Source organism: Methylobacterium sp. 174MFSha1.1, assembly GCF_900116815.1.
Lineage (GTDB): Bacteria > Pseudomonadota > Alphaproteobacteria > Rhizobiales > Beijerinckiaceae > Methylobacterium.
Genome location: NZ_FPCB01000025.1, coordinates 1 through 113,046, shown reverse-complemented (window position 1 = coordinate 113,046; position 113,046 = coordinate 1). Strand labels below are relative to the sequence as shown.

Here is a 113,046-nt window from a genome sequence, read left to right as displayed (position 1 = left end):
CGTCAACAACGCGGTCTTCGCCGCCTTCTGCGAGAGCGGCCGGGTGCAGTTCTTCGCAACCCACCTGACCCCGCTGCTCACCTCCGACACCTTCTTCGTCATCGCCCGCTTCGTCATCGATTACCGGGCGGAGCTGCACTATCCCGGCCGGGTCCGCACCGCGACTTGGCTCGCCCGCGCGGGCCGCACCTCGCTCGGCTTCCACCACCGCATCCTCACCGGGGACGTCGTGGCGGGCGAGGCGGAATCGGTCTGCGTGCTCCTGTCGAAGGAGACGCGGCGGCCGGCGCCGCTGGGTGCGGCCGGCGAGGCGGCGGCGCGGCTGGTGATCGAGAGGGCCTGAGGGGACGCACCGGTCGAACCCCTGCCGGGGATGACGCGTCCGGTCGCCCCGACCGACGGGGCCGCCGCGCGATATCGACGGCGGGCGGAATGAACCTTACCATGGGTCAGCCATCGAGTCGTCCCCGGACGGCCGCGTACCGACCCGGGGAGGCCGCACATGGACGATCGCATCGACATCGACCTGTCCATGGCGCAGGCCTCCGCCGAGCGTGTCCGGGCGGCGCTGGTCAAGCTCCGCGCGACCCACGATCTCGGCCGCTACGAATACACGCGGCGAATCAGGATCGCCCCGACCGGGCCGGCCTACAGCCACCCGGTGCTGACCTTGAACACCAGCCTCTGGGCCGAGCCGGCGATCCTGTGCACCTATCTGCACGAGCAGATGCACTGGTACGCGACGTGGTACTCGCACACCAACCCGTCCGGTTGGCGCGAGATCTGGCGGTCGATCCGGGAGGCGGTTCCCTCGATGCCGATCGGCTTCCCGCAGGGAGCGGAGAACGAGCATTCCTCGTATCTCCACGTCGTCGTGAACTACCTGGAGGTCGCGGCGGCCGGCGACCTCCTCGGTGAGGCGGCGGCCCGGGAGCTCGCGGTCAAGAACTTCATCTATCGCGGCATCTACGCGATCGTGCTCCGCGAGTGGGCGTTCCTGACGGCCCTGTACCGGAGGCACGGCCTGATCCCGATCCGCCCCGCGGGCGACCTGTCGGAGCGGGACCTGAGACTGGCCGCGCTCATGGAGGAGGCGCCGACCCGCTGACGGACTGGCGGGCACGGGCATCGTGCGGGGGAGGCACCGGAGAGGCGTGGACGCCGGCCCCGCCGCGCCGTACTCCATGCGGCGGGCCGCCGCGACGGCCTGTCGACCGCGCAGCGGAGCTGCCCCGTGCAACTCCGCTGAGCTTCTTGTTCTCGCATTATGTTCGCCGCCGAACCGGTGACCACCTCGGCACCGGCCGTCTGGCGGCCGGCGGAATGATGCTCGGGATGGTGCGTGCCGTGCAGCTGCGGGCCCTGATCTACTTCAACGAGCTCGCCCGGCACGGCTCGATGCGGCGGGCGGCGGAGAAGCTCGGCATCGCGCCGACGGCGATCAGCCGCCAGATCGAGAACCTCGAATACCATTTCGGCGCGCCCCTGGTGGAGCGCGACCCGACCGGGATCCGGCTCACCGCCGCCGGCGAGCTGCTCGCCGCCCGCTCGGCCCGCAGCTTGCGCGAGCTCGACCACGTCCGCACCCTGATCGACGATCTCAAGGGCCTGCGGGCGGGCCGCGTCACGGTCTATGCCAGCGGGGCGGCGGCCTCCGGCCTGCTGGTGCCGGCGCTGGCGGATTTCGCCGCGAGCTACCCGGACGTCCGCTTCGAGGTGGTGGTGGCGAGCGTCGGGCGCACCATGCAGGCGCTCGCCGACGGGGAGGCGGACCTCGCCGTCACCCTGTTCACGCCGCAGCAGGCCGAGATCGTCGTGCGCTGCCGCGCGCCGGTCGACCACGCCGCCATCATGGCGCCCGATCATCCCCTCGCCGACCGCCTGCAGGTCGGCCCGCGCGACCTCCTCGCCCACCCGGTGGCGGTGCCGGACGCGACCTTCGGGGTGCGCCAGGCCCTCGACGGGCAGATGCGCGAGGCCGGTCTGCCGGCCCTCGATCCGGTCTTCACCACCAGCGCCCTCGAGATCCAGCTCGAGCTCGCCCGGCGCGGCCGGGCGGTGCTGGTCCTCCCGCCTTTCACCGTGCGCCGCGACGAGGCGGCGGGCACGCTGGCGACGCGGCCCTTTCGCGACCTGCGCGTGCGCACCCATCTCGACCTGTCGCACCTGAAGGACCGGCCGCTCTCCTTCGCCGCCGCCAGGCTGGTGGCGGTTCTGGAGCAGCACATGCCCGGTTTCCACGCAGATGGCGAGGTGTAGCGGTTTCGGCTACGGGGTGCGCAACAGATCGCTGTTGCGGCCACACCAAAAATACTGATCTCCTAGCGGAACCGGAAAGCCGCACGGCAGAGGCGGCCGGTTCCAACGCCAATCGAGGGGTTCCATGGTCTCACGCACGCGCTTTCCCCGTCGTTGCCTGCTGACGGGCGCCCTTCTCGCCGCGCTCGCCCTGCCGGGGCTCGCCGGTGCCGCCCTGGCCGCCCCGCGCACCGACCTCGTCCTCGGCATGCCGGTCGAGCCCCCGGGCCTCGACCCGACCAGCGCCGCCCCGACCGTGATCGGCCAGGTGGTGTGGCAGAACGTGTTCGAGGGCCTGACCCGGGTCGACCGCGACGGCAAGGTGCAGCCGCAGCTGGCGAAGAGCTGGACCGTCTCGCCCGACGGCCTGACCTACACCTTCGCGCTCCAGCCAGGCGTGAAGTTCCACAACGGCGAGGCCTTCGACGCCGGCACCGCAAAGTTCGCCCTCGACGCGATCCGGGCGCCGGGCTCGGTCAACCCGCAGAAGGCGCTCTACGCGGTCATCGCCGACGTCAAGGCGCCGGACCCCGCCACCCTGGTCCTGACGCTCTCCAAGCCCTCCGGCAACCTGCTGTTCTGGCTCGGCCTGCCGGCGGCGGTGATGGTCGAGCCGAAGTCGCGCGACGGCCTTAAAAGCAATCCGGTCGGCACGGGGCCGTTCCGCTTCGCCGCCTGGCGCAAGGGCGACCGGGTCGAGCTGGCGCGCAGCCCCGACCATTGGGATGCCGCCCGCAAGGTCCATCTCGACAAGGTCACGTTCCGCTTCATCGGCGATCCCCAGGCCGCCGCCGCGGCGCTGCGCGCCGGCGACGTCGACGCCTACCCGCTCCTGCCGGCGCCCGAGCTCTACGGCGCCTTCCAGAAGGACAAGGCGTTCAAGGCCGAGCCGGGCCTGACCGAGATGAAGGTCGTGGCCGGCATGAACAATGCGGGCAAGCCCTTCGCCGACAAGCGCGTGCGCCAGGCGCTGATGATGGCGGTGGACCGCAAGCTCCTGATCGAGGGCGCCTATTCGGGCTACGGTGCGCCGATCGGCAGCCACTACACGCCCAACGACCCGGGCTACAAGGACCTGACGGGGGTCTATCCCTACGACCCGAAGAAGGCGAAGGCGCTGCTCGCGGAAGCCGGCTACGCCAAGGGCCTGACCTTCACCTTCAAGTCGCCGCAGATGGCCTACGCCACCCGCACCGCCGAGATCCTGCAGGCGATGTTCTCCGAGGTCGGCGTCACGATGAGCATCGTGCCGACGGAGTTCCCGGCCAAGTGGGTGCAGGAGGTGATGCGCGACCGCAGCTTCGACATGACGGTCATCGCCCATGCCGAGCCGCTCGACATCGCGATCTACTCCAACGATCCGTATTACTTCGGCTACAAGAACCCGGCCTTCAACGAGGTCGTGACGCAGGCCGCGCAGGCGACCGACGAGGCGACCCGGCTGAAGCTCTACGGCGACGCGCAGCAGATCCTGGCCGACGACGTGCCGGCCCTGTTCCTGTTCGTGCTGCCGAAGCTCAGCGTGTGGAAGGCCAAGCTCACGGGGTTCTGGAAAAACGAGCCGGTGCCGTCGAACGACCTGACGGAAGTGCGCTGGACGGAGTAGGTACCGCGACTCCCCTCTCCCGTGTGGGAGAGGGGCCGGGGGTGAGGGTGACACGCTTCAGTGTAAAGCGCTGAGCGAGATGCTGGCAGCTCAATAGTCAGGGTTTAATCCGGCAGCGTGTCACCCTCACCCCTACCCCTCTCCCACACGGGAGAGGGGATCCCGCGGCTAGTTCTTGCCGCGTACAGCACAGTAAAAGTCCAGTTTTTCCGATGCTGAGACCCACCCCATGTTGAGGCACCTCGCCCGTCGCGCCGCCGGCTTCGCGGTCACCTTCCTGCTGATCTCGATCCTGGTCTTCTGCATGATGGAGATCGTGCCGGGCGATCCGGCTTCGGCGATGCTCGGCACCTCGGCGACGCCCGAGACGCTGGCGGCGCTCCGCGCCCAGATGGGCCTCGATGCCCCGGCCATCCTCCGCTACCTGCGCTGGCTCGGCGGGCTCGCGAGCGGCGATCTCGGCACCTCCTACACCTACGGCGTGCCGGTGGGCGCGCTGATCCGCGAGCGGCTGGCGGTGACGCTGCCGCTCACCGGGCTCGCGGTGCTGCTGGCCGTCGGCATCGCCCTGCCGCTCGGGGTCACCGCGGCCTCGCGGCCTGGCGGCGTCGCCGACGGCGCCGCCACCCTCTATGCGCAGGCGGGCATCGCGGTACCGAACTTCTGGATCGGGCTCCTGCTCATCATGGTGGTGGCGCTCGGCCTCGGCTGGCTGCCGGCCGGCGGCTTCCCGGGCTGGGACGCGCCGGGATCGGCCCTGCGCGCCCTGCTCCTGCCGGCCTTGGCGCTCGCCATCCCGCAATCGGCGGTGCTGACCCGGGTGACGCGGGCCTCGGTGGTCGAGGTGATGAACGAGGATTTCGTGCGCACCGCCCGGGCCAAGGGCGCCTCGGTCTCCCGCGCCCTGTGGCGCCACGCGGTGCCGAACGCGCTGGTGCCGGTCATCACCATGCTGGGCCTGCAGATCTCGTTCCTGATCGGCGGCGCGGTGCTGGTCGAGAACGTGTTCACCCTGCCCGGCATGGGCCGGCTCGCCTGGCAGGCCCTGGCGCAGCGCGACCTGATCGTGATCCAGAACGTCGTGATGGTGTTCGCCACCATCGTCATCGTGGTCAATCTCGGGGTCGACCTGCTCTACACGGTCGTTGATCCCCGCCTGAGGAAGCGCGCATGACCGCCCTCGCCTTGAAGCTCCGGGGCGGCTGGCGCCCCGGCAGCGTCACCCTGCTCGTCGGCGGCATCCTGACGGCGCTCCTCGTCGGGATCGCGCTCACCTCCCTGGTCTGGACCCCCGAGGATCCGGCCCGGATGCGCATCCTCCAGAAGCTCAAGGGGCCGTTGGTCTCGGGGCTGCTCGGCACAGACCACCTGGGGCGCGACGTCGCCTCGATGCTGATGCGCGGCGCCTTCAACTCCCTCACCACCGCCTTCGCGGCGGTGGCGGTCGGGGCGGTGCTCGGCACGCTCGCCGGCGTCGCGGCGGCCGCGAACCACACCTGCGACGCGATCCTGATGCGGATCTGCGACGCGCTGTTCGCCCTGCCGCCGATCCTGTCGGCGATCATGCTCGGCGCGCTGCTCGGGCCCGGCGCGCTCACCGCCATCGTGGCGATCGGGGTGTTCATGATCCCGGTCTTCGCCCGGGTCACCCGCGGCGCGGCGATGCAGATCTGGGCGCGGGAATACATCATGGCCGCCCGCATGGCCGGCAAGGGCATTCCGCGCATCACCCTGGAGCACGTCCTGCCCAACATCGCCGGCCAGGTCATCGTCCAGATCACGATCCAGCTCGCCATGGCGATCCTGACCGAGGCGGGCCTGAGCTTCCTCGGTCTCGGACTGCCGCCGCCGGCTCCGACCTGGGGGCGGATGCTGGCGGAGTCGCAGACCTACCTGCTCCAGGCCCCCCACCTGGCGCTCGCCCCCGGCCTCGCCATCGCGGCCGCGGTGCTCGGCCTCAACCTCCTGGGCGACGGGCTCGCCGCCCGCCTCGACCCCCGCCGCCGGCAGGCCTCGTGATGCTCGCGATCCGCAACCTCTCCATCGCCTTCCCGGCGCCTAACGGCCCGGTCCGCGTCGTCGACGACGTCTCGGTCGCGGTCGGCCGCGGCGAGAGCCTCGGCATCGTCGGCGAATCGGGCTCCGGCAAGTCGATGCTGTCTCTCGCGACCATCGGGCTCCTGCCGAAGAGCGCCGGCACCTCCGGCGAGATCCTGCTCGAGGGCCGCGACATCCTGCAGATGCGCGAGCGCGAGCTGTGCTCCCTGCGCGGCCGGCGCATCGGCATGATCTTCCAGGAGCCGATGACGGCGCTCAACCCCGCGATGACCGCGGGCCAGCAGATCGCGGAAGGCATCCGCCTGCACCGCGACGTCGGCGGCGCCGAGGCTCGGGCCGAGGCCCTGCGCCTCCTCGAGCGGGTGCGGATCCCCGATCCGGCCCGGCGCATCGACAGCTATCCCCACGAGATGTCCGGCGGCCAGCGCCAGCGCGTCGGCATCGCCATCGCGCTCGCGCTCAAGCCCGACCTCCTGATCGCCGACGAGCCGACCACGGCCCTCGACGTGACGGTGCAGAAGGAGATCCTCGACATCCTCGACGAGCTGGTGGCCGATCTCGGCCTGTCCCTGATCCTGATCAGCCACGATCTCGGGGTGATCGCCCGCAGCACCGACCGGACCCTGGTGATGTGCCGGGGGCGCGCGGTGGAGGAGGGGCCGACCGAGCAGGTCCTGCGCAACCCGACCGCGCAATACACGCGCGACCTGATCGCCGCCCTGCCGCGCCGCGCCCGGGCGGGCCTCGGGGAGACAGGGTCGGGCGAGGGGAATTCCGGCGGGGAGCCGCGCCGCGCCGCGGGAGGGGCCCGATGACCGCGCTCCTCTCGATCGAGAACCTGACGCGCGACTACGCGCTTCGGGGCAAGGGCGGCATCACGCGGCATCTGCGGGCGGTCGACGGCGTGAGCCTCGACGTCGAGGCCGGCAGCATCTTCGCGGTGGTGGGCGAATCGGGCTGCGGCAAGTCCACCCTCGCGCGGATCGTCATGGCCCTCGACCGGCCGACCGGCGGCACGGTGCGGCTCGGCGGCGACGACCTGTTCGCGCTCACGCCCAAGGCGCTGGCGCGCAAGCGCCGCGACTTCCAGATGGTCTTCCAGGACCCCTACGGCTCGCTCAACCCGCGCCACTCGGTCGGGCGCATCGTCGCCGAGCCGCTCCACCTCCTCGACGACGCGCCGCGCGGCCGCGACCGCGCCGCCCTGGTCGCCCGGGCTCTGGAGGATGTCGGCCTGCCGCCGAGCGCCGCCGAGCGCTATCCGCACGAATTCTCCGGCGGCCAGCGCCAGCGCATTGCCATCGCCCGGGCGCTGATCACCAACCCGAAGCTCGTCGTCGCCGACGAGGCGGTCTCGGCCCTCGACCTGTCGATCCAGGCCCAGATCCTGCGCCTGATCCTGTCCTTGCGCGACCGCCACGGCCTGACCGTCCTGTTCATCACCCACAATATCGGCGTCGTCGACGAGATCGCCGACCGGGTCGGCGTGATGCAGTCCGGACGCTTGGTCGAGGAAGGCTCCGTGCGTGAGGTGCTGGACCACCCGCGCGAGGACTACACCCGCACCCTGCTCGCCGCCGAGCCGACGCTGGCGGTGCTGGGCCAGAGGCGCCGCCGGGCGTGAGGGGAGGGATGACTATGCGTCATGTGGTTGACGCATGGCGGCCCCTCCATTCCGGCGCTTGCGATCGGCGCCGCGATGTGTGAAATCGATTTCACGCACCGCGGCGATGGCGTCGCGGCGGTGCTGCCCTTCTTGGGCGTTTCCTCCCTAGACTTCGGGCCGCCTCGCAAGGGCGGCCTTTTTTCTGCGCGGAGGCTGCCTGCCGAGCGTCAGGCCGCGAGGATCACCCGGTCCCGACCGTCGCGCTTGGCCGCGTAGAGCGCGGCGTCGGGCGCGGCGGAAGAGGGATTCTCCGCCCTCCTCGGGCTGGCGCGTGGCGAAGCCGAGGCTGACGGTGGCGGCGACCGAGCGGCCGTCGCCGACCGATACCGCCATCGCGCCCACCGCAGCGCGCAAGGCGTCGGCCATCTCCGCCGCCTGGGCGGGGTCGATCCGCGGCATGATGATCACGATCTCCTCGCCGCCGATCCGGCAGACCGTGTCGGCGTTGCGCATCCCGGCCATCACCGCGTCGGCGACGTGCTTGAGCACCACGTCCCCGATCGCGTGGCCGTAGGTGTCGTTGACCCGCTTGAAATGGTCGATGTCGAGCACGACCAGCGACAGGGGGCGCACCGGTCTCCCGGGCGCGGGCGGTCTCCTCCTCCAGGCGCTCGGTGAACAGGCGGCGGTTGCCGAGCCCGGTCAGCCCGTCGGTGAGGGCCTGCGCCTCGAACCGCGCGAGGCGGACGACGTCGAGGGCCGTCCGGCGCGCCAGCTGGGCGAAGGTCGTGATGATCGCGGCACCGACGAGCTGGAGGATCAGCTGCAGCGCGGTCGCGGTGTCGAGGGGATGATGAAACCCCCGGACGGCCTTGACGGCGACGAGCAGGATGCAGAACGCCACCGCCGCCAGGAGGGCCTGCCAGGCCCGCTTCGCCGCCGGCTCGCGCGCCAGCCGCGCGACGTCCCGGAGCGGTGCGAGGGAGAGCAGCGCGACGCTCACAGCCAGGAGATCGAGAACCGGGCTGATGGAGACCATGAGGCGCGGATCCCGAATTCAGCAGAACGGTGAGCCAGTCCAGGTCCTGAACGAGGACCGGGCCGAGACGATGTCTGTCGTCTTCGACTTTCCCTTGGGGATATAACGCAAGTCGATTTTTTGCACAAGACTAGGGATGGCGATATCGTCAAAACCGCAAAAGTTAACATCGCAAACCGATTGGAATATCGCTCAATTAAAAAACAAATTTATCAGCCGGCGACGGTATCCGGTGTTTGTGCTTGGAAGCAATCGCACGATCGCAGTGCACAAAGACGCCACGAAGACATGGTGTCGTATCGACGAAAATCGCTCGTTCGCGTACGCTGCGAGCCTCGACCGGCCGTTTCCCGCGAGGCGCGCGCCCGCATCCCCGGCGGCCGCGGACGAAAAAAGGGACCGCGCGGGGCGCGGTCCCTGATTCGATCTCGGGCGGGGCCGGCCCGCCCGTCCGCGCGTCGGTCAGCGCATGGTGGGCATCACGAACTCGGCGCCGGCGCGGATGCCGGTCGGCCAGCGGGTCGTGATCGTCTTGAGCCGGGTGTAGAACCGCACGCCTTCCGGCCCGTGCATATGGTGGTCGCCGAACAGCGACGCCTTCCAGCCGCCAAAGGAGTGGAACGCCATCGGCACCGGGATCGGCACGTTGATGCCGACCATCCCGACCTGGATCTGGTGGGCGAATTCCCGCGCCGCGTCGCCGTCGCGGGTGAAGATCGCCGTGCCGTTGCCGAATTCGTGCTCGTTGATCATCCGCGCGGCGGTCGCGTAGTCGGGCGCGCGCGCCACGGCCAGCACCGGCCCGAAGATCTCCTCCTTGTAGATCGTCATCTCGGGCGTCACCCGGTCGAACAGGGTGCCGCCGACGAAGTAGCCGTTCTCGTAGCCCTGCAGCGTCAGGCCGCGCCCGTCGACCACCAGCTCGGCGCCCTCCTGGACGCCGCGGTCGATGTAGCCCTTCACCTTGTCGCGGTGTTGTGCCGTGACGAGCGGGCCCATCTCGGCCTCCGGATCGGTGCCGGGGCCGACCTTCAGCGCGCGCACCTTCGGGATCAGCTTCTCCATCAGCCGGTCGGCGGTCTCCTCGCCGATCGGCACCGCCACCGAGATCGCCATGCAGCGCTCGCCGGCCGAACCGTAGGCGGCGCCCATCAGGGCGTCGACCGCCTGGTCCATGTCGGCGTCGGGCATCACCACCATGTGGTTCTTGGCCCCGCCGAGGCACTGGGCGCGCTTCCCCGTCCGCGCCGCGGTCTCGTAGATGTACTTCGCGATCGGGGTCGAGCCGACGAAGGACACGGCGGAGATGTCGGGGTGGTGCAGGAGGGCGTCGACCGCCTCCTTGTCGCCCTGGACCACCGAGAACACGCCGTCGGGGAGCCCCGCTTCCTTCAGCCACTCGGCCATGACGAGAGCGGCGGAGGGGTCGCGCTCGGAGGGCTTGAGGATGAAGCAGTTGCCGCAGGCCAGCGCGACGGGGAACATCCACATCGGCACCATGGCGGGGAAGTTGAACGGCGTGATGCCGGCCACGATGCCGAGGGGCTGGCGGATCGCGCTGCTGTCGACGCGGGTGCCGACATTCTCGGTGATCTCGCCCTTGAGGAGCTGCGGTGCGCCGGTGGCGAACTCGACCACTTCCATGCCGCGCTGGATCTCGCCCTTGGCGTCGGAGAGCACCTTGCCGTGCTCGGCGGTGATCACCGCGGCGAGCTCGTCGATGCGCTCCTCGAGGAAGCGCAGGAACTTGTTGAGGATGCGGGCGCGGCGCAAGGGGGGCGTGGCGGCCCAGGCCGGAAAGGCGGCGCGGGCGGCGGCGACGGCCGCCCCGACCTCGTCGGCGCTGGCCAGCGCGACATTGCCCGATTGCTCGCCGGTGGCCGGGTTGAAGACCGGCGCGGTGCGGCCCGAGCGGCCGGCGACTTGAGCGCCGCCGACGAAGTGTCCGATGGTGGTCATGTTTCTAGCAAGTTCCAAAGGCAAAGTGAGCCGAACTCGCGTGACTTCGCGAGCCGAACATCGATCGTAAATCTCTGTGTCATCCCGGGGCTCGCCGCAGGCGAGAACCCGGGATCCATAACCGCTGACGTGAACGACAAAGGCGAAAGCCGTCCCGCTTCGTCCTGTACCGTCGGCGGTTATGGATCCCGGGTTCCGCTTTCGCGGCCCCGGGATGACGTGGAGGGTATGAGGGGGGTTACGCCGCCCGCCGCAGCGCCTCGCCCAGCATCGAGGCCATCGTGTCGATGTGCTCGGGCTCCGCGATCAGCGGCGGCGATAGGGCGATGATGTCGCCGGTGACGCGGATGAGCAGGCCCTTCTCGAAGCAGTCGGTGAAGACGTCGTAGGCCCGCGCCCCCGGCGCCCCGTCGCGGGACGTCAGCTCGATGCCGGCGATGAGGCCGATGGTGCGGATGTCGATCACGTTCGGGCAATCGCGAAGGGCGTGCATCGCCGCGTGCCACTGCGCCTGGACCTGGGTGGTGCGGGTGAGGAGGCCCTCCTCCGCGTAGATCTCCAGGGTGGCGAGGCCGGCCGCGCAGGCGACCGGGTGGCCCGAATAGGTGTAGCCGTGGAAGAGCTCGATCGCGCCCTCCGGCCCGTGCATCAGCGCGTCGTGCACCTGACGCGTGGCGAAGACCGCGCCCATCGGGATCGTGCCGTTGGTGAGGCCCTTCGCGGTCGTGATGAGGTCGGGCGTGACGCCGAAATAGTCGGTCGCGAAGGGCGCGCCGAGGCGGCCGAACCCGGTGATGACCTCGTCGAAGATCAGCAGGATGCCGTGGCGGGTCGCGATCTCGCGCAGGCGCTCGAGGTAGCCCTTCGGCGGCACCAGCACGCCGGTCGAGCCCGCCACCGGCTCGACGATCACCGCCGCGATGGTCTCGGCGCCGTGGAGCGCCACCAGCCGCTCGAGGTCGTCGGCGAGATCCGCGCCGTGCTCGGGCTGGCCCTGCACGAAGGCGTTGCGGGCGAGGTCGTGGGTGTGGCGCAGGTGGTCGACGCCCGGCAGGAGCGGGAACATCCGGCGGTTGTTGACGAGGCCGCCGACCGAGATGCCGCCGAAGCCGACGCCGTGATAGCCGCGCTCGCGCCCGATCACCCGGGTCCGCGTGCCCTGGCCGATGGCGCGCTGGTAGGCGAGCGCGATCTTGAGCGCGGTGTCGACCGATTCCGAGCCGGAGCCGGTGAAGAACACCCGGTCGAGGGCGCCGCCCGGCGCGATGTCGGCCAGGCGCTCGGCGAATTCGAACGCGATCGGGTGGCCCATCTGGAACGAGGGCGCGTAGTCGAGGGTCGAGAGCTGACGCTCGACGGCCTCGGCAATGCGGCGGCGGCCGTGGCCGGCATTGACGCACCACAGGCCGGCGGTGCCGTCGAGAACCCGGCGGCCGTCGTCGGCCGTGTAGTGCATGCCTTGCGCCGCGACGAGCAGGCGCGGCGCGGCCTTGAACTGGCGGTTGGCCGTGAACGGCATCCAGTAGGCGTCGAGGCTCGGGCGGTTCAGGCGCGGCGGATGGGCGTTCATGGTCGGGTCCTCTGGGGCGCGATGGCCGAGAGACAAGCCCGTTCCGGCAAGCGCAACAAGTCCTTTTCTGATCACCCGTAACCCGTTGACGGAGCGTGCCGCCGGGCTAGGGTGTTGCCCGATCCGCAACAGCCTCAACAGGGGAGCCGGGGTGACCAACGACGAGGTGGGGGCGCGCCTGCGCCATGTGCGCCTCCTGCACGGCCTGTCGCAGCGGGCGCTCGCCAAGCGCGCCGGGGTGGTCAACTCCACCATCTCGCTGATCGAATCGGGCCAGACCAACCCGTCGGTCGGGGCCCTCAAGCGCATCCTCGACGCGGTGCCGATCGGGCTCGCCGAGTTCTTCTCGCTCACCCCGGAGCGGTCCGAGAAGGCCTTCTACGCCAGCGAGGAACTGGTCGAGATCGGCAAGGGCCGGATCTCCTACCGCCAGGTCGGCGACAACCTGTTCGGCCGCGCCCTGCAACTGCTCAAGGAGCGCTACGAGCCGGGCTCCGACACCGGCCGGGTGCCGCTGGTCCATGACGGCGAGGAGGGCGGCATCGTGCTCTCAGGGAGGCTCGAAGTGACGGTGGACGACGAGCGCCGGGTGCTGGGGCCGGGCGACGCCTACTACTTCTCCAGCCGCCGGCCGCACCGCTTCCGCTGCGTCGGACCGAATCCGTGCGAGGTGGTGAGCGCCTGCACGCCGCCGACCTTCTGACGGCCTTGCAGCCCTCGATCGTATACAATATTCATCAACGTGAACGAGTGGAGTCGAGAGCATGGCCGTGACGGCGCGCGCGCGGGGATCCCGATCCGTCGCCGGGGGGCTCGGCCACCGGACCGTCTCGGCGGCGGTGGCGGAGGCCCTGCGCCAGCGCATCCTCTCGGGCGCCCTGGCGCCGGGTTTCCAGCTACGCCAGGACGCGCTGGCGGAAGAGTTCGGCATCAGCCGGATCCCGATCCGTGAGGCATTGCTCCAGCTCGAAGCCTCCGGCCTGGTGAAGATCGCCCCGCATCGCGGCGCGGTGGTCACCGGGCTCTCGGTCGAGGAGATCGAGGACGTGTTTCAGCTCCGCGTCTCCCTGGAACCGCAATTGCTGATCCTCTCGGCCCGCCACCTGACGCCGGACGATTTTTCGGAGTTGCGCGCCTTGCGCGACGAGTACAGCGCGGCCTTGAAGGTCGGCACGGTCGAGATCTGGGGCGAGCTGAACCGCCGCTTCCATCTCGGCCTCCTGCGCCATGCCGGCCGGCCGCGCTCGCTGGCCATCGTCGCCGGTCTGCTCCAGGATTGCGACCGCCCGACCCGGCTCCAGCTCTCCGTCTCCGGCGACGTCGCCCGTGCCGACATGGAGCACACCACGATCCTCGACCTGTGCGAGGCGGGGGAAGTGGTGGCGGCGGCGAACCTCCTGCGGATCCATGTCGAGCATGCCGGGCATTCGCTGGTCGAGATCTATCGCAAGTCGGCGGTCGTAGAGTGAAGACGAATTGCGGTTGGTCCTGATCGGCAGCATCAATCGACTATTTTGATTTTGAATCCTATGCGTCATTCCAGGGCGAGAATTCGCGAGAATCCAGGATGATGCAGAGCGTGCAATGCGATGTCAAATCGAATTACTTCCAACAGATAAAGCGCGGGATCCCCTCTCCCGAGTGGGAGAGGGGTAGGGGTGAGGGTGGCTCGGTCTCCGCAATGACCCTGAAGTGTTGAGCTGCCAGCACGATAGTCTGAGTTTTACACTGAACCCGAGCCACCCTCACCCCCGTCCCCTCTCCCACACGGGAGAGGGGAGACGCTTTATCCTGAATGCAAGCGGCCACGCGGAAGCCGCGCGAGATCCGCATCCCGGCGAGCGAATTACCGTAAGGTCGCTTGACCTCGTCGCATATTTTATACAATCTACGAATCAAGGTAGCGCAGGGGATCGCACCGTGCCCGACACCGCACTCGAGACCAGGGGGCTGACCAAGGCGTTCGGCGGTTTCCGGGCGGTGCGGGGGCTCGACCTGAAGATCCGCCGCCACGCGATCCACGCGCTGATCGGCCCGAACGGCGCCGGCAAGACCACGGTGTTCAACCTGCTCACCAAGGTCCACGTGCCGACCGAGGGGCAGATCCTCTACGAGGGCGCCGACATCACCCGCGAGACGTCCGCCGCCATCGCCCGGCGCGGGCTGGTGCGCTCGTTCCAGATCTCGGCGATCTTCCCGAACCTCTCGGTGCGTGACAACGTCCGGGTGGCGCTCCAGCGCCGGCTCGGCACGCAGTTCCAGTTCTGGCGCTCCGGCCGCACGCTCCGCGTGCTCGACGAGGAGGCGATGCGGCTCCTCTCCGAGGTCGGCCTCGCGGAGGCCGCCGAGGCCCGCGCCGCCGACCTCTCCTACGGCCGCAAGCGCACCCTGGAGATCGCCACGACGCTGGCCCTCGACCCGCCCTTCCTGCTCCTCGACGAGCCGACGCAGGGGATGGCGATCGAGGATGTCGACCGCATCAAGCGGCTGATTCGGCGCATCGCCAAGGGACGCACCATCCTGATGGTCGAGCACAACATGTCGGTGGTGGCCGACCTCTGCGACACGATCACGGTGCTCCAGCGCGGCGAGATCCTGGCCGAGGGACCCTACGCCGCCGTCTCGACCGACCCGGCGGTGCGCGCCGCCTATCTCGGAGGCGGGCATGGCTGAGACGGTCCTCGAGACCCGCGGCCTCCAGGCCTGGTACGGCGAGAGCCACGTGCTCCACGGCATCGACCTCACGGTGCGCGAGGGCGAGTGCGTGACGCTGATCGGGCGCAACGGCGCCGGGCGCACCACGACCTTGCGCGCCATCCTCGGGCTCACCGACCGGCGCGCCGGCTCGGTGCGGGTGCGGGGAGCCGAGGCGATCCGGCTGCCGCCCCACCGCATCGCCCGCCTCGGCCTCGGCTACTGCCCGGAGGAGCGCGGCGTCTACCGCACGCTGACCACCCGCGAGAACCTGACCCTGCTGCCGCGCCTCGGCGAGGGCGGCCTGCCCCTCGACGAGGTCCTGGCGCTCTTCCCCAACCTCGCCGAGCGGGCCGACAGCTACGGCGGCCGGCTCTCGGGCGGCGAGCAGCAGATGCTGGCGCTCGGGCGCATCCTGACGACGGGGGCCCGCATCCTGCTCCTCGACGAGATCACCGAGGGGCTGGCGCCGGTCATCGTCGAGGCCCTGGGGCGCGCCGTGGCGATGCTGAAGAGCCGCGGCTTCACCATCGTGCTGGTCGAGCAGAACTTCCACTTCGCCCGCCACCTCGCCGACCGCCACTACGTGGTCGAGCACGGCCGCATCGCCGCGGAGATCGCGGCGCACGAGGTCGCGGCGCGGGAGGAGGAAGTCGGGCGGTTGCTCGGGGTGTGACGGGAACAGAGAATAGGTAACTGGCCAATCCGTCTCCAACACACAGGGTCATCCCGGGGCTCGCCGAAGGCGAGAGCCCGGGATCCAGAACCGCAGGTGGCGGAGAATACGGCGAAACGCACGCCGCTTGATCCTGAACCATCAGCGGTTCTGGGTGTGCCTGCGGCACTCCGGGCTCCGCTGCGCGGCCCCGGAATGACGTGGTGAGTGCAAGAGCTGGTGTTTGACGAGAGACATCGGACGAGTTCGACAGGAGCCCGTCCCCGAAGAGCAAGCATCGTCCAGGCAAACAAGGAGGCGGGAATCATGCGGTCGCGTGTCATCGGGTGCGCCCTCGGTCTGGCGCTCGCGGGCGTGGCGTCGGGGGCCCTCGCCGCCGACAAGGTCAGCGACGGGGTGGTGAAGGTCGGCATCCTCAACGACCTGTCGGGGATCTATTCCGACTTCACCGGCCGTGGCTCGGCGGTGGCGGCGCAGATCGCCATCGACGAGATGGGCGCCAAGGTGCTCGGCGCGCCGGTCGAGCTCGTCGCCGCCGACCACCAGAACAAGCCCGACATCGCCGCCAACCTCGCCCGCGAGTGGTTCGACCAGGGCAAGGTCGACATGATCGCCGACTTCCCGACCTCCTCGACGGCGCTCGCCGTGATGGAGATCGCCAAGCAGAAGAACCGGGTGACGATGCTCTCGGCCGGCGTCGCCATGGCGGCGATCACCGACAAGTGCTCGCCGCTCAGCGCGCAATGGATGGTCAACACCTACGCGCTCGCCGCCGGCACCGCCAAGGCCCTGCTCAAGGCTGGCAAGAAGAGCTGGTACTTCGTCACCGCCGACTACACCTTCGGCCACTCACTGGAGAAGGACGCCGCCGCGGTGGTCGAGGCCGAGGGCGGCAAGGTGCTGGGCGTCTCCCGCCATCCGTTCCCGGGCGGCGACTTCTCGTCCTACATGCTGAAGGCGCAGGGGACCGGCGCGCAGGTGATCGCGCTCGCCAATGCCGGCAGCGACACGATCAACGCCGTCAAGCAGGCCGCCGAGTACGGCATCGGCCGCAGCGACAAGCAGGTGATCGCGCCGCTCCTCACCTACATCACCGACGTGAAGAGCCTCGGCCTCGCCAAGGCCCAGGATATGTACCTGACGGAAGCGTTCTACTGGGATTACGACGACCGCTCGCGCGCCTTCGCGGAAAAATACTTCGCCAAGATGAAGCGGATGCCGAGCGCCTCGCAGGCCGCGATCTACTCCGCGGTGCTGAGCTACCTGAAGGCGATCGAAGCCGCCGGGACCGACGAGGCCGGCGCCGTGATGAGCCAGCTGCGCTCCATGACCATCGACGACGCGGTGATCCGCAACGGCAAGCTCCGGGCCGACGGGGCGCTGGTGCACGACCTGCTGCTGCTCCAGGTGAAGAAGCCGGCCGAGTCGAAGCGCGACTGGGATTTCTATCACGTCAAGGCGGTGCTCAAGGGCGACGACGTCTACCCGAAGCCGAGCGACGCCTGCCCGCTCAACGCGAAGGGGTGAGCACCGCCGCCTGAACCCTCCCCCCTCTGCGGGGGAGGGTGCCCCGCGGATGCGGGGCGGGAGAGGGGACCGCGACGCTGATCCAGATAGCGTCCTTCGTCGCGGTCGCGACCTTTCCGGAAGCGGCGTCCCCTCTCCCGGCCCGCTCCGCGGGCCACCCTCCCCCGCAGAGGGGGGAGGGGACGAACCGAACCGTCCTGCCCAAGTCTTTTCCGGTCTCCCCATGTCGGACATCACCCTCCAGGCCTTCATGGCCCAGCTCACCATCGGGCTCATCGGTGGTTGCTTCTACGCCATGCTGAGCATGGGGCTGGCGATCATCTTCGGGCTGCTCAACATCATCAACTTCACCCACGGGGCGCAGTTCATGATGGCGGCCTTCCTCGCCTGGATCGGGCTGACCCAGGTCGGGCCCTGGCTCGGCCAGCCGGATCTCCAGGTGAATTTCTGGCTCGCCCTAGTGCTGGCGCCGGCCCTCGTCGCGGTGTTCGGCATGGCGATCGAGCGCACGCTGCTGCGCCGGCTCTACCACCTCGACCACCTCTACGGCCTGCTCCTCACCTTCGGGGTCGCGCTCGTGATGGAGGGGGGCTTCCGCTACGTCTTCGGCGTCTCCGGCCAGGGCTACGAGCCGCCGGAGATCCTGCAAGGGCCGGTCGATGTCGGCTTCATGCTGCTGCCGAAATACCGAGTCTTCGTGGTCGCGGCCTCGCTGCTGATCTGCCTCGCCACCTGGTACCTGTTCGAGCGCACCAAACTCGGGGCTTACTTGCGGGCCGGCACCGAGAATCCGCGCCTGCTCCAGGCCTTCGGCATCAACGTGCCGGTGATGATCACCCTGACCTACGGCTTCGGGGTGGCGCTCGCCGGCATCGCCGGGGTGCTGGCCGCGCCGATCATGCAGATCACCCCGCTGATGGGCGGGAGCCTGCTCAACATCGTCTTCGCCGTGGTGGTGATCGGCGGCCTCGGCTCGATCCTCGGCGCGATGCTCACCGGCCTCGGCCTCGGGCTGATCGAGGGGCTGACCAAGGTGGTCTATCCGGAGGCCTCGACCGTGGTGGTCTTCGTCATCATGGCCCTGGCGCTGCTGCTGCGCCCGGCCGGCCTGTTCGGACGCGAGGCGTGAGATGACCACGAAGACCCTCTTCGCCGCCCTCGTCGCGCTCCTCGTCCTGGTGCCGCTGGTGCCGGGGCTGGTCTACCCGATCTTCGTCATGAAGGTGATGGCCTACGGGCTGTTCGCCTGCGCGTTCAACCTGCTGCTCGGCTTCACCGGCCTCGTCTCCTTCGCCCACGCCGCGTTCCTCGGCACCGCCGGCTACGTGACGGGCGCGCTGATGATCCGGCTCGGCGCCCACCCGCTCGGGGTGCCGGCGGCCTTCCTGGCCGGCGTCGCGGCCTCCGCCCTCGTCGGCTTCGCCATCGGGGGGCTGGCGATCCGCCGGCGCGGCATCTACTTCGCGATGATCACGCTGGCGCTCTCGCAGATCGTCTACTTCCTGGCGGTGCAGTTCTGCTGGACCGGCGGCGAGGACGGGCTCCAGGGCATCCCGCGCGGCACGCTCCTCGGCCTCGTCGATCTCTCCAACGACACCGCGATGTACTACGTCGCGCTGGCGCTCTTCGCCGCCGGCTTCCTGTTCATCGACCGGGTCGTGCACTCGCCCTTCGGCCAGATCCTCCAGGCGGTGCGCGACAACGAGGCCCGCGCCGTCTCCCTCGGCTACGACGCGTCGCGCTTCCAGCTCCTCGCCTTCGTGCTCTCGGCGGCGCTCGCCGGCTATGCCGGCGCCCTCAAGGCCCTGGTCTTCGGCCTCGTCTCGCTCAACGACGTGTCGCTGCACACCTCGACCGAGGTGGTGCTGATGACGCTGCTCGGCGGCGTCGGCACCCTGTTCGGGCCCCTCGTCGGCGCCGCCCTGGTGGTCGGCCTGCAGAACTACCTCGCCACCATCGGCGACCTCGTCACGGTGGTGATCGGCCTGATCTTCATTCTCTGCGTCTCGTTCTTCAGCCGCGGCGTCGTCGGCGAGTGGCTGCACTGGCGCCACCGCCGCGCCGCCCGGGCCGCGCGTCCGCTGCCCGAGGCGGAGCATCCGCCGGTCGCCGAGGCGGCCTGATCCTTTCCACCCAACCCAAAATACCAATCCAAGGAGACAGACCCATGTGGACAGGCGTCATTCCCGCCGTCACCACCAAGTTCACCGCCGACGGCGCCCTCGACCACGCCGAGATGGAGCGCTGCTTCGCCCTCCAGATGCAGGCCGGCTGCGACGGCCTCATCGTCTGCGGCTCCCTCGGCGAGGGTCCGATGCTGTCGCAGGACGAGCGCCTCGACGTGCTGAAGACCGCCCTGTCGGTCGCCGGTCCCCACCCGGTGCTGCTCACGGTCTCCGAGGCCGGCACCCGCGAGGCCTGCGACCTCGCCGCGAAGGCCGCCAAGGCGGGTGCCGCCGGCCTGATGGTGGTGCCGAGCCCGATCTATCACACCGACGAGGACGAGACCGTCGCCACCCTGAGCGCCGTGGCCGCCGCCGGCGACCTGCCGGTGATGATCTACTCGAACCGCATCGCCTACCGGGTCGACGTGACGCCGCGGATCATGGAGCGGCTCGCCGCCGATTCCCGCTTCGTCGCGATCAAGGAATCCTCCGACGACATCCGCCGCACCACCGAGATCCTCAACCATTTCGGCGACCGCTTCGCGGTGCTGACCGGCGTCGACAACCTCGCCTTCGAGGCGCTGAGCGTCGGGGCGGTCGGCTGGGTCGCGGGCCTCGTCGTCGCCTTCCCGGAGGAGACCGTGGCGATCTACCGGCTGATGAAGCAGGGCCGCACGGCGGAAGCCCTCGAGATCTACCGCTGGTTCCGCCCGCTCCTCGACCTCGACGTCTCGACCTTCCTGGTCCAGAACATCAAGCTCGCCGAGGCGCTGGCGATCGGCTCGACCGAGCACGTCCGCATGCCGAGGAAGCCTCTCTCGGGCGAGCGTCGCGCGGCGGTCGAGGCGATCATCCGCACGGCGCTGGAGCGCCGCCCGTCCCTGAAGCTCGCCGCGTAACGGAGCCGCTTTGCCCCGCGAGGTCGCCATCGTCGGGGCCGGCATCGTCGGCCTCGCCATCGCCCATCACTGCCTCGCCGAGGGCTGGCGGGTGCGGCTGATCGAGCGCGGCGGCGTCGCGGAGGGTGCGAGCTTCGGCAATGCCGGGGCGCTCGCCTTCACCGACGTGCTGCCGCTCGCCTCGCCGGGCATCCTGCGCAAGGCCCCGCGCTGGATGCTCGATCCCCTCGGGCCGCTGGCGCTGCCGCCGGCCTACCTGCCGCGGATCGCCCCCTGGCTCCTGCGCTTCTGGCGCGCGAGCTTGCCCGACCGCCACCGCCACGCGACGGAGGTCCAGTCCGGCCTGATGCGGCTCGCCGCGCCGGCGATGGAGGCGATGGTGGAAGCGGCCGGCCTCGCCGGGCGCCTGCGCCGCGACGGCAACCTCGAACTCTACGAGAGCGAGGCGGAGCTCTCCGCCTCCGGGCCCGGCTGGGCCGCCCGGGCGCGGGAGGGCATCGCCTTCGAGCATGTCCGCGGCGCCCGGCTCGCCGAACTCCAGCCCGGCCTGTCGCCGCGCTTCGTCGCCGGCACCTTCACGCCGAACTGGATGACGGTCGACGATCCCCACCGCTTCGCCCTGGCGCTCCACGCCGACGTGATGGCGCGGGGCGCGACGCTCGTGCGGGGCGAGGTGCGGGACATCGCGCCGGAGGGCGGGGCCGTGCGCCTCACGCTCGCCGACGGCACGGTGCTCCGGACGGATGCCTGCGTGCTCGCCGCCGGGGCCTGGTCGCGGGAGCTGGCGCGCCGCCTCGGCGACCGGGTGCCGCTCGACACCGAGCGCGGCTACAACACCATCTTGCCGCCCGGCGCCTTCGATCTTCGCCGCCAGCTCACCTTCGGCGGCCACGGCTTCGTGGTGACGCCGCTTGCGACCGGTGTGCGGGTCGGCGGCGCCGTCGAGTTCGGCGGCCTCCACCGCCCGCCCAACTTCGCCCGCGCCGACGCGATGCTGCGCAAGGCCGCCGCCTTCCTGCCGGGCTTGCGCACCGAGGGCGGCCGGCAATGGATGGGTTTCCGCCCCTCGCTCCCCGACAGCCTGCCGGTGATCGGCCCGTCGCGGGCGAGCCCGAAGATCCTCTACGCCTTCGGCCACGGCCATCTCGGCCTGACGCAGAGCGCCGGGACGGGGCGGATCGTGGCGGATCTGCTGGCGGGGCGGGGGCCGGGGATGGACGTGCGGGCGCTGCGGGCGGGGCGGTTCGGGTAGTCACGGGCGTGCGCTTGAACCCTCCCCCCTCCGCGGGGGAGGGTGCCCCACGGAGTGGGGCGGGAGAGGGGCAGCGCGACGCTGACTCAGCTCGCGCCCTTCAGAACGGTTCAGATCTATCCGGAAGCGTGGTCCCCTCTCCCGCCCGGCTCCGCCGGGCACCCTCCCCCGCAGAGGGGGGAGGGTTCGGGGCCGCGCGCTCACGCTCCCCGCATCGCGTTCATCGTCAGCAGCTCGTAGGTCGCCGCCGTCTCGCCCGCCGCCGTCTGGATCTCCACGTCCCAGCGCACCTCGCCGTACTGGGCATTGCGCGGCGATTTCTCCTTGGCGGTGAGCCGCACCCGGATCGCCTCGCCGGGCTGGATCGGCTTGAGGAAGCGCAGGGAATCGAGCCCGTAATTCGCCAGGACTGGGCCCGGATCGGGATCGACGAACAGGCCGGCGGCGAAGGACAGGAGCAGGTAGCCGTGCGCCACCCGGCCGGGGAAGAACGGGTGACCCTTCGTCGCCTCCTCGCTCATATGGGCGTAGAAGGTGTCGCCGGTGAAATGCGCGAAGTGCTCGATGTCTGCGAGCGTGATCACCCGCTCGGCCGAGTGGAAGCTGCGGCCGATCTCCAGCTCCTCGAAGTGGCAGCGGAACGGGTGCTCGGGGACCACCGTCTCCGGCGCGCCCTTGATCCAGCTCTGCGTGATCCGGCTCAAGCTCGCGGGCGAGCCCTGCAAAGCCGTGCGCTGCATGTAGTGGTGGAGCGCCCGCACGCCGCCGAGCTCCTCGCCGCCGCCGGCCCGGCCGGGGCCGCCATGCATCATGTGCGGCATCGGCGAGCCGTGGCCGGTCTGCTCCTTGGCGCAGTCGCGGTCGAGGACGACGAGGCGGCCGTGATAGGCCCCGACCCCGAAGACCAGCTCCGCCGCCGCGGCCGGATCGTGGGTGTAGAGCGAGGCGACGAGGCTGCCCTCGCCGCGATTGGCGAGCGTCGCCGCCTCCTCCAGCCCGTCATACCCCATCACGGTGCAGACCGGGCCGAAGGCCTCGAGCGCGTGGACCTGCCGGGCCCGGAGCGGATCGGCGCAGTGGAGCAGCAGCGGCGGCAGGAAGGCGCCTGTCTCCGGATCCGCCCCCTCGACCTGAAGCTTCGCCGGGTCGCCGAAGACCAGCTCCGCCTCCGACTTCAACGCCTCGACCCGGGCGAGCACGTCGCGGCGCTGCGCCAGGCCCACCACCGGCCCCATCCGCACGCCCTCGCGGGCGGGATCGCCGATCCGCACTGAAGCGAGGCGCTGCTGCAACGCCTCGATCACCGCCGGGACGTGGGCGCGGGGCGCCAGCGCCCGGCGGATCGCGGTGCATTTCTGCCCGGCCTTGACCGTCATCTCCTTGGCGACCTCCTTGACGTAGAGGTCGAATTCCGGCGTGCCCGGCCCGGCATCCGGCGCCAGAATCGCGGCATTGAGCGAGTCGCGCTCGGCGACGAAATGCACCGCCTCGCGGGCGATGACCGGATGACGCTGCAGCATCTGCGCCGTCTCGGCCGAGCCGGTGAACGACACCACGTCCTGCCCGGTGAGATGGTCGAACAGGTCGCCGGTCGGCCCGACCACGCATTGCAGCGCGCCGTCGGGCAGGATGCCGGATTCGGCAATCAGCCGCACCAGGGCGTGGGCGACGTAGGCCGTGATCGTGGCGGGCTTCGTCACCACCGGCACGCCGGCGAGGATCGCGGGCGCGAGTTTTTCGAGGAGGCCCCAGCACGGGAAATTGAACGCGTTGATGTGGACGGCGCAGCCCGTCCGCGCCGTCATCACGTGGCGCCCGACGAAGCTGCCGCCCCGCGACAACGGCTCCACCGCCCCGTCGATCAGGAAGGTGGAGTTCGGCAATTCGCGCCGGCCCTTCGAGGCGTAGACGAACAGGGTCCCGATGCCGCCGTCGATGTCGATCAGGTTGTCGGTGCGGGTCGCGCCGGTCTGGTGCGAGAGGGCGTAGAGCCCGTCCCGGCGCTCGTTGAGATAGGTCGCCAGGCGCTTCAGCATCTCGGCGCGCTGGTGGAAGGTGAGGCGGCGTAAGCCCGGACCGCCGACCCGGCGGGCATGGTCCAGCACCTCGGCCATGGCGAGCCCGCCGCTGCCGACCTCCGCCACCACCGCGCCGGTGACGGCGCTGCGGATCCCGGTCCAGTCTCCCCCCGGCGTGATCCAGCGTCCCTGGACGTAGCTCTCCAGCCGCATGGCGTCCCTCCCTTTGTTGTGCGCTCATTATTAACCGACCGGCCGGTTGGTCAAGCACGGCTCGACAGGCCCCGGCCGGCGCCGCTATCGAGAAGGCTCCCCCGAAGGACCCGGATGCCCGATTTCCTCCCGCCGCTCATCGACCACTTCCACGCCCGCACGCCGATCCGCGCCGGCTCCCTGGTGGTCACGGTCTTCGGCGACGCGGTGGTGCCCCGCGGCGGGGTGCTGTCGCTGGAATCGCTGCTGGCGATCACCCGGGCGTTCCGCATCGGCGACGGGGTGGTGCGCACCGCCCTGTCGCGGCTGGTCGCCGACGGCTGGTTCGAGCGCTGGAAGCTCGGCCGCAACAGCTTCTATCGCTTGACCGGCACCGGTGCCGCCGCCTTCGCCCGCGCAACCGCCCGGATCTACGGCGCGCCGGCCCCGGTCTGGTCCGGCACCTTCGACCTCCTGCTCCTCGATGGTCCCAACGACCTCCGGGCCGAGCTCACGGGCGCCGGCTACGGCAGCCTCGCGCCCGACCTGATGATCGGATCAAGGCAAGCGGCGGAAGCGGGGGAGGGGGCGCTGCGCCTCGCCGCCCGACCCGAGGATGCCGCCACCGCCCGCCGCCTCGCCGCCCGCGCCTGGCCGGTGGCGGAGGTGGCCGATCGCTACGCCCGCTTCGCCGCCACCTTCGCGGCGGCGGGGAAGGCCGTGGCGGCGCATCCGCCGGTGGGGCTCGACGCCCTGGTGCTGCGCATCCTCCTGATCCACGAATACCGCCGCGCCGTGCTCAAGGACCCGCTGCTGCCGGCCGACCTCCTGCCGGAGGATTGGCCCGGCGCCGCGGCGCGGGACCTCTGCGCAACGATTTACCGCGCCGTCGCGCCGGCGGCGGAAGCTTGGCTCGACGCCAACGCCACCACCGATTCCGGCCCGCTGCCGCCGGCCGGCGCGGAAGTCGCGGCGCGGTTCGCCGCCTGAGCGCGGCACCCCATCCCGGTGTGCCGCACCGCAACGTGTTACGAAAAATCTTGCAAATCAAAAATTCCGTGATATATTGAGATCCAGAACAGTGAGGGAGGCGCGGCCATGTACACGCAGGCCCTGAACGCCAAGGACAACACGGCTCCGCTCGGCGGTCCCGAGGACGCGGACCGCGCGGTCCGGTTCCAGGCGCGGGTCGACGCCGAGGAGCGCATCGAGCCGAACGACTGGATGCCGGAGGCCTACCGCCGCACGCTGACCCGGCAGATCTCGCAGCACGCCCATTCCGAGATCGTCGGCATGCTGCCGGAGGGCAACTGGATCACCCGGGCGCCGACGCTCAAGCGCAAGGCCGCGCTTCTGGCCAAGGTGCAGGATGAGGCCGGCCACGGGCTCTACCTCTACTCGGCGGCCGAGACCCTCGGCACCAGCCGCGAGGAGATGTTCGAGCAGCTGCTCGCCGGTCGCGCCAAGTATTCCTCGATCTTCAACTACCCGACCCTGACCTGGGCCGATATCGGCGCCATCGGCTGGCTGGTCGACGGCGCGGCGATCATGAACCAGATCCCGCTCTGCCGCTGCTCCTACGGGCCCTACGCCCGCGCGATGATCCGCGTCTGCAAGGAGGAGAGCTTCCACCAGCGCCAGGGCTACGAGATCATGCTGACCCTCTGCCGCGGCACGCCGGAGCAGAAGGCGATGGCGCAGGACGCCCTGAACCGCTGGTGGTGGCCCTGCCTGATGATGTTCGGCCCGCCCGACGCCGAGAGCCAGCACTCCGACCAATCGGCGAAGTGGAAGATCAAGCGCTTCTCGAACGACGAGCTGCGCCAGAAATTCGTCGACGCCACGGTGCCGCAGGGCCAGTATCTCGGCCTGACCTTCCCCGATCCCGATCTCGCCTACGACGAGGCGGCCGGTCATTGGCGCTGCGGCGCGATCGACTGGGAGGAGTTCAAGCAGGTGCTGGCCGGCAACGGCCCCTGCAACCGCCAGCGCATGAAGCAGCGCCGCGACGCCCACGCCGCCGGCGCCTGGGTGCGCGAGGCGGCGATGGCGCATGCCGAGAAGCGCGCCCGGCGCGCGGCGCAGGCCGCCGCCCTGCCAGACGCCGCGTGAGGGAGGGACCGATGCCCGAGCCAAAAATCCCGCTCTGGGAGGTGTTCATCCGCTCCCGCAACGGCTTGGCGCACAAGCATGTCGGCTCGCTCCACGCGACCGACGCTGCGATGGCGCTCCAGGCAGCCCGCGACGTCTACACCCGCCGCGGCGAAGGGCTGTCGCTCTGGGTTGTGCCCTCGGCGGCGATCGTCGCCTCGGACCCGGCCGACAAGGACGTGCTGTTCGAGCCCACCGCCTCGAAGATCTACCGGCATCCGACCTTCTACGAGGTGCCGGACGAGGTCGGGCATATGTGAGCCATCACCCGCCCGCGCCAGGTTGAGCGCGGGATCCCCTCTCCCGTGTGGGAGAGGGGTAGGGGTGAGGGTGGCGCGCTTCCGAGTAAAACTCGAACCGTCGTGCTGGCAGCGCTACGCTTGGTGCTTCACGCGGAACCGTAGCACCCTCACCCCCAGCCCCTCTCCCACACGGGAGAGGGGAGATGTGCCTCATCCGTCATCGGCGTGATTGCTTACCCGAGGCCCCCCATGCCCACCACTTCCCTCAGCCTCACCGAGACCCCGCTGCTGGCCGGCATCCTGGGCTTAGCCGACGACGCGCTGATCCTCGGGCACCGGCTCTCCGAGTGGTGCGGCCACGCGCCGATGCTGGAGGAGGACATCGCGCTGGCCAACATCGCCCTCGATTGCGTCGGCCAGGCCCGCTCCTTCTACGCCTACGCCGCCGAGGTCGCGGGCGACGGCCTCTCCGAGGACGACTTCGCCTATCGCCGTGAGGTCGGGCAGTACCGCAACTGCCTGCTCGTCGAGCAGCCGAACGGCGACTTCGCCGGGACGATCGTGCGCCAGGTTCTGGTCTCGGCCTTCATCGATCCGTATTACCGCGAGCTCGCCGGCTCCCGCGACGCGACGCTGGCGGCCATCGCCGCGAAGGCCGAGAAGGAGACCGCCTACCACCTGCGCCATTCCGGCGAGTGGCTGATCCGCCTCGGCGACGGCACCGACGAGAGCCACCAGCGCGCCCGCGCCGCCCTCGACGAGCTGTGGCCCTATACCGGCGAGCTGTTCGAGGTCGATGCCGCGGAGGCCGCGCTGATCGAGGCCGGCACGCTGCCCGATCCGCGCGGCTTACGGGCGGAATTCGACGCCACCCTCGACCATATCCTGACCGAGGCCACGCTCTCCCGCCCCTCGGGCGGCTGGATGCAGAGCGGCGGCCGGGCCGGGCGCCACAGCGAGCATCTCGGCTTCATCCTCTCCGACCTGCAATACCTGCAGCGGGCCCATCCGGGGGCGACCTGGTGACCCCCGCCGACGCCGACCTCGCCCGGCGCGCGCATGAGGCCGCCGCGACCGTCTGCGACCCCGAGATCCCGGTCCTCACCATCGCGGATCTCGGCGTCCTGCGCGACGTGACGGTGGCGGACGGCCGGGTCGAGGTCGCGATCACGCCCACCTATTCCGGCTGCCCGGCGATGGACGTGATCGGCATCGAGGTGCAGACCGCCTTGGCGCAGGCCGGCATTCCGGATGCCCGGGTGCGCCTGGTGCTCTCCCCGGCCTGGACCACCGACTGGATGAGTGAGGCCGGCAAGGCCAAGCTCGCCGCCTACGGCATCGCCCCGCCGGCCGGCAAGGCGTCCCGCCGCGCCCTGTTCGGCGAGGAGCGGGTGGCCTGCCCGCACTGCGGCTCGGCCGCGACGGAAAAGGTCTCGGAATTCGGCTCCACCGCCTGCAAGTCGCTGTGGCGCTGCACGGCCTGCCGCGAGCCGTTCGACTATTTCAAGTGCATCTGAGGCGCCGATGACTCCCCGCTTCCATCGCCTGCGCGTCGCCGACATCCGCCGCGAGACCCCGGACGCCGTCTCGATCGCCTTCGCGGTGCCCGACGAGGCGCGCGACGCCTTCGGCTTCGCCTGCGGCCAGTACCTGACCCTGAAGGCGACCGTGGACGGCGAGGAGGTGCGGCGCTCCTACTCGATCTGCTCCGGCGTCGGCGAGACCGAGCTGCGGGTCGCGATCAAGCGCGTCGAGGGCGGGCTCTTCTCGGGCTTCGCCAACGAGGCGATCGCGCCCGGAGACGAGATCGAGGTGATGCCGCCGATGGGCCGCTTCGGCGTCGAGATCCGGCAAGGGAACGAGGGACAATCGGAGGCCCGCACCTTCGTGGGTTTCGCGGCGGGGTCCGGCATCACCCCGATCCTGTCGATCATCCGCACCGTGCTCGCGGCCGAACCGAAGAGCCGCTTCTTCCTGTTCTACGGCAACCGCGCCACCGGCTCGATCCTGTTTCGCGAGGCGCTGGAGAGCCTGAAGGACCGCTTCCTCGACCGGCTCTCGGTGTTCCACGTCCTGTCGCGCGAGACGCAGGACCTCTCGGTCCTCAACGGCCGCCTCGACGGCGAGAAGGCGGCCCTCTTTCTGCGCACCATCGTGCCGGCCTCCCTCGTCGACCACGCCTTCGTGTGCGGCCCGGGGGAGATGATCGACGCGGTCGAGGGCGCCTTGCTCGGCCTCGGCCTGCCGCGCGAGCGCGTCCATGTCGAGCGCTTCACGCCGGCCGAGCCGGGCCGGGCCCGCACCGCCCGCCCGGTCGCGACCTCCGCCGCACCTGCGGCGCTCGCCACGGTCATCACCGACGGCATCGCCACCGAGGTGCCGGTCGCCGAGGGCGAGGCCGTGCTCGACGCGGCGATCCGCGCCGGCCTCGACCTGCCCTATTCGTGCCGGGGCGGGATGTGCTGCACCTGCCGCGCCAAGGTGGTGGACGGCAGCGTCGACATGGCGGTGAACTACTCGCTCGAACCCTGGGAGGTCGAGGCCGGCTTCGTCCTCACCTGCCAGGCCCGGCCGACCTCCGGGCGGGTTACGGTGGATTTCGATCAGGTGTGAGCGCCTGTTTGATTGAATCCCACAGAGTTGACACCCTGCATGTCATTCCGGGGCCGCGCAGCGGAGCCCGGAATCCAGAACCGCTGATGGTTCAGGACTCAGCGGAAACCGATCCGTCCTCTTCTGAGCATTCTGAGTGTCTGGATTCCGGGCTCCGCTGCGCGGCCCCGGAATGACGCGGAGGGTGTTGGGACCATCGAGCAGGTCAAACAAGCTCTCAGCATCATCCCGGGTTCCGTTGCGCGGCCCCGGGATGACGAAGAGGCTCAATGGCCGGGTGCGTCGTCTCACCCCCGCGCCGTCACCCGCATCCGCAAGCCATCCTGCGGCCGCAGCGTCACCCGGTGCAGCGGCACCACCGGCCCGGCCTCCGGCGCCCGGTCGAGGCGCACGGCGCGGAGCACGTGGGCGAGCACCAGGGTCGCCTCCATCAGGGAAAAGCTCGCGCCGATGCAGACCCGCGGGCCGGCCCCGAACGGCAGGTAGGCGTAGCGGTCGATGCGGGCGCGGTTCTCCGGCAGGAAGCGCTCGGGGATGAAGGCGTCCGGCTCGTCCCACAGCCGGCGGTGGCGGTGCAGCACGTAAGGCGCCACCGTCACCAGCGAGCCGCGCGGGATCTTGATCCGCCCGATCCGATCCTCGGCCAAAGCCTGCCGGCTCATGAACGGCACCGGCGGGAACAGGCGCATCGCCTCCTCCAGGGCCGCCTTGGCCCGGGGCAGGGCGTCCATGCCGGGCGCAGGGTTCTCCGCGAAGGCGGCATCGACCTCGGCCTCGACCGCCTCGCGGGCGGCCTCGTCCTGCGACAGGCAGTAGAGCGTCCAGGTCAGCGCGTTGGCGGTGGTCTCGTGGCCGGCGCCGATGAAGGTGACGATGTTCGCCCGCACCTCCAGGTCGGAGAGGCCGCGTCCGGTCTCCGGGTCCTGCGCCTTGAGAAGGAGGGTGAGGAGGTCGTGCGGCGCCTCTTTCCCTGAGGTGACCAGCGCCCGGCGGCGCTCGATTAGCTCGTCCACCACCTCGGCGAAGAAGCGGAGCGCCGGCCGCGCCTTGAGGCGGCCGATCCGCGGCAGCCAATCGGGCATGCCGAACACGTCGAGGGGGTCGATCGGCCCGAGCGCCTCGAAGTAGCGGGTGATGGCGCGCCCGAGCGCATCGGGCTCCCGCGCCAGGCCGTGGGTGAAGATGGTGCGCTCGAGCACGTCGAGGGTGACGCGGGTCATCTCGAGTGCCGCATCGACGCTCTGGCCGTCGCGCTTCCGCAGCCGGCGGGCGAGGCGGGCGGCGGCCTCGCCCATAGGAGCCTCGAAGCGGGCGACGTGGCGGGGCGAGAAGATCGGCGCCAGCGTGCGCCGCTGGAGCCGCCACTCGTCGCCCTCGGCGGTGAGCAGCCCGTTGCCGAGGCCGGGCGCCAGCACCCGGCGCTGCAGGTCGTCCTTGCGGTAATTGGCGGCGTTGTCGACCAGCACGTGGCGGATCGCCGTCGGCTCGCTCACCACCGTGACGCGGCCGAGGGCGCCCTCACCGGTGACGATCGGCTGCTCGAAATGCTCCTCGTACCAGGTGGTCAGCGGGTTGGCGCGGGCGGCCCGCAGGAAGCTGAACAGCCCCATCGGCTCGGTGCGGGGGCGGGGCACGGCGGGGCGAAAGGGGGCGGCCACGGCCACCGCGGGCGAGGGCATCCGGACTCCTTCGAGGAACGGGCGCGATTTCGGGAGGGGTGACTCGATGCCGGTCGGGGCATCGCGCTCGGCCCGCTCTTGGCTTGAGGGCATCGCGCATTGCGCGCTCTTGGCTTAAGTAGGCGCCGTTTCGCACCGCCAAAGAGGCCAAGATGTCGCCGACCGAGAAAGCCACCCGCACGGAATCCGACACGTTCGGGCCGATCGAAGTCCCGGCGGACCGCTACTGGGGCGCCCAGACCCAGCGCTCGATCCAGAATTTCCGCATCGGCACCGAGCGGATGCCTGCGCCGCTCGTCCACGCGCTCGGCCTCGTCAAGCAGGCCGCGGCCCTGGTCAACCGCGACCTCGGCGTGCTCGACCCGAAGGTCGCCGAGGCGGTCGCGGCGTCGGCCGCCGAGGTGGTCGAGGGCAAGCACGACGGCGAGTTCCCGCTGGTGGTCTGGCAGACCGGCTCGGGCACCCAGTCGAACATGAACGCCAACGAGGTCATCGGCAGCCTCGCCAACGAGCGCCTCGGGGGCAAGCGCGGCGGCAAGTCGCCGGTGCACCCGAACGACCACGTCAACCGCGGCCAGTCCTCGAACGACGTCTTCCCGACCGCGATGCACATCGCGGTGGCGCGCGAGATCAACGACCGGCTGATGCCGGCGCTGCAGCACCTGCACGGCGCCCTCGACGCCAAGGCGAAGGAGTTCTCCGAGATCGTCAAGATCGGCCGCACCCACCTCCAGGATGCGACCCCGGTCACGCTCGGCCAGGAATTCTCCGGCTACGCGGCGCAGGTGGCGCTCGGCGGCGCCCGCGTCGGCGCGACGCTGCCGGGCGTGCTGGCGCTCGCCCAGGGCGGCACCGCCGTCGGCACCGGCCTCAACGCGCATCCCGACTTCGCGGAGAAGTTCGCCGCCAAGGTGGCGGAGCTGACCGGGCTCCCCTTCACCTCGGCCGAGAACAAGTTCGAGGCCCTGGCGACCCACGACGCCCTGGTGTTCACGCAGGGGGCGCTCAACGCGCTGGCGAGCGGCCTGTTCAAGATCGCCAACGACATCCGGCTGATGGGCTCCGGCCCGCGCTCGGGCCTCGGCGAGATCTCGCTGCCCGAGAACGAGCCCGGCTCCTCGATCATGCCCGGCAAGGTCAACCCGACCCAGGCCGAGGCGCTGACGATGGTGTGCTGCCAGGTGATCGGCAACGGCACGACCGTGTCGATGGCCGGCAGCCAGGGCCACCTGGAGCTCAACGTCTACAAGCCGGTGATCGCCAACGCGGTGCTGCAATCGGTGCGGCTCATCGCCGACGCGGCGGTGAGCTTCGCCGACAACTGCGTCGTCGGCATCAAGCCGAACAACGACCGCATCGCCGACCTGATGAGCCGCTCGCTGATGCTCGTCACCGCGCTCGCCCCGACCATCGGCTACGACAAGGCCGCCGAGATCGCCAAGACCGCGCACAAGAACGGCACCACGCTGAAGCAGGAGGCGCTCCGCCTCGGCTACGTCACCGAGGCGCAGTTCGACGCGGTGGTGCGCCCGGAGGACATGCTGGCGCCGAGCGCCGAATAACCGCAAGCTGACACCCGCCCCGCGCAGCTTATGGCCGCGCGGGGCGTTGTCCCTCGTGGCGGGGGCGCGGAGGATCGGGTCATGGCCGAGATCATCAACCTGAAGCAGGTGCGCAAGGCCCGCGAGCGGGCCGCCAAGGAGGCCCAGGCGACCGAGAACCGGGTCGTCTTCGGCCGCCCGAAGGCGGCGAGGACCCGCGAGGAGGCCCGCAAGAGCCTGGAGACCGCCCGGCACGAGGGCCATCGGCTGAAGACCCCCGATTCCGAAGCGTGAGCCCGGAAGACGGTCCGCCGCCGGGTTCTCTGCCCGAGGGCGGCCTGCTCAAGCGCTCGCTCGTCATCGCCGGCCACCGCACCAGCGTCTCCCTCGAGGCGGCGTTCTGGGAGGCGTTGCGTCGGCTCGCCCTGGCGCGCGGGCTCTCGGTCCAGGCGCTGGTCGGACGGATCGACGCGGAGCGGGGCGAGCAGAATCTGTCGTCGGCGATCCGGGTGTTCGTGCTCCGGGCGGTGTGGCCGGGGGAGAGGGCGGAACACACGGTGGAGCAACATTCCGCCGGTGGCCTGAGCGACGAATGCAGCCCGCCATCGTCATCCCGGGGCTCGCCGCAGGCGAGAACCCGGGATCCATAACCGCTGACGGCGCAGAAGAAACTGGAACGCGTTCCGCTTCATTCTGAAGCCTCGGCGGTTATGGATCCCGGGTTCCGCTGCGCGGCCCCGGGATGACGCGGAGGATGCCGGAAGCAGGGTGAGACGGCTTGGATTCCGCCCGATCACACCGGCCACGCGAAACTCGCGAAACCCGGCTTCTCGACCGTCACCGCCCGCCCGCCGGCGAGCACCGTTTCCCCCGCCGCCAGCGCCTCGCCGAGGCGATCGATTCGTAGCATCGCCAAGCCTCGCGACCCGGCCCCGCTCCCGGTCTGGCCGAGGGTGCGTTCGCCGGCCGTCACCGGCTCGCCGCTCGGAGCCGCCTCGCCGTCGCGGTAGATCAGCGGGACGATCCGGGTGCGGGCGGTGCCGCGGTGCTGCATGCGCGACACCACCTCCTGGCCGACGTAGCAGCCCTTCTTGAAGTCGACGCCGCCGAGCTGGTCCATCAGCGCCTCGTGCGGGAAGGCGTCGCCGAAGGCGAAATCCACCCCGGCCTCCGGCACGCCGAGGCCGATGCGGTGGGCCGCGTAAGTCCCCGCATCGGCATCCGCCGCCGGCGCCTCACCCTCGGGCGCGTGGAGGCGCCAGCCGAGTGCGGCGAGGCGGCCGTCCCGCAGGGCGGAGGCGGGGGCCTCGCCGCCCCAGCCCGCCGCCACCGCGAGCGGCAGCGCCTGGACCGCGACCTGGGCCCGCAGCTTGTAGAGCGTCAGGCGCTTGACGAGATCCGGCACCCGGTCGCGGGCCACGTCGAGGTGGAAGCCGTCCGGCGCCCGGCTCACCAGGAAGTCGAACAGGATCTTGCCCTGCGGGCTCAGGAGCGCGCCGAGGCGCGCCTCGCCCCCGGGCAAGGTCTCGACGTTGCAGGTCAGGAGACCCTGGAGGAAGCTCGACGCGTCGGCGCCGGTGACGGCCACGACGGCACGGTCCGGCAGGAGGGCAAGCGGCATCGGGGGTCCTTTGCTTGAACCGCGGGCGGGGCTGACATAAGCCGCCTGCGCCCGGCCCTCAATCGGGGCACCGGGTGAACGCGGATCGCGCACGAGGAGAACCCGATGATGAGCCAGAGCTTCGACCTCCTCCTGCGCGGCGGCACCGTGGTCAACCACGACGGCGAGGGGCTGGCCGATATCGGCGTGACGGCCGGGCGCGTCGCCGCGATCGGCGACCTGTCGCAAGCCCATGCCGGCCGCACCCTCGATTGCCGCGGCCTCCACCTCCTGCCCGGGGTGATCGACAGCCAGGTGCATTTCCGCGAGCCGGGCCTCGACCACAAGGAGGACCTGGAGACCGGGTCGCGCGCCGCCGTGATGGGCGGGGTCACCACGGTGTTCGAGATGCCGAACACCGTGCCGCAGACAACGAGCCCGGACGCGCTCGACGACAAGCTGAAGCGCGCGCATCACCGCATGCATTGCGACTTCGCGTTCTGGGTCGGCGGCACGCACGAAAACGCCAAGGACGTCGCCGAGCTGGAGCGCCTGCCGGGCGCCGCCGGGATCAAGGTGTTCATCGGCTCCTCCACCGGCTCGCTCCTCGTCGAGGACGATGCCGGCATCACCGAGATCCTGAAGCGCACCCGCCGCCGCTCGGCCTTCCACGCCGAGGACGAGGCGATGCTGCGCGAGCGCAAGGGCCTGCGGGTGCCGGGCGATCCGTCCTCGCACCCGGTCTGGCGCTCGCCGGAAGCCGCGCTCAAGGCGACCGAGCGGCTGGTACGCATCGCCCGCGAGACGGGGGCGCGCATCCACATCCTGCACATCTCGACCAAGGAGGAGATGCACTACCTCAGTCAGCACAAGGACGTCGCGACCTGCGAGCTGACGCCGCATCACCTGACGCTGGACGGCGATGAGGCCTATGCCCGCCTCGGCACGCTGGTGCAGATGAACCCGCCGGTGCGCGACGTGAGCCACCGCGACGGGCTGTGGTGGGGCCTGTCGCAGGGCGTCGCCGACGTGCTCGGCTCCGACCACGCGCCGCACACGCTGGAGGAGAAGCGGAAGGCCTATCCCGACTCGCCCTCCGGCATGACCGGCGTGCAGACTCTGGTGCCGGTGATGCTCGACCACGTCGCGGCGGGCCGTCTGTCGCTGCAGCGCTTCGTCGACCTGACCAGCGCCGGCCCGAAGCGCATCTTCGGCATCGCCCGCAAGGGGCGTCTGGCGGTGGGCTACGACGCCGACGTGACGGTGGTGGACCTCAAGCGCCGCGAGACCATCACCAACGCCTGGATCGCCTCGAAATGCGGCTGGACGCCCCATGACGGCCGCGCGGTCACCGGGTGGCCGGTCGGCACGCTGGTGCGCGGCCAGGCGGTGATGTGGGAAGGCAGCCTCACCGAGCCATCGCGCGGCGAGGCGGTGCGGTTCGAGGAGGGATTCCCGGCGCGGGGGTGAAGCGCGACGCCCAACCCTCCCCCCTCTGTGGGGGAGGGTGGCCTGCGAAGCAGGCCGGGAGAGGGGCAGCGCGACGCTGATCCAGGGTTCGCCCGTCATCATGGTCGCGACCTCTCCGGAAGCGTCGTCCCCTCTCCCGCCCGGCTCCGCCGGGCACCCTCCCCCGCAGGGCTACGGCCTTGACGGAAGTGAGTCCCGTGCGAGGAGCGCTCCGGCGAGCATGGCCGAGAAGCGCTCCCAGCCGCGGGCGACGGCCTTGGGACCTGGGGGGGTGTTGGGAGCGTTCCAGCCGCCGTGGCGAGCCACGATCCACATTAGCCATCCCAAGCTGCCGGCAGGATGAGGGTTTTGCAGACGCACCGTGCTGCCCTCGCACGCGCGGCCCAACTCCGCCACCACCGGCAGGCAGGCCTCGTCCAGCACGTCGGTCATGGGTCGGCGCCCGCCGTCGCGCGCATCAACCAGTTGCAGGATCCGCACGGCCGCCCCCAGCGCCAAGGCGCTCAGCCGGAACAGTTTATCGGGTACCCGCACCTGGGTCTCGTCCAGGCTGAGCCCGTCGCGCTTGAGGGCACGAAACACCTCCTCGATCCGCCAGCGCAGCCGATACAGCCGCACCATCTCCTGCGCGGCGGCTGCATCCGGCACCGCTCGCGTCGTCAGAAGCCGCCAGCATAGCGGGGTGACGCCTGCGGGCGGGTCGGTCTCCTGCACGCAGACGCAGTGCAGGCTCAAGCTGGCCGGCTCGCGGGCACTCAGGCTGGAGGGACGTGCCACCTCGACCGGCCCGGCCTGCAGCCTCACCGCGGCGAGACGGGCTGGTCTGCCAGGACGAGCAGGCACCTGCACCTTTCCGGTCGCCGTGATCGGCCAGGATCTGGTGTCATGCAGGCAGCCGCCCCCGACCAGCGCCCGGTCGTGACACGCCCGCACCAGAAGATCGCTGCCCGCCGGCTGGCGCGCGAAGTGGCTGTAGATGTCGCCTTCCTGGTCGGCGACCACGATCAGGCTCTGGGCCGTCTCGGCCAGCGTTGAGGCAGCCGCCGCCGCGCCGGTGATCCAGCGCAGGCTCTCCTTGTCTTCGACCGCCCGACGGTGGCGGGGAGGGGTCGGGTGAGTGGAGCGGGTCCAGATCTGAGCGTCAACCAGACCCAGCACCGCTTCGTCCTCGGCATCCACGGCGATGACGGGATGCAAGAACAAGCCGGGGTTGCGGCCGTTGCCGGCCGGTCCCAAGCCATGGCGACCTGCCGCGGCAGGGGTGAAGCTGATCTCGCTGGTGTCCTGGACGGCGACGATGGGCCGTCCGGCGCAGGCCTTTGCGGTGCGCACCGCAAAGGCCTGCAGGATGCCCTGCCAATCGGTGCAGGGCGAGGACAGGTAGCGGTGAGCGGCGGCCGTGCCGGCTTCGCTGCCCCCCACCGTGCTCAGCACCACGCTGCCGGTCGTGACAATCCGCTCAAACAGCCACGCCCCCCGCGCCTCGGTGCGCACGTCGCCCGATCCCAATCCACGCATCGGCCGTCTCCGCTGACCCGCAAAGATGCCAAACTCGCCCAGACCGAGTCATTTCCGTGAAGGCCGTAGCCCGCAGGGGGGGGAGGGGTCATCCCGCGCCTCGTGCGGAGCCTCAATCCATCTCCCACCCTTGGCTCCGGCGCACTTCTCGTATAGGAGCGCCCGGAATTGGAGGTCCGGACGCGTCCGCGTGCCGGCCGTTGCCACGTTGGCGGCCCGATGAGGGCCGGCCCGGAAGCCCGATGCAGACCGTCCTGATCGTCGTCCACCTGATCATCGTCCTCGCCCTGATCGGCGTGGTGCTGCTGCAGCGCTCCGAGGGCGGCCTCGGCCTCGGCGGCGGGGGCGGCACGCAGGGCTTCATGACCGGCCGCGGCCAGGCCAACGCGCTCACCCGCGCCACCGCGATCCTGGCGGCCCTGTTCTTCACCACCAGCATGATCCTGGCCATCATGTCGCACCGGGGCGCCGGGCCGCGCTCGATCTTCGACGGCGCGGGCACCCGGGCCCCGGCGGGTCAGACCGGCGCCCCGCCGGCCGGCAACGTCCTCGACCAGCTGCGCCAGCAGCAGGGCGACGCTCCTGCGACCCAAGGGGCCACCGCGCCCACCACCCCGGCAGCGCCCGCCGCGCCGGCTGCCCCCACGGCACCGCAGTCGCGCTGATCTTGGATTCCCGAGTCGGCGGCGCACCCGCGCGCCGCCTCTCTCAGTCAAAAAATCTGTGAGTCCGGCCGGCCCTGCCGCCCGGACATGACCCCGTTGAGCTGACGGCGTTTGGCAACAAGGCCACGCCTGTGTATGGAGCGAGTCCCATGACGCGGTATGTCTTCATCACCGGCGGCGTGGTCTCCTCGCTCGGCAAGGGCCTCGCTTCCGCCGCCCTCGCGGCCCTGCTCCAGGCCCGCGGCTACAAGGTCCGCCTGCGCAAGCTGGACCCCTACCTCAACGTCGATCCGGGCACGATGAGCCCGACGCAGCACGGCGAGGTCTTCGTCACCGACGACGGCGCCGAGACCGATCTCGATCTCGGCCATTACGAGCGCTTCACCGGCGTGCCGGCGACGCGGGCCGACAACATCACCACCGGCCGGATCTACCTCGACATCATCACCAAGGAGCGCCGGGGCGACTATCTCGGCGCCACCATCCAGGTGATCCCGCACGTCACCAACGCCATCAAGGAATTCGTCCTCGACGGCAACGACGCCTACGACTTCGTGCTGGTCGAGATCGGCGGCACCGTCGGCGACATCGAGGGTCTGCCGTTCTTCGAGGCGATCCGCCAGCTCGGCCAGGAGCTGCCGCGGGGCACCTGCGCCTACGTCCACCTGACGCTGCTGCCCTACATCCCGTCGGCGGGCGAACTGAAGACCAAGCCGACCCAGCACTCGGTGGCGGAGCTGCGCTCGATCGGCATCCAGCCCGACATCCTGCTCTGCCGCTGCGACCGGGCGATCCCGCGCGAGGAGCGCCGCAAGCTCGCCCAGTTCTGCAACGTGCGCGAATCGGCGGTGATCGAGGCGCGGGACGTTGGGACGATCTACGAGGTGCCGCTCTCCTACAAGGAGGAGGGCCTGGACCGCGAGGTGCTGTCGCATTTCGGCCTCGAGACCGGCCCGGAGCCGAAGCTCGACCGCTGGCGCGACATCGTCGGCCGGATCAAGAGCCCGGAGGGCGAGGTCTCGATCGCCATCGTCGGCAAGTACACGGGCCTCAAGGACGCCTACAAGTCGCTGATCGAGGCGCTGAGCCACGGCGGCATCGCCAACCGGGTCAAGGTCAACCTGGAGTGGATCGAGGCCGAGGTGTTCGAGCGCGAGGATCCGGCGCCGTTCCTGGAGGGCCTCAACGGCATCCTGGTGCCGGGCGGCTTCGGCCAGCGCGGGGCGGAAGGGAAGATCCGCGCCGCCCGCTACGCCCGCGAGCGCAAGATCCCGTATTTCGGCATCTGCTTCGGCATGCAGATGGCGGTGGTCGAGGCGGCCCGCTCGCTGGCCGACATCCCCGACGCCAACTCGACCGAGTTCGGCCCGACGCCGGAGCCGGTGGTCGGCCTGCTGACCGAGTGGATGCGCGGCAACGAGCTGGAGCGCCGCATCGCCGAGGGCGACCTCGGCGGCACGATGCGGCTCGGCTCCTACACGGCGGCGCTGGCGCCGGATTCGCAGATCGCCAAGATCTACGGCGGCACCCGCATCGCCGAGCGCCACCGTCACCGCTACGAGGTCAACATGGCCTATCGCGAGCGGCTGGAGGCCAGGGGCATGCGCTTCGCCGGCCTGTCGCCGGACGGGCTCCTGCCGGAGACCGTCGAGGTGGTCGGCCATCCCTGGTTCATCGGCGTGCAGTTCCACCCGGAGCTGAAGTCGCGGCCGTTCGAGCCGCACCCGCTGTTCCAGAGCTTCGTGGCGGCGGCGATCGAGCAGAGCCGGCTGGTCTGATACGCTTTCCGGAAGATTCCTTCCGAAAAGCGTATCGCGAGCCCGCGCGGCGACTGAGCGAAGCCGATTTCCGCATCGCGAAAGCGATTGCGCAGCAATCGCCGAGCGATCAATCGGAAATCGTATGACGACCCGCATCCGGACGGGTCCGTCAGGACCAACATAGGTTGTCGCCGGGGCGCGAAGGCGCGCCCCGCGCCGCCGATCCCTCGCGACATTCATACCGACCCACGGTATAGGAGCCCCGGCCGGGGCGCCCGCCGGCACGAAGCGGGATCCCGCGTGGGAGAGGTGGATCGGTGATGCGTGAGATACCCCTGGCGGCGATCCGGGCCCGCGCCTACGACATCTGGGAGCGCAACCACCGTCCGGACGGGTACGAGATCCAGTTCTGGCTCCTCGCCGAACGCGAATTGCGGGCCGAGCAGGAGAACCGGCGCGATGCCGCGGCGGCCGCCGCGGCTCAGCCCGAGACGCCCGCTCGAGGACCGGAGACCGAGACGGTCGACGGATAAATTCCAGCGGATCAGCGCGCCGCCAGCCGGGCCCCCGCCCGCAGGAAGCGCTGCGGGTCGACCGGCTCGCCGTCGATCCGGGTCTCGTAATGCAGGTGCGTGCCGGTCGAGCGGCCGGTGGAGCCGACCCGGCCCACCATCTGGCCCGCCGCCACCGTCTGGCCGGGCGCCACCGCGATCGCCGACAGGTGGGCGTAGCGGGTGACGAGGCCGTGGCCGTGATCGACCTCGACCATGTTGCCGTAGCCGCCCGCGTAATCCGCCTGGGTCACCGTGCCGGCGGCGGTGGCCCGCGCCGGGGCGCCGTACTCGCCGCGCAGGTCGATGCCGGTATGGACGGCGAGGCCGCGGGTGAACGGGTCGGCCCTGTAGCCGAAGGTGCTGGAAAGGCCGTGATCGGTCGCCATCGGGCGCCGCAGCGGCAGCGCCCCGACGATCTTGCGCAGGGCGTCGCGCTCGCCGAGGTCGCGCTGCGCCATGAGCACGGCGCTCTCGAACGGTCCTGCCTCGGCCGGCACCAGCGGGCCGCCGATGCCGCCGGCGCGGATCGCCGCGAAGCGCCGGGCGTCGAGCCCGGTCTCCGCCACCACCTCGCGCAGGCGTGCCGCCTCGCTGCGGCTGCTCGCGGCGAGGCGGCCGACCGCCAGGCTCTGGCGCGCCTCGAGCCCGTCAAGGGCGTGGGCGAGCGTCGCCATCCGGAGGGTCACCCCGGGGGAGGGGGCGGGAAAGAGCGAGGGAGCGGGCGCGACCGTCTCCGCCTCCGTGCGCAGGCCCAGGGCCTCCGGCGTCGGGGGCGGTGCCGGGGTGGGAGCGGGCGTCGGGACGTAGGGCATCGCGGAGGGCACGGCTCGGGCGTCCCGGGCCGGCCAGGCGCCGCCCCACCCGTCCGTGTCGTCGCCCGCACCGCCGGCCTGCTCGGCGAGGCCCATCAGCATCGCCTGCCGGCTCTCGAGCGCGACCTGCCGGCCGGCGAGGTCGGCGAGGCGCGTCTCGACCCCGTCCTGCTCCAGGAGCTTCTGCGTCGCCACCCGGTCGAGCCGCGCGCGCAGGGCGCTGACCCGCTCCTCGTAGGCGTATTGCATCGCCCCCTGGCGCTCCATGAACCGGGCGAGCGCCTCGTCGCGAAAGACGATGAACCACGTCGCCGCGCTCGCCCACAGGGACAAGGCGGCGAAGGCCAGGCCTGCGAGCACCACGGTCCTGCGCCCCACCACCCACACCCGGTCCGGGCCGCCGCGCGGGAGCGCGGGCGGCGCGAGGGGGGTGATGGGGGACGAGGGGCGGAGAGACAGCATCGCGACGGTCCGTAAGCTGACGGCGACCGTCGCGGGTCAAGGTTAAGAATGTCTCAAGCGTCAGGGCGAAAAGGAGTTCTGCGGCAGTGTCGCGGCGACGCTCACGCAGCGTCCGCCCGGCGTCGTCAAATCAAATCGGATCATGGGACAATCGCGGGATCCCCTCTCCCGTGTGGGAGAGGGGTAGGGGTGAGGGTGCTACGGCTCCGCAGAAGACGTGAACCGTTCCGCTGCCAGCACGACACTCAGAGTTTTACAAGGAAGCGCGCCACCCTCACCCCCGGCCCCTCTCCCACACGGGAGAGGGGAGCACCGCTCTACCTGCGAACGTCGCCTCGACTTGGCCGACGAAGGATGCATCCCGCCTCACAATCCCTGCGCCGCCGCCAGCACCGCGTCGGCATGGCCCGGCACCTTCACCTTCTGCCACACCTTCGCGATCGTGCCGTCGCGGTCGATCAGGAAGGTCGTGCGCTCGACGCCCATGTACTTGCGGCCGTACATGCTCTTCTCGACCCAGACGCCGTAGGCCTCGAGCATCGCCTTCGTCTCGTCCGAGGCGAGCGGGAATTCCAGGCCGTACTTCTCGCGGAACTTGTCGTGGCTCTTCATCGGGTCGGGCGAGACGCCGATCACCGCGGTGTCGGCCGCGGCGAAGGCCTCGCGGAGTCCGTTGAAGGCCTGCGCCTCCAGGGTGCAGCCGCTGGTATCGTCCTTGGGGTAGAAGTACAGGACGGCCTTGCGCCCCTTGAGGCCGGCGAGGCTCAGGGTCGCGCCGCCGGTCGCCGGCAGGGAGAAATCGGGGGCGGGGTCGCCCGGGTTCAGCGCCATCGTGCCTTCCTTTCGGCCGATTGATGGTGTGCCTCTCAAGGGAGGCGGGCAGGGCGCGAGCCGCGGGCGAGGGACCGGGCGCGCCGCCCGACGGATAAGCGGCAGGACGTTACCCTCCGGTCACCGGAGCGGGCAATCATCGGCGGCCTCGCGGCCCGGCAGCGCGGCCCTCGCGCTCCCGGCCGCAAGGCCTTCAAGTGGCGGCGTTCCGGCAGGGCGCCCGGAGTGGCGACGCACGCGTGACGACAGGCCGAGCGACACCAGGACCAGATTCCGTGACGCAGCCGGGCCGCGAGGCGCCGGGCGGCGACGGCCCGGCCGCCTGCGCCGCGCGGATCAAGGCGGCGCCCCGGTCGCTGCTGCGGACCTGCGTCCGCGGCGTGCTCTTCCTCAAGCTCGCGGCCGTCATCCTGCTCAGCGTCGGCCTCGGCCTCGCCTACCTGCGCCTGTCGAGCGGCCCGGTGAGCTTCGCCTGGCTCGAGCCCCGGGTGGCGGCGGGGATCGCCGAGCGCCTCGGGCCCGGCTGGAGCGTCGACCTGCGCGACAGCGCCATCGAGATCGACCGCGACGGGGCGCTGGCGCTCCGCACCACCGGCCTCGACATCCGCAACCCGGAGGGCGACCTCGTGGTGCGGGCGCCGCTGGCCGTCGTCGCCATCGACCTGTGGTCGCTCCTCGGCCTGTCGGTCCAGGCCCGCTCGGTCGAGTTCCGCGACCTGCAATTGCGGGCGCTCCTGCACCATGACGGCTCGATCGCCTTCGCGGCGTCCAACGATCCCGCCGCGGCCAAGCCCCACACCCCGCCTGCGGTGGTGGCGGCCCGCGGCACCGTGTCGCCGGTCTCGGCCACGGTGGCGTCGATCCTGAGCCTGGTGCTCGATCCGGCCGGCGTGATCGGCAGCCTCGACCGGGCCCGCCTGACCAATGCCCGCCTGACCCTGCTCGACGAATCCGGCGCCGAGCGCGTCGTCTTTCCGAAGGTCGACGGGCTGTTCAACCGCGACGCGACCCGGCCGGCCCGGGTGTTCGAGATGCGCATCGTCGGCCCGCACGGGCCCTGGCGCTTCGGCGGCGACGTCGAGCAGGCGCCCGACGGCGGCCGCCACGGCGTGCTCACCCTCGACGACCTGCCGGTCCCCGACCTGCTGCTGCTCTCCGGCCAGTCGCGCCTGCCGCTGACCACCGACCTGAAGCTCTCCGGCCGCGCCCAGGTGGCGATGCACGGCGCCCGCCTCGACGGCATGACCCTGCGGCTCGCCACCAGCGAGGGCAACCTCCTGATCGAGGAGAAAGACTTCAACCCGGTGACGATCGAGGCGGTGACGGTCGACGCCGCCTGGGACGAGGCCCGCCGCGCCCTCAGGGTCGACGCCCTCGATTACCGCGGCGCCGGCAACCGGGTGCGCCTCGCCGGCGAGTGGGTGGCGGGGCCGGACGGCGCCGAGACCGCCTGGAAGGCCGCCCTGTCGGGCACCGGCGCGACCTTGCGCGGCGCGACCGCCGGCGACGCCCCGGTCAAGATCGCCAAGATCGATGCCCGCCTCTCGGGCCGCGACGACGGCGTGCAGATCGACGCCCTCACCCTGTCGGGCGACGCCGTGCACGGCACGGTCAGCGGCACGCTCGGCACCCGGGCCGACGAGGGCGGCCTCACCCTGCGCATCACCGCCGACCGCACCGACGGGCGCGCGGCCCTGCGGCTGTGGCCCGAGAACGTCGCGCCGCCGATCCGCACCTACCTCGTCGACAACCTGCGCACCGGCCGGCTCGACAGCCTCGACGTCCTCGTCGACATGACCATGGCCGAGTTCGCCGCCGCCACCCGCGGCGAGCCGATGCCGGATGCCTCGGTGCGGATCGCCTTCGCGGTGAGCGAGGGCGGCCTGACCATCTCCAACGACGCGCCGCCGCTCTCCCGCGCCAAGGTGTCCGGGCTCGTCACCGGGCGCAACACCACCATCCGCGGCGCCACCGCCGAGATCCGGATGCCGGACGGCCGCGCGCTCGGCCTCCAGGACGGCTCCTTCGTCATCAAGGACGCGGTGCCGCACGACGTGACCGCCCAGATCGGCCTGCGCCTCGCCGGCGGGGCCGACGCCCTGGCGTCGCTGCTCCAGACCAAGCTCTTCCGCTCGCTGTCGGGCACCGAGCTCGACCCCAACACCCTGCGCGGCCAGGCCGACCTGCGCATCGACTTCCCCCTCTCCCTCGAGGCGGTGCCCGATATCGGCGATCTGCCGGTGACCCTGAGCGGGACCCTCACCGACGTCGCGGCCGAGCGCATCGTCGGCAAGGAGAAGCTCGAGAACGGCCGCTTTTCCGTCGCCTACGACCGCAACGGCTTCAGCCTGAAGGGCGACGGGCGGCTCGCCGGCGCCCCCCTCACCGTCGACCTGCACCAGCCGAAGGCCGGGGCGCCGGGCGAGGCGGTGGTGACGCTCGCCCTCGACGACGCGGCGCGCGCCCGAAAGGGCCTGCCGACGGCGCCCCAGCTCGCGGGTCCCGTCAATGCCCGCTTCGTCGTGCCGGTCGGCCGGCCGGGCAGGAACCCGGTCCGGGTCGAGGCCGATCTCGCCCGCGCCAGCGTCGACGGGCTCCTGCCGGGCTGGACCAAGCCCGCCGGCAGGCCCGGCCGCCTGACGCTCGCCCTCACCGACACCGGCCAGGGCAGCGACCTGCGCGACATCGTGCTCGAATCCGGCCCGGTGCAGCTGCGCGGCAGCGCGTCGCTCAACGCCGAGGGCGGCTTCGAGCGGGCCGACCTCACCAGCCTCAAGCTCTCCCCGGGGGACGACATCCGCGCCCAGGTCGAGCGGGCCGGCAACGGCTACCGGATCAGCGCCAAGGGCGGCGTCGCCGATGCGCGGCCGTTCCTGCGCGCGCTGACCGCGCCGCCGCGCAAAGGGGCCAAGGACGGGGTCGCCCGCGACGTCGAGGCCGATCTCAGCTTCGCGATCCTGACCGGCTTCAACGAGGAGGCGCTGACCAACGCGAGCCTCAAGCTGTCCCTGCGCGGCGACGACGTTCGCCAAGCCCGGATCCAGGGACGCCTGCGCTCGGCCGGGGTGAGCCTGGAGGTGGCCAGGGCCGACCGCGGCAGCCCGCCGGTGCTCAATGCCGAGACCAGCGACGCCGGCGCCGCCCTGCGCTTCCTCGACATCTACAAGCGCATGCAGGGCGGGTTCCTGTCGCTGCAGATGGGCCTGAACGACGGGCCGCAATCGGGCCTGGTGCAGATCCGCTCCTTCGCCCTGCGCAACGAGCCGGCGCTCGGCCGGATCATGGCCCAGGGCGAGAGCGAGGACCGGCGCAGCGACGCCAACGACGTCGGCTTCGACCGCCTGCGCGCCGCCTTCCAGCGCACTGGCACCCGCGTCGCCTTCGCGGAGGCCGCAATCTCCGGCCCGGCGATGGGTTTCACCCTGGGCGGCTGGATCGACTCGGCCAAGGACCGCACCGACGTCTCCGGCACCTTCGTGCCGCTCTACGGCCTCAACAACGTGGTCTCCCAGGTGCCGATCTTCGGCCCGCTCCTGGGCGGCGGCCACAACGAGGGCCTGTTCGGCATCAACTTCCGCGTCGCCGGCGCGATGAGCGCCCCCAGCATCAGCGTCAACCCGCTCTCGGCGATCGCCCCGGGCTTCCTGCGCAAGCTCTTCGGCGCCGGCGGCGGCGACCCCAACGCCCCGCAATCGGGGCGCACGGAACGCTGACCCGGAGCGCCGCTCGCGGAGCGCCGGACGGTCCGGCCAGCGCGGCATTTCGGGGTGGACAGCGCCGGGGCGACCCCGTATGACGATGACCACCGCGGGCGTAGTTCAGTGGTAGAACGTCAGCTTCCCAAGCTGAATGTCGTCGGTTCGATCCCGATCGCCCGCTCCATATAACCCCTTGAAGCGTCAGCTTTTTCGACGGTCTACCGCTGATCTAGCGGACCCCATGGTCCCCATCGCGGTCCTTATGCTCGTTCAGGCGCTGTTCTTCATGGCCCTATGGGCAAGACGCAGCTCCGCCACGTTCCGCGATTTGCCGACCGCGCCGCGCGAGTAGCGAGCCGTGGTCTTCGCATCCGTATGGGCTGCGGTCGCGCGGATCGCGTCGAGGTCAGCCCCGGCGTCCTCCGCCTCCGTGATCGCCCCAGCCCGCGCATCCATGTTCCAGATGTGGTCCGGGATCCCGGCGGCCCTAGCAACCTTGCGCCACTCGCGCTGAAAGGCGTCGCCGGCGTAGGGCCGTCCCTGCTGCTCGTCGATGATCAGCGGACCGACGCGACGCTCGGGCAGGACGTGCGCGGCGACCTGCTGCACGTGCGGGCAAAGCGAGAGGTCGTGGGCGATCATCGCCCCCGTCTTCGTGGTGGCTTTCCGCGTTACGCCGTCGAGTACGACGCCGGCCCAGGTCAGGCCGTTCACCCAGCGGCGGCCGTTGAGCACGATGCCGGTCCGCGCCTCGCCCTCCGGGATCGGTTCCCACTCGCCCACCACGTCCTTCTGCCGCATGACAGCATCAAACTGGATCGCGGTTGCGAGTGCCAGGGAGATGCGCTCCATCTCGATCGCCTTCGAGATGAAGGCCTCGACGTGCTCCAGATCGAGGGTGACCCGCCGCCGAGCCGGCTGTGGGAAGCGGATCTCGGCGAGGATGTCGCGCACCCGGGCGCAGCCATTGAGTTCGGCGGCGACGCCGTAGGCGAACAGCTCGCGCAGCTTCTTCATGATGCCCCAGGCGCGCCTGACGCGCTCGTGCTGGCCCGGCGCCTTGGGTTTCTTCGCCGCGTCATACCACCGCCAGAAGTCCGCAAGTTTCAGAGATGGCACTACGCGATCACCGAAGGCCTTCTCGATCAGTGTGAGGACGTGGGCATCCTTCTCGCGAGTGGTGTGCTTGAGCCGGCGGTTGAACGGGCTTTCCGGGTCGGTCTGGTATCGCCGCGATAGGCTGCGGATCGTGCCATCGAACCGGTTCGGATCCCGCAAATGCCCGGATGACCACTCCAGCATCTCGGCCTGCAGCCGGAGGCAGGCCGCTGAGAGAAGCGCCGCGTCCTCGGGCTCATCTAGACGATAGGGGAGGCGGACCGTTTTAGGCTCGTACCCGCGCTTCACAAGATCGGCTCGTGCTGCCCACATGGGCACGTCAGGGCCGCCCTTCCGCGATTTGCGCTTCAATCCTGGTGTCGGAAAATCAGAGGACATCGAGGTTCTCCATGCCGTCGGGCGGAATCGCCTGGACGGTGGAGAGACCGTAGCGCCTCAGGAAGTAGGCCTGCACTGCCGGCCAGGGCCGGCCGCCCATCAGGGGGTCCACCTTCGGCAGACCGTCGCGCTCCAGGATCTTCGCCTTCGCCGACCACTCGGTGGGGGTTTGGCTGAGGCGCCGGGCCACCTCGGCCTCGCACGGGAACAGACCCTGATTGCGAAGAGACATGCGCGCCATGGTCAGGGTCGCTATCCTGCTTTGAGGGCTGGGCGAGCGGTCGGAGCGCGTGAAGTTTCCGGGATCCGCTGGAACGTATCGAGTGTCAAATCGTAGTTCGGGCATACGTGGCGCGCGTGAGCAGCGCCTAACAACTCACACCCGAAAGCTGTACTGTCATGTTGCTCTATGAAGTAACGGACGCCCTTGGCGTGGGCGGTCTCTTTCGCGATGTCATGAGGCCGCTCGACACCTACCTCTCCAACGGCGAGGTGGAGGCAGGCCAGCCGATCGGCCGCGGTGATGCCGATTGCTCCGCAACTGCGCTGCGTGACGGGACCATCCGGCGCAATGCCATTCGGCGCGTGCCGGAGACAGTCTCGGCTCACGTCTGAGAGAGACGACTTCACTGCGCCCTCGCCGATGAAGTGGCGTGTGCGGCCGCTCGCGGAATCATGCAGACAAGACGCTGATCTGACGCAGCTTTTGCCGGCGAGAGTCCCGAAATCATGCCTGTGGAATCACTCCCCTTCATGGCGGCCGCGAGGTGCTGCAGGTACTGACCGCCCGCGCACATCGGCTCGAATTCCTCGCTCTCCCGGGCATAGAACTCGGCAAGGGCGTACAGCCCGGCTCGCGAGGTCGGCATGACGAAGGTGAGCGCCTGGAAGGCCGCCGAACTCGCGTCGGCCGCGGCGTTGGCGCGGCGCATCTGCACCTCGTTGCTCTCGTCGAGGCCTGACAGCGCCGCGGTGTGGGCCGCTTCCGCGGTCTCAGCCGTGGCTATGGCCTGGTGGATCGGGTCCAGGCCGACCACCGCCACCGGCCAGCACGCACAGGCTAGCGCTGTGAGGTCAGCGACGCGGACCTGGGCGGCCCGATAGGTCAGACCGTAGCTTTCAGCGAAGGCGGCCTCTTCCACGAGCCACCACCGCAGGTGCTGCAGAAGGGCTGCTGCGCCGGCCGCCGTGGTGCAGGCCTGCGCAATCAGCACGTCGCCGGCCTCGCGGTAGGCTTCGTCGGCGAGGATGGAGGCATCGCCCTCGGGCGCGACCTGGAAGGCGTCGTAGGCGGCCCGGTGGGCTGTGATCGCCGCGAGGATGGGGTCGGTCTGGGTCATGGCGTTTCACCCGCCTCCCGCGCATCGGCAAGCCGATGGTTTGTCGCCACGATCAGCCGGGAGTAGACCGGCTCGGTCAGCATCTCCCGGGCGGTTTTCATGAAGACCCGGGCGAAGGTCTCGCGCTGCTCGGAGTTCACCACTTCGTGGGCACGGGCGGCCAGAACCTTGGCGCCGGCCAGCTGCACCTCGATGTCCTGTAATTCGGCGACGAGCGCGGCCCGGCGCTCCGCCCATTCCAACCACTCCTTGCGCGGCGCGTAGCGGCCGGTACGCTGGCGGGAGGCATCGGCGGCGGCCATGCGCGACTTCACGTCCGTCAGCTCGCGGGAGATCCGGATCTTCTCCCGGATCAGCGCCTGCTTGCGTTCCTCCGGCGTTTCGGGCCCGGCCGCCTCTTCCTTGAAGACCCCGGGCTTGATCCCCGCCTCGTTGTGCCGGGCGTGAAGCACGGCAGCGAGCGCGCGGGCTTGGGCATTGCGCGAGTTGGTCTTGTGCATCAGCGCGCCTCCCCCACGAACAGATCGGGCTTTAGTTCGGCAGCCCGCGCCCAGACCTCTGTTACGACCTCGTGGCTGAGCAACTGCTGTGCGGCGAGGATGAAGGCTCGCCGCCGGCCGTCCTTGGCAGAGGTGGCGGCGAGGGTGTCGGCAGCGTGCGCCTGATCCCGCTCGGCCCGGCGAAGCGTGCCGATCCGCTCCTGCAGCCGGGGGCGGATCCGGCGCTTGCGCTTGTGCGCGGTGGTGGCGCGCCGGCGCCATTCTGGGTCCGCGCCGCGCAGATCGGCAGCGGAAAGCTGGTCCTCGATCCTGGCAATCTCGCCGTCGAGGACCGCGAGAAGCTGGCGCCCCTCCTCGGCCGTCGCAATGTCGTCGAGGTGGATGACGCGGCCCTCGATCAGCAGGACGTCGATCCCGACGAGGCCGCGGGTGGGCGGGAGGCGACCGATTGCGTTCATGCCCGCGTCTCCGTCAGGAAGTCGGCATCGTCAGGCGCGGCCTTGCCGTCGCGAGCCCAGGCGGGGAGCGATCCAATGCCGGTCCAGGCGGCACGGTCACGGTCGCCGTGATCCGGCTCGTCGCCGAAGCCGATGAACCCCAACGGCAGGGTCTCCCGGGTGGCGCTGAGGATCGCGCGGGCCGCGGCAACATCGGTGTCGCCCTCCACGGAGGTACCCTCAAGCGACATCGCCAGGGCCAGACCGAACACCCGCAGACCGTCCAAGGTCGTCGGGGTTTGCAGAGCGAGGACGCGGGCGACCTCGCGACGCTTCGCACTGTTCACCGCCTGGGCGGCCTTGTGGGCGGAGAGAGAGGGATTCGAACCCCCCTCGATCGGCCGGGAGGCCACGAACCAGGCATAGGCGGTCAGGAGTCGGCGCCGGCAGGCAACGTGCGGGTCGGTGGTCTGAGAGGCGATCACGACAGCACCCCTTCGTGCGAGATGGAGAGCCGGCCAGCGCGGTAATCCTCGACCCAAGCCGGGTTTTCGCCGGCTGGGCCGAACAGCGCCGGCAGCGCGGCGGCGACATCGTCGTAGATCCGGTTCAGCAGCCGCTCGGCACGCTCGATGGCGGCGCTGCGCTGTTCGTCATCGGTGAGCACGCGATCCTCCTCGGCGTAGGCGGCGCCCGAAAGGAAGTCTTGGAACACGAGGTCGACCAGCGTGGTGCCGAGGGTGTCCCGGGCCTCCGCCGGCAGGCTTGCCCACGCGGCTGCCGGATGCAGGGGAGGGAGGGTGACTCTGGTGGGGCCGGCAGCACGAGGCTGCCGGGTCTGGAGGGCGACGGCGTTCGCCATCGGTCAGTGCTTCCCCTGGCAGGCAGCAACCTCGTTCCGGAGGCTGCAAGCCTGGTGGGCAGTGGCGTCCCAGTCTCCCCGGAGGAGCATGCGACGCATCAGTATCTCTCCGCGCTCGTCCGCATCACCGGTATCCACGGGTTTGCGCTTTTGCAGTTCGTCTGCCACGGCGTCCTTAAGCGCCATGCAGCGATCGCCTTCGTCGGTAACCAAGCTCGATCCGGTCTCGCCGAGCTTCGGCCACCAGGCGGCGCTGTAGAAGTGATCTTCTGCCCGCTCATAGACGCCGAACAGGGCGCAGAGCTGCGAGACCGAATAGCTGGACAGGTTGAGGTTTGGTGTCTTTAGGGCGACAACCTCCGGGATTGCAGCATGTGCCACCCGAGGCTCGCCGGTCAGGCTGTCCATCAGGTCGATCATGAGGCGACCGTCCGTCCCGTATTGGTCGCGCGTCCAATCCGCCTTCCAAAGCATGATCGATGCGTCCCAGGCGAAGGCCAGAGCCTTGGCGTGCCGGGCCTCGCGCGATCCTGCCGGTAGCGCCTCGGCGGCAGCCATCAGCGCATCCCGCCGTTCCATCCTCGCGTCGCTGCGGGCATCCGCCTCGGCGCTGAGATCGCTGCGGTCCTCACGATCCCCGACAATCTCCGCCGCCCATTCCCGTTCGAGGACATCGATTAGGGCCGAAGCGTCGGAGGCCTCTGATCGGAGACTCCTTACGGCGGAGCCGGTATCGACCATCGCCGCGAAGGCGTCGAGGATCTGGCTGAGCAGCCAAGCGCTGTCGTCCACGTCGCCGTCAGGATGGGTGCGCCGCTGGACCTGAGCGCGGGCATACTCGACGAGGGCACGGCGTCCGGCCAGGGTCGTGGGGACGGTCTTCCAAACGGCCTTCTGCGCCGTGAGGTCGGCGTCAGAAAGGTAGCCCTCACGGGCGGCCCACCCTGAGGTTTTCCCATAGCGCTCTAGCTCTGCCTCGAAGGCGTCGAATGCTGCGGTTGCCGCCTTGCTGGCGGCGATGGCCGAGAGGGTTGGGTCTGCGGCAGTCTCGGGGTCGGCTGGACGCCCGACGCGCCGCATCTCCTCCGGCTCCCGGGCATGCTCGCCGAAGCGGAGGTTGCGGTAGGCGACCGCCATCGGGTGATCGCGCTCGGTCGCGCTGGCATCGCCGAGGGAATACATCTGCCGCGAGATTACGGCGATGGCGTAGGCGACGCGGTCGGCATCCGAGTGCATCGGGGTGTGGAGCAGCGCTCGGAAGGCCTCCTCCTCGGCCTGCCGCCGTTCGGCCAGGTCCGGCAGACCGTAGGCCTCCGAGCAGAGGGCGTGCCCGTAGGCGAGTTCGTGTGCGTCGAGCAGCGCGGTCAGGGCGTCCGACGGCGTGCCGCCGGCTCCGACGAGTCTCGGCGGGGTGTAGCGCTCCGGCTGGGCCGGAGACGACACCGGCTGATCCTCCGGCGAGAATGAAACGTGAACGCCTTCGGGCATACCGGGAACGTGAAGCATGGCAGCCTCCTGATGGGTCTGGCTGTGTGGGAAGAAGCGGGCGTGATGACCCGCGGGGTGGCCCGTCCGGGTCGGCTCTCAGCCGACGAGGGCGGGAACTGGGAAGAAGAGGATCAGGCTACGGGCGCGTCGGCCGTAGTCGTCTCGCGCAGGGCGGCGACGATGTCGGCCAACCACTTGAGCTGGCGCACCGGCGTGCCGTCAGAATGCTTTTTGCCGGTGTCGAGGAACACGGCGAAGCGCTCGCCCGCGGCGGTCGGGACCCAGTAGGGCCGATCCTTGGCGTCGCGCCGGCCCTCCTGGAAACCGCGGTCCGCCAGCATGTTGTTGACCGCGATTGCCGAGAGGCCACCGATTTCCTTGCCGAGGTCGGTCGGGGTGAGAAGCGGGGCCTGCTGCGGCGCCAGGAGATGGGTCGCGCCCATCAGCGCCAGCGGATCGATGCCGGTGGTGGTGCGCGTCGCGCGGTTGGCCGCCAGAGCCGCCTGGTTGCGGTCGAGACCGATCAGCTCGCCGATGGAGAAGTAGGAGTGGAAGGCGGTGGCGACCCCGGGCGCATCGGACCGCTCGGCCGGCGCGTAGGTACCAGTCCTGCGGATGCTCGGCAGCACGTCGTGGAAGACCCAGCGCTGGAAGCGGGTGATGGTCTGCCGGATCTCGGCCGGAACGGCGTTCGTCGCCCGGCGCTGGATGATGGCCCGGTACAGGCCCGCCTCGCTGATGACGGCGACTTCCTGCTCTCCGCCAGGGGTGGGCACCCGGTGCCCACCCCTCTCGTCGTCATCCAGGGTGCGGGTCAGATCCTTGGCGGCAGCGTAGCCGAGGATGCCGGCGACGTCGCCAGCGATGAACCAGCTCTCGCCGTTGCGGTCGACCAAGCGCAGCGGCTTGGTCTCGAAGTCGAAGGTCGTGAGCGCTCCCATGCCTCAACCCTCCGTTTAGCGAGTGAGGGCGTGGCTGGCGCACCAGAGCGCGGCCACGGCGAGGCTAGGTATGAAGGGGACGAGGTTGGGCAGCACTGGCGACCTCCACTGCCTCGAAGAAGGTGACTACCATGCTGTACGTTTTGCACTGGATAGTCAACACGTTTCGTACAGCCGCAGCGCCTGTCCGAATTCGAAGCCTCGCGTGACCTATTCCGCACGACCGATACTCCAACGGCTTCACTCGCGGCACGCCCGATAGACCCGCAAGCATCGTCTCGTGCGACAAAATTTCATAAAACAATTAAAATCAATGCCTTAGCAGTGGTCCTGCCGAAAATATTTACGCCTGCCAAAATATTTCTCACCTGCAGGTGTTCGCGTTCCCTGCCGAAAGATGTTATGCCTGTAGCGAACGATGGTGCCGTGGTGGCGCCAAGCTTCTACAGGTCATGCTATGCTTGAAGATCTCCCGCTTGCCCCTGAAGCTGAAGAACATATCCAGCCTGTCCTCGACACTCACGCTAAGGTCATTCAGGAAGGATTTTCTCTAAGTAGGCCGCTCAAGTTTCGTTCATACGCAGTTACTAATCTTCGTGGCGGCGTCGGTAAATCCTCTATAGCATTTAATATTGCATACGAACTTTCTCGGCGTTATCGCCTATTGATTGCCGATTTGTGTCCGCAATGCAACCTAACCGAAGTTTTGCGGCGCGACAGAGAAAATAAGGTGACAATCCTCGACGCTCTACGTCCAAGACTTCTCGGTCCTGCGTTTGGTATTGAGCCTGACGAAATAGCGTATAGTGTATCACAGTCATGCGAATCTTTTATGGGCGGCAAGGGGTCATATATTATCCCCGGCGATCCTGAAATGTTTGCATTTCCATCTCAGCTATATCAGCAGCTGCAACTTGCAGCGGCAAACACAGGAAAATCAAAAATAAACTCCGTGCGGGCGCTATTGTTGAGCTTGAAGCAAATACTTGACCATCAATGCGTAAATACCGGAGCGGAGATTGTTCTTATGGACACGAGTCCGTTCTATGCAGGTGGAACACACCTAGCTTGGTGCGCGGCTGACGCTTTAATTGTCCCAATTCGTGTTGATGAACATTCCATCGAGTCCTTCAATTTATTGCTCAATATGCTCGACAATTCAAATAGAGATTTCCAGACGTGGAACGAGCGTGCTGGCGGGCTGCCCACCCCGAAGATTGCTGCAGTAGTAATGACAATGGCTGGTTCCAAGAGTCAGCAAACCGCAACTCCTGACTCGGCATCAAGGATGTATATTGAACGAGCATGTCGACTGGCGGGGAAGTACCCCCATCTATTCGCCGCCGACGATCCTCGTAAATGCTTCGTGGTGACAGATGATTTTGTGTCGGCAGGGCGCGTCAGTGGCGCGAAAAGCATTCCGATTGCTGACCTCAAAGTCGGAAGTTTTCATAAGGTCGAAGGAAAGCGTCTGCAGGTGAACTCATCCGCAGCACGTTATCAGCGCGAATTAAAATATCTAGCAAGCATTCTTTAAGATCTAGCGCCTTCGAACAAGAGCATCCGAAAGCGCTAGATCCTATCAAGTGTTTATTGGTACTGATACGCCGAACGAATTATTTGCAACGCAATAAAGGCAAATTAATCTACTGTAGAATCAATATTTTACGACAAGATACAAGATATCGCTCTTTATGATGCTGGCAGTCGCTATAATCCTTCGACGGGTTCCCAGCCTCCCGGTGGAACGATAAGATAAACTAGATGAAGACTTTTTGGTTGAATCTCAAGAATAGGTGGAATTCCCCTCGTAGCAATCTGGATCGTTTTAGCGCCATCACCCTTGAGAACCGGCAGTACCGTAAATGTGCCATCTTCCTTTTCGATGAGACACAACTTGCCTTCAGCGCTGCTAATAGTCCACGGCAGGGTTCTAAATATTATTAAACTTTTTGCCAGTAATGTCAAATCCGGTACAAATTGCGGCGTATCAATGCCAAAAAAATCACCTGACAGCTCGAAATCTAATTTTGCGCCTACATCGTATGTTTGACGATTCTTTGTTTCTTTTTTGAAATAAATTGAATTATCTTGATTTATATATCCTCTAAGCGGAATCACATTGCTTTGATCGTGTCGGCCAAATCCAAATAATATCCATGATACTGATACGTGAAACGCACGCGCGTACTTCCGCACAATCTCAGCCTTTAGACCGCGCTCTCCGTTTTCATGGCTTCGATACGTGTTCTCATTCCAGCCGAAGGCTCGAGCTGCTTCGGTTGCGGTCGAGTAGCCAGCTGCTTCGCGCACGTGAGCCAAGCGCTTGTTCGGAGTGTCGAGCGTCATGCCGCCCTTCTAACAAAACGCACTGTACGTTTCGCCTTGACCGACCACGCCACAAAACGTACAGATGGCCCATGATGACGGTCGGCGGAATTTTTGAGGCATTTGGCGGCCCCGCTCAGGTAGGGCGTGTCATCGGCGTCCCCACAGAGCATGCGGCTTCTATGCGACGTCGCGGGTCGATCCCTGTCGCCTATTGGCCGAAGCTGTTAACCGAAGCTCGCGTGAGGGGGATCGTTGCTCTCACACCCGAATTCATTGTGAGTGCGCATGCTTTTGAACAACAGAAGCGCCGACGTCACAAGACACTCCGTTTCATCGGTCAAGATGAGGCGGCGCCATGCTGATCGATGATAGTTTCGCCGGGCTGAACAATAGATCTGTCCGCCGCCCGGCGCTCGCATTTCTTAACTGCAGCGTATCGTGGTCAGGCCATGCCTCCCTTCCACGCCCTGGTCTGCTCGGTGAGCTTCGCCACGACTTCGTGCAGCAGCACCATCGCGGCTCGGATCAGATCGACCGTCGGCACGCTGTGGGCCAGCAGCCAGACCGTGATGTCGAATCCTCTGCCCTCTCGCTCGACCCGGAAGGTGATCACGTAGGTCTCCGGGCCGAAGGGGTCGTCGTCCTCGAACTCGACGCGCTGCAGTTCGATCGTGAAGTCCTGATCGGGGTCGGTCTCGCGTCCGGTCATGGCCGGCTCCTTTCATCGGGGCCGGCTGCGGGAATGGAGCGCGCTTCGCTCCCAGGGCGCGTGCCGGCGTCGGCGCTGGCGCGCCCGCTCCTTGTGTTTGCGTCTCGTCTCGGCGGCCCGCGCCGCACCCGGTCCTGCCAGGGTGGTGCGCGGCGTGGCCTCCGTCTCCGTCAACTCATCCTCGGGGCATCTCCTCATCTGGCACCTCCGTCACGACCCGGATCGTGGCGGAGGTGGATTGGGAGATGTCCCAAAAGTCTTGGGAGCAGCGCGTGACCGCGTTCCTGCTTGAGGCGGCCGAGGGCCTGCGCGAGATCGCGCAGCCGGTCGGCAACGACAGCATCAAGGTTCAGATTGGCCGCGCCGCTCGGCGGGCCGGGCTCTCGTACTGGCGGGCCTTCGACCTCTGGTACCGCAAGGCCCGGTCCGTCCAGGCCGCGGAGATCGAGGCGATCCGAGCGGCGCGTGCGGCCCGCACCCGGGAGAGATCAGATGAGTACGCCTCGTTGGCAGCAGACTTCGAAGCGCTGGCGGAACGCATGTCCCGCCTCTCTGCGGGATCGGCTGGGGCGGATGCTGCTGCGCTCCGGGCGGTGGCTGGCCGCACTCGGCGTCTGGCTGATGGAGAGTGACCCGTGACCGCTCCTGCCCCCACCCTCGCCCCTGACGCACCGGATGCCGGGTTCGCTCCGGCCCGGGGCTACCGGGAACGCCTGTTCCGGGCCTGGGTCGACGCCAAGCGGATCGCCGCCGACAGCGACGACCCGGCCGACCACGCCGCGGTCGCCGCGGCCTACACCACCTTCATGCGGGCTCACCTCGTCCGCGACGAGCGCGACCACCTAGCGCTCGAGGACGAGGTCTCTCGCCTGACAGCCGAGAACCTGCGCCTGCGCGCCGCGATCCTCGCCGCAGCGGCGGCGGTCACCATGCCGGAGGCCGCCGAGTGATGGCCGACGAGAGCGCCATCACCATCCTGGTGAGCGACCGGCCGATCTCGGGCCCGCGGCTCGACCAACTCATCCGCTGGTACGACGCCCAGGCCCGATCGGAAGAACAGCTTGCCGACGAACTCGCCGCCGGGGACCTGACTGAGGCGGCCCAGAGGAATCGTGCGCGGGCCCGTGCGCACCGTGACACGATCCTGGCGCTCTCGCTGCTGCAGCCGGCCCCCGAGCCGCCGGTCACCGAGTTCAGGGGCCACCTGACCACCAAGGAGCGGCCGAGGGCACAAGTGCGCGCGCCGCCGTGATCCCACGCGCCTAGGGCGCCACCCCGTCCCATCCACCGAAGCCTGCAACCGACCGCGCCTGCGGTTCTCGGAACGGTCTCGTCATGCCCGAACTCAAGACACAGCTTCGCGCCGACCCGAGCCTCTACGACGCCGCCGACGCGGCACTGCGCGCTCTCCGCCAAGATCTGGTTCGCCGGGCCCAGGCAGCATTCGACTACGAGATGGTGGTCGATTTCGGTGACTGCCTGCTGCGCTATGCCGGCTCCACCATCGCCAAGGCCTCGAGCACGCCGAACGCCGCCGAGCATGTCTACCGCGTGGCTGACGATCTGGTCGCCGCCTCCGTTCAGGGAGGTGAGCAGTGAGCGTCGTCGCCGCCAAATGGGCCAAGCGCCAGCGCGTGCGCACCACCTGCCGGGTCGTGCTGAACGCGCTCGCCGACTACGCGGATAAGGAGGGCCGGTGCTGGCCCTCGCAGGCTACGCTGGCCGCTGAGACCGGCCTCGCGGTTCGCACCATCCGCCTCGTCCTGGCCGAGTTGACCGCCGCCGGCGCCATCGCCCGGACGCACCGCGGCAACGGTATCGGCGGGCGCGCCTCGGACCTGATCGTTCTCAACTTGGCGGTAGAATTCGACCTCGTCACGGTGGCTGCCGATCCCGTGGAAGAGCCCGAGCCGGTCCGCCCCTCGGGCCGTGATTTACCGGCAGATGATGCCGCTAAGTCCGGGGAGAGTTACCGGCATATCAAGGACGGATTAGCGGCATCTGAAGGTAGGGTTAGCGGCACCACGTGCCGGGGAAAGAACCTACCAAGAACTACCATGAACCTTATTCCTAGCCGTGAGAAGAGGTTTCAGGATGTGGAGCAGGTAGGCGCGACCCGCCGCCCCGGACCCCCTTTCGACCCGTTTGGCGACGACGCTTTCGGCCCAAGCTCCCCCCTCGGCTTGGACAGCTCGGCCTGGGACGATCTCGACGTTGCCGCAGGGGGCGACCGATGACCCGGCAGCTTCGCCCCCATCAGGTCGCGATCATCGACCGCCTCCGCGCCTCGCTCCGCAGCGGCCGGCGCCGCCCGATGCTCCAAGCCCCGACCGGCTTCGGCAAGACCGTGGTGGCCGGCGCGATCGTCCGGGGCTCCTTGGCGAAGGGCAAGCGGATCCTGTTCGTTGTTCCTGCTTTGTCCCTCATCGATCAGACCGTCCGGTCGTTTTTCAGCGAGGGAATTCACGACGTGGGGGTGATCCAGGGCAGCCACCCGATGACGGACGCGAGCAAGCCAGTGCAGGTCGCGTCGATCCAGACCCTGCAGCGCCGGGCGATCCCGCCGTTCGACATCGTCGTGGTCGACGAGGCGCATCGCTGGTTCGAGATGCTGGGCGTGTGGATGGGCGATCCGGCTTGGCAGCGCGTGCCCTTCGTCGGTCTCTCGGCGACGCCGTGGACGAAGGGCCTGGGCAAATTCTACGACGACCTGATCCAGGTCACGACCACCAGCGAGTTGATCGAGGCCGGGTACCTCTCGCCGTTCCGGGTCTACGCGCCGTCGCACCCCGATCTTTCCGACGTCCGCACGGTCGCCGGCGATTACCACGAGGGCGACCTCGGCGAGGCGATGAATCAGGCCAGCCTCGTCGCCGACATCGTCCAGACCTGGCTCCGGCGGGGTGAGAACCGCCCGACCTTCATCTTCGCCGTCGACCGGCCGCACGCCAAGCACCTCCAGGCGCAGTTTCAGGCAGCCGGTGTAGCGACGGGCTACATCGACGCCTACACCGGCAGCGAGGAGCGAGAAGCGCTGTTCCGGCAGTTCACCCGCGGCGAGCTGAAGGCGATCGCGAGCGTCGGGTGCCTGACCACCGGCGTGGATCTGGACGTGCGCTGCATCGTGCTGGCGCGGCCGACCAAGTCCGAGATGCTGTTCGTCCAGATCATCGGGCGGGGCCTGCGGACCGCGCCGGGCAAGGCCGACTGCCTGATCCTGGACCACTCCGACACGCACCTGCGGCTCGGTTTCGTGACGGACATCCACCACGACCGGCTCGACGACGGCCGGGAGCGCCAGAAGCGCGACGCCAAGGAGCGTCCGGAGCCTCTGCCGAAGGAATGCTCGTCCTGCAGCTTCCTCAAGCCGCCCAAGGTCCATGCCTGCCCGGCCTGCGGCTTCAAGCCGGAAAAGCGGAGCGAGATCCAGTGCGAGGACGGCGAGCTCGTAGAGGTGAGGCCGTTGAAGGCGAAGGCCAAGACGCTCGAGAAGGCCGACCTGTTCGGGCAGCTCAAGCTAGTGGGGCGGCGCCGCGGGTACTCGACCGGATGGGCGGCGAACCAGTTCCGCGAACTCACCGGCGTCTGGCCCAACCACTACCGTGACGCCCCGGAGGTCGAGCCTACCCCTGAGATCCTGAGCTGGGTGAAATCGCGCGCGATCGCCTTCGCCAAGAAGCGGGAGGTCCACCATGTCCAGGCCGCTGAGTGAGCGCGCGTCCGGCCGGTGGTCCGAACTCCTCCCCCTCCTCGGCGTGGATCGGAAGTACCTCACCGCGAAGCAAGGCCCCTGCCCACTCTGCAGCGGCAAGACCCGCTTCCGTTTCGACGATGTGGAGGGGAGGGGGACCTGGATCTGCAACCATTGTGGCGCGGGTGATGGCCCGACGTTGGCGATACGGGTTCTCGGCATCACGTTCAGGGAGGTAGCCGAGCGCGTCGATGCCCTGATGGGCACGGTCCCGGCCCACCCGGTGCGCGGAAAGCGCTCTGCCGACGATTGCCGCGAGCGCCTGAACCGGCTGTGGCGATCCTCCTCGCCGGTGCAGGCCGGCGACCCCGTTGCGCGCTATCTCGCACGGCGCGTCGGCCTGTCGACCATCCCGGCTTGCCTGCGCACAGTCACACGCCTTCGCTACCAGAACGAGACGCCCTCCTGGCATCCGGCCATGCTCGCCATGGTCACCGGGCCCGACGGCGCGCCGGCCACGATCCATCGCACCTACCTGACCGAGGACGGCAGGAAGGCGCCGGTCGACGATCCGCGCCGGATGATGCCCGGCCCCATCCCGGCCGGCGCCGCCATCCGTCTCTTCGAGCCTGGCCCGGTCCTTGGGATCGCCGAGGGAATCGAGACGGCTTTGGCCGCAGCTTCCCTCTTCGGCATCCCATGCTGGGCTGCAATCAATTCCACCTTGCTCACTAAGTGGGAGCCGCCCTCAAGCGTCGAGGAAATCGTCGTGTTCGGAGATTCTGATGCCGCTTACGCTGGGCAGGCGGCATCCTATGCGCTCGCACACCGACTTTCCCGCGCGTACTCTAGCGTGAGAGTTGAAATTCCCGCTGAAATTGGTAGTGATTGGTGTGACGTTCTAACAGGCGAACTAGCTGCGGCTTGAATTTCCGCGCCATAAATTGGACTAGGAAAACATTCATGAGCGATGATAGCGCCACCCTGCCGGAATACGTTGCCCTCGCCGCTGACATCGTGTCAGCCTACGTGGCGAAGAATAGTGTGCCGGCCGGCGAACTGGGGGCGCTGATCGCCTCGACCCACGCGGCGCTTGTAAAGCTGGCGTCGCCGGCGGCTGCGGAGCCTGTGAAGCTCGAGCCTCCCGTTCCAATCAGGAAGACGGTAACGCCGGACTACCTGATTAGTCTTGAGGACGGCCGTCAGTATAAGTCGCTGAAAAGGCACCTGACGAGCCGTGGTCTCACCCCCGAGGAGTACCGCCAGAAGTGGGGCCTGCCGCGTGACTATCCGATGGTCGCCGCTAATTACGCGGCCACTCGTTCCGAGCTTGCCAAGAGCAACGGTCTCGGACAGGCCAGACGTAAAAAGCGCATCGCGTAACTACATAGATTAAGCCGCGGAAGAACGGGCCTTATCGGCGCCGCTTCCGCCCCGACCTTGACACGTACGCATGGCGCACCGGTCCGCTTGTGACCGGTGTTTCGACGACGGCAAAGCGGGCGGCGCCCAGAACCTGATCGGGGCGTGGGTGCCTCTGCCATAAGGCCCTGGCTCGTTTCAGAGCCGCCACCCGGCCTTTGCCGATGCTGCCTGCCTGTCTCGAGTTGGGAGTGTGTCATGATCAAGAAGCAGCGAGTCATTCTGCTCGGGTCCGGCCTAGCGAGTGAGACGGCCTGATGTCCCGTCGCTCAATCGCTCTTGCCCAGGCTGCTGGTGAAGCGACGGACGCGCCGGTGCTGCCGGCCGCGCCCACTCTGCGCCTTGGTGACCGCTGCCGCTGGCCGCGAGATAGCCGCCGCGAGGCCGCCATGTGCCAAGCCGCCGGCGAGCCCAACCCGGTCCGCTGGCACGCCGCCGTGACTAACCCTGGCTGCGAGATCCAGGTGCGCGACGCCATGGCCCGTAGAGGCGTGGATACGGTGCTGCCGATGCTCCGGTTCTGGCGGGTGCGGAATCGCAAGCGGATCATTGCCGAGCGCCCCCTGATGGCCCGCATCGTGGTGTTCGGGCTCGACCCCTCGTCGCAGCACGTCGCCGGCATCTACGGCCTGGAGCGTATCGTCAGGGGCGCGTCGGACCGCTGGGCGGTGCTGGACCAGGGCGAGGTGCAGGACCTGCGCCTGCGCATCCTGCGGGGCGAGTTCGACGCCACGCTGCGGCAGACGGATCCCCAACTCGAGGTGCCCCCGCTGATCCGGCACCTGGTGAAGATCGGCGCGCTGCCGTACTCGGCGACCTGCACCCACAAGGCCGCCCGGAACTTGGGATTGAAATTCAAGGACGTGGCATGATATCGGAAGAGGTCCGCGCGGTAGGCTGCTCTGCACCTGCCGTGCGTTAGCTTTGGCGTTAATGACCAGCCGGTCAGTAATTCGGCGAACCTGAACGGGAGAGCGGACGAAAGGGCCGCCCCGCGGTGAGGGGGCTCAGTTGAGCCCCACCCCCTGCCAACCCACCGGCACCACCACCACCGTCCCCGCGCCCATCACGCTGTTCAGCTGCTCGGCCATCCGATCGGCCCAGGTCCGGGTGAGGGGCTTGCTCTGCTGCTGGCGGGTCTTGGTGTTGATCAGGATGTGGGTGAGGTTGGTCTTGGTCATCTGTGTCTCTCCTCTGTCTGTGCTTATGTTGTACTTCGCGTTGCTTGCGGAATCAACAGTAAATGCGCAGACAATATGAGATTTGTTGAAGTACAGGCGAGATGACATGGCCGACATCCGCAGCACCTACATCAACGAGCGTCAGGTGCAGTGCTTCATCGATCGGCACGAGCTCGAGCGGGTGGTTCGCGAACACGCCCTCAGGCAGGCCGGGTACGATCCCGAGGCGAAGAACCTGACCGTGAAGGTGAAGTTCGAGGACCAGACCGAAGGCTCGCCCTCCTACAAGGTTGGGACCAAGGTGCGGGTCGAGATCGTCGAGGCGCTGCTGGCCGACAAGGAATGACCGTGCAGACGTCGACCGAAGGCCGAAAGCGCGGCGGTCAACCGAAGCCCGCAGAGCAGCGCAAGCGGAACAGCCTCACTTTCCGGGCGAGGGACGATCTGCGGGCGCGGCTTCAGGAGCGAGCCGATGCAGCGGGGCGATCGCTGAGCGAGCAGATCGAGCACATGCTGGAGACGGCGTTGGTGTCCGAGGGCGTGGCGACCGAGGTGGCGTCTCTCAGAGACGAGGTCAGGGCGCTTGCTGCTCGCCTGCACCCGGCCCGCTCCTGATCGTCAGGGCCCCTGGCGCCTCCGGACCTATACGGGTGGTCGGGGCCCCCAGGTTTTCTAGCGCCAGGACCTCAAAACCCGTGAACGGTGTACGGTGAACGCCCCGAGTGAACGCCCCGCCGCGACGATGACCCAGGCCGAGTTCGCCCGGCACCGCGGCGTCTCGAAGGCAATCGTCACGAAGTGGAAGGGTCAGGGCCTGCTGGCGATGGCCTCGGACGGCCAAGTCGAGGTCGAGGCCACGGAATGGAACCTCGACCAGCGCCCCGCGACCAATCGGGGCGGCACGACACACCGTCCGATCCGCGCCATCCCGCGCGCCGAGCCCGATCCGCGCGAGCGCCCGGCGCCGCGGCCGAGCAAGGCGGATCACAAGGGCGCGATCCCGCAGCCGAGCCGGGCCGAGCCGGACGGCGATGAGGAGCCCCCGGAGTTCGATCCGGAGAACCCGAACCTTTCGCTCGCCGCGGCGGCGCAGCGGAAGGAGAACCACCTCGGCCTGCTCCGCCGGCAGGAGTACCTGACCAAGCAGGGCAAGCTGGTCGACCGCGCAGAGGCCGAGGCCGCCTTCTTCGATGAGGCCCGGGCGATGCGCGACGCCTGGCTCGCCTGGCCGGCCAGGGTCGGCATCGAGATGGCGGACGCGCTGAAGGTCGATGCCCGGACGCTGACCCAGGTCCTCGCCACCTATGTCCAACAGCACCTCGCCGAGCTCGGCGAGCCCAGCGACCCCGATCTCGGCTCCCCCGAGGCCGGCTGACGTCACCAGCCTACGCCGGTCCTGGCGGCGCGGCATGACCCCGCCGCCGAACCTCGACGTGGTGCAGTGGGCGGAGCGGTACCGGAAGCTGAGCAAGGAGAGCTCGAACGGCGGCAAGTTCTTCGTGTCGCGGGTCGAGGTCGCCCGCGGCCCGATGCTCTGGGCGACCGAGCCCGGGGTCAGCAAGATCACGCTGATGGCGTGCACGCAGCTGCTCAAGACGACGCTCATCGAGAACGTCATCGGCCGCTTCGCCCACGTCGATCCCTGCCCGATGCTCGGTGTGTTCCCGAAGGACGATGCGGCCGAGACCTTCTCGAAGGACCGGCTGGCGCCGATGATCCGGGACACCAAGGTGCTGACCGACCTGTTCGGCGAGGCCAAGTCCCGGGATGCCGGCGCGACCCTGTCGCACAAGCAGTTCCCTGGCGGGCACATCACTCTGGTGGGCGCGAACAGCCCGACCAACCTCGCGATGCGGCCGATCCGGCTCCTGGTCTGCGACGAGATCGACAAGTACCCGCTATCCGCAGGCGGGGAGGGGCCGCCGATCGACCTCGCCGAGGAGCGGCAGGCCGAGTTCAAGGCGAACAGCCTGACCGTCGTGGCTTGCTCGCCGACGATCGCCGGGCGCTCGGCCATCGAGGCGAGCTACGAGGAGAGCGACCAGCGCAAGGCCTTCGTCCGCTGCCCACACCCGGGCTGCGGCGCCTGGCAGTCGCTGGAATGGGAGCGGGTCCGGTTCGAGAAGGACGAGGCCGGCAAGATCGATACCCACACGGCGCGGTACGAGTGCGAGGCCTGCGAGCGGCCGTGGACCGAGGCCCAGCGCTTGGTTGCGCTGAAGCGCATCGAGTGGCGGCAGACCCGGTCGTTCACCTGCTGCGGCGAGCCGCAGACGCCGGAACGGTGGGCGCCGCTGGCGCACGGGGTGCGGCGGGCGCTCTGCCGACACTGCAGCGCGCAGGCGGTCCCGAACGACCATGCCGGCGGCGTCGCCTCGAAGCTCTACGCGCCGAAACAGACGATCCGGGAGACGGTGACGAAGTTCGCGAGGGCGCTGCGACGCGGGCCAGAGACGTTGCGGACCTTCTTCAACACCCAGCTCGCCCGGACCTGGAAAGAGGGCGCCGACGCGCCGGACTGGCACGACGTCTACGCCCGGCGGGACACCTACCTGTCGGGCACGGTCTGCCGGGCGGCGCTGATCCTGTTCGCCGGGGTCGACGTCCAGAAGGACCGCCTCGAGGTCGGGGTCTGGGGCTTCGGGCGGAACCGGGAGCGCTGGCTGGTCGAGCACCGGGTGCTGCCCGGGCCGACGAACCGGCCGGAGGTGTGGGCCGACCTCGAGGCCATGTTCGGTGAGACCTGGCAGCACGAGGCCGGCGCCGAGATGGCGGTGCGGGACTGGGGCATCGATTCGAGCGGCTTCACCGCCGAGGTCTACGCCTTCGTCCGCTCGCAGGGCGGGCGCGGCAACGTGCACGCGGTCGACGGCCAGGACAGCTACGCGTCGGCCTTTCTCGGCGTGGGGGCGAAGGACACCACCCCCGCCGGCAAGAAGTTGCGGCGCGGGCTGAAGACGATCCGGGTGGGTGCGTCGTTCGCCAAGCAGGAGCTGATGGGCTGCCTCGCGCTGCAGCGGCCGGCCGAGGGCAACCCCTTCCCGGCCGGCTTCGTCCACCTGCCGCGCGACGTGCCCGAGGATCAGGTCAAGCAGTTGACCGCCGAGGAACTGGTGACGCACGTCACGCGCGGCCGCACCCGGCGCGAGTGGGTACCGATCGGCGGACGGCGCAACGAGGTGCTGGACTGCGCGAACTACGCCCGCGGCCTCGCCGCGATGCGCGGGTGGGACCGGTGGCGGGAACTGCACTGGCGCGACCTCGAGGCGGCGCTGGGCATCGAGCGGATCCGCCCAAGGGCCGAGGAAGCGCCACTGGCACCCGCGGTCGCCGCCGGCACCCTGGCCGCGCGGAACCTGCAACGACGCGCCGTGCGGCGCAGCCGGGTCAACAATCGGTGATGGGGCCGCAGATGTACGAGACCGACGGCCAGCGTCTGCTCAAGATGCGCGCCCAGCGGCTGAAGCTGCGCGCGGCGATGACGAGCGGCGTGCTCACCGTCGAGGGCGCCGACAACACGGGTCGCGTCACCTACCGCACCTATCCCGAGATGCGGCAGGCGCTCCGCGACCTGGATCGGGACATCGCCGATCTGGCGACGGCCATCGGCGAGGGCAGCGGCGTCCGTCGCACTCGGCAGGTCGTGATGACGGGGCGCAGCGGGTGGTGAGCGCAACGCCGCCCGTCCGGTTCCGGGTCAAAGGCACCGGCCAGTACGTCGCGCCGATCGCCATGGATCTCGATGGCGAGCCGGCCGGCACGCTCGAGGCCCCGGCCTACGACGTTGCGGGCGGGCGCGGCCGTCGCTCCCGCGCCTGGCGGGTCGGCAGCTACGGCCCGAACAGCGCGATCACCTACGCGCTCGACGAGTTGCGCCGGAAGAGCCGCGATCAGACCCGACGCAACCCCTACGCCGGCGCCGCCGTCGATCGGCTGGTGAGCAACATCGTCGGCACCGGCATCATGCCGCGCTCCACCGCGGCGCGCTCGACCGAGGGCCTGTCCAAGGCCGAGGCCCGCCGGATCAAGAAGGAGGACGCCGCGTTCCGGGCTGGCCTGCAGGCCCTGTTCCTGGCCTGGACCGACGAGGCCGACAGCATCGGCGCGCACGACTTCTACGGCCTGCAGGCTATCGCGGTGCGCGGCATGGTCGAGGGCGGCGAGAGCTTCACCCGCCTGCGCACCCGGCTGCTCTCGGATGGGCTGTCGGTGCCGTTGCAGCTGCAGGTCCTCGAGGGAGACCACTGCCCGCACCTCAAGACCGAGCCCGGCAGCAACATCCGCCAGGGCATCCGCTACAACGCGATCGGGCGCCGCCAGAGCTACTTCCTCTACCGGGAGCATCCCGGCGACGGCGTCATGGCGCCGGCTGGCCTCGAGCTCGCCGAGGTGCCGGCGACCGACGTGGCGCACCTCTACCGGGCGATGCGCCCCGGGCAGGACCGCGGCGAACCCTGGCTCGCCCGGGCGCTGCGCACGCTCTACGACCTCGACGGCTACCTGGACGCCGAGCTCGTCCGCAAGAAGAACGCAGCGCGCCTCGTCGGCTTCATCAAGCGCGTCATGGACGAGGGAGCGGACAGCCCGGCCGGCTCCGGGCCGCTCGGCACGGACGGCGCCGATGATGATGGCGCCGTGTCGCTGGAGTTCGAGCCCGGCACCCTTCAGGTGTTGGCCGATGGCGAGGAGGTGCAGTTCTCCGACCCGAAGGACGTCGGGCCGAACTTCGACATGTTCGTCCGCGAGGCCAAGCGGCAGATCGCGGCGGCCTGCGGGCTGCTCTACGAGATCCTGAGCGGCGACTACAGCACCCTCGACGATCGCACGCTGCGTGCCGCCCTCAACGATTTTCGCCGCGGCGTCGAGGCGCTGCAGCACCATCAGGTCGTGTTCCAGTTCTGCCGCCCGATCTGGCGCCGGTGGATCGACCTCGCTCTGCTCTCGGGCGCGCTGAAGCTCCCGCCCGGCATGCCCCGCGCCGCGGCCTATGCCGCGAACTGGGTGCCGCAGGCCTGGCCGTACATCCACCCGGTGCAGGACGTCGAGGGCAAGACGAAGGAGATCCAGTCGGGTCTCTCGTCGCGCGCCCGCAAGGTCGCCGAGGGCGGCTTCGACGCCGAGACCATCGACGCCGAGAACCAGGCGGACAACGAGCGGGCCGACGAGATGGGGCTCGCCTACACCAGCGACGGGCGGAAGGCGGTGGACATCGCGCCGGCCGGTGAGGCGCCGCCGCCGGCCGACCCCGTGCCGCAGCCCAAGACCACGCCCAAGCCCACAACCTGACAGGATCCGACATGGCCGTGCTGGTCAACGGGAACGAGATCGTGCTCTCCGGCACGGTCGGCGACCTCTATTGGGACGAGTGCTTCACCGCGTCTGACGTCATCGTGGCCCTGGCACAGGTCGGGCGCGGCGCGGACGTCACGATCCGCCTGAACAGCGGCGGCGGAATCGCCACCGAGGGCGCGGCGATCCACTCCGCGCTCGCCGCGCACACCGGCCGCAAGACGATCGTCGTGGAGGGCATCGCGGCCTCGGCGGCCTCCGTCATCGCGATGGCCGGCGACGAGATCGTCATGGCGCTCGGCGCCCTGATGATGGTGCACGATCCCTCCGGCTTCACCTTCGGCACCGTGTCGGATCACGAGGCCTCGGTGCGCAGCCTGACCGCGCTCGCGACCGCGATGGCCGGCATCTACGCCGACCGCACCGGGCACACTGCCGAGGAAGCCCGCGCGGACATGCGGGCCGAGATCTGGATGACCCCCGAGGAGGCGGTCGAGCGCGGCTATGCGGACCGCGTCCAGGCCAAGGCCGCCAACGACGACGCCGCGCCGGCCGAGCCGACCGCCTTCGACTACCGCCTCTTCACCCATCCGCCGGAGCGCCTTGTCGCCCTGGCCGATCAGCGCGCGTGGACGAACCGTGCCCGTGCGACCGCCGCGGCGCCCGCCGCCCCACCCCGCCAGAAGGAGAAGCTGATGGCGACCGAGAAGGCGGGCAACGAGCCCGCTCCCACCACCAAGCCGGCGCCTCAGCCGACGCCCGCCCCGACCGCCACCGTCGCCCGCTCCGACGCCGCGGAGATCGCCAAGCTATGCGTCGATGGCGGTGTCCCGGCCATGGCATCGACCCTCCTCGCCGAGGGCGTGACGATCGACCAGGCGAAGGCCCGGATCGGCGCCGCCGGCGAGATCAAGAACCTCGTCGCGCTCGCCCGCCGCAAGGATCCGACCCTGCCGGCCGACCTCGACGCCACCATGCTCGCCGAGGGCAAGACCGTGGAGCAGGCCCGGGCCGCGCTCTTCGACAGGCTGGTGGCGGCCGAGGAGAAGACCTCGATCTCGTCCCACCCGCCGGCGCCCCAGGGCAACGCCGGTCTCGCCGCCTCCGCCAGCAGCATGGAGCGCGAGCTCGCCCGTGCCGGCCTGAAGAAGAAGGACGCCTGATCCATGGCCCTCCTCGAGACCGCAATCGTCGCCTCCGACTGGCTGAAGTCGGAGGACGGCTCCTACCGCAGCCGCGACACGGCGATCATCGCCTCGGGCTCCGGCAAGCTCGTCTCCGGCGCCGTCCTCGCCAAGGTCACGGCCACCGGCAAGTACGTGCCGGCCGCGGCCTCCGGCGCCGACGGCTCGCAGACCGCCGTGGCGGTGCTGCTCTTCCCGGTCGACGCGACGAGCGCCGACGCCAAGGCGGTGATCGTGTCCCGGCACGCCGTCGCGAGCCACGCCGGCCTCACCTACGGGGCCACCATCAACGATGCCACGAAGCGCGCGGCGGCGAACGCCCAGCTCGCCGCGGTCGGCATCATCGTCCGCCAGGGGGCCTGATACGCGATGCCCGAGATCCTCGACATCTTCAACCAGGACGCCTTCTCGGCGTCCGCCCTCACCGGCAACATCACGCTGGTGCCGAACGCCTACGGGCGCATCAACGCGCTCGGCCTGTTCCGGCCCGAGCCGATCGCCACCACCACGGTGACGGTGATCCTCGAGAACGGCGTGCTCAACCTGCTGCCGACCCGGCCGCGCGGCGCCCCGGCGACCCTCGGCACCCGTGGCCGGCAGCGGCCGAAGGCGTTCCCCGTGCCGCACATCCCGCACGAGGACAGCGTCCTGGCGACCGACGTCCAGAACATGCTGGCGCTCACGCCGACCGGCATCGCGGGCCTGGAAACCGTGCTGGGCTTCCTGAACCGGAAGCTGATCGTGATGCGCAACAAGCACGCGATCACGCTGGAGAAGCTGCGGATGGATGCGCTGAAGGGCGTGATCCGCGACTACGACGGCTCGGTCATCCTCGACCTGTTCGCCGCCTTCGGCGTGACGCAGCAGGTGGTGGACTTCGCCCTCGGCACCGCCTCCACCGACGTGCTCGGCAAGTGCCAGGACGTCACCGGCTACATGGAGGACAACCTCCTCGGCGAGACCATGACCGGCGTGCACGCGCTCGCGTCGCCCGAGTGGTTCCGCAAATTCACCACGCACGCCAGCGTGAAGGAGGCCTTCAAGTACTACCAGTCGGGGCCGCAGATCCTGCGCGAGGACGTCCGCAAGGGCTTCACCTTCGGCGGGATCACCTTCGAGGAGTACCGCGGCTCGGCCTCCTACGTGCAGGAGGACGGGACCACCAGCGTGCCGGAGCGGTTCATCCCGGCCGGCGACGTGCGGTTCTTCCCGCTCGGCACCACGGACACCTTCACGAACTACTGGGCGCCGCCCGACTTCTGGTCGGCGGTGAACCAGGCGCCGGCGATCGGCGACGCCGAGGTGTTCGTGGCCCCGCTCGAGCCGAAGAAGTTCGGCAAGGGCATGGACATCCACACCGAGTCCAACCCGCTCCCGCTCGTGAAGCGCCCGGCGCTGCTGGTGCGCGGCTTCACCTCGAACTGAGGCGGGGCATGCGGCCCATCCGCATGCTCGTCGCAGACGAGGTCGATCCCTATCCGCCCGGGATCCTGGGCGGCCCTATCGTTCTGACGCCTGCGCAGCAGGCCTTCATCGAGAGGAGACGCGCCATGCGGCTGCGCGAGAAGGGCAAGACCGACGGCGAGCCCGTCACCATGGGCTGGGACGAGGCGCAGGCGGCCCTCGCCGCCGGCACCCACGAGGTCGCCGAGGGCTCGGATACCGGCGGCGGCGATGCTCCGGCGGCCGAGAATGAGGCCGGCGCGGGCGCCGATCAGGGCAAGCAGGTCGGCGACACCACGAAGGCCAAGACCGAGGCCGACAAGGGGCAGCGCGCCGCCCGATGAGCGTCCTATCGATGGCGGTGGACGCCCTCTTCGATGACCCGAACCTCAGCCGCGACGCCGTGTGGCGGGCGAACGGTGCCGGCGATGGCCTGCCCGTCCGCATCCGCCGGCGCTCGCCGGAGGCGGTCATCGGGGTGGGCGACAACCGCTTCGACCTCGACGCCATGCTGATCGATGTCCGCCTGTCCGAGGTGCCCAACCCAGCCAAGGGCGACACCTTCGAGGTGGAGGCGGAGGACGGCGAGCCCGGCGGCCTGTTCGAGGTCATCGGGCTCGCCACGATCGACAGCCACCGCCTGGTGCGCACCTGCGAGGTGGCGGCGATCGCCGAGGACGATCCGGAGGACGAGGAGCCGTGAGGCTCACCGCCCGGGCACCTGACATCCGCAGCGCGCTCACCGGCACCGAGGTGCAGATCGCGCGCTCGGTCACCGCCGGCATGCGCGAGGTCACCGACGGGCTGAAGGATGACCTGCGCGCCGAGGTGCGCGAAGCCGGTCTGGGGCCGCGCCTCGCCAACACCTGGCGCGGCCAGACCTTCCCCAAGGCCGGCGAGAGCGCGGACGCGGCGGCCTACGTCTCGTCGAATGCCCCGAAGCTGATCGACGCCTTCGACCGCGGCGTGACGATCAAGGCCAAGGGCGGCCAGTACCTCGCGATTCCGACGCCCGATGCGGGTGTCCGGCATCTGTCCAAGCGCCGAACGAAGGGATCGACCGACAACACCCTGTCGCCCTCGTCGTGGGAGCGGGAGACCGGCGTGAAGCTGCGCTTCATCCCGACTCGCAGCGGCGGCGTGCTGGTCGCCGATGCCTTTTACCGGCGCCAGGCCGCCCGCTACCAGGGGCGCAAGAGCTTCCGCCCGATCCGCGAGGCCGGCCCCGAGAAGGGGCGCCGGTTCGTCGTGATCTTCGTCCTGGTGCGCCAGGCGAAGCTCCGCAAGCGGCTCGACATCGACACTACGGCGCGGGCCTGGGCCGAGCGCGTGCCCGCCGCCATCGCGGCCAACTGGCAGGCCTGAGCGCCCGCCCATCTTAAGGTGAGCCCATGATCCGCCATCTGGCCGGCCTGCTGGCCGCTGCCCTGTTCTGCGCAACTGGCGCGCTCGCCGAAGCGCCGCCGACGAATGCGCCCGGAATGCCGGTGGGCACCGGTCTGCAGCCGACGGCCGTGTATGATGCCACCGGCAAGCTCGTCGATCCGTCGCCCGGCACCAAGACCACCTCCGGTGCGCTGCAGCCGCCTACGGCCGCCTCGGGAAAGATCGTCGACACCAGCGTCGCGCTGACGGCGAACACGTCGACCACCCTCGTCGCGGCCCGCGGCACGCCCGGCGACCGCATCGCGGCCGAGATCCAGTGTGACGGCACCGCCGTGGTCGGCATCGACATGAAGGGCGGCACGCTGACCAGCGCGACCGCCGCGCCGCGAGTGATCCCGTCGGGTTCCTACCCGCTCTACACGCCGCCGATCGCCACTCAGACCGCGATCACCGCCTACACCGGCACGGCCCAGACCTGCCGCGTGACGGAGTACCTGCGCTGATGCCGCGGCGCGTCTTCTTGGTGCTGTGTGCGCTCGTGCTGGCGAGCGTCCAGGCGCACGCGCAGATGCTCCCGGGCAGGGGCCCCGGGTTCAGGCCCGGGTTCCAGTTTTTCGGCAACGTCGTCTACGACGCCGATTTCACCACCGGCACCTACTCCGCCGGGCCGCCGACGATCACCCGCGCCTCGCCCGGCTACGCGGCGGACAGCGCCGGCGCCTACACCTCGTTCGCTGCCGACACCCTGCGCCGGACGAACGCAGGCGCCACCGTCGAGCCGACAGACACCAGCATCGTCCGCAACAACTCGATGCAGGGCGCGGCCGCTGGTTCGCCCGGTACGTTTCCGTCCTTCTGGACGTCGGGCGTCAACGGGTCTGGTCTGGTGTGGTCGGTCGCTGGCCTCGGCGTGGAAAGCGGCATCGACTACATCGATCTGCGCCTGTCCGGGTCCGCCTCGTCCGCCTCCGAGGCCTTCGTCTTCTTCGAGGTGAACGCCACAACGGGCATCGCAGCTCAGAACCAGCTGTGGACGGAGAGTGCCTTCATCCGTCAGTCGGCCGGTACGCTCACCAACGTGAACGCCCTCCGTTTGCGCCAGAACACGAACACCGGGAGCTTCACGGGCGGGGATTTCCGGGCGAGCCTGGGGGCTTCTTCGATCGGCCTCAACAGGCAGGCGTACAGCCTGACCCTCGCCGACGCGGCGACGAACTACGTCCGGCCCATGATGGTGGTCGGCCACAACGCGGGCGCTGTGGACATCACGTTGCGTGTCGGCTGGCCCCACCTATCGCAAGCCGCTCGCGCCCTCTCCCCCATCCGCACCACCTCTGGCGCCGTAACCCGCCAGGCTGACGTGGTGACGCTTCCGGTGGCCGGCGTCGGCCGCGTAGTCATCACCTACGACGACGGCGGCACGCAGGTGTTCACGGGCATCCCGACCGGCACGCCCTGGACGATCCCCGCCGCCAACCTCAACCGCTCCGCCATCCGCCGCCTCACGGGGTATGCGTCATGATCCTGCACCCGCGCGTCATCCTGATCGCCGGCGTCGCCGCGGCGCTTGGCGCCGTCGCGGCTCGGGCCGGCCTGGATGTGCCGCCGGCGCTCCCGGACATGTCCGGTTATGCCACCACCCAGGCGGTGCAGTCGGCGATCAGCGCCATGCCGGCGCCGGGCACCGCGACCCCGCCCGCGACGGCCCTGGACGGCACGCCGGGCACCTCGACGCTCTACGCCCGCGCCGACCATACCCACGCGGCCCGGGTGCAGCGCACGGTGCTGACCACGCTCGCCGACGGGACGGCCACCTGGACGTTCGCCCGGCCGATCGCCGTGCCTACCGGGCGCCTGCCGCCGATCGCCTACATGGTCGAGGATACCGGCACGCCGGTCGTCGTGCAGATCACCGGCCGGACCATGACGACGGACGGCACGATGGACACCCACACGGCGGTGGCGATCCGCGCGCAGCGGGCCCGTACCCTCCCGGCCGCCCTGACCGTCCTCACGGCCCTCGTCGGCTTCGACATCTTCGGCGGCTCGGCGTCCGGCGTGCGCGTGAACGTCTGGGCTGCGGACCCCACGCAGTAGGACGTCCATGCCGAGCAAGCGAGAACAGGTCTTGCAGGGCGTTTCGGCCCTGCTGAAGGCCGCCCTGCCGAAGGCCTCCCACTTCCGCAACGAGGTGAAGCCCGAGGCCATCCCGGCGAACGGCTTCGTCAACATGGATGACGGCGACCCGGGCGAGCCCGAGGTCACGCTGAATCCCACCACCTGGATCTACGAGCACGCCATCCCGGTCGACGTCGCGGCGCTCAAGAGCCGGACTGTCAGCGCCGAACTGCGCCTGGACGCCATGCTGCAGGCCATCGGCGCGGCCGTGGCGGCGGACCGGACCCTCGGCGGCCTCTGCGACTACCTGATGGTGCAGGCCGCCACCACCGAGCCGCTGACGGCGGAGGGCGCGGCCGTCTCGCGCCTGGCGCTCGTCGAGATCGTCGCCGTCTACGGCACCACCGACCCCCTGAACTGAACCCTGAGGAGAGAACCATGGCTCGCGCGCGCGGAGCGAACGCCATCCTGGCGGCTGCCTTCGAGACCACCTACGGCACTCCGGCAACGACCGGTTTCCGCAAGCTCCCGTTCGTATCGTCGAACCTTGGCGAAGAGCAGGGCCTGATCGCGGACGATCTTCTCGGCTACGGCCGCGAGCCGCTGCCCCCGACCCGCGATGTCATCAATAACGATGGTGACGTGGTCGTGCCGATCGACCTGCGCAACTTCGGCAACTGGCTCAAGCTGTTCATGGGCGCGCCCGTGAGCACGGATGCGAGCGGCACCCGGACGCACGTCTTCACGTCCGGTGCGATCAGCCTGCCCTCGTGCACGGTTGAGGTCGGATTGCCCGAGGTGCCGAGCTACGGCCAGAATTACGGCGTCCGCGGCAACACCATGCGGGTGCAGATGCAGCGCTCCGGCCTGCTCACCGCGACGCTCGGCCTGATCGCGCAGGGGGAGAACAAGCTGGTGGCGTCCGCCGCCGGCACCCTCGCCGAGGCCAGCGTCGAGCGGTTCAGCCCGTTCCAGGGTGCCATCACCCGAGGCGGTCAGCCGCTCGGCTCCGTCGTCTCGGCCGACTTCACCTACACGAACAACCTCGACAAGGTGGAGGTCATCCGCGGCGACGGCCGTATCGAGGACGCGGATCCCGGCATGGTCGGCATGTCCGGCAGCATCGCCGTCCGGTTCCGGGACACCACGCTCCTCGACCAAGCGACGTCGGGCGCGCCGGTGGAGCTCACCTTCGGGTGGGTCACCGATGCCACCCGGTCGCTCGTCTTCAAGGCACATGCCGTCTACCTGCCGCGGGCGAAGACGCCGGTGACCGGCCCGAACGGGGTGCAGGCCACCTTCGCGTGGCAGGCGGCCAAGGACATGACGCTCGGCAAGACCGTCACCGCCACACTCATCAACAACGTCGCGACGTACTGACCGCGGTACGGGCCACGCCGGGGGCGGCAATTCCCTTGCCCTCCAGGCGCGGCCCTCGGTACAACGGCATGCCTCCGCGATCGCGGGGATGGAGAGCACGGAAGGTGTCCGCACCTGCCGTGCGTTAGCTTTGCTCGCCCTGCTGAGCGAAGTTCCCCCGCAGGCCTGCGGGTTGTTGCGAGATCGCTCACCGGCAAGATGAGCGCGCGTCAGCGCACAGTCGTTTCTTTCCCCGCGAGGAATAATGCTCAAGCTTTCTCAGCCCGGCGAGCCGTTCTGGCTCGGCGTCCTTCCGGGCGTCCGGATCCGTTTCCGACCGATCACCGTCGCCTCGATGCTGGTCGCCCGCGAGGTGGTCGGTCACGTGTTCCGAGACGAGGATCAGGACGACATCGGCGCCCGCGCCAATATCGCCCTCGTGCGCGAGCTCGCCCGCCGCGGCATCATGGAGTGGGAGGGCATCGGCGACGCCGACGGGCAGCCGATCCCGGTCACTCGCGAGGCCGTCGATCTCCTGATGGAGAACTGGCCGGCCTACGACGCGATCGACAACCTCTACGTCGCGCCAGCCCTCGCGAGGGACGCGGAAAAAAACGCATCGTCGAGCTCGTCCGGTGGCACTTCGGCGGCGGCGCCGAATATTGCGACGCCTGCGGCGTAGAATGCGAGGCCTGCCCCTACCGCGAGCACGCGCCCGCAACGGATGATGGCCTGACCGCCTGGGCCGTCATCCGTCGCTGCGGCGGTCAGGTCCGGGCCGGTATGGGTGTCCCCTACGGCTTCGACTTCGGCGCCGTGCTGGCGCTGGCCGACGCCATGGGCGCGAGTTCCGCGCTCCTCGCCGACGTCCTGCCGCACGTCGAGCCCGTCATCGTGAAGGCCTACCAGGAGCAGAGCGAGAATGCCGACTAGCGTCGCCATCCGCCTCGGCATCGAGGGTGGGGCCGAGGTCAAGCGCGTCCTCACCGAGACCGGTCAGGACGGCCAGGCCGCGTTCCAGAAGATCGCCGCCGCGAGTGATGCGGCAGGCGCCGCCGTCGACCGGCAGACCGCCAAGTTCCAGCGGCTGGCGGCGGCCGCTCGCGAGGCGGAGACGCAGGCCCGGGCGCAGGCGAACATCAACGCCGTGCTCGGCGTAGGCCAGGGTTCGAGCGGGGCCGCGCGTGACTCGGCCACCGTGTTCGAGCTGCAGGCGCGTGCGGCCGAGGAAGCGGCGCGCCGTGCCGAGGTGCTGTCGCGCGAGGTGGCGACGCTGCAGAGCCGCTTCGATCCGATGGCGGCGGCCGGCGCCCGCTACTCGGCCGCGCTGGCGGACATCGCCCGGGCGGAGGAGATCGGCGCCCTCTCGGCCAGCAAGGCCGCGGCGGCGCGCCTCGCTGCGGTGCGCTCGTTCGAGGACAGCACCCAGCGCCTGGAGCGTGCCGGCCTCGCCCAGAAGGCCAGCGCACAGGCAGCCGTCAACGGCCAGATGATCGTGCCGAACCGGGGCGCGGACGTCGCGGCCTACGGCGACGAGCTCGACCGGCTGCGCGCCAAGTACAGCCCGCTGTTCGCCGCGCAGCGCGAGTACCTGGGGCAGCTTGCCGAGATCCGGCAGGCGGTGCGCACTGGGGCGCTGACCCAGGCCGAGGGCGCCAAGGCGGTGCAGAGCACCAAGGATGCCTTCGCCCGGCAGGTGACCGACCTGCGCGCCAAGGGAGACGGCCGGCTCACCAGCTACCAGGCGCAAGGCCTGTTCTACCAGGGCACCGACATCGTCGCCTCGGCGGCGAGCGGCATGTCCCCGCTCACCATCCTGCTGCAGCAGGGTGGCCAGATCGCGCCCGTGTTCGCCGGCCCCGGCTCGGCCAGCATCAAGGGCGCGCTCGGGCAGGCGAGCGAGGCGGTGACGGGGTTCGTCTCCCGCATCGGCTTCGTGGGCGGCGCCCTTGGCGCGGTGACCACCGCGGCGGTCGCCGGCACGGCCGCCGTGCTCTCCTACCAGAACTCGATGCGGGAGACGGAGCGCGCCCTGGCCGGCGCCGGCCGCGCGTCGGGTGCGAACGCGACGCTGATCAATGCGGCAGCCCAGGCCGCCGCGGCGTCGGGCGAGGTCTCGGTCCGGCAGGCGCGGCAGTTCTCGGCCGAGTATGCCAGCACGGGGCGCGTCGGCGTCGAGATGTATGCCAGCCTCGCCCGCACCGTGCGGGACTACGCGGCCAGCACCAACCAGGACGCGGCCGACGCCAACACCGACCTCGCCAAGGCCTTCGGCAACCCGGACCTGGTCCGCGGTCTCGATTCCCTGAACGAGAAGCTGGGCTTCCTCGACGATCGCACCCGGGAGACGGTCCGGCGGCTGGCCGAGCAGGGCGACCGGCTGGCGGCCCAGCGCGTCGGATTCGACGCCTATGCCGCGGCCCTGACCAAGGCCTCGGAGCTGACCGGCACCTTCGGCGACAAGACCTCGGCGTTCGGCCGCGTGTTCGGCAACGTCTGGGACATGGTCGGCGAGAAGCTCGACAAGGTGGTCACCGGCGGCAACCTGGACGAGCGGATCAAGGATCTCGAGGCGCAGCTCGCACAGACCGAGAGCATGCGTGGTCGGCTCTTCGGCCTGTTCGACTACCGGGTGGATGCGCCGGCCAACGACCTGCGGGCGCAGATCGCGCGGCTGCGCGGGATCCAGAGCGGACAGACGGAGCAGTCGAACAGGTCCCAGACCGCCCAGCGGTCTCGCGAGATCGGCGACATCGTCCGGTCGCTCGACCCCGAGGGCGCGCAACTCGAAAAGCTCCAGGGGCAGGCGGAGCGGCTGCGGCGCTCCCTCTCCGAGCCGGTGCGCTTCGGGCTCGACGGCGGTCAGCTGGGACAGACGATCTCCCAGTTCGAGCGCCTGCAGAACCTCACCCGGAACATGCGCGAGGACATGGAGCGGTTCGGCTCCGTCGCCGCGGCCGATGCCTCCCGGGCGGCGCAGAACGCCAACGCGAATGTCGGGCTGAACCCGGTCGACAAGGCCATCGCGGAGCGCAACCAGCGCCTCGAGGCGGAACTGCGGACCAAGAGCCTCGACAAGCTCCCGACCCGGGACGAGGTCAATCGCGAGTATGCCGAGCGCGCCCGAGCCCCGGGCCTGGACGTTCCCGAACTCGCCTCGCTGCAGGCGGAGCGGGAGGCGCGACTGCGGTCGATCACCGAGCGCGAGACGCTGATCGCGACGGCCAGGATCGAGACCGACACGATGAAGAAGAACGCCGAGGAGGCAGCCAAGCGCACCTCGGCGTCGAGCGATTTCATCTCGGCGATGATCAACGTCGAGAGCCGCGGCAATCCGAACGCCCGCAACCCCAACTCGTCAGCGACCGGCCTGGGCCAGTTCATCGACAAGACGTGGTTGCGGCTCTTCCCGCAGGTTTTCCCGGATCGCGCCGCCGGCATGACGCCCGGGCAGATGCTGTCCCGCCGGACCGACCGGGAGGACAGCATCGCCCTCATCCAGGCGCTCGCGGCCGAAAACCGCCGGGCGCTCGAGCGCGCGGACCTGCCCACCAACAACCGGAACCAGTACCTCGCGTGGTTCCTCGGATCGCCCACAGCGGTCAGGGCGCTTCGGGCCGATCCTGACGCCCCCATCTCCTCGGTGGCGTCGGCCGATGCGATCGCGGCCAACCGCAAGGTGCTCGAGGGCCGCAGCGTCGGGCAGGTGCTCAACTGGGCCGACCGGACCATCAACCAGAACGCGCCCGGTGTCCGCAACACCGAGCGGGACGCCTTTATCCTCCGCTCTCAGGTCACCGCGACCGACCAGACGACCGAGGCGGAGGCCCGCCGCGCCAAGGTGCAGGAGCTTCTCTCGGACGCGATCTCGCGCGGCACCGAGATTGGCCGGCAGTTCACGACCGCCCAGGAGCTGATGGCGGCCAAGAGCGACAAGCTGACGGACACCGCCCGGAATGAGCGCCAGGCGATGCTCGACGTGGCGGACGCCTACGCAAAGGCCTCGGCGAACCTGGAGACCAGCCGCATCGGCAAGGACATCCTGTTCGACCGCGCGCAGCTCGGGCGCACCGCGTCGGAGCAGGCGATTGCCTCACGCCTGCGCGGTACCGGCCTCGGGATGGATTCGGCGGAGGCCGACGGCTTGCGGCTCAACGACAACATGAAGGAGCTGAAAAGTACGGCCAGCGGTGTCTTCTCAGGAATGCTCGGTGATCTCCGTCAGGGCGTGACTTGGATGGGCACGCTTACGAACATGACTGGACGGTTCGCTGACAAACTCCTGCAGACTGCCTCCGACCGCACCATTTCGGCCTTCTTTGACTCCTTCACCAAGGGCGGGACGGGCGGCGGCGGCTTTATCAATACGATCGCCTCCTTCTTCGGCACCGGGAAGTTCGATGTCGGCGGCTACACCGGCCCAGGCGGCCGGTACGACGTCGCCGGCTTCGTCCACCGCGGCGAGGTGGTCTATTCGCAGGACGATGTTGCGCGGCATGGCGGCGTGGCGGCCGTCGAGGCGCTCCGGCGCGGCGGTGGCATGCGCGGCTTCGCCGATGGCGGCATCGTCGGCCGCGGCGCCTTCACCATGCCGAGCCGGGCAATGATGGGGCCGGCCAACGATACGATCCCGAACATCGCCTTCATCAACACTGGCACGCCCCAGGAGCAGAAGGCGCCTCCGCGCTGGGGCACCGACGAGCAGGGGCGCCGCCGCATCGAGATGGTGACCGGCGATGCCTTCGCCGCCGGCGCGGGCACGCCGCAGGGCCGCGAGGCGCTGGCGCAGAGCGGTCGGAGGTGGGAGCGGTGATCGTCTGGCCTGCCGAGCTTCCCCAGCGCGTCCTTGCCGCTGGCTACAACGAGAGCCTGGGCGACGGCCGCCTCCGCACGCGGATGGAAACCGGGCCGATGAAGGTGCGCCGCCGGTATTCCTCCGCCCCGCGCCCCGTCGCGGCGTCCTTCCGCGTCTCGCCCGACGGCAAGGCGCGGATCGAACGGTTCTGGAAAGAGGAGATCGCCGGCGGCAGCTTGCCGTTCTGGCTCCCGGACCAGACGCACGACGGTCTGGTCCTGCTGAACGAGCAGGGCGTGCCGCTGTTCGACGAGCAGGGGCGACTGCTCGCCAACTCAGCCTGGTGGCTGGTCATGGCGGGCGACGCCGTGCCGAACTTCACCCCGCTCCAGCGGGGCATGGCCTACACGGCCGCGTTTCAGCTGGTGATCATGCCCTGATGCCCCGGCTGATCTCCCTCAACGCCCGGAAGGCGGCTCACGCGCAGCAAACGGACCAGATCCCGGTGATGCTGGCGACGATCCGGCATATCGAGCTTCCCGAGCCGGTCTACCTGTCGAGCGACAACACCGAGCGGATCACCGACGAACCGCTCGTCTACGGCACCCGCCACCAGGGGCACACCTACCTGTTCGTGCAGATGGGCGCCGTCTGGCCTGACGATCAGCGCGGCTCGGCGCCGAAGAGCACCCTGGTGTTCGAGAACGTGACGCCGGACATGGCGAAGCCGCTGCGCGCCGTCCTGTCGCCGGCGAGCGTCGATCTCACGATCGTAATGGCCGAGACGCCGGACGTCATCGAGGCCCGCTACCTCAACCTCAAGGGCACGCTGGGCACCTGGGACGCCAGCGCGATCAGCCTCGACGTGGGCCGCGAGACCTTCGCCAACGAACCGTGCCCGTCGAGGCGGGTCACGAAGGCCTGTTTCCCGGGGGTGTTCCGGTGACGCACTGGTCCGCCTCCTACGTGGGGCTGTCCGCCGAGGAGATCGGTACGAGCGACGACCGCGTCTGCTGGGACTTGGCACGCCTCGTCTATCGCACCGTGCTCGGCGTGACCCTTCCGGCCTATGCCCATCTCCGGGCCTGCCCGGACGAGCGGGCGCAAGTCGCGGCTGCGATCGCCGGGGAGACGACGGACTGGCCGTGGTCCGCCGTCGATCCGGCCGCCGCCCGCGACTTCGATGTGGTCGTATTCCGCATCGGCTCGCTCGACGCCCACATGGGCCTGATCTGCGCGCCCGGTCTGATGCTGCACGTCGAAGCCGGCCAAGACAGCACCGTGGTCCCGATCCGGCGCAGCCGGTGGGCTTCCCGCCTCTCCGGCCTCTACCGCCACGCCGAGATGATGGATCGCACCGGTGGCTGACGTCTCGGTCCTCGCGCTCGACAGCCTGTTCGACGCATCCCGGCGCCGCAGCATGGTCCTGCCCCCGGGCTGCACCATCGCGGAGATCGTCGAGTTCGCCTATTCGGGCTTGGCGGACAGCCTGCGGAAGCGCCTGCGCGTCACGATCGACGGGCGGGCCGTGCCGCTGCCGATGTGGGCCGGCACCCGCCCGCGGCCCGGTACGCACCTGCTGATCCAGCCGGTGCCGGCCGGCGACGCGATGCGCAACGTGCTGACGATCGCCGTCACCGTCGGCGCGATCGCGCTCGGGCAGTTCTACGGCCCGCTGCTTGCCGGCTCGCTCCTCGGCCTGCCGGGCGCAGCGTCGGGTTCGCTCGCCTCGCTGCTGTCGGCGGGCATCACCGGCACCACGCTGCTCGCGGGCACGCTGCTCATCAACGCGCTCGTGCCGCCGCGCAGCGACACGAAGGAGAAGCCGACCTACGCGATTCAGGGCTTGCAGAACCAGCTGACCCCGGACGCGCCGGTGCCGCTGATCTTGGGGCGGGTCCGCTTCGCGCCGCCCTACGCCGCCACGCCCTACACCCAGGCCGTGGGTGACGAGCGCTATGTCACGGCCGCGTTCCTCGTCGGCTACGGCCCGCTCGTCATGCGCAACTGGCGCATCGGCGAGACCCCGATCGAGCGGTTCACGGATGTCATCCTTGAGACCCGCCAGGGCTACGCCTCGGACGCGCGCCTGACCCTCTACGCCCAGCAGGTGATCGAAGAGGCGCTGTCGGTCGCGCTCAAGACCAGCGCGGTGCCGACCGGCGGGGCGCAGATCCGCACCACGGCCTCGGATTGCACCGGCTGCGAGATCGACATTACCAGCACCGGCATCTATCAGCTCAACAAGGACGGCGCGTACCAGAATTTCACGGTCAACATCGGCGTCCGTTACTGCAAGTCCGGCACGAACAACTGGCAGCCGGGCCCGGCCATCAGCATCACGTCGAACAAGGCCAAGGCGCTCACTCGCACGATCCCGATCACCTTCCCGGAGCGCGGGCGCTACGACATCGAGCTGACCCGCTCCACGACCGACTGGGACGAGGTCGACCAGTCGAACAAGACGATCCAGCGCCACGGCGCCACGGTGTGGTCGGTGCTGCGGTCGATCCGCCCCGAATACCCGATCGACTTCCCCGAGCCCCTGGCGCTCGCCGCCTGCCGGATCCGGGCGACTGGGCAGCTCAACGGCATGCTCGACGCGCTCAACTGTGATGTCGCGACGCTCTGCCCGGACTGGGACGAGGCGAGCGGCACCTGGATCGTGCGGGAGACCAACAACCCGGCCTCGCTGTTCCGCTACGTGCTCACCGGCCCTGCCATGGCCTACCCGCTGACGCTGGCCGAGGTCGGCGCGCTCGAGGACTGGCACCGGTTCTGCGCCGCCAAAGGGCTGACCTACAACCGGGTGCACGATTACGACGCCACCGTCCTCGACGTTCTCGGCGATGTCGCGGCCGCTGGCCGGGCCACCCCGCACGACACCGGCGAGGTGTGGCAGGTGGTGATTGACCGCGCGCTCACCGTGGTCTCGGCCCACATCAGCCCGCGCAACTCGTGGAGCTACCAGGGCAAGCGCCCCTACACCATATTCCCGGACGCATTCCGGATCTCGTTTCTGGATGAGACCAACGGGTTCGCGAAGGCCGAGCGCCTCGTCCCCTGGCCGGGGCACAGTGGCGACATCCGGGTCACCGAGAAGCTCGACATGCCCGGGGTCACGAACCCCGCCATGGTGTGGCGCGAGGCGCGCAAGCGCCAGTACGAGCTGATCCACCGGCCCGACACTCACACGGTAAACCAGGACTTCGAGGCGCTGACGGTCAGCCGGGGCGACCGGGCGCAGTTCAGCCACGACGTCCTTGACCGGACCATGGTGGCGGCCCGGGTGACGAATGTCCTGACGGTCGCCGGCACCACAATGGTCTACCTCGACGAGTTCGTGTCGATGGAGGCGGGCCAGAGCTACGCCATCCGGTTCCGGCGCGCTGACGGCGCCAGCCTGTTGCGCACCGTCGCCACCGTTCCGGGAGAGGCGAACTGGGTTCGCCTCACGGGCGCGGGGGACATTCCGTCGGGCCCGACCGCGGACGACGCGTCCGGCGAGCTCGCGTTCTTCGGCCCGTCCTCGCGCGAGAGCTTCGCGGTGACCGTGAAGGGCTTCGAGGCGATGGAGGACTTCGCGGCCCGCCTGACCCTGATCGACCACGCCCCGGAGATCGAGGCGCTGGTCGACGCCGAGGTGCCGCCGCCGTGGAGTGGTCGCGCTGGCGGCCCGGCGCAGGAGCAGACCGGCACCCCGCTGGCGCCGATCATCAACAACGTGGTGTCGGGCGTGCTGGCGTCGGATGCCGCGACCCCGACCAACCCGGTGCCGGTGGTCGTGCTGCTGCGGGCGGATCCGCTCGAGACGCTGACCATCGCCTCGTTCGAGGTCCGGCACCGCGAGATCGGCGCGGCCACGTGGATGTCGGCCCCCGGCTCGGCCGCCGCCGGCGCGGTGGTCCTGCCGGGCTACGAGAAGGGTGACGGCATCGAGCTCCAGGCTCGCGCGATCTCGGTGCTCGGCACGCCGGGCAGTTGGACGGCGTCCCTCACGCATCAGGTCGCCGCCACCGACCCGGCCCCGCTGCCGGCGCCGTACTACCTTTCGGCCACATCGCCGAGCGCCGGACAGATCCGCGTGCAGGTCACCGCCGGACCGGCACCGGAGACGGTCGCCACCCAGATCTACATCGGCCCGGCCGGCGCACCGTTCGCCGCCGCGTCGAAGGTCGGCGACCCGGTTGTGAGTGGTCCGAACACGACCCTGCCGCCGCTGTTCTTCTCCGCCCTCGGCAACGGCAATCCGCTGGCGAGCGGCACGACATACCGGGTCTGGGCGACCGCCCTCGACACGCTCGACGGCCCCTCGACCCCGTCGCTCCCCGCCGGCCCGGCGGACGTCACGGTCTCCTGATCTGCGGCCCGCGCGGGCCGCGCTCCTCCCCCGATCCATCCCGACAGGGTGCCGTAGCCGGCGCCCTCTCCAGTGCTGGAAAATCGCATGTCCGCTGGCATCCGGATGAACAACCTGCCGTCGAACCCCATCGCGGAGGTCTTTGGCCTGTCGCCGGATGGCACGGTTTCGCGGCAGGACATCGATCTCTTCATCCAGGCCCTTCTTGCGGCTGCGGGCGCTGGCCCGGCAGGTCTGCCGGCGGAAGTTCTGCGCGCCCAGGCGGCCGAGCGCGCCGCGCGCACGCTGGCGTCACCGAAGAACGTCCTGCGGAACGATCCCTACACAGAGTTCGCCGGTGGTGCGGTCAGCGACGGCCAAGGCGGCATCCGCGTGCCGGCCGGCAGCCGAGGGGCCGGCTCGCAGATCCGCGCGCGGTTCAACCTCTCGGCCGCCGATATCGCGGCAAATGCCGGCCGGCTGATCCGCTTCGTCTCCATCTACCGGGTGACCCCGGGCTTTCTGACCGCCTTCAAGGACACCGGCGGCAACGTCACGCTGTTCAACGTGGCAGACGGCGTCCAGGGCGGCACCACCTCGGCCACGGTCATCCAGGCTGACACCATCATGGTGGAAATGGATGCGGTCCTCGCCGGTACCGAGCTGCTGCCGGCGCAGATCTTCTTCATCGGCGGGGACACGCAGCCGCTCGCGGCCGCCGCGACCGCGCGCCTGATCGGCACGGCCTGGTTCCCGGCCGATGCGACCGGCACCACCGACGTGCTGGCGAAGCTAACCCAGCCGTTCCCCTCGTCCATCGGCGAGCTGATCGCGGTCGCCACGGTGCGCCGGGCGCTCGCCGGCGGTGCGGTACCGGCCTTCGCCGATCGCGGGCTGCTGATCCCGGCCGGGCAGACCGGCGCCAGTTCGCTCCTGATCGCCGGCATCCCGGCCCAGGGCCTCGCCGCCGGCGTGGTGGTGCGCGGTCGGTTCCTGTTCGGGGCGAGCAACGACATCGAACCCGCCACGGTGGTCGCCGGGGCCGGTGCGACCGTTTCAATGGCGACGGGCCCGGATGTGGGTGCCGCCAGCTTCGGCTTCACCAAGCTCGGCGCCGGCGTCTATGAGGGCACGTTCACCTACACGATGGTGGGCGGCGAGACCCGCTTCGAGTTCTTCCTGTCGATCGCAACCGGGAGCGGTGCCCGATCGACGAGCGGCTTCGTGCGTCTGCAGCAGGCGACGCTCGAAATCGTCTCGACGCCGCTCACCACCACCATCAACGGACAGGTCGCCCGCTACATGGAGCAGGCGCGGGCGCGCCTCGCCCTCGTGCCGGGCTACCGCCGAGCCGTATTCGTCGCCGCTGACGGCTCGTCGCCTGACGGGTTCACCCGCATCCGTGATGCGGTCGCTGCCGTTGCCGCCGCCGCCGGCCCGAATGAGCGCAACGTCGTCTACGTGGCACCCGGCATCTATGCCGACGAGTGCGGGCCCGGCGACACGGTCGAGACCTCGCCGGCGATCTCGCCCGCGGACTACGTGGACATCATCGGCCTCGGCCGTCCGGAAGATGTCGTCATCATCTCCCGGTTCCCGGATAATCAGGCCGGGCAGGAGAAGATCCAGCCTTTCCGCATCCTGTGGTCGGGGCGGTTCGCCAACTTTACTGTCATCGCCCGCAACTGTCGCTACGGCCTGCACGTCGAGGCCGGCAACGCCGTGAACCGGGCGGTGCAGATCTTCGAGGATGTGATCGTCATCCACGAGGGCGCGACGGGCTGGGCAAGCCCATCGGCCATCGGTGTCGGCCAGCACCCGGGCAATCGGCAGATTTTCCGGCGGGTGCGCGCCCGCTCGCCCTACAGCGCTCTCAATATCCACAATAACATCGGATGGAGCGATCCAAGTGCCACCCTGATCGAAGATTGCGATCTGCACGGCACAGTCGACGACGCTTGCAGTCTCACTCTTTCCAGCCTCGGGGCAGGGATCTTCTCGCCTGTCCTGCTGCGGAACACCACGCTCTCAGGTCATGTGCGGCTGGACACGAGCTTCTTTCCGGGGGCTCCGCTCTACGCCTACAAGGCCGACCGGTTCGAGTACGCTCTTCGGGTCGAGGGGGGCACCCCGATCGACGTGGTGGGCGTATGCGATGTCTCGGCCCTGACTCTGACCTCGGTAGCGGGCGCCGCGTCGGCCGTTGCCATCTCTGGGCCCGGTGCCGCCGTCCTGTTCGGGCTCTACCCGGACGTGCGCGTGGGCGCCGCTGACTCTCCGGCCAGCGTCCGCAGCTTCCACGGCGTTGACGTGCCGGTGGGCGAGGTTGATCCGGGCGTGACCCTGGCGGCTCGGCTCGGCAATCGCTCAGGCTCCCCGCTATCCCTCGGCGTGGCCTGGGACGGCCAGCAGCCGGTGACCCTGACCCTGACGGGCGATTACCGCGGGATGAGCAACGCAGCGATTGTCTCGGCGCTCAACAGCGCCCTAGCGACCGCTTTGGGCGGAAACGCGGGCGGCCGGGCGTTCAGCCTGTCCAAGCCATACAGCAGCCGCCCGCCGGTCTTCCAGCCCGACCGCGAAGGTCGCGGTCTCAACGTGGGTACGGCTACCATTCTGCATGGCTCACCCCTGGCTTGGTCGGGGCGCAACGCACGCCTGATGACCTCGACGGACGCGACCTCGCTCTTCGCTGGGTTCGCGATCGGCGATGCGGTGCCCGGCCGCCCAATCCGGTTTCAGACCGACGGACGGATCGGCCAGGCGCAACTCCGGTTCGACGGCACGCCCAGCATCCAGCCCAGCGACCGGTTCCAGGTGTCGGCCTCGGTTCCCGGCGCGCTCGTCGAGGGCACCAGCCTGCCACTGCTGGTCGTCCGCTCGACAGAGCCCCACGGCGCCTGCTTCGAGATTATCCAGAGCGTGCTGTTCACGGGCGACACACAGCAGGCGGTTCGGGATGCGTTCGCGAGCATCACCTACCGGGACGTTCCCGGCCTTGCCGACGCCGTGGATAGCAAGGCGGCCGTCGCCTACGTCGATAGCAAGACGGCCAACCTGCTCCCCAAGACCGGCGACGGGGCCGGCGTGGTCGTCACCGTGCCAAACGGAGTGCCGCGCAGCCTCGCTCAGCGGGCGAAGGATACGATCTACTTGGCCGACTACGGCGCTGTGGGCAACGGCGCCACGGACGACACGGTGGCTGTCCAGAAAGCCGCGGTTGCGGGCGACGCTCTTGGCGGGGCGCGTATCGTCGGGGCCCCGGGCGCGCTCTACCTGCTGTCGAGCACGATCGTCAGCAACACCTCAAACGTCTTCGACGGAGGGGTCCGGTCGCAGGTCGTAGGAAACACGAACGGCAGCGACATTCAACCGGGATTCTACTGGATCGGTCCGGCCAACGGGACCATGCTGCTGTGGAAGCCGAAGAACGTCGGCGACTGCATCTGGCAGCCCGGCCTGTTGAACATGATGCTCAACGGTGCCACGGGCGCGGCCTACGCGGCCGTGTTCGACAACACCAAGCAGGCCCGGGTCTCCGGGTCCGTGCGGGCTTGCCGGGTCGCTGGCGTCGAGTTCAACTCGGACAGCGGGACGGGTAGCAACTTCTCGCAGAACAACGAGGTCGAGCACCTGGAGGTCGTCTACGGCGTCTCGGACCTCTGCGCCAACATGCACGGTGTCATCATGCGCGGCAACGCGGCTGGCACGGTCCCTGCGACCCAGAACCGAGTGGGAAAGATCGACGGCCTTCTGAAGAACGGCTGGGGCCTCAAGATACTGCACACCGACAATTGTCAGGTGGGTACCGTCCACATCGCACTAGACGTCAACGGCACCGGTGGTGCTCTTTTACTGGACCATACCCCGAGCGTGTTCCGCTCCGACGCTACGCGCATCGGCTACGTGGCGGGTGGTATCAAGATCCACCCCGCCATCATCGGCACGCACTTCCTCCACCTCATTTCCGAGGCGGGCGGGATCGATGCCGGTGGCGGCCAGTACCACCTCGGGCGCTTGATCGACTACGGTACCGGCGCCGCCTACGGCACCTCGGTGCGCAAGATGGTGAAGCGTCTGCCCCTGACGCTGCGGCCTACCGGCGGCACCGGCACGACGCTCATCGGCAGCCTCTTCGAGGCTATCCTGATGCCGCGGGGCTCCGGTGCAGCGGGCGCGGGAATGCTGGCGCCGGACCAGGAGGGCAGCAACGGCACGCTGACGAGCCTGAGGCTGTACGTGGTCCCGACGGCCAACACCTCAGCTGGCAACCTACGCCTCCGGGTGGCGCTCAACGCCCTGGCGGACGGCGGAAACCTCTCGGTCTCCCCCCTGTTCCAGAACTTCACCGTGGCCCTACCGGCCACCAACGCGGGCATCCGCCGCGTGCTGACGATCCCTCTTTCGGTCCCCTACACCGAAGGGCAGGATCTCAGCCTCGTCGTGTCGCGCGTCTCGGGAGATGCTGCCGACACGGTGGCTCAGGACATTGCCCTGTCGCCGCAGGTCGCCCTCACCCTGCAATCGGCAGGCCCGCAGACCCCTGGCTCTGGCACCTACACTCCGCCGGGCGGGCCGTAGCCATACCCCTGGCAGTCCGGCCGTCCGATGGCAGCCCGCTCGCCGCGTGAGGACATCATGAACAAGCCCTACCTCTACGAGTTCCTGTACCGCGGCCGGCCGGAGGGCGATTCCGAGCCGCCGGCCTGGCACGTCGTCATCGGCCAGATGGTGCAGCTGCCGGGCGCGGCGGCGCCTCAGTTCGTATCGAGCGGGCCGCTGACGCCCGAGCAGGCGGAGGCCGCCGGCCACTCGCTCTCGGCGGTGTTGGACGGCATCAACGCGGCTGCGCTCGCTGGGCGGGATGCTGCGGTGGCTGACGCGGCGGCGGCGCGGCGCGAGCGCGATGATGCGCTAAGGCGCCTCGCCGAGATCACAGCGCCGACGCCGGCGACGGGTGACGACCCGGTCCCGGACGTGCCCGCGGCCTGACCGACACCGCCCCTGACAATCAGGAGGTCCCGATGGCTCGCATCGCGCGTAGCGCCCTTCCACTATACCAGACCCGCGGGCGACCGATCGCCTGGCGCATCCGGATGAGCAATCCGGACGGCTCGGCGCTCGACCTGACCGGCTGCTCCGCGTCCGTAACCCTGCACGCGCGCGGCGTCGACCAACCTCTAAGCGTCGGTCCGCTCGGACCGGATGGCGTGGTGGAGGTATCGGGCGCAAACGCCCTGTCCTCGGCGCTCTCCGCCGGGAACGTGAACGAGCTGCGCCTGGCGCTGACGGACAGCCAGGGCACGCCCACCGATTACGTGTGGCCGGTGATCGGAGAGGATCCATGAGCGACCGCGCCGCCGTCGCAGAGCAGATCATCGCGGTCGCCACCGTCGAGACCGACCGCGGTCCGGTCGCAGCGATCGCCGTCGAGCAGGTAGCGACCGCGACGGCGGTTGCCGAGCAGGGGCCGGCCGGCCCGCTTGGTCCTCCCGGCATCGCGCGGGCCCTCGTCGTCCGCCAGGACGCCCCGTCTGCCTCATGGGTGCTGCCCCACAGCCTGGGACGCCCCCCGCTCGTGCAGATCACCGACAACGCTGGCGAGGTGATCTTCCCCGATGTGATCGCGGGCAGCGCCGTCGTCAGCGTGATTTTTGCGCAACCGGCCACGGGTTCGGCCATCTTATTCTGAGGAAACCACAATGAAGATCCTGAACGGTCTCGATCTTGCCGGCCAGCGGATCACCAGCCTCGGCGATCCGTCTGGCGCCACCGACGCAGCAAGCAAGCAATACGTCGATAACGTCGCCCGCGGCCTGTACTGGAAGCAGCCGGTCCGAGCGGCCTCGACCGGCAACATCAGTGTCTCCTCGCCCGGCACCACGCTCGACGGCGTGACGCTCGCCGCCAACGACCGCATCCTCCTCAAGAACCAGACGACGGGCTCCGAGAACGGTCTCTACGTCTGGACCGGCGGCTCGACCGCGCTAACGCGCACCAACGACGCCGACAGCGGCGCCGAGCTCAACCCGGGGACCGCCGTCACCGTCACCGAGGGCACCACGAACGCCGACAAAGTGTTCATGGTGATCTCGGACGCCGCGGTGACCATCGGAACGACGGCGACCACGTGGGCGCAGTTCGGCGGCGGCCAAACCTATACCGGGTCGAACGGCGTGCAGCTGTCCGGCAGCAACTTCAGCGGCGTCGCGGCTGCCGGCGGCGGCCTGACAGTCGGCGCGAGCGGCTTCTCGATCGACACCAGTGTGGTGACGCGCAAGGTGTCGGGCACCCTCGGGAACGGCACGTTGACCACGATCGCGGTGACGCACAGCCTCGGGACGCAGGACGTGCAGGTCAGCCTGCGCGACGCATCCACCAACGCTTTCGTCTTGACTGACTGGGTGGCGACCGACGTCAACACCGTCACGTTCAGCTTTGCGACCGCCCCCGCGTCGGGCGCCTACCGCTGGACGATCGAGGGCTGACATGCAGGCCCTCGCCGACATAGACGCTCCGCTGATCGAGACGAGTGTCGCGTCCGCGGGGACCTGCGACATCGGCGCGACGAGTACGCGGGGAGTGCTGATCACGGGCACCACCACCGTGACGTCGTTCGGGTCGAGGCGGTTCAGGCAGCGTTTCGTGCGCTTCGGCAGCGCCCTGATCCTGACCCACAACGCCACGTCGCTCATCCTCCCGGGCGCGGCCAATATCACCACCGCGGCCGGCGACACGGCAGTCGCGACCTCCGACGGATCCGGTAACTGGACGGTGCGGGACTACGCCCGCGCCACCGGCAAAGCACTCGCCGGCCCGGCGGCGGCCGACATCACCGACGCCAGTACGTCCGGCCGAGCCGTGCTGACCGGCACGGCGGCCTCAGGCGCGACGGCGCTCGGGCTCGGAACGGGCAACACCCCAACATTTGCAGGGCTCGCGACAACCGGCAGCATCGTCCGCGACGGGCCGGCCGGCACGTCGCGCAACATCCTCTTCACGACTAACGGCGTCGCGCGATGGGAGATCAATGCCGACAACGGTGCGGAGAGCGGCGGCAATGTCGGCACTAATCTCACGTTCAGTCGGTTCGACGATGCGGGAAATTTTCTCGGGACGATCTTCTACTGCCTGCGCTCGGACGCCCGGATGGTCTTCCCGAACGGTATGGAGACCCAGGGCGTCTTTCGCCACGCTTCGTACACGGTCGGCACGCTTCCCGCCGGGACAGCAGGAGGAACGGCTTTCGTCTCAAACGGCCGCAAGCCCGCTGAAGCGGCCGGCGCTGGGACGGGCGTGCTCGCCTGCTACTCGAACGGCGCGTGGCGGCGCCTCTCCGACGAGACCGCTGTGGTGGCGTGAGGGGATGCCGAGCGCCTCCGCGGCCCGAGCCTGACACTCTAACAATCCGGAGATCCTGATGACCGCGAGCACATTCGAGCGGGCGCTGCCGCTCGTCCTGAAGCACGAGGGTGGGTACGTGGACGACCCGGCCGACCCGGGCGGGGCCACCAACCTCGGCGTCACGATCGGCACGTTGAGCCTGTGGCTCGGCCGGCCGGCGACGAAGGCGGAGGTGAAGGCCCTCACCGTCACCACCGTCGCGCCGATCTACCGCCGGAACTACTGGGACGCGGTCCGGGCCGACGAACTGCCGCCCGGGCTTGCCTACGCGCTGTTCGACTTCGCGGTGAACAGCGGGAAGAAGCGGGCGGTGATCGGGCTGCAGCGGGCGCTCGGGATCGCCGACGACGGCGCGCTCGGGCCGCTCACCCTGGCGGCGGTGGCGAAGCACAAGCCGGCCGACCTGATCGACGCCCTGTGCGACGGGCGGCTGGCGTTCCTGCGGCAGCTGTCGACCTGGGCGCGGTTCGGGAAGGGCTGGGGCCGGCGGGTCGAGGATGTGCGCAAGGCGGCGCTCGCCATGGCGGCCGAGACCACGCCCGCGGCGCCGTCGAAGTGCCCGACCTGCGGCAAGGCGATGGCGGCCTGACCACGACCCGAGCCGGGCGGGCCCGCCGCGCGGAACTCCCCTCCTTACGGGGCAACTCCCCTCACAAGGTTACCTCCTATGACCCGCAAGCTCCTGCTCGCGGCGCTGGCGCTCGCCTGCCTCGCCGTCTCTCTTGTCCTACCGCTGGCAGCATTCGCCGCGGAGGTCGCGACCGTCGGCGATACCGCCCTGCCGCTCCCCTGGGGGCAGTGGCTCGGCGATCTCGCGCAGGCGGCCTTCAACGTGTTCCTGATCATCCTGCCGCCGCTCGCCGCCTGGGCGGCGCAGGCGATCCGGCGGCGCTACATCTGGGCCGGCCTCGTCCTGACCCAGACGCGCCTCGAGCAGCTGGCGACGGCGCTCGCCGAGCATGGTCTGAGCGCGGTCAAGGGGGCCGTGAAGGGTAAGCAGCTGAACGTCGAGCTCGGCTCGCGCGTCGTGGCCGCTGGCCTCGGCCGCGGAGCCGAGGCGGTGCCGCGGATCGTCTGGGAGCAGGCCGGCGGGGCCGAGGGTGTCGCGAAGTTGATCCTCCGCAAGCTGGATCTCGACGAGGACGCGGACGAGCGGGGTGTGCTGGGCCCGGCGCTGGCCTCGTTCGAGGCGTCGGGCGCGCCGCGATCGGCGCCGCGTTAAGGGTCGGCCGCCATGCTGTTCCCGGCCGGCCCGAGCACGCCCGCCCACCCGGCGGGCGCCTACAGCTTCAACCGCCTGTTCGAATGGGCCATGGCGGTCATGATGCTGCTGATCGCCGTGACGCTCGCGATGCCGGGCGACACCATGGAGCGCGCCTCGCTGAAGCCTCTTGCGGAGCACGGATTCAGCGAGGGCAACATGGCCTTCTTCTTCGGGGCGGTGGGCGTGCTGCGCGTCACCGCCCTCTGGCTGAACGGCCACATCAACAACGGGGTGACGCGGCCGAACGGCGCCAACATCCGGGCGGTGTGCTCCGGGCTCGGCGCCCTGGTGATGGCGCAGCTGACCCTCGCCCTGGTGGTCGACGCCTTCACCGCTGAGGCGCCGTCCTTCGTCATCCCGGTCTTCGGCACCCTGACCCTGTTCGAGGCCATCTCCTGCTACGTGGCGCGCCTCGACGCAGTCGATCGTCGCTCGCGACTCGGCAAGGCCCTCGCTGCGCTGGAGCGCGTGAAGTAGCATGGAGCACCTGATCGCACTGCTGCCCCTGCTCTCGTCGATGCCGGCGCTGCAGGTCTTCGTCGGCGGCGCCGTCGCCGTGACGTGCGTCGCCATGGTATTGAGGGCGAACAAGGACAAGCACGAGGTGCCACCCCCGGCGCCTGGTACGGTGGGTGACGCCATGGTGCATCTGCAAGGGCCTGCCGAGGTGCTGACCATTCTGCGGGATCTGCGCGAGATCGGCCGGCAGCAGGTCGAGCACCTGGCGCGGATCGCGGAATGCGTCCGGGTCACGCGGGAAGAGGCGAGGGCCCAGACCGATCTCTTGCGCAACATCGACCGGGAGCAGGTCATCCATAACCGGACCGTTGACCGGCACGAGTAGCTCACCGGAACCTGCCCCACCGCTGGCCCGTTAGCCGGCGGATCTTCATGTGGACCCGAGACCCGCCTTCAGCCCCGCCGGCAGCCGCCGAGCGGGGCTTTTTCGTTCATCGGCCCGCCCGCGTCTGATCCCCGTTCAATCGGTAGATCCGTTGCACCTTGAAAAGCGTCGTGCCATGAAAAGCTTGTGAGAAGAGTGTTCCCCGCAGGCGCGGGGATGAACCGGGCATCGAGCAGGCCTCGCCGGAGGCGATCGCGTGTTCCCCGCAGGCGCGGGGATGAACCGACAAAAGAGTACTGGAAAGCCCCCGGTGAGGGGTGTTCCCCGCAGGCGCGGGGATGAACCGTCGAGCCGCCTTCCGGCGTCTCGCCGCTACGCGTGTTCCCCGCAGGCGCGGGGATGAACCGTACGTCAACGATCTGAAGCGCGAGGCGGCCGAGTGTTCCCCGCAGGCGCGGGGATGAACCGTTGGTCGGGTGTGGACGTTCGACATCCAGGCGGTGTTCCCCGCAGGCGCGGGGATGAACCGTGGGCGATCCCGGACCTCGCGCGCTCGGCGGCGTGTTCCCCGCAGGCGCGGGGATGAAAATCAGAAGCCCGCCCGGGTCACCCCGCGGCGGGCTTTTCTATGAACGAGCTCGGTCTCGCGCGATCGGGCCACGTACCCTCTCGCGCGCGATCCCGATCAGGCAGCGGAGCGAGCGGTCTCAAGAGAGGGGACTGCGCCGGTTGCCTCGTCGGCGTGACCGGTCCCGGCGCTCGGCGCGTTCCAGCGCAGAAGATCCCGCTTCGCGACCTCGACCAGGAGCGTGACCTCCCCCTCGTCCCCTTCCTCATCTCCTTCCTCGTCTCCTTGCCACAGGCTCCGGGGCAGCAGCGCATCCCCATCGGTCCAGCGGTGCAGGCCGCCCGAGGCAAGCGGCTCGACCGGGTAGAAGCCCCGGCCCAGGCGCGCGTCGTCGAGGCCGATCTCACGCCGGACGCCTCGCCCGCCGCACAGCGCCAGCCGCTTGAGATCGACGCCCAGCCGGCGCCCGTCCCGGCTGTCGCTCACCCCCGACGGCGTGCTCGCGAGGGAGCGCAGTCGCACGTCGCCGCAACCTGCCGGCAACCGGAACCGTGCCGTCGCACCGTCCAGGATCGGGTGGATGACCTGGTCGCCGATCCCGACATGGAGCTCGGCGATCGTGTTCTGCTCGAGCGTCCAACCGTTCTCGAGTGCTTTGGCGCGAAGGCGGGCACGGATCTCGTCAACGAGCGGACCCTTGCCGACGAAGGGCCGGCAGAAATCGGCGTGGGTGCGGGAGGCCGCGTCCGCATCGGGGTGAGCCGCGAGGTCGACGACCGACCCTTGCGCGAAAAAGCGGCGGTTGCCCATGTCGAGGTAGCTCTCGGCGGGCAGGCCGTTGGCGACGAGCACGTCGTGGCTGTCGAGTTCGACGTGCCAGTAGGTGACGGTGTCGACCGCGACCTGGGTGATTGCGGCGCCGTTGACGAGGGCGGAGGCGGGGATGAGCACCTCGCCGTCCACGTCCAGGCAGATGGCGTGCCCAGGGGAAACCCAGAGATCCTGAGCGGGCTTGTCCGGGCCGAGCGCGTCCTTGCCGATGCGGACGGGCAGAACGGCGAGCGGATGGGGATGGTTGCGGCAGTTGAGAGTGCGGTGGCCGATCCAGCGGATCGCGCGCTGCTCGCCGGACGAAGTCACGGCGAGGTCGCCGACCTGGAGATGCTCAACTGCGACGTCGGTCTCGATATTGGAGCGCACTATGCGGATCACTGTTCCAGTGCAATAACAAGGTGTATAGCTATCATATTGAGGTGTAAATTCCTTATTATAACCGAGAGCTGTATTTGATGCGTAAAAGTAGTTACCATTAAGTTGTACCAATATTCCGTCCTGATAATGACCGATATACTTCCAAGTAATGTTACGAGATGGTTCGTATAAATTTTCGCCTGGCGTGAATATACCGTCTGTGTTGTTGTCTTTAAAAAAAGAATTCCTCTCTTGAACTGTAGCGCCTTGTGTCTCGAATATATTCGGCCGATAAGTATTACAGCCTTGGATATATTTAAAATTGTAATTAGTCACCGTCTCAACTCCAGCTAAAGTTGTTTATCTTTGACTTGTTTGCTAATCGAATGATTCGCTTGCATTTAAATGCAAGAGCGCCACATACATTTAGCAAAACATCGCGTTGTCTGCGCGTTACGCATCCTTTGACGTCATGTCGGACGCGCACTGACCCGCTCCGATCCTCTGCAACTACTGATCGCCTACCCGCACATGCCTCAGCGCGTGGATACAATCCATGCTGTGTTGGGCGTGTCTAGGTTGTTCAGGCCACAGGCCTTAGCAGATCGCTCATCCTGGACGTGATGCAAACTATTTGGGACGCATTGCTAAGTCCGACGCTGGCGGCTCAGCCGATCCAGCCTAGATGGGAGCGGCGCGTTGTAGCCCCCTCGTTGTGATGACAACTCATGTACATCGAGCTTCGTTGCGACTGGCCCCACCCCCTTCGGCCACGGCACGTCTTGGCCGACGACGGTCCTCACCCGCCGCTCACCTGCTCTGCAAAATCCTCCGGCACCTCACCGAACTGGCCGAGGATCGCGAAGCTCTCCAGCTCGCCCGTCTCGTCGTCCGCCACGATGCGCAGGGCCGCCGCGCCAGGCATCCGGCCAGAAATCGCCTCCGCCCGCTTGAGCGCTCCACTCTCCGTCGGCGCCACGTCCCGATTGCCCGGCCGCAGCCGCTTCCGGTGGATCTCGAACGTCTGCACCATGAACGTCGTCCGCATTCCCATGACGATCTCCCGAGCCTGTCATCCCCGCTCCGCACAGGCCCGAAGCGTGGCCTTGACCGGGAACCTCCGGCCTGTTTGTTCTATTTTCGTTCTAACACGGAGGGCGCGCGTGAGTCTCTATCGGGTCGGTGCGGAGGCGGCGGATGCGGGCGGGCTCGTGCGGATCCCGTTCATGCTCCCGACGCTCTGCGCCGGGTTCCCGAGCCCGGCCGAGGACTTCATCGAAGGTGCGCTGGAGCTTCCGCGCTGGCTCGTCCCGAACCCGCCTGCCACCTTCATCTGGCGCGTGCGCGGCTGGTGCATGAAGGGCGCCGGGATCCACGACGAGGATCTGGCCGTCGTTGACCGCTCTCTGTCGCCTGCCTCCGGCGCCGTCGTCGTGGCGGTGGTCAACGGCGAGATGAGCCTGAAGCGCTTGGTGATGACCGGCAACCGGCTCTCTCTCACGTTCGACAACCCGGAGATGGATCAGGACTTCGCCCTGGAGGACCTGGAAGAGGGGCTGCTCTGGGGCGTGCTGCTGTTCTCGGTGCGCTGGCACCACGTGAAGGCCCGCGCGAGCATCAAGCGATGAGCCGGGCGATCGCGCTGATCGACGGCAACTCCTTCTACTGCTCCTGCGAGCGCGTCTTCGACCCAAAGCTCGCCGGCGTACCGGTGATCGTGCTCTCGAACAACGACGGCTGCGCCATCGCCCGCACTGCCGAGGCCAAGGCGCTCGGGATCAAGATGGGCGAGCCCTTCTTCAAGATCCGCGATCTGTGCCGCCGGCAGAAGGTGCGCGTCTTCTCCTCGAACTATGCCCTCTACGGAGACATGAGCGCGAGGGCGAACACCGTCTACCGGCAGTTCGCGCCGGACGTGGAAATCTACTCCATCGACGAGAGCTTCCTGGACCTGTCCGACGTCCGCGAGCGCGACCGGGTGACTTTGGCGCGGGATCTGCGCTCGACCGTCCGGCAGTGGACCGGCCTGCCGACCTGCGTCGGGATCGGGCCGACGAAGACGCTCGCCAAACTCGCCAACCACATCGCCAAGACGGTGCCGGAGCTCGGGGGCGTGTGCGACCTCTCCGACGAGGCCGAGCGCGCTGCCTGGATGATCGGGATCTCGGTTGGAGAGGTCTGGGGGATCGGGCGCGCCTCGCTCGCTCGCCTGGAGGCCATGGGCGTCGACACGGTGGCGGACCTGCGCGACCTCGATCCCCGCCCGGCGCGGCAATCGCTGACGGTGGTAGGCGAGCGCATCATCCACGAGCTACGCGGCCGGGCCTGCCTGCCGCTTGAGATCGTGCCGGCCAGGCGGAAAGGATGCGCCGTTACCCGCTCGTTCTCGTCCCGGATCACCGAGCGGACGGTGCTGGAGCAGGCGGTGGCAGCGCACGCTACGCGCCTCGGCGAGAAGCTGCGGCGCGACGGGCTCGCCGTCTCGGCCGTCACGGTCTTCTATCACACCAGTGAGCACGACCGCGGCGACCCGATGCGTTCGGTCTCGAAGGTGGTGCACCTGCCCGAGGCGACGAACGACACCCGCCACCTGATCGACGCGGCGATCCGCGGTGTGGCGATGACCTGGCGCGAGCAGGGCCCGACGCCCTGGCGCTACAGCAAGGCGGGGCTGGTCACTACCGACCTCGTGCCGCTCGACGAGGCGCCCCGGCCGCTGTTCGACGCGCACGACCGAGAGAAGTCGGGCGCGCTGATGGCGGCGATGGACGCCTGCAACAGCCGGTTCGGCCGCGGTGCCGTGGTGCCGGCTCGGGCGGGGCTGGTAGAGAAACGCACCTGGTCGACCAAGTTCGAGATGCGCTCGCCGCGGTTCACGACGCGGTTGAGCGAGGTGCCAACGGTGAGTGCGGCCGTTCAGTGAGTTCGCCTGCACAGTGGCAGTGCAACCGCTGCTATGGGTGTATAGCAGACATGAGGCACACCGGCCACTGTCGCAATATGCGAGATGCGACCATGACGAACGAGAATGCAGAGACGTGGAACCACCACGGCAGGCGATCATTGGCCTAGCAGTCACACCAGCCTGCCGCTCCAAAGCCGCTCGGCTGGCGTCACGGGCGGGCCGGGTCTCCGTAATGGAGGAAAACGCCCCGGCCCGCCTTAACATGGTCTAACCCTTCCGCAAGGGTTGTCCGCAAGTGAATGGAATACAAAACCTTTGTCGTCTCGCCTTCCCGATCACGCTTTCGGCGAGACTGGCGGGCCGGGTCTCTTCGGAGGGAACACCCCGGTCCGCTACCATCCCGTGAGAGTGGTTATACCTGCACAAGAGCGAGCATCAGCAACAGGTGGGACGTGGACGCTTTCCTGGCGGGGTACGCCTGCTATGATGCTGTATGCACGAAGGCGAAACCGAACTCGATATGGTCAGGCGGCACGTCGAGAACGGTGCCCGGCACATCGCGAAGCAACGCGCCCTCATCGCTCACCTGCGCCGGAAGGACTTGCCGACGAACGAAGCGGAGGCGCTCCTTGCCGCCTTTGAGGACCTTCAGCGTCAGCATCAGGACCACCTTGCGCGGATTGAAGCGCACGGAAGCGAGGGGGCCGCATAGGGTGGGAAGCGGCGGCTCGTAGCTCGAGGGACGATCAGCGCCACTTCGCGGGACGGGGAGAGCCCAATCGGCTACGATCCTCGGACCATGTGCAACCTCTATAGCCAAGCCCGTTCCCAGGACGAAATCAGACGCACCTTCGCGGTTGATCGCGACGAGGCCGGCAACCTGCCGCCGCTGCCTGGGATCTTCCCTGACCAGATGGCGCCTGTCGTGCACGCCGCCGACGGCGGGCGGGTGCTGACGATGATGCGCTGGGGCTTCCCGCCACCGCCGAAGGTTGGCACCCAGCCGGTCACCAACGTGCGCAACCCCGCCTCACCCTACTGGCGACCCTGGCTCAAGCCTGCGTTCCGCTGCCTGGTGCCGGTCACCTCGTTCAGCGAGTACGCCGACACCAAGCCGCGCAAGACGCCGGTGTGGTTTGCCCTCGACGAGAGCCGGCCGCTGTTCGCCTTCGCGGGGATCTGGCGGCCCTGGACGGGCGTGCGCGGCCCGAAGCGGGATGAGCCCGTGCCAGAGGAGCACCGGCTGTTCTCGTTTCTCACAACAGAGGCGAACGGCGTGGTTGGGCCGGTACACCCGAAGGCGATGCCGGTGCTGCTCACCACCGTGGAGGAGTGGCGCACCTGGCTTGAGGCGCCGGCCGAGGATGCGCTGCAGCTGCAGCGACCGCTCCCGGACGAGATGATGGCCGAGGTGGCGCGAGGCGCACGTCACGACGAGATCTGAGTGATAACTGACGTAGCCGTTACAAGATGGAAAAAGAAGGCACCCACGCCTAGTGGTTATTTGTGGTGGAGGTGATCGGCGTGGGCGCACCCCTCATCTCGAGGTAGGCAGCATAAGCCTATCGGAGGTGAGTGGGTTGCGCACGCCTCGATTGGGTTAGGTCCTGTCATATGCATGACGCAGGTTACGCGACCGGTGCCAGCAGGATCGCGGTCTTGATCGCGTTCCGCTGCTGGGGCGGTGTCACGCCATCCCGCGCCAGCACCTCCGTGCTGTATGCGTTCGCCAGGACGGCCGCGGCGACGTCGAGGCGCTTGTCGCCGATCTTGAGGATGGCCGGCGCCGACGGGTCGGCGAGGTAGGCAGCGATCGCCGCGTCCAGCTGCTCGCTGGTCAGGAGCTTCGCTCGGAAGGCTTCGCCGCCTGTCATCGCTTCGTCTCCCAAATCGGGATCATGCCCTGCTGCTTCACCGGCTCGTACCGATAACTGGATGTGAGTTTCAGCGAGGCGGTGGGTGAATCGGCCCACGATGGGGGCGCAAGGTCAGCCCCCAGCGGATGGCAGCGCCCCGCAGCAGAAAACCCGCCGTCGAGCCAATCAGCGCTGGCCATGGGTCGAGCACGCCGGCGTCTCTGAGCATCACGAACAATCCGGCCGCAACCACTGCGGCAGTGACATAAAGCTCGTGCCGGAGCAGGACCGAAGGGACCCCAGCCGTGATGTCGCGGATGACACCTCCGAGACAGGCTGTAGTGATCCCAGCCGCAGCGGCAGAGATGGACGAGGCTCCGAACTGCAGAGCCTTGCCAGCCCCGTATACGGCGTAGGCAGCCAAGCCGGCGGCGTCGAGCCATTCGAGAGCCTGTTCCGGCCACCAGCGCAGTGGCACTGCCCAGGCGGTGAGAGCCACGAGGACGCAGAGCACCACAGGCGCGGGATCTCTCATCCAGAAGACCGGCGCCCCAATCAGGAGGTCGCGCAAGGTGCCGCCGCCTGTCGCAGTGATGAGGGCGAAAAAGCAGGCCCCGACGATGTCGAGCCGCTTGCGGACTGCTGCCAGCGCGCCCGAGGCAGCGAACACCGAGAGACCGGCGATGTCCAGCCAGGGAAAGATAGGCTCAAGTGCGATCGGCAAGGGTAAGTTCTCAGCTCTCTGCAGCGAGGAGGGGCCTGTCACCTCCGCACTGGCGCCAAGTGCCAGCAGTTACAGAGCTTCGCAACCGGTTGGGTGTGCCGTTCTGGGAGGCCGACTGAAGGCACAGGGGAGTGCGACCAGCTATAGGCTGGCGAGGCCGCGGGACCAGGAGAGGACGGTTGAGGGGAGGGGAGTTGGCATGCTGAGCATCTAACTCACCGCCAACTCCCCGGCCAGATACGGCTCATAGCTACCACATAGAGCGCGTTTGCGATGAGGACCGGAATTCAACAAAATCAGACAGTTAGTACCGCTTCCCAAGCTGAATGTCGTCGGTTCGATCCCGATCGCCCGCTCCACCTTTCGACCCCCATTCTGCGAAATGGTCCGGGAGTTAGTGCGCCTACGGCAGTTGGAGCGCCTGACAGAACGGCACGATCGGGTCGGTTAGGCGTCGGGCTGGCATGGCACGCCCGCTTCTTCCCGACGATCTCCGGGCTGCAATCGCGCCGCTTCTTCCACCACACCCATCTCGCCCCAAGGGCGGCGTCCTCGGCTCGACGATCGCGCCGCCCTGACCGGCATCCTGTTCGTGCTGCGCTCCGGCACTCCCTGGGAGATGCTGCCGGCCGAGATGAAGTGCGGCTGCGGGATTGAGCTGCCGGCGCCGGCTGCGCGACTGGCAGGCTGCCGGCGTGCGGCAGCGCCTGCATCAGGTACTGCTCGAGCGCCTCCGTGCGGCGGGCGAGATCGACTGGAGCCGGGCGATCGTCGACGGCGCGAGCGTGCCGGCGAAAAACGGGAGTCTGCCGCTGGCGCGAACCCGACGGACCGGGGCAAGGCGGGGACCCAAGCGTCACCTCGCCACCGATGCGCGCGGCACGCCGCTCGGCCTCGTCCTGACGGGCGCCAATTGCCACGACAGCCCGCTGATGGCTCCGACGCTGGACGCGCCCGTCTGTGCGCAGCGGGCGGCGTGAACGCCCGCGCCGGCGACCCGACAAGCTGCACGCCGACAAGGCCTACGAAGCCCGCGTGCGGCGGCAGGAGGGCCGGGCGCGCGGGATCACGTCGCGGATTGCCCGACGCGGCATCGAGAGAAGCGACAGGCTCGGGCGGCACCGCTGGGTGGTCGAGCGCAGCCATGCCTGGTTCAACCGCGCCCGCCGCTCGCCCGTCCGCTACGAACGGCGCGCCGACATCGACGAGGCCTTCACGCTCCTCCAGGCCAGCATCATCATCCTCCACCAGATCGAGCGGTTCTGTTAGGCGCTCCAAGCCCAGGGCATCGACGGAAGCTTTCGTTGCCGTTTCCGGTCAAGTCCGTGTAGCGGTCTGGCCCGTCGATGCGGATGGTGGCGCGTTCCGTCACGCGTTCGGGTTTCGGGCTACCGTCCTGGCGGCAATCCTGCTCGATCTGGTAGATGTCATTCTGCGTCGAAAGCACCCGACCTCGGCAATCGGCCGCCTTCGCGCTTCCGAGACCCCGGCCGTCGTAGGTGCGCAACTCGGCATTCGGCGGGTTCTCGCAATCGGTTCCGACGCCGACATAGGCTCCGTGGCGCAGCGGCAGGGTGTCGGCCGACGCGTATCCTGTGCTCAGGAAGAGCAGGCAGGCCGTCAACAAACGATTATTCATCGGATCGGTCCGTTGCTGTTGAAAGTCAGTATCGTGGTTCAATGTCGGCTCAAGCGCCGGCCGGTCCGAACAGCCGGGTGAGGAACTCGTAATAGACTGGTTGCTTCTGATGCAGCTCGTCCCGGGTGAAGGGTTCGCGCGCCAGCTTGCCGTGCAGGTAGACGCTCGCGGTCATCGCGAAGAACTCGGCCTGGTTCTTCAGCAGATAGGCACCATCCGGGTAGAAGCCGCCGGTCCTGGCGCGTCGATAGAAGGTCAGGATGTCTTGGTTGTTCCGCCCACCGGGCAGCTTCCGGAAATGGTAGACGTGCATGTATTCGTGCAGCAGGATCGGGCGCTGGTCGTTGGGGTTGTCGACCGCAATGGTGACGCTCTCGCCGCCGCTGTAATGGCTGCCCGCGCCGGAGCCGGACCTGACGACGACCGGGAAGCGCCTGAAGAAGGCTTTCACGCCCTCGTCGAGGCTCGTCGCCTCGACGATGTCGACCTGGTGCTCGGCGGCGCGGCGGAGCTGGCCGATCTCCGCGTTCGCGACGTCCTGGGCGATCTCGATGCGGTACCCGCGGTAGGACTCGGATCCGTCGCCGAACTGAGATGCCCCGGCTGGCGCTTGGCGCGGCATCGCGTGCACCGAACCAGCCGGCAAGAGCATTCCTCCGGCGATGACGAGAGCCGTCGCGACGTACCGGATCAATGATGCGGGGCGGGATGGCGCCATGGGTCTCGGACCTTCCTCCGTCGCGGACCCTCGTGGCCCGGCTCGTGATGCGGTGAACCTTCGCGCGCGCCCCGATCCCGGATGTGACGGGACGCCGGCGCCGTGTAACGTTTTGTGACAGACACGCTTTGCGCGTTGCCGCACGGTCGCGACCGTCTATCCTCGCGGCATGACCGACGGCACCACCATCGCCATCGTCGAGGACGACGACGACATCCGCACGCAACTGGCCGGCTACCTGGAGAACGAAGGCTTTCGTGTCGTCACCTTCGACGGGGGCGCCGGCCTCGACCGGCGGCTCGCGGCGGGGCCCGCCCCGGACCTGATCGTCCTCGACTGGATGCTGCCGGGCGAGGACGGGCTCTCGATCTGCCGCCGCCTGCGCGAGGGCGGCGGGCCTCCGGTCGTCATGCTCACCGCCAAGGACGAGGACATCGACCGGGTGCTGGGTCTGGAGATGGGGGCCGACGACTACGTCTCGAAGCCGTTCAACCCGCGCGTGCTGCTCGCCCGCATCCGCGCCGTCCTGCGCCGGGCCGCCGGCGGCAGCGCCGCGGCCGCCGGACCGGCGTCCGAGCGGTTGAGCGTCGCCGACCTCGTCGTCGACCTCGCCGCCCGCAGGGTGACCATCGGCGAACCGGCCGTCGAGATCCCGCTCACCAGCGCCGAGTACGACCTGCTGCACTGCTTCGTCACCCGGCCGCAGCGGGTCCTCTCCCGCGACCAGCTCCTCGACTGGACCCGTGGCCGGACCGCCGACATCTTCGACCGCACCATCGACGTCCAGGTGAGCCGGCTGCGGCACAAGCTCGATGCGGCCGGCAGCCAGGCGGCAGGCCAGATCAAGACGGTGCGCAATGCCGGCTACATCCTGGCGGCACCGGTGACGGCCGTCGCACCGTGAGGGCGCGCATCGGGCTCCTCGGGCGGATCATGCTGGTCCTGCTGGGGGCGCTCTCGCTGCTCGTCGTGGCCACCTTCGGCATCGACCGGTGGCAGCGCAGTCAGGAGCAATGGCCGTACGCCTCCCGCTTCCCCCGCCTCGACCAGGCGGCGGGCATCATGGCTCTCATGAGGGATGCGGATTCTGCGCGAAGACCCGCCATCCTGCGCGCCGTGAACGGCGAGGCCCTCAAGGCCGAGATCGTCGATGCGCCGCCCGACGTGACCGGGTTGATCCGCGAGCCGGTCCTCGAGGCGCGCCTGCACCGCCTGACGGGCGAGGGCGACATCCGCGCCTTCACCGAGACTGCGATGCTCTACCGGGACGATGGCCCGTCCGATGCGGGGGCCGCGCACCGGCAGCGGCCCATCGGCAGCCTGGCCCTGGCCACATACCGATTGCCGGACGGGCGCATCCTGGTCGTGTCCGCCATCATCGGACATCGCTCGCCCATGCCCTGGCTGCTCGGCCAGCCCTTGAGCCTGTGGGTCGCCGTCCTCGGCGTCGCAGTGGCCTTCCTCGTCACGGCCGGCGCCCGGCATGAGCTCGCCCCGCTCCGGCGCCTGACCGATGCGGTCTCCCGGTTCGACGGCCGCTCCGCCGAGCCGGCGCTCGTCCCCCAGGGCGCCCCGGAGATCCGTCGCCTCGCCCAGGCCGTCCAGGCGATGCAGGACCGCATCGTCGGCCTGATGGGCGAGCGCTCGCTGCTGATCGGAGCCATCTCGCACGACCTCAAGACCTACCTGACGCGCATGCGCCTGCGAGCCGAGAGGATCGCCGAGTCCGAGCGGCGGGATCGGCTGGTCGAGGATCTCGATACGATGACGGCGCTCATCGAGACCTCGCTCGGCTTCGCCCGCGGGACGGCCGCCGAGGTCGGGCGTGCTCCCGTGGACCTGGCCGACATCGTTGCGGTCGAGGTGGCCGAGCACGCGGCGCAGGGTGCCTGCATCAGCCTGTCGGGCGAGGAGGTGCAGGATGCGATCGTGGCCGGCGATGCCGTCGCGTTGCGTCGGGTGATGGCGAACCTGATCGGCAACGCCGTCAAGTTCGGGCGCTCCTCCGTCGCCGTCGTGGTGCGACGGACGGAATCGGCCTGCCAGGTCGTGGTCGAGGATGACGGGCCGGGCATCCCGGAGGGGGAGCGGACGTCGGTCTTCAGCCCGTACTACCGGCTCGAGCGGTCCCGGAACCGGCGGACCGGCGGGACCGGTCTGGGGCTCGCCATCGCGCGACAGATCGCCGAGGCGCATGGCGGCACCATCGTGGTCGAGGTGGCGTCCTCGGGCGGTGCACGCCTCGTCGTGACCCTGCCGGCCTTGGCCTGACCGCAAGTCACGAGCCGTCAGCGAGCGTCACACACCGTTACGAGCCGGCGCGGACCCGTCACATCGGGGCACAGCGCGAGGGCGAACCTTCGAGCAGCCCGACGCGGCAGGAGCGCCGCCGGGACACGGGATGGCATCGGGCCGGTCCCCATTCATTCGAGAAGGAACCCTTCGATGCTGAAGATCCTCGCCCCCGCCGTCCTGCTGGCGGCTCTTTCGGTACCCGCCTCGGCCCTGCCGCTCGTTCAGGATGCGGTCTCCACGGGCCCCGGCGACGCGCAGATCATCCAGGTCTATGGCGGCTGCGGACCCTACGGGCACCGGGGGATCTACGGGTATTGCCGGGCGGGCGGCCAGTGGGGCGGTTACGTGCGCGGCGCCTCCTGCCCGGCCGGCTACCACATCGGCCCGTACGGCCGCCACTGCTGGCCGAACTGATCGTCCCACCCCTGGAACCCGACGCGTCCGGCCGCGGGCCGGACGCCCATGGAGCGCGCCACGATCCGCAAAAATCGTCATGTCCATCGCCCTCGCGTCGGGCGTCTTGCTCACCGCTCCCGCGGCTCGGGATGATTGCGGTCCCGGTTTCCAGCGCGGCCAGCCCGCTCCGTTCCATCTCCGGCAGTTCGACCGCGAGCGGATCCGACGTTCCCAGCAACCAGACCGCGTCACGCCGCGTAGACAATCCCCGGATCGTGCCCCCATGCGAGGACGTCACGCGCACGATCAGGTCCTGCCCAGCTCTCGAATAAGGTGTTTGGGCCACATTGCCTGCATGATGGCGCGGAGCGAGAGCGACCTTGGCGAGCAGGTTTCAGGAGCCAGCCGGCGCCGGATGAGCCGGGAAATCGGCGAGGTGCATTTCACGAGCGCCAGAAGGGTCTCTTCGGCGACTCTCACGTTCATGGAAGAAGGGTCGATGAGGGCAATGTCGATCGCCCGCTCGGCCGCGTCCCACAACTCCGGAGCGGCTGGTCGACTGCCGCCCATGATGCGGGCGCAGTGCAGCGCATCGTAGGCTTGGATGGCGGATTCGATGCGGGTGAGGCCGAATTCCGGGCGCTCGACATCGAACCAGACGACGATCGGCCTGTTGAAGTCGTACGCGGGCATAGGCTCCTCCAGGTCGTCACTCGTTATTTCAACCTTTGGTTGTTTAAAACGTTCAGCACGGCAACCGGAGCAACGATCTGTTGGTTGCCGGATTATGAAGCCGGTTCGCGGCAATCGAGTCGAACGCGATGATGGCCGTGGGGACGGATCGTATCCTGGGCACCGTTACCCCATCGCCCGCCGCACGGTCCCGGGGCGTCCGGGCGGCGCGAGGGCCGGTCCCGACACGCGCCCGCGCGTCACCGGTCGTCGGCGGCCGCCGGACGAGGAAGGGCCACAACCGAACCGGGACGTTCATGACCGCGGTGTCGCCGCCAATGTCCCACGGAGCCGCTGTCCCGCGGGTCGGAAGACCGAGTTGGTACAACCGGAAAGCGACTTTGCCGCCGGTCACCTGGTAGCGAAGGCAGCCCGCGTCGCGCTGAGCCCGGTCGTCGCTGGGCTTCCGCCGGGTGCTTCGGGACCAATGTGAGACCGTGCAAGGATGAGCCGCGTCCGGGTCGGGCGGCTATCCGACGGCGAAGCCGCATGATGTACTGTCTTCTTTCTAGGGCTTGCCGGCGGCGTAACCCTCGCCGCCATATATAGAAATATTATGCGTGTATATCGTGCACAATAATAGTGTATTTATGGAAATTATATTCATGTATCATCTTGTATTGTGCAATAATTAATGAATTGCAAATATAATTCATCGATACAACAAATGGGATTTACAGGACGTTCTCACCGCCAGCCTGATTTTGGTCATAATTCCTGACCTGAGAGCTCAACAGGGCATTAACCATAAAATTTATAACCAGGGGTTGTGGAGTTGAGGTCGGGCCCGCGCTTGCCACTATGAATTGCAGATCGCAAAAACAGGTTGCAAACGCCATGGCCACGCAGACCTTCGAGAGCTCCCTCAACGCCACCGGCAACCCCCTGAACATCGGGGGTTTCAACTACGCCTTCCGAAACAATGCCGGAGCCACCACAGGGACCTTGAGCGTCGCCCGGACGGGCCTGTTCGGCGACGCCTCGCTCGGCCTGAACAATGCCATCGGCGGTTACCTCTCGATCGCGCAGACCGGCGGCGGCGCGTTCGCCCTCGACAGCCTCGTGGTGGACCGGCTCCTGTCGGTCGCCGGCAACACGATCTTCGTCGGCTACCGGAACGGCGTGGAGGTGACGCGGCAGCTGAACAGCAACCTCATCGGCATCGGCGACCAGACGGTGAGCTTCACGGATCCGGCCTGGCAGAACGTCACCGAGGTCCGGGTCTACTCGCGCGATCTCGTCGACGTGGATATCGGCTTCGGCTTCAGCCTCGACGACATCGTGACCTCTGCCGCCGACACGACGCCGCCCGGCGCTCCGACGCTGAGCACGGGCGCGGCGGCGACGCCCAACCGGACCCCGACGCTGACCGGCACCGCGGAGGCCGGTTCGACGGTGACGATCCTCAACGGCGGCGCCGTGCTCGGCACGACGGTGGCAGGGGCGAACGGCTCCTTCTCGTTCACGCCGACGACGCCGCTCGTGGACGGGACCTATTCCCTGACGGCGACCGCGCGCGACCCAGCCGGCAACACCAGCGCGCCCTCCGCGGCCCTCGGGCTGCAGATCGACACGCTCGCTCCGGGTATCCCGACCTTCACGGCCGGCACCGCGCTGACGAACAGCACGAGGCCGACGCTGACCGGCCGGGCCGAGGCCGGCAGCACGGTCACGCTGCTCAACGGCACCACCGTGCTCGGGACTGCCATCGCGGCGGCGGACGGGAGCTTCAGCGTCACCTCGACCGTCACCCTCGGCCAGGGCACGTACAGCCTGACGGCGCGGGCGCAGGACGCCGCCGGCAATCGCAGCCCGATTTCCGCGTCCCTGAGCCTGACCATCGACACGGCCGCGCCCGCGGTGCCGACCGTGACGGCTCCGAGCCTGACCAACAACCCGACCCCGACCATCACCGGCAATGCGGAGGCCGGCAGCACGGTCACGGTCTATGACGGCACCGCGGCGCTCGGCACCGCGGTCGCCGGCGCCGACGGCACCTACGCCTTCACGCCCACGAGCCCGCTCGCCGCCGGCACCTACACCCTCACGGCGACCGCCACCGATCCGGCGGGCAACACCAGCGCACGTTCCACGGCGGCCCTGACGGTGATCGACCTCGCCGCGCCGCCCGCCCCGACGCTGAGCGCGGGCGTGACCGCGACCGCCGACAACACCCCGACGCTGACCGGCACCGCGGAAGCCGGCAGCACGGTGACGATCCTCAACGGCACCGCGACCCTCGGCACGACGGTGGCAGGGGCGAACGGCACCTTCTCGTTCACCCCGACGACGCCGCTCGCCGACGGCGCCTATTCCCTGACGGCGACCGCGCGCGACCCGGCCGGCAACCTGAGCGCGGTCTCCGCCGCCATCGGATTGCAGATCGACGCGACCCCGCCGGGCGCCCCGGCCTTCGTCTCGGGCGGCGGCCTGACCGGCGACTCGACCCCGACCGTCACCGGCACGGCGGAGGCGGGCAGCACGGTCACGCTCCGCGACGGCACCACCGTCCTCGGCACCGCGCAGGCGGACGCGAACGGCAGCTTCAGCATCACGCCCACGACGCCGCTCGCGGAGGGCGCCTACACCCTCACGGCGACCGCCCGCGACGCGCTGGGCAACGTGTCCGCGGCCTCGGCGGGCCTGGCCGTGCAGATCGACCTCACCGCCCCCGTCGCGCCGGTGGTCGCGCCGCTCGGGTCCACGAACGACAGCACCCCGACCCTGACCGGCACTGCGGAGGCCGGCAGCACGGTCACGCTGTTCAACGGCACCACCTTGCTCGGGACGACGACGGCGCTCGGCGACGGGACGTTCACGTTCACCCCCGGCGTGGCCCTGGCCGACGGCACGGCGAGCATCACCGCCACGGCGCGCGACGCGGCCGGCAACGTCTCGAGCCCGTCCGTCGCCGTCAACGTGACGATCGACACCGGCATCCCCGCTGCTCCCGTCTTCGACGTCCCGTCGCCCACCAACGACACGACGCCGGCCCTCACCGGCTTCGCCGAGGCCGGCTCCACCGTCACGATCAGCCTCAACGGCGCCGCTCTCGGTACGACTACGGCGCGCGTTGACGGCACTTTCTCGTTCACCCCCGCTGCTTCGTTCTCCGACGGCATCACCATCCTGACTGCCACCGCCCGCGACGTGGCCGGCAACGTCTCGGCCGCCTCCGGCGTCGCGACGGTCGCGGTCGATACCGGCGCGCCCGCCGCGCCGGTGCTCGCGCCGCTCGGGGCCACCAACGACAGCACCCCGACCCTGACCGGCACCGCGGAGGCCGGCAGCACGGTCACGCTGTTCAACGGCACCGCCGTGCTCGGCACCGCGACGGCGCTCGGCGACGGCAGCTTCTCGCTCACGCTGACGGCACCGCTGCCGGAGGGCACCACGACCCTCACGGCCACCGCCCGCGACATCGCCGGCAACGTCTCGGCGCCCTCCGTCCCGCTCAGCGTGACGGTCGACACGGCGGCCCCGGGGACGCCGGTCATCACCCCGCTCGGGCCGACCGGCGACGCGACGCCGACCGTCTCCGGCACCACCGAGGCCGGCTCCACCGTCACGATCAGCTCCAACGGCGCCGTTCTCGGCACAGCGGTGGCGGGCGCCGACGGCACCTTCTCGTTCACCCCCGGCGCCGCGCTCCCCGACGGCACCACCACCCTGACGGCCACCGCCCGCGACCTCGCCGGCAACGTCTCGCCGGTCTCCGCCGGCGTCTCGCTCACCATCGACACCACCGCCCCGGCCGCCCCCGCTCTGGCCTCGGTCCCGCTCACCGGCGATGCGACCCCGACGCTGACCGGCACGGCCGAGGCCGGCGCGACGGTGACGATCCTCAACGGCACCGCCGTGGTCGGCACGACCACGGCGCTCGGCGACGGCACGTTCTCGTTCACCCCGACGGTGCCGTTCGCCGACGGCATCACCAGCCTCACCGCCACCGCCCGCGACGTGGCCGGCAACGTCTCGGCCGCCTCCGGCGTCGCGACGGTCGCGGTCGATACCGGCGCGCCCGCCGCGCCGGTGCTGGCGCCGCTCGGGCCGACCAACAGCCCGACGCCGACCCTCACCGGCACCGCCGAGGCCGGGGCGATCGTCGCTGTCTCGAGCGGCGGCACGGTGCTCGGCACCACGACGGCGCTCGGCGACGGCAGCTTCTCGCTCGCGCTGACGGCGCCGCTGCCCGACGGCGCCACGACCCTCTCGGCCACCGCCCGCGACGCCGCCGGCAACGTGTCCGTGCCGTCCGCGCTCGTCACGATCACGGTCGACCGGACTGCCCCCGGGACGCCGGTCCTCGATCCGGCCGGCCTGACCAACGACGCGACGCCGACCATCACCGGCACTGCCGAGGTGGGGTCGATCGTCACGATCAGCGGCAACGGCACCGTGCTCGGCACCGTGACGGCGGGTCCGCAGGGCAGCTTCTCGCTCGCGCTGACGACGCCGCTCCCCGAGGGCGCCACCGCCCTGACCGCCAATGCCCGCGACGCCGCCGGCAACCTCTCGGCCGATTCCGCCCCCGTGACGCTGACGGTCGACACCGGGGGCCCCCTCGCGCCGACGCTCGCCTCGATCGCGTCCACCAACGATGCGACCCCGACCCTCACCGGCACGGCGGAGGCCGGCGCCACGGTGACGATCCTCGACGGCGCCGCCGTGCTCGGCACGACGGTGGCGCGCGCCGACGGCACCTTCGCGTTCACGCCGACCGCACCGCTCGCCGAGGGCGTCACCAGCCTCACCGCCACCGCGCGGGACGCGGCCGGCAACCTCTCGCCCGCCTCAGCCGTCGCGACCGTCGCGGTCGACACCCTGCCGCCCGGCGCGCCGACCCTCGCGCCGGTGACCGATCCGCCCATCGACGCGACCCCGACCTTCACCGGTACGGCGGAGGCCGGCGCCACGGTGACGATCCTCAACGGCACCACCGTGCTCGGCACGACCGTGGCGCTCGGTGACGGCAGCTTCTCGCTGACGTCGACCGTGCCCCTGCCGAACGGCACCTCGCAGATCACCGCGACCGCGCGGGATGCCGCCGGCAACGTCTCGGGGCCCTCAGGCGCCCTTGCCGTCTCGATCACCACCGGCACCGCGGGCTTCCTGACGCTCGACTACCTGGCGCCGACCAACGATGCGACGCCGGTCATCAGCGGCAGCGCCACCGCCGGCGACGCGATCGTCATCACCCTCGCCGGGACGCCGATCGGCATCGGCACCGCGGGACCGGACGGACGGTTCAGCATCGAGGTGGCTCCCCTCGGCGCGGGAGCCCAGACCCTGGCGGTGACCGCGACGGACCTCGACACCGGCGGCGGGACCGTGACGGCGACGCTCGAAGTGTTGATCGACCTCACCGCGCCCGCGGCCCCGACCCTCGCCGCCTTCGCCGGGCCGACCAACGAGCCGCTTCCGGTCATCCGCGGCAGCGGGGCCGAGGCCGGCTCCACGGTCACGGTCACGGCCGCGAACGGCACCGTCGTCGTCGGTACCGCGCTGGCCGACGCCGCCGGCAACTTCGCGGTCACGCCCGCCGCCCCGCTGGTGGACGGCACGCTCGTCCTCCAGGCCACCGCCCGCGACGTCGCCGGCAACATCTCCCTCCCGTCGAGCCCGGTCGCCCTGGAGGTCGACCTCACCCCGCCGGCCGCGCCCACGGTCGATCCGCTCCGGCCGACCAGCGACGCGACGCCGACCATCACCGGCTCGGCCGATCCGGGCTCGGTCGTCCTGGTCTCGGTCAACGGGACCGAGCTCGGGAGCGCGGTGGCGAACGCCGCCGGGACCTACGCCTTCACGCCCGCCGCGCCCCTCGCGGACGGCCCGATCTCGATCACCGCGATCGCGCGGGACGCCGCCGGCAACCTCTCGGCCCCCGCGACCGCGGTGGCGAGCCTCATCGACACGATCGCGCCCGCCGCACCCGTCCTCACCACCCCCTCGGGCACGATCGACGTCAACACCCCGACCATCACCGGCAGCGCCGATCCGGGCGCGACCGTCATGGTCAGCAGCAACGGCACCGTCCTCGGCACCGTGACCGCCGGCGCGAACGGCCTGTTCTCCCTCACCCCGGGCCAGGCCCTGCCGGACGGCACGGCGGTGATCACCGCCATGGCCTACGACGAGGCCGGCAACGCGTCCGCCGCCTCCCCGGCGATCACGCTCGCGATCGATACCGTGGCGCCGCCGGCCCCCGCCTTCACCATCGGCTCGGGGTCGACGGTCGACAACACGCCCACCATCACCGGTACCGCGGAGGCCGGCGCGACGGTCACCATCCTCAACGGCGCCGGCGTGCTCGGCACCGCGGTGGCGGATGCCGCCGGCGTGTTCACCTTCACGCCCGGGACGGCGCTCGCGGACGGCCTCTATACCCTCACCGCCACGGCCCAGGATGCCGCTGGCAACACCGGACCGGCCTCCGCCGCCATCACCCTCGGCATCGATACCGGCGTGCCCCCGGCGCCGGTGCTCGACCCGGTCGCCGGCGCGACGCGGGACACCACGCCGACCCTCACCGGCACCGCCGAGCCCGGCGCGACCGTGACCTTCCTCGACGGCACGACCGTGCTCGGCACGGCCCTCGCGGACGGGACCGGCGCCTTCAGCTTCACCCCGGCGACGCCGCTGGGTGACGGCACCTACGCGCTGACCGCGACGGCCACCGACGCGGCCGGACAGGTCGGGCCCGCCTCGCCGACCGTGACCCTCGTCATCGACACCGCCGCACCCGCGGTGCCGGTCGTGACGAGCCCGGGCGGGCTGATCGCCGACGCCCTGCCTTCCGTCACCGGCACCGGCGAGGTCGGCACCACCGTCACGCTGTTCGACGGCACCACCGCCATCGGCACCGCGACGGTCGATCCGAACGGGACCTTCACGGTCACCCCGTCGACCCCGCTGGCGCAAGGCCCCCACAGCCTCTCGGTCCAGCTCACCGACGCGGCCGGCAATGCCAGCGCGGCCACCGCCCCGCTCAGCCTCGTCGTCGACACCCTGGCGCCCTCGGCGCCCGTGATCACCAGCGCGGG

General features: G+C 69.5%; 113 protein-coding genes, 1 tRNA gene, 1 pseudogene and 1 CRISPR repeat array (1 of these 116 only partly in view). Of the genes and pseudogenes, 86 read left to right on the top strand and 29 right to left on the bottom strand.

Annotated features, from left to right (window positions below; genetic code table 11):
- The 8 genes from BM430_RS21820 to BM430_RS21785 form a co-directional block, all read left to right on the top strand.
- On the top strand, positions 1–343 hold the 3' portion of the coding sequence (locus BM430_RS21820) for an acyl-CoA thioesterase (RefSeq protein WP_093569343.1). 83 nt of this gene lie to the left of the window's left edge; 343 of the gene's 426 nt are visible here — the last part of the coding sequence; its start codon lies beyond the left edge, outside the window; it ends in the stop codon at positions 341–343.
- Positions 344–502: 159 nt separating this feature from the next.
- Positions 503–1,108, top strand: a complete 606-nt coding sequence (locus BM430_RS21815; protein ID WP_093569342.1) for a hypothetical protein — start codon at positions 503–505, stop codon at positions 1,106–1,108.
- A gap of 239 nt (positions 1,109–1,347) precedes the next feature.
- Complete coding sequence (locus tag BM430_RS21810; RefSeq protein ID WP_093569361.1) at positions 1,348–2,259, top strand: LysR family transcriptional regulator; 912 nt, start codon at positions 1,348–1,350, stop codon at positions 2,257–2,259.
- A gap of 124 nt (positions 2,260–2,383) precedes the next feature.
- Complete coding sequence (locus BM430_RS21805; protein WP_093569341.1) at positions 2,384–3,904, top strand: ABC transporter substrate-binding protein; 1,521 nt, start codon at positions 2,384–2,386, stop codon at positions 3,902–3,904.
- A gap of 229 nt (positions 3,905–4,133) precedes the next feature.
- Positions 4,134–5,078 carry an ABC transporter permease gene (locus BM430_RS21800; protein ID WP_093569340.1) on the top strand — a complete coding sequence of 315 codons (945 nt, stop codon included), beginning with the start codon at positions 4,134–4,136 and terminating at the stop codon, positions 5,076–5,078.
- Positions 5,075–5,923, top strand: a complete 849-nt coding sequence (locus BM430_RS21795; protein WP_093569339.1) for an ABC transporter permease — start codon at positions 5,075–5,077, stop codon at positions 5,921–5,923. Before BM430_RS21800 ends, BM430_RS21795 begins: the two co-directional genes overlap by 4 nt.
- On the top strand, positions 5,923–6,777 hold the full coding sequence (locus BM430_RS21790) for an ABC transporter ATP-binding protein (RefSeq protein ID WP_177303134.1): 855 nt from the start codon (positions 5,923–5,925) through the stop codon (positions 6,775–6,777). Before BM430_RS21795 ends, BM430_RS21790 begins: the two co-directional genes overlap by 1 nt.
- Positions 6,774–7,586, top strand: a complete 813-nt coding sequence (locus BM430_RS21785) for an ATP-binding cassette domain-containing protein (RefSeq protein WP_093569337.1) — start codon at positions 6,774–6,776, stop codon at positions 7,584–7,586. Before BM430_RS21790 ends, BM430_RS21785 begins: the two co-directional genes overlap by 4 nt.
- Before the next feature lie 147 nt (positions 7,587–7,733).
- Here the strand turns inward: BM430_RS21785 and BM430_RS21780 are convergent, their stop codons facing one another.
- Entirely contained in the window at positions 7,734–8,201 is a 468-nt protein-coding gene (locus tag BM430_RS21780; RefSeq protein WP_093569336.1) for a GGDEF domain-containing protein, read from the bottom strand.
- Here BM430_RS21780 and BM430_RS34170 point away from each other — a divergent pair.
- The gene (locus BM430_RS34170; protein WP_143132098.1) at positions 8,170–8,640 is read left to right on the top strand and encodes a hypothetical protein; all 471 of its coding nucleotides are present in this window, start codon (positions 8,170–8,172) and stop codon (positions 8,638–8,640) included. The genes BM430_RS21780 and BM430_RS34170 overlap by 32 nt on opposite strands.
- 429 nt (positions 8,641–9,069) lie before the next feature.
- On the opposite strand, the gene BM430_RS21770 is transcribed toward BM430_RS34170, so the two are convergent.
- The gene (locus BM430_RS21770; RefSeq protein ID WP_093569334.1) at positions 9,070–10,566 is read right to left on the bottom strand and encodes a CoA-acylating methylmalonate-semialdehyde dehydrogenase; all 1,497 of its coding nucleotides are present in this window, start codon (positions 10,564–10,566) and stop codon (positions 9,070–9,072) included.
- A gap of 238 nt (positions 10,567–10,804) precedes the next feature.
- A complete protein-coding gene (locus BM430_RS21765; protein ID WP_093569333.1) occupies positions 10,805–12,136 on the bottom strand; it encodes an omega-aminotransferase AptA in 1,332 nt (443 codons plus the stop codon).
- A 151-nt stretch (positions 12,137–12,287) separates the two neighbouring features.
- Between BM430_RS21765 and BM430_RS21760 the strand changes: the two genes are divergently transcribed.
- The 9 genes from BM430_RS21760 (at position 12,288) to BM430_RS21720 (ending at position 21,349) form a co-directional block, all read left to right on the top strand.
- Positions 12,288–12,839: a cupin domain-containing protein gene (locus BM430_RS21760; protein WP_093569332.1), complete on the top strand. Its 552-nt coding sequence runs from the start codon at positions 12,288–12,290 to the stop codon at positions 12,837–12,839.
- Positions 12,840–12,900: 61 nt separating this feature from the next.
- Complete coding sequence (locus BM430_RS21755) at positions 12,901–13,605, top strand: GntR family transcriptional regulator (RefSeq protein ID WP_093569331.1); 705 nt, start codon at positions 12,901–12,903, stop codon at positions 13,603–13,605.
- 451 nt (positions 13,606–14,056) lie between these two features.
- Positions 14,057–14,809 carry an ABC transporter ATP-binding protein gene (locus BM430_RS21750; protein ID WP_093569330.1) on the top strand — a complete coding sequence of 251 codons (753 nt, stop codon included), beginning with the start codon at positions 14,057–14,059 and terminating at the stop codon, positions 14,807–14,809.
- Entirely contained in the window at positions 14,802–15,506 is a 705-nt protein-coding gene (locus BM430_RS21745; RefSeq protein WP_093569329.1) for an ABC transporter ATP-binding protein, read from the top strand. Before BM430_RS21750 ends, BM430_RS21745 begins: the two co-directional genes overlap by 8 nt.
- A gap of 306 nt (positions 15,507–15,812) precedes the next feature.
- On the top strand, positions 15,813–17,033 hold the full coding sequence (locus BM430_RS21740) for an ABC transporter substrate-binding protein (RefSeq protein WP_093569328.1): 1,221 nt from the start codon (positions 15,813–15,815) through the stop codon (positions 17,031–17,033).
- A 223-nt stretch (positions 17,034–17,256) separates the two neighbouring features.
- Positions 17,257–18,162, top strand: coding sequence for a branched-chain amino acid ABC transporter permease (locus BM430_RS21735; RefSeq protein WP_093569327.1), 906 nt, complete (start codon positions 17,257–17,259; stop codon positions 18,160–18,162).
- 1 nt (position 18,163) lies between these two features.
- On the top strand, positions 18,164–19,156 hold the full coding sequence (locus tag BM430_RS21730) for a branched-chain amino acid ABC transporter permease (protein ID WP_093569326.1): 993 nt from the start codon (positions 18,164–18,166) through the stop codon (positions 19,154–19,156).
- A 44-nt stretch (positions 19,157–19,200) separates the two neighbouring features.
- A complete protein-coding gene (locus BM430_RS21725; RefSeq protein ID WP_093569325.1) occupies positions 19,201–20,097 on the top strand; it encodes a dihydrodipicolinate synthase family protein in 897 nt (298 codons plus the stop codon).
- 10 nt (positions 20,098–20,107) lie between these two features.
- Complete coding sequence (locus BM430_RS21720) at positions 20,108–21,349, top strand: NAD(P)/FAD-dependent oxidoreductase (RefSeq protein WP_093569324.1); 1,242 nt, start codon at positions 20,108–20,110, stop codon at positions 21,347–21,349.
- 200 nt (positions 21,350–21,549) lie between these two features.
- Here the strand turns inward: BM430_RS21720 and paaZ are convergent, their stop codons facing one another.
- Positions 21,550–23,580: a phenylacetic acid degradation bifunctional protein PaaZ gene (paaZ, locus tag BM430_RS21715; RefSeq protein ID WP_093569323.1), complete on the bottom strand. Its 2,031-nt coding sequence runs from the start codon at positions 23,578–23,580 to the stop codon at positions 21,550–21,552.
- Positions 23,581–23,694: 114 nt separating this feature from the next.
- On the opposite strand from paaZ, the gene BM430_RS21710 reads away from it, so the two are divergent.
- From BM430_RS21710 to paaE, 6 genes are all read left to right on the top strand, one after another.
- The gene (locus tag BM430_RS21710; RefSeq protein WP_093569322.1) at positions 23,695–24,549 is read left to right on the top strand and encodes a PaaX family transcriptional regulator C-terminal domain-containing protein; all 855 of its coding nucleotides are present in this window, start codon (positions 23,695–23,697) and stop codon (positions 24,547–24,549) included.
- Positions 24,550–24,657: 108 nt separating this feature from the next.
- Positions 24,658–25,671 carry a 1,2-phenylacetyl-CoA epoxidase subunit PaaA gene (gene paaA, locus BM430_RS21705; protein ID WP_093569321.1) on the top strand — a complete coding sequence of 338 codons (1,014 nt, stop codon included), beginning with the start codon at positions 24,658–24,660 and terminating at the stop codon, positions 25,669–25,671.
- An 11-nt stretch (positions 25,672–25,682) separates the two neighbouring features.
- Positions 25,683–25,970, top strand: coding sequence for a 1,2-phenylacetyl-CoA epoxidase subunit PaaB (gene paaB, locus BM430_RS21700; RefSeq protein ID WP_093569320.1), 288 nt, complete (start codon positions 25,683–25,685; stop codon positions 25,968–25,970).
- Positions 25,971–26,201: 231 nt separating this feature from the next.
- Entirely contained in the window at positions 26,202–26,978 is a 777-nt protein-coding gene (gene paaC / locus BM430_RS21695) for a 1,2-phenylacetyl-CoA epoxidase subunit PaaC (RefSeq protein ID WP_093569319.1), read from the top strand.
- On the top strand, positions 26,972–27,469 hold the full coding sequence (gene paaD / locus BM430_RS21690; protein ID WP_093569360.1) for a 1,2-phenylacetyl-CoA epoxidase subunit PaaD: 498 nt from the start codon (positions 26,972–26,974) through the stop codon (positions 27,467–27,469). The genes paaC and paaD overlap by 7 nt, the downstream gene beginning before the upstream one ends.
- Before the next feature lie 7 nt (positions 27,470–27,476).
- Positions 27,477–28,565 carry a 1,2-phenylacetyl-CoA epoxidase subunit PaaE gene (gene paaE, locus BM430_RS21685; protein ID WP_093569318.1) on the top strand — a complete coding sequence of 363 codons (1,089 nt, stop codon included), beginning with the start codon at positions 27,477–27,479 and terminating at the stop codon, positions 28,563–28,565.
- 287 nt (positions 28,566–28,852) lie between these two features.
- On the opposite strand, the gene BM430_RS21680 is transcribed toward paaE, so the two are convergent.
- The gene (locus BM430_RS21680; protein ID WP_093569317.1) at positions 28,853–30,244 is read right to left on the bottom strand and encodes a cytochrome P450; all 1,392 of its coding nucleotides are present in this window, start codon (positions 30,242–30,244) and stop codon (positions 28,853–28,855) included.
- A 152-nt stretch (positions 30,245–30,396) separates the two neighbouring features.
- Here BM430_RS21680 and fumC point away from each other — a divergent pair, with 152 nt between their 5' ends.
- The 3 genes from fumC (at position 30,397) to BM430_RS35710 (ending at position 32,435) form a co-directional block, all read left to right on the top strand.
- A complete protein-coding gene (fumC, locus tag BM430_RS21675; RefSeq protein WP_093569316.1) occupies positions 30,397–31,806 on the top strand; it encodes a class II fumarate hydratase in 1,410 nt (469 codons plus the stop codon).
- Positions 31,807–31,887: 81 nt separating this feature from the next.
- Positions 31,888–32,079: a DUF4169 family protein gene (locus BM430_RS21670; RefSeq protein WP_093569315.1), complete on the top strand. Its 192-nt coding sequence runs from the start codon at positions 31,888–31,890 to the stop codon at positions 32,077–32,079.
- Positions 32,076–32,435 carry a ribbon-helix-helix domain-containing protein gene (locus BM430_RS35710; protein WP_348273092.1) on the top strand — a complete coding sequence of 120 codons (360 nt, stop codon included), beginning with the start codon at positions 32,076–32,078 and terminating at the stop codon, positions 32,433–32,435. Before BM430_RS21670 ends, BM430_RS35710 begins: the two co-directional genes overlap by 4 nt.
- A gap of 143 nt (positions 32,436–32,578) precedes the next feature.
- Here the strand turns inward: BM430_RS35710 and BM430_RS21660 are convergent, their stop codons facing one another.
- The gene (locus BM430_RS21660) at positions 32,579–33,406 is read right to left on the bottom strand and encodes a CAF17-like 4Fe-4S cluster assembly/insertion protein YgfZ (protein ID WP_093569314.1); all 828 of its coding nucleotides are present in this window, start codon (positions 33,404–33,406) and stop codon (positions 32,579–32,581) included.
- Positions 33,407–33,514: 108 nt separating this feature from the next.
- On the opposite strand from BM430_RS21660, the gene BM430_RS21655 reads away from it, so the two are divergent.
- Positions 33,515–34,855 carry a dihydroorotase gene (locus BM430_RS21655; protein WP_093569358.1) on the top strand — a complete coding sequence of 447 codons (1,341 nt, stop codon included), beginning with the start codon at positions 33,515–33,517 and terminating at the stop codon, positions 34,853–34,855.
- 171 nt (positions 34,856–35,026) lie between these two features.
- Here the strand turns inward: BM430_RS21655 and BM430_RS21650 are convergent, their stop codons facing one another.
- A complete protein-coding gene (locus BM430_RS21650) occupies positions 35,027–36,373 on the bottom strand; it encodes an IS4 family transposase (protein WP_093569313.1) in 1,347 nt (448 codons plus the stop codon).
- A gap of 242 nt (positions 36,374–36,615) precedes the next feature.
- Between BM430_RS21650 and secG the strand changes: the two genes are divergently transcribed.
- The 3 genes from secG to BM430_RS21635 all read left to right on the top strand — a co-directional run bounded on the left by secG (position 36,616) and on the right by BM430_RS21635 (position 39,331).
- Positions 36,616–37,038, top strand: coding sequence for a preprotein translocase subunit SecG (secG, locus tag BM430_RS21645; protein ID WP_093569312.1), 423 nt, complete (start codon positions 36,616–36,618; stop codon positions 37,036–37,038).
- Between the two features lie 149 nt (positions 37,039–37,187).
- Complete coding sequence (locus BM430_RS21640; protein ID WP_093569311.1) at positions 37,188–38,816, top strand: CTP synthase; 1,629 nt, start codon at positions 37,188–37,190, stop codon at positions 38,814–38,816.
- Between the two features lie 302 nt (positions 38,817–39,118).
- Positions 39,119–39,331: a DUF2934 domain-containing protein gene (locus BM430_RS21635; protein ID WP_093569310.1), complete on the top strand. Its 213-nt coding sequence runs from the start codon at positions 39,119–39,121 to the stop codon at positions 39,329–39,331.
- Between the two features lie 11 nt (positions 39,332–39,342).
- Here BM430_RS21635 and BM430_RS35585 read toward each other — a convergent pair whose 3' ends face one another.
- On the bottom strand, positions 39,343–40,626 hold the full coding sequence (locus BM430_RS35585; protein WP_280142287.1) for a M23 family metallopeptidase: 1,284 nt from the start codon (positions 40,624–40,626) through the stop codon (positions 39,343–39,345).
- A gap of 366 nt (positions 40,627–40,992) precedes the next feature.
- A complete protein-coding gene (locus tag BM430_RS21625) occupies positions 40,993–41,457 on the bottom strand; it encodes a peroxiredoxin (RefSeq protein WP_093569309.1) in 465 nt (154 codons plus the stop codon).
- A gap of 380 nt (positions 41,458–41,837) precedes the next feature.
- On the opposite strand from BM430_RS21625, the gene BM430_RS21620 reads away from it, so the two are divergent.
- Together BM430_RS21620 and BM430_RS21615 are read left to right on the top strand one after the other, a co-directional pair.
- Positions 41,838–45,170, top strand: a complete 3,333-nt coding sequence (locus BM430_RS21620; protein ID WP_093569356.1) for a YhdP family protein — start codon at positions 41,838–41,840, stop codon at positions 45,168–45,170.
- A gap of 94 nt (positions 45,171–45,264) precedes the next feature.
- Positions 45,265–45,339, top strand: a tRNA-Gly gene (locus tag BM430_RS21615).
- Between the two features lie 86 nt (positions 45,340–45,425).
- Here the strand turns inward: BM430_RS21615 and BM430_RS21610 are convergent.
- Together BM430_RS21610 and BM430_RS21605 are read right to left on the bottom strand one after the other, a co-directional pair.
- Positions 45,426–46,652: a site-specific integrase gene (locus BM430_RS21610; protein WP_093569308.1), complete on the bottom strand. Its 1,227-nt coding sequence runs from the start codon at positions 46,650–46,652 to the stop codon at positions 45,426–45,428.
- Positions 46,642–46,893 (bottom strand): hypothetical protein, encoded by a 252-nt coding sequence (locus tag BM430_RS21605; protein WP_093569307.1) that lies wholly within the window; start codon positions 46,891–46,893, stop codon positions 46,642–46,644. Before BM430_RS21605 ends, BM430_RS21610 begins: the two co-directional genes overlap by 11 nt.
- Before the next feature lie 158 nt (positions 46,894–47,051).
- On the opposite strand from BM430_RS21605, the gene BM430_RS21600 reads away from it, so the two are divergent.
- The gene (locus BM430_RS21600; RefSeq protein WP_093569306.1) at positions 47,052–47,267 is read left to right on the top strand and encodes a hypothetical protein; all 216 of its coding nucleotides are present in this window, start codon (positions 47,052–47,054) and stop codon (positions 47,265–47,267) included.
- Positions 47,268–47,278: 11 nt separating this feature from the next.
- On the opposite strand, the gene BM430_RS21595 is transcribed toward BM430_RS21600, so the two are convergent.
- From BM430_RS21595 to BM430_RS35070, 7 genes are all read right to left on the bottom strand, one after another.
- Complete coding sequence (locus tag BM430_RS21595) at positions 47,279–47,992, bottom strand: hypothetical protein (RefSeq protein WP_093569305.1); 714 nt, start codon at positions 47,990–47,992, stop codon at positions 47,279–47,281.
- Positions 47,989–48,492, bottom strand: a complete 504-nt coding sequence (locus BM430_RS21590; protein ID WP_093569304.1) for a hypothetical protein — start codon at positions 48,490–48,492, stop codon at positions 47,989–47,991. Before BM430_RS21590 ends, BM430_RS21595 begins: the two co-directional genes overlap by 4 nt.
- The gene (locus tag BM430_RS21585; RefSeq protein WP_093569303.1) at positions 48,492–48,950 is read right to left on the bottom strand and encodes a hypothetical protein; all 459 of its coding nucleotides are present in this window, start codon (positions 48,948–48,950) and stop codon (positions 48,492–48,494) included. The genes BM430_RS21590 and BM430_RS21585 overlap by 1 nt, the downstream gene beginning before the upstream one ends.
- Positions 48,947–49,414 (bottom strand): hypothetical protein, encoded by a 468-nt coding sequence (locus BM430_RS21580; RefSeq protein ID WP_093569302.1) that lies wholly within the window; start codon positions 49,412–49,414, stop codon positions 48,947–48,949. The genes BM430_RS21585 and BM430_RS21580 overlap by 4 nt, the downstream gene beginning before the upstream one ends.
- Complete coding sequence (locus tag BM430_RS21575; protein WP_093569301.1) at positions 49,411–49,791, bottom strand: hypothetical protein; 381 nt, start codon at positions 49,789–49,791, stop codon at positions 49,411–49,413. The genes BM430_RS21580 and BM430_RS21575 overlap by 4 nt, the downstream gene beginning before the upstream one ends.
- 3 nt (positions 49,792–49,794) lie before the next feature.
- Positions 49,795–51,297: a hypothetical protein gene (locus BM430_RS21570; RefSeq protein WP_093569300.1), complete on the bottom strand. Its 1,503-nt coding sequence runs from the start codon at positions 51,295–51,297 to the stop codon at positions 49,795–49,797.
- A 113-nt stretch (positions 51,298–51,410) separates the two neighbouring features.
- Entirely contained in the window at positions 51,411–52,220 is an 810-nt protein-coding gene (locus BM430_RS35070) for a BRO-N domain-containing protein (protein ID WP_210188453.1), read from the bottom strand.
- Positions 52,221–52,677: 457 nt separating this feature from the next.
- On the opposite strand from BM430_RS35070, the gene BM430_RS21560 reads away from it, so the two are divergent.
- A complete protein-coding gene (locus tag BM430_RS21560; RefSeq protein ID WP_093569299.1) occupies positions 52,678–53,757 on the top strand; it encodes a ParA family protein in 1,080 nt (359 codons plus the stop codon).
- A 173-nt stretch (positions 53,758–53,930) separates the two neighbouring features.
- Here the strand turns inward: BM430_RS21560 and BM430_RS21555 are convergent, their stop codons facing one another.
- Both BM430_RS21555 and BM430_RS21550 read right to left on the bottom strand, forming a co-directional pair.
- On the bottom strand, positions 53,931–54,569 hold the full coding sequence (locus tag BM430_RS21555) for a helix-turn-helix domain-containing protein (RefSeq protein ID WP_093569298.1): 639 nt from the start codon (positions 54,567–54,569) through the stop codon (positions 53,931–53,933).
- 424 nt (positions 54,570–54,993) lie between these two features.
- The gene (locus BM430_RS21550) at positions 54,994–55,260 is read right to left on the bottom strand and encodes a hypothetical protein (RefSeq protein ID WP_093569297.1); all 267 of its coding nucleotides are present in this window, start codon (positions 55,258–55,260) and stop codon (positions 54,994–54,996) included.
- 272 nt (positions 55,261–55,532) lie between these two features.
- Between BM430_RS21550 and BM430_RS21545 the strand changes: the two genes are divergently transcribed.
- The 9 genes from BM430_RS21545 (at position 55,533) to BM430_RS34160 (ending at position 61,245) form a co-directional block, all read left to right on the top strand.
- On the top strand, positions 55,533–55,892 hold the full coding sequence (locus BM430_RS21545) for a hypothetical protein (protein ID WP_143132097.1): 360 nt from the start codon (positions 55,533–55,535) through the stop codon (positions 55,890–55,892).
- Between the two features lie 3 nt (positions 55,893–55,895).
- Positions 55,896–56,210 carry a DUF837 domain-containing protein gene (locus BM430_RS21540; RefSeq protein WP_093569295.1) on the top strand — a complete coding sequence of 105 codons (315 nt, stop codon included), beginning with the start codon at positions 55,896–55,898 and terminating at the stop codon, positions 56,208–56,210.
- A complete protein-coding gene (locus BM430_RS21535) occupies positions 56,210–56,512 on the top strand; it encodes a hypothetical protein (protein ID WP_093569294.1) in 303 nt (100 codons plus the stop codon). Before BM430_RS21540 ends, BM430_RS21535 begins: the two co-directional genes overlap by 1 nt.
- An 83-nt stretch (positions 56,513–56,595) precedes the next feature.
- Entirely contained in the window at positions 56,596–56,859 is a 264-nt protein-coding gene (locus BM430_RS21530; protein WP_093569293.1) for a hypothetical protein, read from the top strand.
- Positions 56,856–57,497 (top strand): helix-turn-helix domain-containing protein, encoded by a 642-nt coding sequence (locus BM430_RS21525; RefSeq protein WP_093569292.1) that lies wholly within the window; start codon positions 56,856–56,858, stop codon positions 57,495–57,497. Before BM430_RS21530 ends, BM430_RS21525 begins: the two co-directional genes overlap by 4 nt.
- The gene (locus BM430_RS21520; protein ID WP_093569291.1) at positions 57,494–58,972 is read left to right on the top strand and encodes a DEAD/DEAH box helicase; all 1,479 of its coding nucleotides are present in this window, start codon (positions 57,494–57,496) and stop codon (positions 58,970–58,972) included. Before BM430_RS21525 ends, BM430_RS21520 begins: the two co-directional genes overlap by 4 nt.
- The gene (locus BM430_RS21515; protein WP_093569290.1) at positions 58,953–59,879 is read left to right on the top strand and encodes a DUF7146 domain-containing protein; all 927 of its coding nucleotides are present in this window, start codon (positions 58,953–58,955) and stop codon (positions 59,877–59,879) included. The genes BM430_RS21520 and BM430_RS21515 overlap by 20 nt, the downstream gene beginning before the upstream one ends.
- Before the next feature lie 35 nt (positions 59,880–59,914).
- A complete protein-coding gene (locus BM430_RS21510; RefSeq protein WP_093569289.1) occupies positions 59,915–60,334 on the top strand; it encodes a Ros/MucR family transcriptional regulator in 420 nt (139 codons plus the stop codon).
- 428 nt (positions 60,335–60,762) lie between these two features.
- Positions 60,763–61,245: a transcription termination/antitermination NusG family protein gene (locus BM430_RS34160; RefSeq protein ID WP_177303133.1), complete on the top strand. Its 483-nt coding sequence runs from the start codon at positions 60,763–60,765 to the stop codon at positions 61,243–61,245.
- A 135-nt stretch (positions 61,246–61,380) separates the two neighbouring features.
- Here the strand turns inward: BM430_RS34160 and BM430_RS34835 are convergent, their stop codons facing one another.
- Positions 61,381–61,554 (bottom strand): hypothetical protein, encoded by a 174-nt coding sequence (locus BM430_RS34835; protein ID WP_177303132.1) that lies wholly within the window; start codon positions 61,552–61,554, stop codon positions 61,381–61,383.
- A 106-nt stretch (positions 61,555–61,660) separates the two neighbouring features.
- On the opposite strand from BM430_RS34835, the gene BM430_RS21500 reads away from it, so the two are divergent.
- The 34 genes from BM430_RS21500 to BM430_RS21340 all read left to right on the top strand — a co-directional run bounded on the left by BM430_RS21500 (position 61,661) and on the right by BM430_RS21340 (position 92,979).
- Positions 61,661–61,900, top strand: coding sequence for a hypothetical protein (locus tag BM430_RS21500; RefSeq protein ID WP_093569287.1), 240 nt, complete (start codon positions 61,661–61,663; stop codon positions 61,898–61,900).
- The gene (locus BM430_RS21495) at positions 61,897–62,169 is read left to right on the top strand and encodes a hypothetical protein (protein WP_093569286.1); all 273 of its coding nucleotides are present in this window, start codon (positions 61,897–61,899) and stop codon (positions 62,167–62,169) included. The genes BM430_RS21500 and BM430_RS21495 overlap by 4 nt, the downstream gene beginning before the upstream one ends.
- Positions 62,170–62,263: 94 nt before the next feature.
- The gene (locus tag BM430_RS21490) at positions 62,264–62,929 is read left to right on the top strand and encodes a hypothetical protein (RefSeq protein WP_348273091.1); all 666 of its coding nucleotides are present in this window, start codon (positions 62,264–62,266) and stop codon (positions 62,927–62,929) included.
- Positions 62,930–62,963: 34 nt separating this feature from the next.
- Entirely contained in the window at positions 62,964–64,955 is a 1,992-nt protein-coding gene (locus tag BM430_RS21485; protein ID WP_244539606.1) for a phage terminase large subunit family protein, read from the top strand.
- A gap of 11 nt (positions 64,956–64,966) precedes the next feature.
- On the top strand, positions 64,967–65,224 hold the full coding sequence (locus BM430_RS21480) for a phage head-tail joining protein (protein WP_093569355.1): 258 nt from the start codon (positions 64,967–64,969) through the stop codon (positions 65,222–65,224).
- Between the two features lie 62 nt (positions 65,225–65,286).
- Positions 65,287–66,840: a phage portal protein gene (locus tag BM430_RS21475; protein ID WP_093569354.1), complete on the top strand. Its 1,554-nt coding sequence runs from the start codon at positions 65,287–65,289 to the stop codon at positions 66,838–66,840.
- 11 nt (positions 66,841–66,851) lie between these two features.
- Positions 66,852–68,006 (top strand): head maturation protease, ClpP-related, encoded by a 1,155-nt coding sequence (locus tag BM430_RS21470; protein ID WP_093569283.1) that lies wholly within the window; start codon positions 66,852–66,854, stop codon positions 68,004–68,006.
- A gap of 3 nt (positions 68,007–68,009) precedes the next feature.
- Positions 68,010–68,390, top strand: a complete 381-nt coding sequence (locus tag BM430_RS21465; RefSeq protein ID WP_093569282.1) for a head decoration protein — start codon at positions 68,010–68,012, stop codon at positions 68,388–68,390.
- A gap of 6 nt (positions 68,391–68,396) precedes the next feature.
- Positions 68,397–69,452 carry a major capsid protein gene (locus BM430_RS21460; protein WP_093569281.1) on the top strand — a complete coding sequence of 352 codons (1,056 nt, stop codon included), beginning with the start codon at positions 68,397–68,399 and terminating at the stop codon, positions 69,450–69,452.
- Between the two features lie 8 nt (positions 69,453–69,460).
- Positions 69,461–69,814, top strand: coding sequence for a hypothetical protein (locus BM430_RS21455; RefSeq protein WP_093569280.1), 354 nt, complete (start codon positions 69,461–69,463; stop codon positions 69,812–69,814).
- 11 nt (positions 69,815–69,825) lie between these two features.
- Positions 69,826–70,173, top strand: a complete 348-nt coding sequence (locus BM430_RS21450) for a head-tail joining protein (protein ID WP_244539605.1) — start codon at positions 69,826–69,828, stop codon at positions 70,171–70,173.
- Positions 70,170–70,835, top strand: a complete 666-nt coding sequence (locus BM430_RS21445; RefSeq protein WP_093569278.1) for a DUF6441 family protein — start codon at positions 70,170–70,172, stop codon at positions 70,833–70,835. Before BM430_RS21450 ends, BM430_RS21445 begins: the two co-directional genes overlap by 4 nt.
- A 26-nt stretch (positions 70,836–70,861) precedes the next feature.
- Positions 70,862–71,359 (top strand): hypothetical protein, encoded by a 498-nt coding sequence (locus BM430_RS21440; protein ID WP_093569277.1) that lies wholly within the window; start codon positions 70,862–70,864, stop codon positions 71,357–71,359.
- Positions 71,359–72,378 carry a hypothetical protein gene (locus BM430_RS21435; RefSeq protein ID WP_093569276.1) on the top strand — a complete coding sequence of 340 codons (1,020 nt, stop codon included), beginning with the start codon at positions 71,359–71,361 and terminating at the stop codon, positions 72,376–72,378. Before BM430_RS21440 ends, BM430_RS21435 begins: the two co-directional genes overlap by 1 nt.
- Positions 72,375–72,953 carry a hypothetical protein gene (locus BM430_RS21430; protein WP_093569275.1) on the top strand — a complete coding sequence of 193 codons (579 nt, stop codon included), beginning with the start codon at positions 72,375–72,377 and terminating at the stop codon, positions 72,951–72,953. Before BM430_RS21435 ends, BM430_RS21430 begins: the two co-directional genes overlap by 4 nt.
- A 31-nt stretch (positions 72,954–72,984) precedes the next feature.
- Positions 72,985–73,395: a hypothetical protein gene (locus BM430_RS21425; RefSeq protein ID WP_244539604.1), complete on the top strand. Its 411-nt coding sequence runs from the start codon at positions 72,985–72,987 to the stop codon at positions 73,393–73,395.
- Positions 73,396–73,412: 17 nt separating this feature from the next.
- A complete protein-coding gene (locus tag BM430_RS21420) occupies positions 73,413–74,354 on the top strand; it encodes a phage tail tube protein (protein WP_093569273.1) in 942 nt (313 codons plus the stop codon).
- A 244-nt stretch (positions 74,355–74,598) separates the two neighbouring features.
- Positions 74,599–75,015, top strand: coding sequence for a hypothetical protein (locus tag BM430_RS21415; RefSeq protein WP_093569272.1), 417 nt, complete (start codon positions 74,599–74,601; stop codon positions 75,013–75,015).
- 101 nt (positions 75,016–75,116) lie between these two features.
- On the top strand, positions 75,117–75,266 hold the full coding sequence (locus BM430_RS34830) for a DUF7697 family protein (RefSeq protein WP_177303131.1): 150 nt from the start codon (positions 75,117–75,119) through the stop codon (positions 75,264–75,266).
- The gene (locus BM430_RS21410) at positions 75,256–79,146 is read left to right on the top strand and encodes a phage tail length tape measure family protein (RefSeq protein ID WP_093569271.1); all 3,891 of its coding nucleotides are present in this window, start codon (positions 75,256–75,258) and stop codon (positions 79,144–79,146) included. Before BM430_RS34830 ends, BM430_RS21410 begins: the two co-directional genes overlap by 11 nt.
- Positions 79,143–79,568, top strand: coding sequence for a hypothetical protein (locus BM430_RS21405; RefSeq protein ID WP_093569270.1), 426 nt, complete (start codon positions 79,143–79,145; stop codon positions 79,566–79,568). The genes BM430_RS21410 and BM430_RS21405 overlap by 4 nt, the downstream gene beginning before the upstream one ends.
- On the top strand, positions 79,568–80,074 hold the full coding sequence (locus BM430_RS21400; protein ID WP_093569269.1) for a hypothetical protein: 507 nt from the start codon (positions 79,568–79,570) through the stop codon (positions 80,072–80,074). Before BM430_RS21405 ends, BM430_RS21400 begins: the two co-directional genes overlap by 1 nt.
- Complete coding sequence (locus BM430_RS21395) at positions 80,071–80,496, top strand: hypothetical protein (RefSeq protein ID WP_093569268.1); 426 nt, start codon at positions 80,071–80,073, stop codon at positions 80,494–80,496. The genes BM430_RS21400 and BM430_RS21395 overlap by 4 nt, the downstream gene beginning before the upstream one ends.
- Positions 80,489–83,488 (top strand): TipJ family phage tail tip protein, encoded by a 3,000-nt coding sequence (locus tag BM430_RS21390; protein ID WP_093569267.1) that lies wholly within the window; start codon positions 80,489–80,491, stop codon positions 83,486–83,488. Before BM430_RS21395 ends, BM430_RS21390 begins: the two co-directional genes overlap by 8 nt.
- Positions 83,489–83,575: 87 nt before the next feature.
- Entirely contained in the window at positions 83,576–88,048 is a 4,473-nt protein-coding gene (locus tag BM430_RS21385; RefSeq protein WP_093569266.1) for a pectate lyase family protein, read from the top strand.
- A 57-nt stretch (positions 88,049–88,105) separates the two neighbouring features.
- Positions 88,106–88,459 (top strand): hypothetical protein, encoded by a 354-nt coding sequence (locus tag BM430_RS21380; RefSeq protein ID WP_093569265.1) that lies wholly within the window; start codon positions 88,106–88,108, stop codon positions 88,457–88,459.
- 32 nt (positions 88,460–88,491) lie between these two features.
- Complete coding sequence (locus BM430_RS21375) at positions 88,492–88,815, top strand: hypothetical protein (RefSeq protein ID WP_143132095.1); 324 nt, start codon at positions 88,492–88,494, stop codon at positions 88,813–88,815.
- Complete coding sequence (locus BM430_RS21370; protein WP_093569263.1) at positions 88,812–89,159, top strand: hypothetical protein; 348 nt, start codon at positions 88,812–88,814, stop codon at positions 89,157–89,159. Before BM430_RS21375 ends, BM430_RS21370 begins: the two co-directional genes overlap by 4 nt.
- 10 nt (positions 89,160–89,169) lie before the next feature.
- On the top strand, positions 89,170–89,955 hold the full coding sequence (locus BM430_RS21365) for a hypothetical protein (RefSeq protein ID WP_093569262.1): 786 nt from the start codon (positions 89,170–89,172) through the stop codon (positions 89,953–89,955).
- A gap of 1 nt (position 89,956) precedes the next feature.
- The gene (locus BM430_RS21360) at positions 89,957–90,829 is read left to right on the top strand and encodes a hypothetical protein (RefSeq protein WP_093569261.1); all 873 of its coding nucleotides are present in this window, start codon (positions 89,957–89,959) and stop codon (positions 90,827–90,829) included.
- Between the two features lie 58 nt (positions 90,830–90,887).
- Positions 90,888–91,460, top strand: a complete 573-nt coding sequence (locus BM430_RS21355) for a glycoside hydrolase family 108 protein (protein ID WP_093569260.1) — start codon at positions 90,888–90,890, stop codon at positions 91,458–91,460.
- A 78-nt stretch (positions 91,461–91,538) separates the two neighbouring features.
- A complete protein-coding gene (locus BM430_RS21350; RefSeq protein ID WP_093569259.1) occupies positions 91,539–92,093 on the top strand; it encodes a hypothetical protein in 555 nt (184 codons plus the stop codon).
- 12 nt (positions 92,094–92,105) lie between these two features.
- Complete coding sequence (locus BM430_RS21345; RefSeq protein ID WP_093569258.1) at positions 92,106–92,612, top strand: hypothetical protein; 507 nt, start codon at positions 92,106–92,108, stop codon at positions 92,610–92,612.
- Between the two features lies 1 nt (position 92,613).
- Positions 92,614–92,979: a hypothetical protein gene (locus BM430_RS21340; RefSeq protein WP_093569257.1), complete on the top strand. Its 366-nt coding sequence runs from the start codon at positions 92,614–92,616 to the stop codon at positions 92,977–92,979.
- Positions 92,980–93,174: 195 nt separating this feature from the next.
- Positions 93,175–93,569: a CRISPR direct-repeat array (repeat unit 29 nt; unit sequence GTGTTCCCCGCAGGCGCGGGGATGAACCG).
- Between the two features lie 95 nt (positions 93,570–93,664).
- On the opposite strand, the gene BM430_RS21335 is transcribed toward BM430_RS21340, so the two are convergent.
- Complete coding sequence (locus BM430_RS21335) at positions 93,665–95,074, bottom strand: Hint domain-containing protein (RefSeq protein WP_093569256.1); 1,410 nt, start codon at positions 95,072–95,074, stop codon at positions 93,665–93,667.
- 463 nt (positions 95,075–95,537) lie between these two features.
- A complete protein-coding gene (locus BM430_RS21330) occupies positions 95,538–95,792 on the bottom strand; it encodes a hypothetical protein (RefSeq protein ID WP_093569255.1) in 255 nt (84 codons plus the stop codon).
- A 109-nt stretch (positions 95,793–95,901) separates the two neighbouring features.
- On the opposite strand from BM430_RS21330, the gene BM430_RS21325 reads away from it, so the two are divergent.
- The gene (locus tag BM430_RS21325; protein WP_244539603.1) at positions 95,902–96,366 is read left to right on the top strand and encodes a LexA family protein; all 465 of its coding nucleotides are present in this window, start codon (positions 95,902–95,904) and stop codon (positions 96,364–96,366) included.
- A complete protein-coding gene (locus BM430_RS21320; RefSeq protein ID WP_093569253.1) occupies positions 96,363–97,661 on the top strand; it encodes a Y-family DNA polymerase in 1,299 nt (432 codons plus the stop codon). Before BM430_RS21325 ends, BM430_RS21320 begins: the two co-directional genes overlap by 4 nt.
- Before the next feature lie 463 nt (positions 97,662–98,124).
- Here BM430_RS21320 and BM430_RS34825 read toward each other — a convergent pair whose 3' ends face one another.
- Positions 98,125–98,304, bottom strand: a complete 180-nt coding sequence (locus BM430_RS34825) for a hypothetical protein (RefSeq protein ID WP_177303130.1) — start codon at positions 98,302–98,304, stop codon at positions 98,125–98,127.
- Positions 98,305–98,442: 138 nt separating this feature from the next.
- Here BM430_RS34825 and BM430_RS21310 point away from each other — a divergent pair, with 138 nt between their 5' ends.
- Positions 98,443–99,087 (top strand): SOS response-associated peptidase, encoded by a 645-nt coding sequence (locus BM430_RS21310; protein WP_093569251.1) that lies wholly within the window; start codon positions 98,443–98,445, stop codon positions 99,085–99,087.
- Positions 99,088–99,271: 184 nt separating this feature from the next.
- Here the strand turns inward: BM430_RS21310 and BM430_RS21305 are convergent, their stop codons facing one another.
- Both BM430_RS21305 and BM430_RS21300 read right to left on the bottom strand, forming a co-directional pair.
- Positions 99,272–99,517 carry a hypothetical protein gene (locus tag BM430_RS21305; protein WP_093569250.1) on the bottom strand — a complete coding sequence of 82 codons (246 nt, stop codon included), beginning with the start codon at positions 99,515–99,517 and terminating at the stop codon, positions 99,272–99,274.
- Positions 99,518–99,587: 70 nt separating this feature from the next.
- Positions 99,588–100,223, bottom strand: a complete 636-nt coding sequence (locus BM430_RS21300; RefSeq protein WP_244539602.1) for a trimeric intracellular cation channel family protein — start codon at positions 100,221–100,223, stop codon at positions 99,588–99,590.
- A 464-nt stretch (positions 100,224–100,687) separates the two neighbouring features.
- Between BM430_RS21300 and BM430_RS21295 the strand changes: the two are divergent.
- A pseudogene (locus BM430_RS21295) lies at positions 100,688–101,492 on the top strand (IS5 family transposase).
- On the opposite strand, the gene BM430_RS34155 reads toward BM430_RS21295, so the two are convergent.
- Together BM430_RS34155 and BM430_RS21290 are read right to left on the bottom strand one after the other, a co-directional pair.
- Positions 101,461–101,862 carry a hypothetical protein gene (locus tag BM430_RS34155; RefSeq protein ID WP_143132094.1) on the bottom strand — a complete coding sequence of 134 codons (402 nt, stop codon included), beginning with the start codon at positions 101,860–101,862 and terminating at the stop codon, positions 101,461–101,463. The pseudogene BM430_RS21295 and the gene BM430_RS34155 sit on opposite strands and share 32 nt — an antisense overlap.
- Positions 101,863–101,911: 49 nt before the next feature.
- A complete protein-coding gene (locus tag BM430_RS21290) occupies positions 101,912–102,580 on the bottom strand; it encodes a hypothetical protein (RefSeq protein ID WP_143132093.1) in 669 nt (222 codons plus the stop codon).
- A 169-nt stretch (positions 102,581–102,749) separates the two neighbouring features.
- Here BM430_RS21290 and BM430_RS21285 point away from each other — a divergent pair, with 169 nt between their 5' ends.
- The 3 genes from BM430_RS21285 (at position 102,750) to BM430_RS21275 (ending at position 105,289) form a co-directional block, all read left to right on the top strand.
- On the top strand, positions 102,750–103,484 hold the full coding sequence (locus BM430_RS21285; RefSeq protein WP_093569248.1) for a response regulator: 735 nt from the start codon (positions 102,750–102,752) through the stop codon (positions 103,482–103,484).
- Positions 103,481–104,851 (top strand): sensor histidine kinase, encoded by a 1,371-nt coding sequence (locus BM430_RS21280; protein ID WP_244539601.1) that lies wholly within the window; start codon positions 103,481–103,483, stop codon positions 104,849–104,851. The genes BM430_RS21285 and BM430_RS21280 overlap by 4 nt, the downstream gene beginning before the upstream one ends.
- 174 nt (positions 104,852–105,025) lie before the next feature.
- A complete protein-coding gene (locus BM430_RS21275; RefSeq protein WP_093569247.1) occupies positions 105,026–105,289 on the top strand; it encodes a GCG_CRPN prefix-to-repeats domain-containing protein in 264 nt (87 codons plus the stop codon).
- A 288-nt stretch (positions 105,290–105,577) separates the two neighbouring features.
- Here BM430_RS21275 and BM430_RS34820 read toward each other — a convergent pair whose 3' ends face one another.
- Positions 105,578–105,964 carry a hypothetical protein gene (locus BM430_RS34820; protein WP_093569246.1) on the bottom strand — a complete coding sequence of 129 codons (387 nt, stop codon included), beginning with the start codon at positions 105,962–105,964 and terminating at the stop codon, positions 105,578–105,580.
- Between the two features lie 876 nt (positions 105,965–106,840).
- On the opposite strand from BM430_RS34820, the gene BM430_RS34145 reads away from it, so the two are divergent.
- A partial coding sequence (locus BM430_RS34145; RefSeq protein ID WP_244539600.1) for an Ig-like domain-containing protein occupies positions 106,841–113,046 on the top strand: 6,206 nt, incomplete at its 3' end.

Coding starts and splice junctions, on each gene's coding strand:
- BM430_RS21815 (WP_093569342.1), top strand. CDS start 503: ATGGACGATCGCATCGACATCGACCTGTCCATGGCGCAGGCCTCCGCC.
- BM430_RS21805 (WP_093569341.1), top strand. CDS start 2,384: ATGGTCTCACGCACGCGCTTTCCCCGTCGTTGCCTGCTGACGGGCGCC.
- BM430_RS21800 (WP_093569340.1), top strand. CDS start 4,134: ATGTTGAGGCACCTCGCCCGTCGCGCCGCCGGCTTCGCGGTCACCTTC.
- BM430_RS21795 (WP_093569339.1), top strand. CDS start 5,075: ATGACCGCCCTCGCCTTGAAGCTCCGGGGCGGCTGGCGCCCCGGCAGC.
- BM430_RS21790 (WP_177303134.1), top strand. CDS start 5,923: ATGCTCGCGATCCGCAACCTCTCCATCGCCTTCCCGGCGCCTAACGGC.
- BM430_RS21785 (WP_093569337.1), top strand. CDS start 6,774: ATGACCGCGCTCCTCTCGATCGAGAACCTGACGCGCGACTACGCGCTT.
- BM430_RS34170 (WP_143132098.1), top strand. CDS start 8,170: ATGTCGAGCACGACCAGCGACAGGGGGCGCACCGGTCTCCCGGGCGCG.
- BM430_RS21770 (WP_093569334.1), bottom strand. CDS start 10,566: ATGACCACCATCGGACACTTCGTCGGCGGCGCTCAAGTCGCCGGCCGC.
- BM430_RS21765 (WP_093569333.1), bottom strand. CDS start 12,136: ATGAACGCCCATCCGCCGCGCCTGAACCGCCCGAGCCTCGACGCCTAC.
- BM430_RS21755 (WP_093569331.1), top strand. CDS start 12,901: ATGGCCGTGACGGCGCGCGCGCGGGGATCCCGATCCGTCGCCGGGGGG.
- BM430_RS21745 (WP_093569329.1), top strand. CDS start 14,802: ATGGCTGAGACGGTCCTCGAGACCCGCGGCCTCCAGGCCTGGTACGGC.
- BM430_RS21740 (WP_093569328.1), top strand. CDS start 15,813: ATGCGGTCGCGTGTCATCGGGTGCGCCCTCGGTCTGGCGCTCGCGGGC.
- BM430_RS21735 (WP_093569327.1), top strand. CDS start 17,257: ATGTCGGACATCACCCTCCAGGCCTTCATGGCCCAGCTCACCATCGGG.
- BM430_RS21730 (WP_093569326.1), top strand. CDS start 18,164: ATGACCACGAAGACCCTCTTCGCCGCCCTCGTCGCGCTCCTCGTCCTG.
- BM430_RS21725 (WP_093569325.1), top strand. CDS start 19,201: ATGTGGACAGGCGTCATTCCCGCCGTCACCACCAAGTTCACCGCCGAC.
- paaZ (WP_093569323.1), bottom strand. CDS start 23,580: ATGCGGCTGGAGAGCTACGTCCAGGGACGCTGGATCACGCCGGGGGGA.
- BM430_RS21710 (WP_093569322.1), top strand. CDS start 23,695: ATGCCCGATTTCCTCCCGCCGCTCATCGACCACTTCCACGCCCGCACG.
- paaA (WP_093569321.1), top strand. CDS start 24,658: ATGTACACGCAGGCCCTGAACGCCAAGGACAACACGGCTCCGCTCGGC.
- paaB (WP_093569320.1), top strand. CDS start 25,683: ATGCCCGAGCCAAAAATCCCGCTCTGGGAGGTGTTCATCCGCTCCCGC.
- paaC (WP_093569319.1), top strand. CDS start 26,202: ATGCCCACCACTTCCCTCAGCCTCACCGAGACCCCGCTGCTGGCCGGC.
- paaE (WP_093569318.1), top strand. CDS start 27,477: ATGACTCCCCGCTTCCATCGCCTGCGCGTCGCCGACATCCGCCGCGAG.
- BM430_RS21680 (WP_093569317.1), bottom strand. CDS start 30,244: ATGCCCTCGCCCGCGGTGGCCGTGGCCGCCCCCTTTCGCCCCGCCGTG.
- fumC (WP_093569316.1), top strand. CDS start 30,397: ATGTCGCCGACCGAGAAAGCCACCCGCACGGAATCCGACACGTTCGGG.
- BM430_RS21670 (WP_093569315.1), top strand. CDS start 31,888: ATGGCCGAGATCATCAACCTGAAGCAGGTGCGCAAGGCCCGCGAGCGG.
- BM430_RS21660 (WP_093569314.1), bottom strand. CDS start 33,406: ATGCCGCTTGCCCTCCTGCCGGACCGTGCCGTCGTGGCCGTCACCGGC.
- BM430_RS21655 (WP_093569358.1), top strand. CDS start 33,515: ATGAGCCAGAGCTTCGACCTCCTCCTGCGCGGCGGCACCGTGGTCAAC.
- BM430_RS21650 (WP_093569313.1), bottom strand. CDS start 36,373: ATGCGTGGATTGGGATCGGGCGACGTGCGCACCGAGGCGCGGGGGGCG.
- secG (WP_093569312.1), top strand. CDS start 36,616: ATGCAGACCGTCCTGATCGTCGTCCACCTGATCATCGTCCTCGCCCTG.
- BM430_RS21640 (WP_093569311.1), top strand. CDS start 37,188: ATGACGCGGTATGTCTTCATCACCGGCGGCGTGGTCTCCTCGCTCGGC.
- BM430_RS21635 (WP_093569310.1), top strand. CDS start 39,119: ATGCGTGAGATACCCCTGGCGGCGATCCGGGCCCGCGCCTACGACATC.
- BM430_RS35585 (WP_280142287.1), bottom strand. CDS start 40,626: ATGCTGTCTCTCCGCCCCTCGTCCCCCATCACCCCCCTCGCGCCGCCC.
- BM430_RS21625 (WP_093569309.1), bottom strand. CDS start 41,457: ATGGCGCTGAACCCGGGCGACCCCGCCCCCGATTTCTCCCTGCCGGCG.
- BM430_RS21610 (WP_093569308.1), bottom strand. CDS start 46,652: ATGTCCTCTGATTTTCCGACACCAGGATTGAAGCGCAAATCGCGGAAG.
- BM430_RS21605 (WP_093569307.1), bottom strand. CDS start 46,893: ATGGCGCGCATGTCTCTTCGCAATCAGGGTCTGTTCCCGTGCGAGGCC.
- BM430_RS21600 (WP_093569306.1), top strand. CDS start 47,052: ATGTTGCTCTATGAAGTAACGGACGCCCTTGGCGTGGGCGGTCTCTTT.
- BM430_RS21595 (WP_093569305.1), bottom strand. CDS start 47,992: ATGACCCAGACCGACCCCATCCTCGCGGCGATCACAGCCCACCGGGCC.
- BM430_RS21590 (WP_093569304.1), bottom strand. CDS start 48,492: ATGCACAAGACCAACTCGCGCAATGCCCAAGCCCGCGCGCTCGCTGCC.
- BM430_RS21585 (WP_093569303.1), bottom strand. CDS start 48,950: ATGAACGCAATCGGTCGCCTCCCGCCCACCCGCGGCCTCGTCGGGATC.
- BM430_RS21575 (WP_093569301.1), bottom strand. CDS start 49,791: ATGGCGAACGCCGTCGCCCTCCAGACCCGGCAGCCTCGTGCTGCCGGC.
- BM430_RS21570 (WP_093569300.1), bottom strand. CDS start 51,297: ATGCTTCACGTTCCCGGTATGCCCGAAGGCGTTCACGTTTCATTCTCG.
- BM430_RS35070 (WP_210188453.1), bottom strand. CDS start 52,220: ATGGGAGCGCTCACGACCTTCGACTTCGAGACCAAGCCGCTGCGCTTG.
- BM430_RS21560 (WP_093569299.1), top strand. CDS start 52,678: ATGCTTGAAGATCTCCCGCTTGCCCCTGAAGCTGAAGAACATATCCAG.
- BM430_RS21555 (WP_093569298.1), bottom strand. CDS start 54,569: ATGACGCTCGACACTCCGAACAAGCGCTTGGCTCACGTGCGCGAAGCA.
- BM430_RS21550 (WP_093569297.1), bottom strand. CDS start 55,260: ATGACCGGACGCGAGACCGACCCCGATCAGGACTTCACGATCGAACTG.
- BM430_RS21535 (WP_093569294.1), top strand. CDS start 56,210: ATGGCCGACGAGAGCGCCATCACCATCCTGGTGAGCGACCGGCCGATC.
- BM430_RS21530 (WP_093569293.1), top strand. CDS start 56,596: ATGCCCGAACTCAAGACACAGCTTCGCGCCGACCCGAGCCTCTACGAC.
- BM430_RS21520 (WP_093569291.1), top strand. CDS start 57,494: ATGACCCGGCAGCTTCGCCCCCATCAGGTCGCGATCATCGACCGCCTC.
- BM430_RS21515 (WP_093569290.1), top strand. CDS start 58,953: ATGTCCAGGCCGCTGAGTGAGCGCGCGTCCGGCCGGTGGTCCGAACTC.
- BM430_RS21510 (WP_093569289.1), top strand. CDS start 59,915: ATGAGCGATGATAGCGCCACCCTGCCGGAATACGTTGCCCTCGCCGCT.
- BM430_RS34160 (WP_177303133.1), top strand. CDS start 60,763: ATGTGCCAAGCCGCCGGCGAGCCCAACCCGGTCCGCTGGCACGCCGCC.
- BM430_RS34835 (WP_177303132.1), bottom strand. CDS start 61,554: ATGACCAAGACCAACCTCACCCACATCCTGATCAACACCAAGACCCGC.
- BM430_RS21500 (WP_093569287.1), top strand. CDS start 61,661: ATGGCCGACATCCGCAGCACCTACATCAACGAGCGTCAGGTGCAGTGC.
- BM430_RS21495 (WP_093569286.1), top strand. CDS start 61,897: ATGACCGTGCAGACGTCGACCGAAGGCCGAAAGCGCGGCGGTCAACCG.
- BM430_RS21485 (WP_244539606.1), top strand. CDS start 62,964: ATGACCCCGCCGCCGAACCTCGACGTGGTGCAGTGGGCGGAGCGGTAC.
- BM430_RS21480 (WP_093569355.1), top strand. CDS start 64,967: ATGTACGAGACCGACGGCCAGCGTCTGCTCAAGATGCGCGCCCAGCGG.
- BM430_RS21475 (WP_093569354.1), top strand. CDS start 65,287: ATGGATCTCGATGGCGAGCCGGCCGGCACGCTCGAGGCCCCGGCCTAC.
- BM430_RS21470 (WP_093569283.1), top strand. CDS start 66,852: ATGGCCGTGCTGGTCAACGGGAACGAGATCGTGCTCTCCGGCACGGTC.
- BM430_RS21465 (WP_093569282.1), top strand. CDS start 68,010: ATGGCCCTCCTCGAGACCGCAATCGTCGCCTCCGACTGGCTGAAGTCG.
- BM430_RS21460 (WP_093569281.1), top strand. CDS start 68,397: ATGCCCGAGATCCTCGACATCTTCAACCAGGACGCCTTCTCGGCGTCC.
- BM430_RS21455 (WP_093569280.1), top strand. CDS start 69,461: ATGCGGCCCATCCGCATGCTCGTCGCAGACGAGGTCGATCCCTATCCG.
- BM430_RS21450 (WP_244539605.1), top strand. CDS start 69,826: ATGGCGGTGGACGCCCTCTTCGATGACCCGAACCTCAGCCGCGACGCC.
- BM430_RS21440 (WP_093569277.1), top strand. CDS start 70,862: ATGATCCGCCATCTGGCCGGCCTGCTGGCCGCTGCCCTGTTCTGCGCA.
- BM430_RS21435 (WP_093569276.1), top strand. CDS start 71,359: ATGCCGCGGCGCGTCTTCTTGGTGCTGTGTGCGCTCGTGCTGGCGAGC.
- BM430_RS21430 (WP_093569275.1), top strand. CDS start 72,375: ATGATCCTGCACCCGCGCGTCATCCTGATCGCCGGCGTCGCCGCGGCG.
- BM430_RS21420 (WP_093569273.1), top strand. CDS start 73,413: ATGGCTCGCGCGCGCGGAGCGAACGCCATCCTGGCGGCTGCCTTCGAG.
- BM430_RS21415 (WP_093569272.1), top strand. CDS start 74,599: ATGCTCAAGCTTTCTCAGCCCGGCGAGCCGTTCTGGCTCGGCGTCCTT.
- BM430_RS34830 (WP_177303131.1), top strand. CDS start 75,117: ATGGGTGTCCCCTACGGCTTCGACTTCGGCGCCGTGCTGGCGCTGGCC.
- BM430_RS21410 (WP_093569271.1), top strand. CDS start 75,256: ATGCCGACTAGCGTCGCCATCCGCCTCGGCATCGAGGGTGGGGCCGAG.
- BM430_RS21400 (WP_093569269.1), top strand. CDS start 79,568: ATGCCCCGGCTGATCTCCCTCAACGCCCGGAAGGCGGCTCACGCGCAG.
- BM430_RS21385 (WP_093569266.1), top strand. CDS start 83,576: ATGTCCGCTGGCATCCGGATGAACAACCTGCCGTCGAACCCCATCGCG.
- BM430_RS21380 (WP_093569265.1), top strand. CDS start 88,106: ATGAACAAGCCCTACCTCTACGAGTTCCTGTACCGCGGCCGGCCGGAG.
- BM430_RS21375 (WP_143132095.1), top strand. CDS start 88,492: ATGGCTCGCATCGCGCGTAGCGCCCTTCCACTATACCAGACCCGCGGG.
- BM430_RS21370 (WP_093569263.1), top strand. CDS start 88,812: ATGAGCGACCGCGCCGCCGTCGCAGAGCAGATCATCGCGGTCGCCACC.
- BM430_RS21365 (WP_093569262.1), top strand. CDS start 89,170: ATGAAGATCCTGAACGGTCTCGATCTTGCCGGCCAGCGGATCACCAGC.
- BM430_RS21360 (WP_093569261.1), top strand. CDS start 89,957: ATGCAGGCCCTCGCCGACATAGACGCTCCGCTGATCGAGACGAGTGTC.
- BM430_RS21355 (WP_093569260.1), top strand. CDS start 90,888: ATGACCGCGAGCACATTCGAGCGGGCGCTGCCGCTCGTCCTGAAGCAC.
- BM430_RS21350 (WP_093569259.1), top strand. CDS start 91,539: ATGACCCGCAAGCTCCTGCTCGCGGCGCTGGCGCTCGCCTGCCTCGCC.
- BM430_RS21345 (WP_093569258.1), top strand. CDS start 92,106: ATGCTGTTCCCGGCCGGCCCGAGCACGCCCGCCCACCCGGCGGGCGCC.
- BM430_RS21340 (WP_093569257.1), top strand. CDS start 92,614: ATGGAGCACCTGATCGCACTGCTGCCCCTGCTCTCGTCGATGCCGGCG.
- BM430_RS21330 (WP_093569255.1), bottom strand. CDS start 95,792: ATGGGAATGCGGACGACGTTCATGGTGCAGACGTTCGAGATCCACCGG.
- BM430_RS21320 (WP_093569253.1), top strand. CDS start 96,363: ATGAGCCGGGCGATCGCGCTGATCGACGGCAACTCCTTCTACTGCTCC.
- BM430_RS34825 (WP_177303130.1), bottom strand. CDS start 98,304: ATGCTGACGCTGAAGGTCCTCAAAGGCGGCAAGGAGCGCCTCCGCTTC.
- BM430_RS21310 (WP_093569251.1), top strand. CDS start 98,443: ATGTGCAACCTCTATAGCCAAGCCCGTTCCCAGGACGAAATCAGACGC.
- BM430_RS21305 (WP_093569250.1), bottom strand. CDS start 99,517: ATGACAGGCGGCGAAGCCTTCCGAGCGAAGCTCCTGACCAGCGAGCAG.
- BM430_RS34155 (WP_143132094.1), bottom strand. CDS start 101,862: ATGAATAATCGTTTGTTGACGGCCTGCCTGCTCTTCCTGAGCACAGGA.
- BM430_RS21290 (WP_143132093.1), bottom strand. CDS start 102,580: ATGGCGCCATCCCGCCCCGCATCATTGATCCGGTACGTCGCGACGGCT.
- BM430_RS21285 (WP_093569248.1), top strand. CDS start 102,750: ATGACCGACGGCACCACCATCGCCATCGTCGAGGACGACGACGACATC.
- BM430_RS21275 (WP_093569247.1), top strand. CDS start 105,026: ATGCTGAAGATCCTCGCCCCCGCCGTCCTGCTGGCGGCTCTTTCGGTA.
- BM430_RS34820 (WP_093569246.1), bottom strand. CDS start 105,964: ATGCCCGCGTACGACTTCAACAGGCCGATCGTCGTCTGGTTCGATGTC.